98 protein-coding genes, 1 tRNA gene and 6 pseudogenes (1 of these 105 running past the window's edge) are annotated in these 115,343 nt (G+C 38.5%); 32 read left to right on the top strand and 73 right to left on the bottom strand.

Annotated elements, in window-relative coordinates:
• Nucleotides 1-332, bottom strand: the start of a protein-coding gene (locus tag EAL44_RS00520; RefSeq protein ID WP_121073561.1) for an alanine dehydrogenase. It extends 811 nt beyond the left edge of the window; 332 of the gene's 1,143 nt are visible here — the first part of the coding sequence; the start codon lies at nt 330-332; its stop codon lies off the left edge, out of view.
• Nucleotides 333-535: 203 nt separating this feature from the next.
• Here EAL44_RS00520 and rocF point away from each other — a divergent pair, with 203 nt between their 5' ends.
• Complete coding sequence (gene rocF, locus EAL44_RS00515) at nt 536-1,504, top strand: arginase (RefSeq protein WP_121073558.1); 969 nt, start codon at nt 536-538, stop codon at nt 1,502-1,504.
• Between the two features lie 518 nt (nt 1,505-2,022).
• Entirely contained in the window at nt 2,023-4,548 is a 2,526-nt protein-coding gene (locus EAL44_RS00510) for a TonB-dependent receptor family protein (RefSeq protein ID WP_162970305.1), read from the top strand.
• An 81-nt stretch (nt 4,549-4,629) separates the two neighbouring features.
• On the opposite strand, the gene EAL44_RS00505 is transcribed toward EAL44_RS00510, so the two are convergent.
• Nucleotides 4,630-5,337 carry a M48 family metallopeptidase gene (locus EAL44_RS00505; RefSeq protein ID WP_121073555.1) on the bottom strand — a complete coding sequence of 236 codons (708 nt, stop codon included), beginning with the start codon at nt 5,335-5,337 and terminating at the stop codon, nt 4,630-4,632.
• The gene (locus EAL44_RS00500; RefSeq protein WP_162970304.1) at nt 5,337-8,312 is read right to left on the bottom strand and encodes a type I restriction endonuclease subunit R; all 2,976 of its coding nucleotides are present in this window, start codon (nt 8,310-8,312) and stop codon (nt 5,337-5,339) included. The genes EAL44_RS00505 and EAL44_RS00500 overlap by 1 nt, the downstream gene beginning before the upstream one ends.
• A gap of 69 nt (nt 8,313-8,381) precedes the next feature.
• On the opposite strand from EAL44_RS00500, the pseudogene EAL44_RS00495 reads away from it, so the two are divergent.
• Nucleotides 8,382-10,839: pseudogene (locus EAL44_RS00495) on the top strand (type I restriction-modification system subunit M).
• Nucleotides 10,840-10,843: 4 nt separating this feature from the next.
• Complete coding sequence (locus EAL44_RS00490; protein WP_121073550.1) at nt 10,844-11,980, top strand: restriction endonuclease subunit S; 1,137 nt, start codon at nt 10,844-10,846, stop codon at nt 11,978-11,980.
• 356 nt (nt 11,981-12,336) lie between these two features.
• Here EAL44_RS00490 and EAL44_RS00485 read toward each other — a convergent pair whose 3' ends face one another.
• The 7 genes from EAL44_RS00485 to dnaE all read right to left on the bottom strand — a co-directional run bounded on the left by EAL44_RS00485 (nt 12,337) and on the right by dnaE (nt 19,974).
• Entirely contained in the window at nt 12,337-13,248 is a 912-nt protein-coding gene (locus tag EAL44_RS00485) for an LPP20 family lipoprotein (RefSeq protein WP_033756747.1), read from the bottom strand.
• A gap of 9 nt (nt 13,249-13,257) precedes the next feature.
• Entirely contained in the window at nt 13,258-13,599 is a 342-nt protein-coding gene (locus tag EAL44_RS00480) for a hypothetical protein (protein WP_121073548.1), read from the bottom strand.
• A 7-nt stretch (nt 13,600-13,606) separates the two neighbouring features.
• The gene (locus EAL44_RS00475; RefSeq protein ID WP_000795968.1) at nt 13,607-14,134 is read right to left on the bottom strand and encodes an LPP20 family lipoprotein; all 528 of its coding nucleotides are present in this window, start codon (nt 14,132-14,134) and stop codon (nt 13,607-13,609) included.
• 23 nt (nt 14,135-14,157) lie between these two features.
• Nucleotides 14,158-14,790, bottom strand: coding sequence for a penicillin-binding protein activator LpoB (lpoB, locus tag EAL44_RS00470; protein WP_121073545.1), 633 nt, complete (start codon nt 14,788-14,790; stop codon nt 14,158-14,160).
• A gap of 408 nt (nt 14,791-15,198) precedes the next feature.
• Nucleotides 15,199-15,513 (bottom strand): thioredoxin family protein, encoded by a 315-nt coding sequence (locus EAL44_RS00465; protein ID WP_000895143.1) that lies wholly within the window; start codon nt 15,511-15,513, stop codon nt 15,199-15,201.
• 55 nt (nt 15,514-15,568) lie between these two features.
• Nucleotides 15,569-16,357 carry a pseudouridine synthase gene (locus tag EAL44_RS00460; RefSeq protein WP_121073542.1) on the bottom strand — a complete coding sequence of 263 codons (789 nt, stop codon included), beginning with the start codon at nt 16,355-16,357 and terminating at the stop codon, nt 15,569-15,571.
• Nucleotides 16,339-19,974: a DNA polymerase III subunit alpha gene (gene dnaE, locus EAL44_RS00455; RefSeq protein WP_121073539.1), complete on the bottom strand. Its 3,636-nt coding sequence runs from the start codon at nt 19,972-19,974 to the stop codon at nt 16,339-16,341. The genes EAL44_RS00460 and dnaE overlap by 19 nt, the downstream gene beginning before the upstream one ends.
• A 147-nt stretch (nt 19,975-20,121) precedes the next feature.
• Between dnaE and EAL44_RS00450 the strand changes: the two genes are divergently transcribed.
• Nucleotides 20,122-21,174 (top strand): cytochrome-c peroxidase, encoded by a 1,053-nt coding sequence (locus EAL44_RS00450; protein ID WP_121073536.1) that lies wholly within the window; start codon nt 20,122-20,124, stop codon nt 21,172-21,174.
• 150 nt (nt 21,175-21,324) lie between these two features.
• Here the strand turns inward: EAL44_RS00450 and EAL44_RS00445 are convergent, their stop codons facing one another.
• Genes EAL44_RS00445 through EAL44_RS00425 form a run of 5 tightly spaced genes read right to left on the bottom strand, consistent with a single transcriptional unit; the run spans nt 21,325 to nt 25,329 of the window.
• Nucleotides 21,325-21,912, bottom strand: a complete 588-nt coding sequence (locus tag EAL44_RS00445; RefSeq protein ID WP_162970303.1) for an META domain-containing protein — start codon at nt 21,910-21,912, stop codon at nt 21,325-21,327.
• An 18-nt stretch (nt 21,913-21,930) separates the two neighbouring features.
• Entirely contained in the window at nt 21,931-22,608 is a 678-nt protein-coding gene (locus EAL44_RS00440) for a hypothetical protein (protein ID WP_121073533.1), read from the bottom strand.
• Nucleotides 22,609-22,610: 2 nt separating this feature from the next.
• The gene (locus EAL44_RS00435; RefSeq protein WP_121073530.1) at nt 22,611-23,426 is read right to left on the bottom strand and encodes an MlaD family protein; all 816 of its coding nucleotides are present in this window, start codon (nt 23,424-23,426) and stop codon (nt 22,611-22,613) included.
• A complete protein-coding gene (locus EAL44_RS00430) occupies nt 23,411-24,196 on the bottom strand; it encodes an ABC transporter ATP-binding protein (RefSeq protein ID WP_000994585.1) in 786 nt (261 codons plus the stop codon). The genes EAL44_RS00435 and EAL44_RS00430 overlap by 16 nt, the downstream gene beginning before the upstream one ends.
• Entirely contained in the window at nt 24,196-25,329 is a 1,134-nt protein-coding gene (locus EAL44_RS00425; protein WP_121073527.1) for an ABC transporter permease, read from the bottom strand. The genes EAL44_RS00430 and EAL44_RS00425 overlap by 1 nt, the downstream gene beginning before the upstream one ends.
• A gap of 133 nt (nt 25,330-25,462) precedes the next feature.
• Between EAL44_RS00425 and EAL44_RS00420 the strand changes: the two genes are divergently transcribed.
• Nucleotides 25,463-26,158 (top strand): outer membrane protein, encoded by a 696-nt coding sequence (locus EAL44_RS00420; RefSeq protein WP_121073525.1) that lies wholly within the window; start codon nt 25,463-25,465, stop codon nt 26,156-26,158.
• Nucleotides 26,159-26,249: 91 nt separating this feature from the next.
• Here EAL44_RS00420 and ilvE read toward each other — a convergent pair whose 3' ends face one another.
• The 24 genes and pseudogenes from ilvE to EAL44_RS00300 form a co-directional block, all read right to left on the bottom strand.
• The gene (gene ilvE / locus EAL44_RS00415) at nt 26,250-27,272 is read right to left on the bottom strand and encodes a branched-chain-amino-acid transaminase (RefSeq protein WP_121073522.1); all 1,023 of its coding nucleotides are present in this window, start codon (nt 27,270-27,272) and stop codon (nt 26,250-26,252) included.
• Between the two features lie 51 nt (nt 27,273-27,323).
• Nucleotides 27,324-28,070: an outer membrane protein gene (locus EAL44_RS00410; RefSeq protein ID WP_121073519.1), complete on the bottom strand. Its 747-nt coding sequence runs from the start codon at nt 28,068-28,070 to the stop codon at nt 27,324-27,326.
• A gap of 114 nt (nt 28,071-28,184) precedes the next feature.
• On the bottom strand, nt 28,185-30,860 hold the full coding sequence (gene polA, locus EAL44_RS00405; RefSeq protein ID WP_162970302.1) for a DNA polymerase I: 2,676 nt from the start codon (nt 30,858-30,860) through the stop codon (nt 28,185-28,187).
• Between the two features lie 65 nt (nt 30,861-30,925).
• Nucleotides 30,926-32,147: pseudogene (locus EAL44_RS00400) on the bottom strand (restriction endonuclease subunit S).
• Entirely contained in the window at nt 32,144-34,180 is a 2,037-nt protein-coding gene (locus EAL44_RS00395) for an N-6 DNA methylase (protein ID WP_121073513.1), read from the bottom strand. The pseudogene EAL44_RS00400 and the gene EAL44_RS00395 overlap by 4 nt, the downstream one beginning before the upstream one ends.
• Nucleotides 34,181-34,210: 30 nt before the next feature.
• Nucleotides 34,211-34,786, bottom strand: a complete 576-nt coding sequence (locus tag EAL44_RS00390) for a ComF family protein (RefSeq protein ID WP_121073510.1) — start codon at nt 34,784-34,786, stop codon at nt 34,211-34,213.
• Nucleotides 34,774-35,349, bottom strand: coding sequence for a dTMP kinase (tmk, locus tag EAL44_RS00385; protein ID WP_121073505.1), 576 nt, complete (start codon nt 35,347-35,349; stop codon nt 34,774-34,776). Before tmk ends, EAL44_RS00390 begins: the two co-directional genes overlap by 13 nt.
• 1 nt (nt 35,350) lies before the next feature.
• Nucleotides 35,351-35,824, bottom strand: coding sequence for a pantetheine-phosphate adenylyltransferase (coaD, locus tag EAL44_RS00380; RefSeq protein ID WP_001169242.1), 474 nt, complete (start codon nt 35,822-35,824; stop codon nt 35,351-35,353).
• Nucleotides 35,824-36,387: a UbiX family flavin prenyltransferase gene (locus EAL44_RS00375; RefSeq protein WP_121073502.1), complete on the bottom strand. Its 564-nt coding sequence runs from the start codon at nt 36,385-36,387 to the stop codon at nt 35,824-35,826. The genes coaD and EAL44_RS00375 overlap by 1 nt, the downstream gene beginning before the upstream one ends.
• A 9-nt stretch (nt 36,388-36,396) precedes the next feature.
• Nucleotides 36,397-37,053 carry a flagellar basal body P-ring formation chaperone FlgA gene (flgA, locus tag EAL44_RS00370; protein ID WP_121073498.1) on the bottom strand — a complete coding sequence of 219 codons (657 nt, stop codon included), beginning with the start codon at nt 37,051-37,053 and terminating at the stop codon, nt 36,397-36,399.
• Entirely contained in the window at nt 37,050-39,095 is a 2,046-nt protein-coding gene (uvrD, locus tag EAL44_RS00365; protein WP_162970301.1) for a DNA helicase UvrD, read from the bottom strand. The genes flgA and uvrD overlap by 4 nt, the downstream gene beginning before the upstream one ends.
• Nucleotides 39,095-41,629: a tetratricopeptide repeat protein gene (locus EAL44_RS00360; protein WP_121073491.1), complete on the bottom strand. Its 2,535-nt coding sequence runs from the start codon at nt 41,627-41,629 to the stop codon at nt 39,095-39,097. Before EAL44_RS00360 ends, uvrD begins: the two co-directional genes overlap by 1 nt.
• A 9-nt stretch (nt 41,630-41,638) precedes the next feature.
• Nucleotides 41,639-42,886 carry a serine--tRNA ligase gene (gene serS, locus EAL44_RS00355; protein WP_121073488.1) on the bottom strand — a complete coding sequence of 416 codons (1,248 nt, stop codon included), beginning with the start codon at nt 42,884-42,886 and terminating at the stop codon, nt 41,639-41,641.
• Nucleotides 42,887-43,684 carry a carbon-nitrogen hydrolase family protein gene (locus EAL44_RS00350; RefSeq protein WP_121073485.1) on the bottom strand — a complete coding sequence of 266 codons (798 nt, stop codon included), beginning with the start codon at nt 43,682-43,684 and terminating at the stop codon, nt 42,887-42,889. It abuts the gene before it with no gap.
• Nucleotides 43,685-43,687: 3 nt separating this feature from the next.
• The gene (locus EAL44_RS00345; protein WP_121073482.1) at nt 43,688-43,948 is read right to left on the bottom strand and encodes an exodeoxyribonuclease VII small subunit; all 261 of its coding nucleotides are present in this window, start codon (nt 43,946-43,948) and stop codon (nt 43,688-43,690) included.
• An 11-nt stretch (nt 43,949-43,959) separates the two neighbouring features.
• A complete protein-coding gene (gene ubiE, locus EAL44_RS00340; protein ID WP_121073479.1) occupies nt 43,960-44,700 on the bottom strand; it encodes a bifunctional demethylmenaquinone methyltransferase/2-methoxy-6-polyprenyl-1,4-benzoquinol methylase UbiE in 741 nt (246 codons plus the stop codon).
• Nucleotides 44,701-44,709: 9 nt separating this feature from the next.
• A complete protein-coding gene (hemJ, locus tag EAL44_RS00335) occupies nt 44,710-45,156 on the bottom strand; it encodes a protoporphyrinogen oxidase HemJ (protein ID WP_000395098.1) in 447 nt (148 codons plus the stop codon).
• 10 nt (nt 45,157-45,166) lie between these two features.
• Nucleotides 45,167-45,739 carry a YigZ family protein gene (locus EAL44_RS00330; RefSeq protein ID WP_121073476.1) on the bottom strand — a complete coding sequence of 191 codons (573 nt, stop codon included), beginning with the start codon at nt 45,737-45,739 and terminating at the stop codon, nt 45,167-45,169.
• Nucleotides 45,726-46,856 (bottom strand): ABC transporter permease, encoded by a 1,131-nt coding sequence (locus tag EAL44_RS00325; protein ID WP_121073473.1) that lies wholly within the window; start codon nt 46,854-46,856, stop codon nt 45,726-45,728. Before EAL44_RS00325 ends, EAL44_RS00330 begins: the two co-directional genes overlap by 14 nt.
• The gene (locus tag EAL44_RS00320) at nt 46,853-47,950 is read right to left on the bottom strand and encodes an ABC transporter permease (RefSeq protein WP_121073469.1); all 1,098 of its coding nucleotides are present in this window, start codon (nt 47,948-47,950) and stop codon (nt 46,853-46,855) included. The genes EAL44_RS00325 and EAL44_RS00320 overlap by 4 nt, the downstream gene beginning before the upstream one ends.
• 11 nt (nt 47,951-47,961) lie before the next feature.
• Nucleotides 47,962-48,951 (bottom strand): HlyD family secretion protein, encoded by a 990-nt coding sequence (locus EAL44_RS00315; RefSeq protein WP_121073465.1) that lies wholly within the window; start codon nt 48,949-48,951, stop codon nt 47,962-47,964.
• Nucleotides 48,952-48,962: 11 nt separating this feature from the next.
• Nucleotides 48,963-50,495 (bottom strand): TolC family protein, encoded by a 1,533-nt coding sequence (locus EAL44_RS00310; RefSeq protein ID WP_121073462.1) that lies wholly within the window; start codon nt 50,493-50,495, stop codon nt 48,963-48,965.
• Nucleotides 50,492-51,841, bottom strand: coding sequence for a hemolysin family protein (locus tag EAL44_RS00305; RefSeq protein ID WP_121073459.1), 1,350 nt, complete (start codon nt 51,839-51,841; stop codon nt 50,492-50,494). Before EAL44_RS00305 ends, EAL44_RS00310 begins: the two co-directional genes overlap by 4 nt.
• Before the next feature lie 102 nt (nt 51,842-51,943).
• On the bottom strand, nt 51,944-53,545 hold the full coding sequence (locus EAL44_RS00300) for an inorganic phosphate transporter (protein ID WP_121073456.1): 1,602 nt from the start codon (nt 53,543-53,545) through the stop codon (nt 51,944-51,946).
• 138 nt (nt 53,546-53,683) lie between these two features.
• On the opposite strand from EAL44_RS00300, the gene EAL44_RS00295 reads away from it, so the two are divergent.
• From EAL44_RS00295 to EAL44_RS00255, 9 genes and pseudogenes are all read left to right on the top strand, one after another.
• Nucleotides 53,684-53,953, top strand: coding sequence for a NifU family protein (locus EAL44_RS00295; RefSeq protein ID WP_000569296.1), 270 nt, complete (start codon nt 53,684-53,686; stop codon nt 53,951-53,953).
• 11 nt (nt 53,954-53,964) lie between these two features.
• Complete coding sequence (locus EAL44_RS00290) at nt 53,965-54,576, top strand: hypothetical protein (protein ID WP_001168590.1); 612 nt, start codon at nt 53,965-53,967, stop codon at nt 54,574-54,576.
• 3 nt (nt 54,577-54,579) lie between these two features.
• Nucleotides 54,580-55,923 carry a UDP-N-acetylmuramoyl-L-alanyl-D-glutamate--2,6-diaminopimelate ligase gene (locus EAL44_RS00285; protein WP_121073452.1) on the top strand — a complete coding sequence of 448 codons (1,344 nt, stop codon included), beginning with the start codon at nt 54,580-54,582 and terminating at the stop codon, nt 55,921-55,923.
• Between the two features lie 3 nt (nt 55,924-55,926).
• Complete coding sequence (gene tal, locus EAL44_RS00280; protein WP_121073448.1) at nt 55,927-56,877, top strand: transaldolase; 951 nt, start codon at nt 55,927-55,929, stop codon at nt 56,875-56,877.
• Between the two features lie 54 nt (nt 56,878-56,931).
• Nucleotides 56,932-57,468: a 50S ribosomal protein L25/general stress protein Ctc gene (locus tag EAL44_RS00275; RefSeq protein WP_000889318.1), complete on the top strand. Its 537-nt coding sequence runs from the start codon at nt 56,932-56,934 to the stop codon at nt 57,466-57,468.
• A 9-nt stretch (nt 57,469-57,477) separates the two neighbouring features.
• Nucleotides 57,478-58,038 (top strand): aminoacyl-tRNA hydrolase, encoded by a 561-nt coding sequence (gene pth, locus EAL44_RS00270; RefSeq protein ID WP_121073445.1) that lies wholly within the window; start codon nt 57,478-57,480, stop codon nt 58,036-58,038.
• Between the two features lie 9 nt (nt 58,039-58,047).
• The gene (locus EAL44_RS00265) at nt 58,048-59,115 is read left to right on the top strand and encodes an LptF/LptG family permease (protein WP_121073441.1); all 1,068 of its coding nucleotides are present in this window, start codon (nt 58,048-58,050) and stop codon (nt 59,113-59,115) included.
• A gap of 120 nt (nt 59,116-59,235) precedes the next feature.
• The gene (locus tag EAL44_RS00260; RefSeq protein WP_121073438.1) at nt 59,236-60,156 is read left to right on the top strand and encodes a phospholipase D-like domain-containing protein; all 921 of its coding nucleotides are present in this window, start codon (nt 59,236-59,238) and stop codon (nt 60,154-60,156) included.
• A 166-nt stretch (nt 60,157-60,322) separates the two neighbouring features.
• Nucleotides 60,323-61,647: pseudogene (locus EAL44_RS00255) on the top strand (AlwI family type II restriction endonuclease).
• Nucleotides 61,648-61,704: 57 nt separating this feature from the next.
• On the opposite strand, the gene EAL44_RS00250 reads toward EAL44_RS00255, so the two are convergent.
• On the bottom strand, nt 61,705-62,868 hold the full coding sequence (locus EAL44_RS00250) for an outer membrane protein (RefSeq protein ID WP_162970318.1): 1,164 nt from the start codon (nt 62,866-62,868) through the stop codon (nt 61,705-61,707).
• Between the two features lie 181 nt (nt 62,869-63,049).
• Between EAL44_RS00250 and EAL44_RS00245 the strand changes: the two genes are divergently transcribed.
• Nucleotides 63,050-63,487 (top strand): CopD family copper resistance protein, encoded by a 438-nt coding sequence (locus EAL44_RS00245; RefSeq protein ID WP_000338876.1) that lies wholly within the window; start codon nt 63,050-63,052, stop codon nt 63,485-63,487.
• Here the strand turns inward: EAL44_RS00245 and EAL44_RS00240 are convergent.
• The 4 genes from EAL44_RS00240 to gltS are packed head-to-tail and all read right to left on the bottom strand — an operon-like array spanning nt 63,484 to nt 68,830.
• Entirely contained in the window at nt 63,484-65,850 is a 2,367-nt protein-coding gene (locus tag EAL44_RS00240; protein ID WP_121073431.1) for a heavy metal translocating P-type ATPase, read from the bottom strand. The genes EAL44_RS00245 and EAL44_RS00240 overlap by 4 nt on opposite strands.
• Nucleotides 65,851-65,874: 24 nt before the next feature.
• The gene (locus EAL44_RS00235) at nt 65,875-66,591 is read right to left on the bottom strand and encodes a tRNA1(Val) (adenine(37)-N6)-methyltransferase (RefSeq protein WP_121073427.1); all 717 of its coding nucleotides are present in this window, start codon (nt 66,589-66,591) and stop codon (nt 65,875-65,877) included.
• On the bottom strand, nt 66,573-67,607 hold the full coding sequence (locus EAL44_RS00230) for a dihydrofolate reductase family protein (protein WP_121073423.1): 1,035 nt from the start codon (nt 67,605-67,607) through the stop codon (nt 66,573-66,575). The genes EAL44_RS00235 and EAL44_RS00230 overlap by 19 nt, the downstream gene beginning before the upstream one ends.
• Complete coding sequence (gltS, locus tag EAL44_RS00225; protein ID WP_121073419.1) at nt 67,604-68,830, bottom strand: sodium/glutamate symporter; 1,227 nt, start codon at nt 68,828-68,830, stop codon at nt 67,604-67,606. Before gltS ends, EAL44_RS00230 begins: the two co-directional genes overlap by 4 nt.
• Nucleotides 68,831-68,916: 86 nt before the next feature.
• Between gltS and EAL44_RS00220 the strand changes: the two genes are divergently transcribed.
• Nucleotides 68,917-70,116 (top strand): saccharopine dehydrogenase family protein, encoded by a 1,200-nt coding sequence (locus tag EAL44_RS00220; protein ID WP_121073415.1) that lies wholly within the window; start codon nt 68,917-68,919, stop codon nt 70,114-70,116.
• Nucleotides 70,117-70,125: 9 nt separating this feature from the next.
• Here EAL44_RS00220 and ccoG read toward each other — a convergent pair whose 3' ends face one another.
• Complete coding sequence (gene ccoG / locus EAL44_RS00215; protein ID WP_121073412.1) at nt 70,126-71,502, bottom strand: cytochrome c oxidase accessory protein CcoG; 1,377 nt, start codon at nt 71,500-71,502, stop codon at nt 70,126-70,128.
• Nucleotides 71,503-71,607: 105 nt separating this feature from the next.
• On the opposite strand from ccoG, the gene plsY reads away from it, so the two are divergent.
• The 6 genes from plsY (at nt 71,608) to nusA (ending at nt 78,404) form a co-directional block, all read left to right on the top strand.
• Nucleotides 71,608-72,270 carry a glycerol-3-phosphate 1-O-acyltransferase PlsY gene (gene plsY, locus EAL44_RS00210; RefSeq protein WP_000446716.1) on the top strand — a complete coding sequence of 221 codons (663 nt, stop codon included), beginning with the start codon at nt 71,608-71,610 and terminating at the stop codon, nt 72,268-72,270.
• Nucleotides 72,267-72,620: a dihydroneopterin aldolase gene (locus EAL44_RS00205; protein WP_121073409.1), complete on the top strand. Its 354-nt coding sequence runs from the start codon at nt 72,267-72,269 to the stop codon at nt 72,618-72,620. Before plsY ends, EAL44_RS00205 begins: the two co-directional genes overlap by 4 nt.
• Entirely contained in the window at nt 72,604-72,930 is a 327-nt protein-coding gene (locus tag EAL44_RS00200; RefSeq protein ID WP_000802483.1) for a hypothetical protein, read from the top strand. Before EAL44_RS00205 ends, EAL44_RS00200 begins: the two co-directional genes overlap by 17 nt.
• A gap of 153 nt (nt 72,931-73,083) precedes the next feature.
• Nucleotides 73,084-75,723: a TonB-dependent receptor gene (locus EAL44_RS00195; RefSeq protein ID WP_121073406.1), complete on the top strand. Its 2,640-nt coding sequence runs from the start codon at nt 73,084-73,086 to the stop codon at nt 75,721-75,723.
• 225 nt (nt 75,724-75,948) lie between these two features.
• Nucleotides 75,949-77,121 (top strand): aminotransferase class V-fold PLP-dependent enzyme, encoded by a 1,173-nt coding sequence (locus tag EAL44_RS00190; protein WP_121073403.1) that lies wholly within the window; start codon nt 75,949-75,951, stop codon nt 77,119-77,121.
• Between the two features lie 95 nt (nt 77,122-77,216).
• Entirely contained in the window at nt 77,217-78,404 is a 1,188-nt protein-coding gene (gene nusA, locus EAL44_RS00185) for a transcription termination factor NusA (RefSeq protein WP_121073400.1), read from the top strand.
• 225 nt (nt 78,405-78,629) lie between these two features.
• On the opposite strand, the gene EAL44_RS00180 is transcribed toward nusA, so the two are convergent.
• The 9 genes and pseudogenes from EAL44_RS00180 to recG all read right to left on the bottom strand — a co-directional run bounded on the left by EAL44_RS00180 (nt 78,630) and on the right by recG (nt 94,374).
• Entirely contained in the window at nt 78,630-79,394 is a 765-nt protein-coding gene (locus EAL44_RS00180; protein WP_121073396.1) for a hypothetical protein, read from the bottom strand.
• Entirely contained in the window at nt 79,384-79,821 is a 438-nt protein-coding gene (locus EAL44_RS00175) for a Panacea domain-containing protein (RefSeq protein ID WP_121073393.1), read from the bottom strand. The genes EAL44_RS00180 and EAL44_RS00175 overlap by 11 nt, the downstream gene beginning before the upstream one ends.
• An 824-nt stretch (nt 79,822-80,645) precedes the next feature.
• Nucleotides 80,646-81,165, bottom strand: a pseudogene (locus EAL44_RS00170) (hypothetical protein).
• Nucleotides 81,166-85,068: a type IIG restriction enzyme/methyltransferase gene (locus EAL44_RS00165; RefSeq protein ID WP_121073390.1), complete on the bottom strand. Its 3,903-nt coding sequence runs from the start codon at nt 85,066-85,068 to the stop codon at nt 81,166-81,168. It lies immediately after the preceding pseudogene.
• A gap of 205 nt (nt 85,069-85,273) precedes the next feature.
• A pseudogene (locus tag EAL44_RS00160) lies at nt 85,274-87,441 on the bottom strand (hypothetical protein).
• A gap of 133 nt (nt 87,442-87,574) precedes the next feature.
• Nucleotides 87,575-90,487 carry a type III restriction-modification system endonuclease gene (locus EAL44_RS00155; protein WP_121073387.1) on the bottom strand — a complete coding sequence of 971 codons (2,913 nt, stop codon included), beginning with the start codon at nt 90,485-90,487 and terminating at the stop codon, nt 87,575-87,577.
• A 2-nt stretch (nt 90,488-90,489) separates the two neighbouring features.
• Nucleotides 90,490-91,077 (bottom strand): site-specific DNA-methyltransferase, encoded by a 588-nt coding sequence (locus tag EAL44_RS00150; protein WP_162970300.1) that lies wholly within the window; start codon nt 91,075-91,077, stop codon nt 90,490-90,492.
• Nucleotides 91,078-91,081: 4 nt separating this feature from the next.
• Nucleotides 91,082-92,452 carry a site-specific DNA-methyltransferase gene (locus tag EAL44_RS00145; protein WP_121073381.1) on the bottom strand — a complete coding sequence of 457 codons (1,371 nt, stop codon included), beginning with the start codon at nt 92,450-92,452 and terminating at the stop codon, nt 91,082-91,084.
• A 50-nt stretch (nt 92,453-92,502) separates the two neighbouring features.
• Nucleotides 92,503-94,374, bottom strand: coding sequence for an ATP-dependent DNA helicase RecG (recG, locus tag EAL44_RS00140; protein ID WP_121073378.1), 1,872 nt, complete (start codon nt 94,372-94,374; stop codon nt 92,503-92,505).
• 81 nt (nt 94,375-94,455) lie between these two features.
• Here recG and EAL44_RS00135 point away from each other — a divergent pair, with 81 nt between their 5' ends.
• Together EAL44_RS00135 and EAL44_RS00130 are read left to right on the top strand one after the other, a co-directional pair.
• Nucleotides 94,456-94,812 (top strand): hypothetical protein, encoded by a 357-nt coding sequence (locus EAL44_RS00135; RefSeq protein ID WP_121073375.1) that lies wholly within the window; start codon nt 94,456-94,458, stop codon nt 94,810-94,812.
• Nucleotides 94,813-94,815: 3 nt separating this feature from the next.
• Nucleotides 94,816-95,451, top strand: a complete 636-nt coding sequence (locus tag EAL44_RS00130; protein WP_121073372.1) for an outer membrane protein — start codon at nt 94,816-94,818, stop codon at nt 95,449-95,451.
• On the opposite strand, the gene EAL44_RS00125 is transcribed toward EAL44_RS00130, so the two are convergent.
• Nucleotides 95,448-96,200 (bottom strand): exodeoxyribonuclease III, encoded by a 753-nt coding sequence (locus EAL44_RS00125; RefSeq protein WP_121073368.1) that lies wholly within the window; start codon nt 96,198-96,200, stop codon nt 95,448-95,450. The two genes, EAL44_RS00130 and EAL44_RS00125, sit on opposite strands and share 4 nt — an antisense overlap.
• A gap of 101 nt (nt 96,201-96,301) precedes the next feature.
• On the opposite strand from EAL44_RS00125, the gene EAL44_RS00120 reads away from it, so the two are divergent.
• Nucleotides 96,302-96,377 (top strand) — tRNA-Phe (locus EAL44_RS00120).
• A 1-nt stretch (nt 96,378) separates the two neighbouring features.
• On the opposite strand, the gene EAL44_RS00115 is transcribed toward EAL44_RS00120, so the two are convergent.
• Both EAL44_RS00115 and dnaA read right to left on the bottom strand, forming a co-directional pair.
• Nucleotides 96,379-97,821 carry a competence protein gene (locus EAL44_RS00115; RefSeq protein WP_121073365.1) on the bottom strand — a complete coding sequence of 481 codons (1,443 nt, stop codon included), beginning with the start codon at nt 97,819-97,821 and terminating at the stop codon, nt 96,379-96,381.
• A 230-nt stretch (nt 97,822-98,051) separates the two neighbouring features.
• On the bottom strand, nt 98,052-99,419 hold the full coding sequence (gene dnaA / locus EAL44_RS00110; RefSeq protein WP_121074142.1) for a chromosomal replication initiator protein DnaA: 1,368 nt from the start codon (nt 99,417-99,419) through the stop codon (nt 98,052-98,054).
• A 174-nt stretch (nt 99,420-99,593) separates the two neighbouring features.
• Here dnaA and EAL44_RS00105 point away from each other — a divergent pair, with 174 nt between their 5' ends.
• Genes EAL44_RS00105 through thyX form a run of 4 tightly spaced genes read left to right on the top strand, consistent with a single transcriptional unit; the run spans nt 99,594 to nt 102,862 of the window.
• Complete coding sequence (locus EAL44_RS00105; protein ID WP_121074139.1) at nt 99,594-100,136, top strand: phosphorylase family protein; 543 nt, start codon at nt 99,594-99,596, stop codon at nt 100,134-100,136.
• A 42-nt stretch (nt 100,137-100,178) separates the two neighbouring features.
• Complete coding sequence (locus tag EAL44_RS00100) at nt 100,179-100,418, top strand: DUF2443 domain-containing protein (protein ID WP_000461837.1); 240 nt, start codon at nt 100,179-100,181, stop codon at nt 100,416-100,418.
• On the top strand, nt 100,419-102,212 hold the full coding sequence (gene glmS, locus EAL44_RS00095; RefSeq protein ID WP_121073362.1) for a glutamine--fructose-6-phosphate transaminase (isomerizing): 1,794 nt from the start codon (nt 100,419-100,421) through the stop codon (nt 102,210-102,212).
• 23 nt (nt 102,213-102,235) lie between these two features.
• Complete coding sequence (gene thyX, locus EAL44_RS00090; protein ID WP_121073359.1) at nt 102,236-102,862, top strand: FAD-dependent thymidylate synthase; 627 nt, start codon at nt 102,236-102,238, stop codon at nt 102,860-102,862.
• 16 nt (nt 102,863-102,878) lie between these two features.
• On the opposite strand, the gene EAL44_RS07810 is transcribed toward thyX, so the two are convergent.
• The 3 genes and pseudogenes from EAL44_RS07810 to EAL44_RS00080 form a co-directional block, all read right to left on the bottom strand.
• Nucleotides 102,879-103,052, bottom strand: coding sequence for a hypothetical protein (locus EAL44_RS07810; RefSeq protein ID WP_162970299.1), 174 nt, complete (start codon nt 103,050-103,052; stop codon nt 102,879-102,881).
• Between the two features lie 147 nt (nt 103,053-103,199).
• Nucleotides 103,200-103,427, bottom strand: a complete 228-nt coding sequence (locus tag EAL44_RS00085; protein WP_240448856.1) for a CagY family CD-EC repeat-containing protein — start codon at nt 103,425-103,427, stop codon at nt 103,200-103,202.
• Between the two features lie 76 nt (nt 103,428-103,503).
• Nucleotides 103,504-103,770: pseudogene (locus EAL44_RS00080) on the bottom strand (plasmid mobilization protein); the annotation flags it as partial.
• A gap of 144 nt (nt 103,771-103,914) precedes the next feature.
• Between EAL44_RS00080 and EAL44_RS00075 the strand changes: the two are divergent.
• Nucleotides 103,915-104,196, top strand: coding sequence for a hypothetical protein (locus EAL44_RS00075; RefSeq protein WP_121073356.1), 282 nt, complete (start codon nt 103,915-103,917; stop codon nt 104,194-104,196).
• Between the two features lie 34 nt (nt 104,197-104,230).
• Here the strand turns inward: EAL44_RS00075 and EAL44_RS00070 are convergent, their stop codons facing one another.
• The 13 genes from EAL44_RS00070 to EAL44_RS00010 all read right to left on the bottom strand — a co-directional run bounded on the left by EAL44_RS00070 (nt 104,231) and on the right by EAL44_RS00010 (nt 114,312).
• Complete coding sequence (locus tag EAL44_RS00070; protein ID WP_121073353.1) at nt 104,231-106,465, bottom strand: outer membrane beta-barrel protein; 2,235 nt, start codon at nt 106,463-106,465, stop codon at nt 104,231-104,233.
• Nucleotides 106,466-106,667: 202 nt separating this feature from the next.
• Entirely contained in the window at nt 106,668-108,020 is a 1,353-nt protein-coding gene (mnmE, locus tag EAL44_RS00065; protein ID WP_162970298.1) for a tRNA uridine-5-carboxymethylaminomethyl(34) synthesis GTPase MnmE, read from the bottom strand.
• The gene (locus tag EAL44_RS00060) at nt 108,013-108,807 is read right to left on the bottom strand and encodes a Jag N-terminal domain-containing protein (protein WP_121073347.1); all 795 of its coding nucleotides are present in this window, start codon (nt 108,805-108,807) and stop codon (nt 108,013-108,015) included. The genes mnmE and EAL44_RS00060 overlap by 8 nt, the downstream gene beginning before the upstream one ends.
• The gene (yidC, locus tag EAL44_RS00055) at nt 108,807-110,453 is read right to left on the bottom strand and encodes a membrane protein insertase YidC (RefSeq protein WP_121073343.1); all 1,647 of its coding nucleotides are present in this window, start codon (nt 110,451-110,453) and stop codon (nt 108,807-108,809) included. The genes EAL44_RS00060 and yidC overlap by 1 nt, the downstream gene beginning before the upstream one ends.
• 5 nt (nt 110,454-110,458) lie before the next feature.
• Nucleotides 110,459-110,812 carry a membrane protein insertion efficiency factor YidD gene (yidD, locus tag EAL44_RS00050; RefSeq protein ID WP_121073340.1) on the bottom strand — a complete coding sequence of 118 codons (354 nt, stop codon included), beginning with the start codon at nt 110,810-110,812 and terminating at the stop codon, nt 110,459-110,461.
• Nucleotides 110,799-111,284 (bottom strand): ribonuclease P protein component, encoded by a 486-nt coding sequence (gene rnpA, locus EAL44_RS00045; protein WP_121073337.1) that lies wholly within the window; start codon nt 111,282-111,284, stop codon nt 110,799-110,801. Before rnpA ends, yidD begins: the two co-directional genes overlap by 14 nt.
• Nucleotides 111,244-111,378: a 50S ribosomal protein L34 gene (gene rpmH, locus EAL44_RS00040; RefSeq protein WP_001847286.1), complete on the bottom strand. Its 135-nt coding sequence runs from the start codon at nt 111,376-111,378 to the stop codon at nt 111,244-111,246. Before rpmH ends, rnpA begins: the two co-directional genes overlap by 41 nt.
• A 71-nt stretch (nt 111,379-111,449) precedes the next feature.
• Nucleotides 111,450-111,851, bottom strand: a complete 402-nt coding sequence (locus EAL44_RS00035) for an ExbD/TolR family protein (protein ID WP_024751165.1) — start codon at nt 111,849-111,851, stop codon at nt 111,450-111,452.
• A gap of 10 nt (nt 111,852-111,861) precedes the next feature.
• Nucleotides 111,862-112,314, bottom strand: a complete 453-nt coding sequence (exbB, locus tag EAL44_RS00030; protein ID WP_000661843.1) for a TonB-system energizer ExbB — start codon at nt 112,312-112,314, stop codon at nt 111,862-111,864.
• A 2-nt stretch (nt 112,315-112,316) separates the two neighbouring features.
• On the bottom strand, nt 112,317-112,775 hold the full coding sequence (smpB, locus tag EAL44_RS00025) for an SsrA-binding protein (protein ID WP_121073334.1): 459 nt from the start codon (nt 112,773-112,775) through the stop codon (nt 112,317-112,319).
• Nucleotides 112,772-113,578 (bottom strand): 4-(cytidine 5'-diphospho)-2-C-methyl-D-erythritol kinase, encoded by an 807-nt coding sequence (locus EAL44_RS00020; RefSeq protein WP_121073331.1) that lies wholly within the window; start codon nt 113,576-113,578, stop codon nt 112,772-112,774. The genes smpB and EAL44_RS00020 overlap by 4 nt, the downstream gene beginning before the upstream one ends.
• Nucleotides 113,575-113,805, bottom strand: coding sequence for a carbon storage regulator (locus EAL44_RS00015; RefSeq protein WP_000906444.1), 231 nt, complete (start codon nt 113,803-113,805; stop codon nt 113,575-113,577). The genes EAL44_RS00020 and EAL44_RS00015 overlap by 4 nt, the downstream gene beginning before the upstream one ends.
• A gap of 18 nt (nt 113,806-113,823) precedes the next feature.
• Entirely contained in the window at nt 113,824-114,312 is a 489-nt protein-coding gene (locus EAL44_RS00010) for a peptidylprolyl isomerase (protein ID WP_162970297.1), read from the bottom strand.
• Nucleotides 114,313-114,435: 123 nt separating this feature from the next.
• Here EAL44_RS00010 and EAL44_RS00005 point away from each other — a divergent pair, with 123 nt between their 5' ends.
• Nucleotides 114,436-115,215 carry a hypothetical protein gene (locus tag EAL44_RS00005; protein WP_121073325.1) on the top strand — a complete coding sequence of 260 codons (780 nt, stop codon included), beginning with the start codon at nt 114,436-114,438 and terminating at the stop codon, nt 115,213-115,215.
• Nucleotides 115,216-115,343: the final 128 nt, after the last annotated feature.

Below are 115,343 nucleotides of genomic sequence, written 5' to 3'. Positions count from 1 at the left end.
GTGATTTTTTTATCTATAAACATTTCGCACAAGCTTTTTTGATACGCTAAATCCAAATAACTAAACAGAGTCGCTTTTTCTTTTAACAAAGGGTATTCATGCTCTAAAGGCTCTTTGCATTTGACCACCAAATCCTGTCCCCACGCTGTTTTAGAATCCACGATTTTAGCCCCCACGCTTTCATACGCTTCGTTACTATAACCGCTATTAGCGCCCGCGTTATTTTCCACCAAAACCCCCACGCCTTTTTGAGCAATTAGCGCCACATCATCAGGCACCAAAGCCACTCGTGATTCCAAATCCATGCTTTCTTTGACTAGCCCAATAGTCATGTTAATCCTTTAAATAGTAGTGTCAGTTATGATTATATTCGCTCAATAAGACTATTTGAGTGTTTTTCTGTCAAAAACTTGAATGGTTTTACTCTTTTACACAATGAAATTGTTCTATTTATTATCCATTTGCTTATTAATAATTGATTGTTGATTTTAGTTTAGAATAAAAAATATGAGTGGGGATTTAAAGGACTTATAAAATGATTTTAGTAGGATTAGAAGCGGAGTTAGGAGCGTCAAAAAGAGGCACCGATAAAGGGGTTAGGCGTTTGAGAGAGGCTTTGAGCGCCACGCATGGCGATTTAATTAAAGGCATGCAAACGATCACTCAAGAGCGGTGCGTGCTTTATAAGGAGTTTAGATACGCTAAGAATTTTGAAGATTACTACCTTTTTTGTAAAGAAAATTTAATCCCTTGCATGAAAGAAGTGTTTGAGAAAAAGGAATTTCCTTTGATTTTAAGCTCAGAGCATGCGAACATGTTTGGGATTTTCCAAGCCTTTAGGAGCGTTCATAAAGACAAAAAAATAGGGATTTTGTATTTAGACGCGCATGCGGATATTCACACGGCTTATGACAGCGATTCAAAGCACATTCACGGCATGCCTTTAGGCATGGTTTTAAATCGTGTCCATAGCGGGTTTAATCGCATGAGTGAGAGCGAAGAAAAGGCATGGCAAAAGCTTTGCTCTTTGGGGTTGGAAAAGGGAGGGTTAGAAATTGATCCTAAATGTTTGGTGTATTTTGGGGTAAGAAGCACAGAACAGAGCGAAAGAGATGTGATTAAGGAATTAGAAATCCCTTTATTTAGCGTGGGCGCGATAAGAGAAAACATGCATGAAGTGGTTCAAAAAACCAAAGAATTATTAAAAGCGGTGGATATTATTTACCTCAGCCTGGATTTAGACATTATGGATGGCAAGCTTTTCACTTCTACCGGCGTGCGTGAAAATAACGGGCTGAGTTTTGATGAATTAAAGCAATTACTGGGCTTGCTTTTAGAAAATTTTAAAGACCGATTAGGAGCCATTGAAGTAACCGAATACAACCCCACGGTGAGCGTCAAACACACCGATAAAGAAGAAAAGCAGGTTTTAGAAATCTTGGATCTCATCATCAATCGCTGTAAATTTAAAGATAAGGAGCGATCTTTTGCAATGAGTAGCTGATCGCTTTTCAAACCAAACGATAAAAAATTTGAAAAATGAGATCTAAAGACAGGAGGCACCAAGAAAAAATCAGCACAAAAATCCTTTTGACAAAGGATTTTAAGACTAAAATGGTATATACACAAACACAAAAAAGTAATCATTTAGGGCGTTAGCACTTTTGAGATCATTTAAAGCTTAGGCCCAGATTATCGGTTTATGGATTTTATTCTACAAGGGGCAGTATTTTGAAAAGTTAAACCACTCAAATATTTGATACAAAAAATGTCTTCTGTGTTTTAGGGTGTGAGAGGCTCATCGTGTGTCAAAAATGGGTATTTTCTACTAAAACTGAGTGAAATCAAAAAAAAAAAAAGATCTTCATGGGATTAATAAAAATTTAAGAATTTTATCATAAAATCCTGCATGTTATTAAGTTTTTTTAGTTTTTATTACCTACGACTGCTATTGGCGTTGGTGTGATTTTACTTAAAAAATTTAAACAACTTTTAAATCTCTCAAAACGCAAGGAGTTTGTGTTGCATAAAAAAGTTCTGTTGGCTTTAACTGCCAGCTTGATTTGTCAAGAGTCTTTGTTCGCTAAGGATAAAGACTACACTTTGGGCAAGGTTTCTACTGCCGGTAAAAAGGATAGATCTGACTATTCTGGGCAGGTCAATTTGGGTTATAGCGGGATTACCGCGCCTAAGAGTTGGCAAGATGAAGAAGTGAAAAAATACACAGGAAGCCGCACGGTGATCTCTAACAAAGCGCTCACCCAACAAGCTAACCAAAGCATTGAAGAAGCTTTACAGAATGTCCCCGGTCTGCAAATTAGGAATGCCACAGGTGTGGGGGCTATGCCTACTATCCAAATCCGTGGCTTTGGAGCTGGGGGTTCAGGGCATAGCGATGCGACGCTCATGTTAGTTAATGGTATTCCTGTTTATATGGCCCCCTACGCCCACATTGAGCTAGACATTTTCCCTGTTACCTTCCAAGCCATTGATCGCATTGATGTGATTAAGGGTGGAGGCAGCGTGCAATATGGGCCTAACACTTATGGGGGTATTGTCAATATCATCACTAAGCCTATCCCTACTCAATGGGAAAACCAAGCGGCTGAAAGGATCACTTATTGGGCTAAGGCTAGAAACGCCGGGTTTGCCGCTCCCCCTGATAAAACCGGCGATCCTTCTTTCATCAAGTCTTTAGGCAATAATCTCCTCTATAACACCTATGTGAGGAGCGGAGGGATGATCAATAAGCATGTGGGTATCCAAGCGCAAGCTAACTGGGTTAGAGGCCAAGGCTTTAGGGACAATAGCCCCTCTAATATTTCAAACTATTGGCTGGATGGGGTCTATGACATCAATGAAAACAACGGGATTAAAGCCTATTACCAATACTACGATTTTGCTATCGCTCAACCGGGATCACTCAGCGAGCAAGATTACAAAATAAACCGCTTCGCTAATTTGCGCCCCTTAAACCAAAAAGGCGGGCGCTCACAACGCTTTGGGGCTGTGTATGAAAACCGCTTTGGGGATTTAGACAGAGTGGGCGGGACTTTCAGCTTCACCTACTACGGGCAGTTGATGACTAGGGACTTTCAAGTGAGCTCTAGTTATAATAGCGCTAACATGGTTACTTGTTTTAGCGAAGCGGCATGCAGGGCGGCAGGACTTCCGGCAGGGTATAACTTGGCTGTGCCTTATTATGCGACTAACTACAATGGCTGGGCAGAAGTAGAAAACCCTGTGCGCTCCATCAATAACGCTTTTGAGCCTAAAGTGAATCTGATCGTCAATACCGGGAAAGTCAAACAAACCTTTATCATGGGCTTGCGTTTCATGACCACCACCTTTTTACAACGCCAATACTTAAACACCAATGAATGCGCCACCAAAACGAGCGGTGAGGGGGCAGGATTCTTGTGTGAGGGCGCTAATGTGATGAGCGGTTGGCAACCCCACATCAAGCATGGCGTTTATAGAAACTGGAACAACTGGCACAACAATTACACAGCAGTTTATTTGAGCGATCGCATTGAAGCTTGGGATGGGCGCTTTTTCATCGTGCCTGGTTTGCGCTACGCTTTTGTGCAATACAACAACGAAAATGCGGCTAACTGGATGCAAATCCCTGAGAAGGATTTAAGAAAAATCAAGCACATGAACAATTGGATGCCCTCAACCAACATTGGCTTTATCCCTGTGCAAGGCGATCACAATGTGCTTACCTACTTCAACTACCAACGCTCTTTCGTCCCGCCTCAATTAGACGTTTTGAGCTATGGAGGAGCGGAGTATTTTACCCAACACTTTGACACGGTGGAAGCAGGAGCGCGCTACACCTATAAGGATAAATTCAGCTTCAATGCGGACTACTTCAGGATTTGGGCGCGCGATTTTGCCACCGGGCAGTATTCAATCTATACAAGCGGTCCCATGAAAGGTAATGTGCGCCCCATTAATGGCTATTCTCAAGGCGTGGAGCTAGAATTGTATTACAGACCCATTAGAGGGTTGCAATTCCATGCCGCTTTCAACTACATTGACACTCGTGTAACTAGCCATGGCCCTTTAACAGACTTGAATGGGGATGTGCTAAAAGGGACTAGCTATAACAAGCATTTCCCTTTTGTAAGCCCTTTCCAGTTCATTTTTGACGCTCGCTACAATTGGCATAAAACCACCATTGGTATTTCTAGCTATTTTTATAGCCGCGCTTATAGCGGGATTAGCAACAGTGCAGCAGGAGGCTATTACGGGATGCAATATTATAGTGGGGGGAACAACTATGAAAGCGTTCTTAATAGCGGTTATCAATGCGAAGCTTGGTGTATGACCCAGCATGAAGGGCTTTTGCCTTGGTATTGGGTGTGGAATATCCAAGTGAGCCAAATTTTTTGGGAAAACGGACGACACAGAGTTACAGGAAGCTTGCAAATCAACAACATCTTCAACATGAAGTATTATTTTACCGGGATTGGTTCTAGCCCTGCAGGCTTGCAACCTGGACCTGGAAGGTCAGTTACAGCGTATTTAAACTACACTTTCTAAGGCTTAAAAAAGGAGGGGGATTATTCGCTATAGTGAGCCACTGGCCGCTTAGCGGTTTCATTGAGATGATGGAGTCTTTATTTAAGAATATTCCAAATAAGTCTCTTTGAGGCTGGCCTTAGCCCTTTGCCAATCAGGCAAATACAAACTCAGCAAATCCCTAAAATATTCGTTATGGTGGCGCGCTTTTAAATGCAATAATTCATGCACAACCACGTATTCAATGCCCTCACTAGGCGCTTTAGCCAATTCCAAATTAAAAAGTAAGGCGCGTTTAGTTATATTGCAACTCCCCCATATCCGTTTCATTTTTTGGATTTTAAAGCCTTGTATACTTTCGTTTAAAACTTTTTCGTATTGGTTGATGTAAGTTTGTATTTTTTCTCTTAAAACTTGTCGGTAATAGTTTTCTAGCGCTTTTAAGCGGTTTTCTAAACTTGTCTTTTGATGGACATGCAAGATCAAATGCGTGGGGCTTTGGAGGACGAAATGATTTTTTTGAGTGTGTTCAATCTTTAACAAATAGCGTTTCCCGAAAAGATAATGGCTTTCTCTTTCTAGCATCTCTCTTTGGCTTTGTCTGTTTTGGTTTAAAAAATTTTGTTGCTGTTCTTTTATCCAAGGGAGTCTTTTAATCAAAGAAAGCCTAAGGCTCTCATCATTTAGAGCTAGAGGGCAAGACACATGCACAGAGCCATCGGGTGGGCAAACGCTAATGTGTAAATGCTTAATATCCTTTTTTTCTATAGCGATGTTGGTATTATTTAAAGTCAAACAATAAGCGTTCATTAATGATACTCCTCTATGTGTTTGGCTAAATTAAAAACATTTTCTAACAAAACCTCATCGTTTATGATTTTTCTTAAAGCGATTTTAAGGTTTTTTTCTTTTTGATTATGCCCCACCCAACCATCTTTTTTATTACCCCTTATGCATGCGTCTATTTCTAGGGCTAAGGCTTCATTTTCATCTAAATTATCATAGAGGGTTTTTAAAGCCTTAGTGTTGATCTTTTTAGGGTAATTTCTATCTTCTTTATCAATAACTTTTTTGGCTAAGTCATGGATTTGTTGCAAGTATTCTAAATAGGTTAATTTCTTTTCTCTAAACTGGAGAATCAAATCGTTTAAAAGCGAAGATAATTTTTCGTAATACTTAGGATCGCTCGCTTCTTTTTCTATAATGCGTTTTTTAGTGTTGTTAGCGATGCTTTCTGCCATAGAGCTTTCATTTTTGAATACTTGAGATAACGCCTTATTAAAATCATTAATATCCATTTGGGCTAAAACTTCGCACAGCCCTCGATCTTCTATTTGGAATAACACCTCGCTGTCCGTGGTTTTAATGTAAGCGTCTAAAATCCTGCGCATGTCTTCGCTATAGCTTTTTAAATCCACGCTATCCCCACTACTCAAGCCAACCACCTTTTGCAAATGCCTGTAAAATTCCGCTTCTTGTTTGATTTGTTGCGTTTCTTCTTTAGAATAAATGGGCTTTTCTAAGTTGTTCAATTCCACAAACATTCTTAAAAACGCGCCAACAAGCTGGTAAAACAACCGCCTTTTTTGAGCGTTTTTTTCTAAATCGCTCCCACAAAAATAAGCGATATAATCCTCTTCATCTTTTGGCTCTTTCACGCCTTCACAAAGCGATTTTAACTGATCTCTAGTTTCTTCTAATTTTTTCTTAATCTTTTGGGATTTGTCAGAGATAAGCCCTTGAATGTCTTCTTTTTCATAGTTTTGAAACGCTTCATTAGTGTAATCGCTGTGCGCTTCTTGCAGGCTATCAAACAAATCCTTATAGTCTATGATACAGCCAAAATCCTTATCTTCGCTATCCAGTCTATTCACCCTGCACACCGCTTGAAAAAGCTCATGATCTTTCATTGTCTTATCCATGTATAAATAAGTGAGGCTTGGCGCATCAAAACCGGTCAATAGCTTCTCCACCACGATCAACAACTTCATTCTAGAAGGATCATCAATAAAACGCTCTTTAACTTTTTCTTCAAACTCTTTAATTTTATTAAGGGCTTTTTTCTCGTCTTTTTCATTAAAAAAGTTTTGCAGCATTTTACAATGAGTGCGGTATTTGTAACTCTCTTTGCTCTCATCGCTCCCGCAATCTTTAAGATCAGCGATATTGGGTTCATAGCTTGTGATCACCGCCACCTTATCCTTTAATTCTGTTTCTAAAAAGAGTTCAAAATACCGGTATGCGTCAGGGATGATTTCAGCCACCAGCATGGCATTCCCTTTTCCACTCCTTAATCGTGGGAGTTTTGCCATATCCAATACAATATCTTGCACAATACGAGCCAATCTGTCTTTAGTGGAAAAAACTTTTTGCAAATTAACCCATTTCTTTTTAAGCTCTGTTTTAGCCGTCTCATTCAAGCCTTGGGTTTTCAATTCAAAATATTCGTCTAGCTTTTCAGGGCTACTGACATATTGATCCACGCTTCTGGCTTCATAGTTTAAATCTAGCACCACCCTATCGCTAACGGCTTCATTAAATTTATAGCAATGGATATAATTCCCAAACACTTCCTGGCTTGTCTTTTTATCTTGTTTCAATAAAGGCGTGCCGCTAAAGGCGATAAAAATCGCATTAGGGAGCAGGCTTTTCATGGCTTTATGCAATTTACCGCCTTGGGTTCTGTGGCATTCATCCACTAAAACAACCCATTCCTTTAAAACAGGTTGTTTTTTTAAAACTTCTAAGTCGTTGTCATCAAATTTATGCACAAGCGCTCCAACCAAAAATTCCTTATTTTCAAACAGCACGCTCAATAAATCCTTCTTGCTGTCTGCACGATAAAGATCCTCGCCTATCCCACTAAACACGCCTTGAATTTGAGCGTCTAATTCCCTCCTGTCCGTAACGATTAAAATCCTTGCTTGTTGGATATTTTTTCTTAGCCATCTAGTAAGCCACACCATAGTCAAGCTCTTACCGCTGCCTTGCGTGTGCCAGATAATCCCCCCTTCTTTTCTTTTGATAAATTCTTGCGTTTTTTTAACTGCAAAATACTGGTGGAACCTGGCGCATTTCTTTTGCCCCTTATCAAAAATCAAAAAATCATGGATAAATTCTAAAAACCTTTCTTTTTTTAGAAAGCATTCAATCGTCTCAAACAAATTTTTTTGAACGCCTTCTTCTTTCCAAGAAAGGTAGTATTTTTCCTTAGTCTCTATGACGCCATATCTTAGCCCTTGACTTTCATTGCCCGCCATAACCAATTGGATCGTTTTGAAAAAATCTCTAATAAATTCTTTCTTTTGGTTGTCTAAATTTTGCCTGATACCGCTTTCCACGCTCACGCTGGATTTTTTCAATTCCAGCACCCCTAAAGCGATCCCGTTAACATAAAGCACTATGTCCGGCCGTTTCGTGTTTGGCCCTTTAACGCTCACTTCTTCAGCCACGCTAAATTCATTCTTAGAAACGTCTTTCCAATCAATGAGCCAACTTGTTTGAGTGTTTTCATTCTGGCTTATTTTAGTTTTCACGCCATAAATCAAAAGATCGTAAAATTCTTGATTCGCCTCGTATAAATCGTTTTGTAAAGCGTTATGGATTTTCTGCTCAATTTGATGCCACCTTTCATCACTGATTTTTTGATTTTTAACTAGCCATGCTTTCAAGCTTTCTTTATTAATGTTTTCATTATCGCTCTTTGTTAAATCCCCTAAATACGCATAGCCCATGCTTTTAAAAGTTTCTATGACTTGTTTTTGAACTTCTTTTTCTGTTTTCATCATAAACCCCTTAAGAACGCTTTTTATCGCTTTATATTATAATCCTAAAAACAAAATAGGGCGGTTAAAATGGCGATCAAAAAAAGCGAATTGTATAGCTCTTTATGGGCTGGAGCGGATAGCTTAAGGGGCGGAATGGATGCGAGCGAGTATAAAAACTACGTTTTGAACCTGCTTTTTTTAAAATACATCAGCGATAAAGCCAGAAGTAATAACTTTAGCGAAATAGAAGTGCCACAAGGGTGCTTTTATGAAGACATTCTCGCTTTAGAGGGCGATAAAGAAATAGGCGACAAGCTCAATAAAATCATCGCCAAAATCGCAGAGCGAAACGATTTAAAAGGCGTGATTGACAGCGTGGATTTTAACGATAACACTAAGCTAGGCGAGGGTAAAGCGATGATCGACACCCTTTCTAATTTGGTTAAAATCTTTGCGGATTTAAGTTTGGACGCGCATGGGGCTTTAGACGATGATTTATTGGGCGATGCTTACGAATATTTAATGCGCCATTTCGCCAGCGAATCCGGTAAATCCAAAGGGCAGTTTTACACCCCTAGCGAAGTTTCGCTTTTATTATCCCTTTTGCTTGGCATTGATGAAAACACCAGACAGGATAAAAGCATCTATGATCCCACTTGCGGGAGCGGTTCGTTATTATTAAAAGCTTCTAGTTTGGCCGGCGAAAAAGGCTTAACTATCTATGGTCAAGAAAAAGACATTTCCACAACAGCCCTTTGTAAAATGAATATGATCTTACACAATAGCGCCACTGCTGATATTGCTAAAGGGGGTTCTAGCACCCTTTCTAACCCTCTTCATCTTGATGAAAAAACCGGCATGCTCAAAACCTTTGATTATTGTCTAGCTAACCCTCCCTTTAGCTTGAAAAACTGGACTGATGGGCTAAGCATAGACCCTAAAAGCAAGCAAGTCATTAACGATCGTTTCAATCGTTTTGAAGACGGCACGCCCCCTGAAAAAAATGGCGATTTTGCTTTTTTGCTCCATATCATCAAATCCTTAAAAAACACAGGCAAAGGGGCAGTGATTTTACCCCATGGGGTGCTATTTAGGGGGAACGCTGAGAGCGCAAATTAGAAAAAATCTTTTACTAAAAGGCTATATTAAAGGCGTGATAGGCCTAGCCCCTAACCTTTTTTATGGCACTTCCATTCCTGCATGCGTGATTATTTTAGACAAAGAAAACGCGCATGCTAGAAAAGGCGTTTTTATGATCGATGCGAGCAAGGATTTTAAAAAAGACGGCAATAAAAACCGCTTGAGGGATCAAGATGTCCAAAAAATGATAGACACTTTTAACGCCTTAAAAGAAATCCCTTATTATTCCAAAATGGTGAGCCTAGAAGAAATCAGCGCTAACGACTATAACTTGAATATCCCGCGCTACATTGCCGCCAAGCAAGAATCAGAAAAAGACTTGTTCGCTTTAATCAACAGCCACAAGGCCAGTTATTTGCCCAAAAACGAAATTGAAGCCTACGCCCCTTATTTTCAAGTGTTTAAAGAGCTTAAAAACACGCTGTTTAAAAAGAGCGATAAAGAGAGTTATTACGCTTTAAAAACAGAATGCGAAAACATTAAAGATTACATCACTCAAAGTTTAGAATACCAAACCTTCCACGCTTCTGTTTTAGACGCTTTTGACCGATTGGAACTATTGGCAACTTTTAATGATTTAAAGCCAGGTTTTAACCCAAAAACCCTCATAGAAAGCGTTTGTTTAAAGGTTTTAAAAGAATTTGAAAAAGTGGAAATTTTAGACAAATACGGCGCATACCAGCTCTTTAAAGATTACTATAACGAAGTCTTGCAAGACGATTGGTTCCTTCTTTCATTCAATAATTTCGAAAGCACTAAAGAATTAAGGAAATTAAACCCCCTAAAAGACAAAAACAAAAAAGCCAATTATTTGGAGGAGCCGGATTTTGTCATTCAAAAAACCTACTACAAAAGCGATCTAATCCCTAAACATTTGATCAAACAACGCTTTTTTGAAAAAGAAACAAAAGAATTAGAAGAATTAGAAAACGCCCTCAATGAAAAAGAGGCCCATTTTGAAGAATTTATAGAAGAGCATTCTAATGAAGAGGGGCTTTTTGATGGATTGAAAATCAATGAAAGCGTTTTGAAAAAAGAGCTAAAAAACGCCACCGACCCAGAAGATGAGAAAATCCTAAAAACCGCTTTAGAATTGCTAGAAGCCAAAAACAAGGCTCTAAAAAGCAAAAACAAAGCTTATGAGAAGCTGGAATTAAAAGCGTTCCACCAATACGAAAAGCTTGAAATCAATGAAATTAAAGATCTCATCATCAAAGACAAATGGCTTAACAGCTTGAAAAACGCCCTAGAAAACAAGATTCAAAAACGCATCAACGCTTTGACTAGCGCTCTTAATGAAATCATTGCAAACTACTCTAACAGCTTGTTAGAATTAGATAAAGAAGTCAAAGAAAGCGAATCAAAAGTTTTAGAGCATTTGAAAGATTTAGGATTATTGGGATAAACGCATGGACGCATTGACAACGCCCTCAAATTGGCAAAGAGTGAGGCTTGGGGATATTGGCAAACCATGCATGTGTAAAAGAGTTATGAAACACCAAACAACACGATATGGTGAAATTCCATTTTATAAAATAGGCACATTTGGCAACACCGCCGATGCCTTTATTTCAAAAAAGCTATTTTTAGAATACAAAACAAAATATTCTTTTCCAAAAAAAGGCGATATTTTAATCTCTGCTTCCGGAACTATTGGTAGGGCAGTCATTTATGACGGAAAACCCGCTTATTTTCAAGACTCAAATATTGTTTGGATTGACAACGATGAAACATTAGTAAAAAATGATTTTTTATTTTATGCTTATTCTCATGTGAAATGGAATACAGAGCATACAACTATCTTAAGACTTTATAACGATAATTTTAGAAACACTTTAATCCCCCTACCCCCCCTAAACGAACAAATCGCTATCGCTAACATTTTAAGCGGTTTGGATCGTTATCTTTGCTCTTTAGATTCTCTCATTCTTAAAAAAGAAAGCGTTAAAAAAGCTTTAAGCTTTGAACTATTGAGCCAAAGAAAACGCTTGAAAGGCTTCAATCAAAATTGGCAAAGAGTGAGGCTTGGGGATATTGCCGAGATTAAAAGGGGGGTTCGCATAACAAAAAATGAATTAGATGTATTTGGAAAATACCCTGTGGTTTCAGGTGGAGTTGGGTTTTTGGGTTACACAAATAACTTCAATAGATATGAAAATGCAATTACTATCGCTCAATATGGAACGGCTGGTTATGTTAATTTTCAAAAAAATAAATTTTGGGCTAATGATGTTTGTTTTTGTGTATATCCTAATAAAGATGTTATAAAAAATATTTTCTTGTATTATTTTTTGAAAGTTAATCAAAATTATTTATATGAAATTTCAAATAGAAATGCTACACCTTATAGCATTTCAAAAGATAAAATTTTAGATTTTGAAATCCTTTTACCCCCTCTAGACGAACAGAGCGCTATCGCTAACATTTTAAGCGGTGTGGATAATGAAATCGTAAGCCTTAAAAACAAAAAACGCCAATTTGAAAACATCAAAAAAGCTCTAAACCACGATTTAATGAGCGCTAAAATCAGGGTTTTAAACAAATAAAGATTGTATTAAGAGAGGTTCTTTGTGCAATCCATGCAAAGCGTAATAGATTGTGAGAGCACCCAAGTTGTTAAAATTGTTGTAAAATTCGTTTTTATTGATTGTCATTCTTTTTGCTCGCTCGTGTAGGCTCTTAAAAAAGATTTTAGTTTTTGTTAATTTTAGTTTTTAGTGGGTGTGTTAAAGGTGAGTGTGTGAAACAAAGAGCATTGAATAACGTTTTAGTTTATTTGGCGAAAACAAAAAGCCATGAACTTTTAGAGGGTTATTTTAAGGGGTGCGAAAACGCCACGCTAAACAAAATAATGACACTACAAAACTGAATGAATAAGCATAAAGCAAGATTAAGACCTTGCTTATAGCCCCGTATTGCCCTGCCCTTCTTTATTGGCATAATCTTTCAATTCTTTATAAAGCAAAGATTGCAAGCGCGTGATAGCAAAATTCTTATTCTTTTCATCCACTTCAAGGCTTCTATTCAATACGGGCGTGCCTTGACAATCGCTCGCGCTAACAACCACTCTAATGCGTGTGGTACCATTAGCGCTGTCTGTGAAAACTTCATTTTTGATTTGATAGAGTTTTTCTTCATCGCTAGGGGTTAGCACTCTAGCATAAGCGCTTATGAGAGCGTTTTTAATCTCTGTATCGCTGTTGTTATCAAAAGTGATTTGCACTTTAGGTTTGAAAGCGTTTTGGTAATAGATTTTTTCATAATTTTCTAACGAACTCACCGGGACAGAATACGCTTTTAAAATCCTTTCTATAGGCATCGCTTTAGCCAATAAATCCCCCATGCTCTTGGATTGCTGTAAAAAAACCCCTTTACAAACCTTAGGCATTAAGGTGGAAAACTGCCCATAAAGAGCGTTATACTTATCCCTTAAACCCTGCAAAAACAAGTTTTGATTAATCCTTACTCTGGTGTAGTAGATCCCTTTTTGCGCTTCTTGATTGACAATTTCTACATTATTCAATTCCAAGTCATCGGTTTTTAAGTTAATCGTTTGCGAATCGCTGGATTTTAACTTATTATCCACACGACTTTTTTGAATGTGGATTTGGGAATTAACCACCACGCTAATAGACGCCACTAAATCCGCTAACGCCTTTTGTTTAGAAGCCTCTTTAGAAGTGGCTGAACCACTCCCATAAAGATAGCCTTTTTGGGTGTTTGTTTTGTTATAGGCCTTGCTATACCACTTAGGCTCTGCGCTTAAATTGGCACCCACAAAAGCCATAAGGCATGCAAGAATAATCTTTTTCATTATTAATCCTTACTCATTCATTAAAGCGATGTGTTTCTTAGTGATTTTTAGAAGCACATAAACTTTATCCGTATCAATAAAAGTGGCCTTTAGCTCACTAGCCTTAATCTCTATTTTATCCCCCTTGAAAGCTTCCATCACTTTCTCTAAGGCGTTTTGTCTGGCTGAGGACAAGCTATAATCCATATCTGAAAGCAATATATCGCTCATCCCACACACTAAAATTTTTTCGTCTTTGGTTTGGGTCTTTTCAATCTGCACTTCTTTTGAGCAATCCCTAGCCCATTTAGGCAAGGACTTCCCCCACGCCACTCCCAACACCAAAACAAGCACGATAGCAAGGCGTTTCATTCAAACCCTACTTTTTAACCATGCCTAACTCTTCGCGCACTTTATCCACAATCTGCTTATCCAAGCCCACTAAAACAAAAACCCTATCTTTACCGACATAGCGGGCAAGCATTTTAGAAGCGATCAATTCCTTATCCACCAATTGAGAAATTTTTTCGGTATCAGTGCCGCTTATGGACCTTTTACCAGAAGCGTCTACCGTTCTGGTTTTTTCATTTTCCAAATCTTTTTGTAAAGTGGATTTTAGATTCGCCGCTAAATTAGCCCTAGCTTTCGCTGTAGCCTGATTCGTAGAATAATCCACATCATTATTAGTGATCAAATCCTCAGCCCTTCCTAAAAAGACCCCTGAATATTTTTCATACTTCGCCACTTTTTCCAAATCCCCTACAACCCAATCAGGAGCGCCTTTAGTCGCTTCTTTGTAAGCCTTATTGCTTTTACTGATACCTGATTTTGGGGCATGGCTACAACCTACGATCACCATCGCTGCTATCACACTCATTCCTAAAATTTTTTTAACTTGATTTTTCATCGCTCATCCTTTCAAATATAAATTTAAAACATACGCTTATTGCTAGCATTTTTCACAATAGGCTTAACATCGCTCCATACCTCTTCACCCGTTTTCCTATTGGTAAGGCTTAGGGTGAAGTCGTAGTCTAAGCGCTGCCTAGAACTACTAATAGAGGCTGCGATACTGGATACTTTACCACTTAAAGATAAATCAGCGGCTTTTAAAGTGCCTTTTTCTACAGTGGTGTCTTGATTATACTCTTCGCTTTCTCTTTCTTTTTCGCGCTGTTTCACCATTCGGCTGTCCGCTGCAATGCCACTGCCTCCACTCGCCCTTGTGATATTGAACCTCCCATTAGATCGCAACCGCAACTGCCGTGCGATTTCAGTCGTGAGAAGATTCATGTCCAAATTGGGTTGCGTGGTGTCGTTAATCACATCTGAAACTTCAATCAAATGCTTGCCTTTGAGTTGCTCAAAATTAGGGTCGCTAAACATGGAATCTAACATCGCATTAGCGGTTAGCAACAAATCCGTGCTATTAATGCTTGCAGTCGTATTTTTAGTGGCATCATTCACATTTTGATAAGTTGCCATTTCGCTTGAGCAACCCACCCACAACAAAGCACTCAAAATCATCGAGCTTATAATTTTTAATTTTGTTTTCAATACCATAATGATAGAAACTCCCTATTCAAAATTTAAAACAGATACATCTGTTTCTAATTTTAAACTTCTAATCTAAACACACAGTGTTTTTGCGGATTTTAGCATTTTATGTGTCTTTTTTTTCACATTTTACAAGTTCTAGCCCTACAAATTTCACACTGCGAGCAGTAATACCACACATTCGCTCATTTTTAGCTTAATTAAAGAAACTTTTTTAACAAACATGCTTATTAAAAAACGATAAAAAACGATTTTTAAGATAAAAGATAATGTAAAAGTTCTTTGAAGTTAGCCCCCCTAAAAAAAGGGACTATGAAAAGGGACTATAAAAAAAGACTAAATAAAAAAAGGGTTAAAAGATTTTTAAGCTCTTATTTTTGCAACAAGGCTCTTTAACGCCCTTTATAATACCCCTTACAATAACGCTTTTATAGCGTCTTCAATCGGCTTTTGAGATCCGGGCTCTACAAGCCTTTCACCCACTTCTTTAGCGTTTTTGTAAAAAATCAAAGTAGGGATTCTGCGGATGCCTAAGCTCTCTTTGAGATCTTGGCTTTCATCAAAAGAAACCTTAAAAAATTCCACCTTGCCTTTGTAAGTTTTGGCTAAATTGTCCATAATCGGCTCAATTTTTCTGCAATCCGGACACCAGCTCGCCCCCACATTCACCACCACCGCTTGATGAGCGATTTTCTCTGCGTAATTCTTCCCGTTAATCACTTCTAACATGATAATCCTTAATTTTTATTTCCCCCAACCGCCGAAGTATAGCACAACTCGTAAGCTAATCCCCTTTAATATTAGCCGCATTAGCCATAAACGCATGCAATTCGTTGTATTCGTGGCGGTTTAGAAAACGCATTTTCCCTACCGGCAAGGCATTCAAATTCACAAAACCATAACGAACGCGCCTTAAATCCAACACTCCAGCGTTAAAAAACGCAAAAAAACGCCTTAGTTCTCTGTTTTTCCCCTCATTGATAATAACTCTCAGTTTAGAGTATTTGGCATGGTTTTTGATGATTTCATAACCAATAAAGGGGGCAAATTCCATGCTTTTAATCGGAGTTTTTTGGTGCGCTCCCTTAGTAGCGTTTTTTAATTTCAAGCCCTCTTGCATGGCGTTTTCTATCTCTCTTGTAACAAAGCCTTGAATTTTAACAAGATATTCTTTTTCTAAATTCGCATGCATCAAAGCGCTCACCACCGCCTTACTATCGCTCAATAATAGCACCCCCTCGCTCGCAAAATCCAAACGCCCCACCGGCGCGAAATGGGCGTATTTTTTTTCCAAGCTTTCATAAATCACGCGCCGCTTTAAGGGATCGTTTTTACTCACTAATTCGCCCTTTGGCTTGTGATAAACCAGCACGCTGAATTTTTTGTTTTTTAAGGGCTTGATGAGTCGTTTATCCAAAAACACCCTATCGTTTTCTTTAACCACGCTAGCGAGTTTGGCATGCTCATGATTGATTTTCACCCGCCCTTCTAGAACCAATTTTTCAGCCTCTCTTCTAGAGTGCTTGGTGTAATGGGCTAAAAACTGGTTGATCCTCAAGCTAAATCCCTCCACTCTAACCCTTTAAAATCGTCCTTAATCTTTTCATTTACCATTAGATCGCTTTGGATTTTGAATTGCTTGCCCTTATCTTTGATGATCAAATACAAGGGGCGTTTGCCCTGGTGTTTTAAAGCGCTCTCTTTGATTTGTCTTAAAAACTCTTTTTTCACATCGTTTTCTAACACGATCGCTAAAGAGCAAGAACTAGAAGCGAGCATTTCCATGGGGGGGATTTCGCGCACGTCTTCTTTTTGCTTATCAGGGTCTTTATAACGGGCTTTAGGGATTTTAACCTCTCTAGCGCTTTCTAGATCCAAGATTTCAAAAAGCCTTAATCGCGCCACTTCTTCTTGCTCTTCAATCTTGCATTTAAACACTAAAGGCTTGTTAATGTCCATCTCTTCTAAAGCGTTCAATTGCTTTTCAAAAAGCATGAGTTCAAACTTGCCGTATCGATCCAAAATGTCCGCTGTGCCATAAGGTTTACCGCTTCGTTTGCCAATTTTCTTTTTAACCTCCATGATTTTACCTAGCAAATAAGCCTGCGAGCCAATCTCCAACTCTTCAATATCAATGCTTTTGACCAAGTTTTTAAAGCCCTTAATCTCTTCTTTAAACTCGTCTAAAGGGTTGCCTGAAACATGGATTCCTAAAGTCTCATACTCGCATTCTAAAAGCGTTTTAGCGTCATGTTCGCCCAAATCAACCATGTCCAAAACAACCTGCTCTTTAATCCCGCCTTCCATGGCTCCAAAAAGGGAGTTGCCCCCTTGCATCATTTCATTAGCCTTGTCTTTAGTGCGCCCGGCATCGCAGATCAAATCCAAGTTAGCGAGCATGGTTTTTCGGGTGTAGCCTAAATTGTCCAAGCTCCCTGATTTCACTAATGGCTCTAAAGATTTTTTAGTGAGTTTGGAAAAATCCACCCGTGAAATAAAATCTTCCAAACTCTTATAATCCCCTTTAGCCCTTTCTTCAATGATGTTTTTAATCGGCTCACCCCCAACCCCTTTAACCGCCCCTAAACCAAACACGATTTTCTTTTCTAACTCGCCTTTTTGATTTTTAAACTCCGCCACGCTGAAATCTTGCATAGAGGAATTGATGTGCGGAGGCATCACTTCAATTTCTAAAGCCCTAACCTCATCAATATAGCGCGCCACGGATTCAATCTTATTGGATTCGCTAGTGAGCATCGCTGCCATGAACTCATGCTTGTAATAAGTCTTTAAATACGCCGTTTGGAAAGTGATCATCGCATAAGCCGCTGAATGCGATTTGTTGAAGCCATAACCGGCAAATTTAACGATCAAATCCCACAAATTAGCCGCTTTTTGGCCATCATGCCCTAAATTTTTAGCGCCTTCTACAAACTTAGCCTTATTGTCCGCCATGATTTGAGCGTCTTTTTTCCCCATAGCGCGGCGGATGAGATCCGCTTCACCCAAACTAAAACCGCCGATAGTTTGCACGATTTGCATCACCTGCTCTTGATAGACGATCGTGCCGTAAGTGGGCTTTAAAATCGGCTCTAATTCTTTAAACGCATAAGCGATAGGCTCAACGCCATGCTTTCTGTTTACAAAATCATCTACCATGCCTGATTCCATAGGCCCCGGTCTGCCTAGCGCGATAATGGCGATAATGTCTTCAAAGCTTGAAGGCCTTAAGCGCTTGTTAAGCCCTTGAAACATCCCGGATTCAATCTGGAAGATCCCCACCGTATCCCCGCTTTGGATCGTTTTATACACTTTTGGATCGTCCATATCCAACGATAAAAAATCCACATCAATGTTATGCTGCGTTTTAATGATTTTAAGCGCATCATCAATCACGGTCAAGGTTTTAAGCCCCAAGAAGTCAAACTTGATCAAATCCACCGGCTCTAAATACTTCATGGAATATTGCGTAACGATACCGCCGGTTTTTTCAGAGGCAAACAAAGGGGTTTTGTGCCACAACTCTTTTTGGCTATCCACCACTAAGGCTGCGGCATGCACGCCTGCGTTGCGATTCAAATTCTCTAAATTGAGCGAATATTCCCACACCTGTTTGGCTACTTCATTGCTCTCCACTAATTCTTTGATTTTAGGCTCTAATTCCCACGCCCCCTCTATGAACTCGCCATTTTTTTCATAGCCCTTAAGCGTGATGCCTAAGCGGTTGGGTATGAGTTTGGCAAAATCGTCCGCTTCTTTATAAGGCATGTCCAAAACCCTTGCGACATCTCTAATCACGCCTTTAGCCAACATCTTATTAAAGGTGATGACTTGAGCTACATTGTATTTGCCGTATTTTTCAATCATGTATTCTATGATTTCCTTACGCCGGCGCTGGCAAAAATCCGTATCAATATCAGGCATGCTGACTCGTTCAGGGTTCAAAAACCTCTCAAAGAGCAAATCGTATTTCAAAGGGTCAATATCCGTGATTTTTAAGGCAAAAGCCACCAAACTCCCGGCCGCACTCCCCCTACCAGGCCCTACAGGAATGCCCATTTCTTTAGCGTAACGGATAAAATCCCACACGATCAGCATATACCCTGGGAATTTCATGTTCGTGATGACTTCAATTTCTTTTTCTAGGCGCTCTTTGTATTGATCATGCTTTTCTTTTGGCACTAATATTAAACGCTCTTTCAAGCCCTCTCTAGCCTTATAAGCGAAATAAGAAGCGTCATCTTCAAAATCCAGCCCCTCATTTTGAGCGTAAGCTTTGGTGAATTTAAAGCTTGGGGGGGTTGGGGGGTTCTTTTTATCATCTTTTAAATCAATCTCTAAAACGCATTTATCCGCAATTTCTTGGGTGTTTTCTAAAGCTTCTGGAATATCCGCAAACAGCTTCGCCATTTCTTCAGGGGATTTAATGTAAAACTCATGCACGGAGTGTTTCAAGCGCCCCTTATCGTTTAGGGTTTTACCCATCGCTACGCACATCGCTACTTCTTGAGCCTTAGCGTCATTGGGCATGGTGTAGTGGGTGTCGTTTGTGGCAATGATTTTTAACCCTGTTTCTAAAGACATTTTAATGACTTGCTCATCAATGAATCGCTGATCTAAAATGCCATGACGCATGATTTCTAAATAAAAATCGTCTTCAAAAATCTCTTGGTATTCGCAAGCGATTTTTTTAGCTTCATCATAGCCCTTAGCCCCATACCTACGGTTTCTCTCATTATTAGTATTCAAATGGTAATTGACTTCCCCTTGCAAGCATGCGCTAGAAGCGATAATCCCTTTAGAATGCTCCCTTAAAAGTTTTTTATTGATGCGCGGGAAATAATAAAACCCCTCTAAATACGCCATAGAGCTTAAGAACATCAAATTTTCATAGCCCTCTTGGTTTTTAGCGAACAGGCACAAATGGAAACGTTGTTTGGTTTCTTTACTAGCGAGATTGTCATCATTATGGATATACGCTTCCATGCCGATGATAGGCTTAATGCCTTCTTTTTTCATGCTCGTATAAAAATCAATCGCTCCAAACATGTTCCCATGATCGGTTACGCTCACGCTTTTCATGCCCAATTCTTTAATGCGTTTGGCTAAAATCTTAATCTTATTGGCCCCATCTAAAAGCGAATATTCTGTGTGCAAGTGCAAATGCGTGAAAGCTTTATTCTCTTTCATTGTCTAACCCCTATTTGGATTTAACGCCATTATACTAATAGCTCTTTAAAAAACTCTTTATTAGATCATTTAGTGGTGAATTATTTTAAAATGGTGGTTATAATAAGAAAGTTTCTCTTATTTTTAATGCTATTTTAGGAGTTCATCATGAAAAAATCCATTTTATTGAGCACCTGCTTGGCTTTTTCTTGCGCTCATGCCTTGAACGATTTAGAATTGATCAAAAAAGCGAGGGAAAGCCAATTAGAACCCATGCCTATGGGCAAAGCGCTCAAAGAATACCAAATCAAAAAAACCAGAGATGTGGGTATTGGCGCTAAAAACAGCGAAATCATGACCCCTGCTCAAGTGGAATTAGGCAAAATGCTCTATTTTGACCCTAGGATTTCCACTTCCTATCTTGTCTCTTGCAACACATGCCATAATCTGGGCTTAGGCGGGGTGGATCTAGTCCCAAGCGCGGTAGGTTCTCAATGGAAGAAAAACCCCCACCTTTTAAGCTCCCCAACGGTGTATAACTCTGTGTTTAACGATGTGCAATTTTGGGATGGTAGGGTTACGCATTTAAACGAACAGGCGCAAGGGCCGATCCAGTCTTCTTTTGAAATGGGGGCTGACCCCAAAGTGGTGGTAGAAAAAATCAATTCCATGCCAGGCTATGTCAAACTCTTTAGAAAAGCTTATGGCTCTAAAGTCAAAATTGATTTTAAATTGATCGCTGATAGTATCGCTATGTTTGAAGCCACGCTAGTTACCCCAAGCCGTTATGATGATTTTTTAAGGGGTAATCCTAAAGCGCTCAGCAAAGCCGAAAAAGAAGGGCTGGATTTATTCATTTCTAAAGGCTGTGTGGCTTGCCATAATGGGATCAATCTTGGCGGATCGATGCAGCCTTTTGGGGTGGTCAAACCTTATAAATTCGCTAATGTGGGCGATTTCAAAGGCGATAAAAACGGGCTTGTGAAAGTGCCTACTTTAAGGAATATCACCGAAACGATGCCTTATTTCCATAACGGGCAATTTTGGGATGTCAAGGATGCAATTAAAGAAATGGGTTCTATCCAGTTAGGCATTGAAATCAGCGATGCAGAAGCGAAAAAAATTGAAACCTTCTTTGAAGCCTTAAAGGGTAAAAAACCTAAAATACTCTATCCAGAACTCCCCATAATGACAGACAAAACCCCTAAACCCTCTTTTTGATTTTAAAAAGTCCTTTTTAAGGGGGCTTTGACGCTAAATCTAAAAAGCTTGCGAAAAGCGGACGGTAATCTCTTAAAAAACGCTTAAAAATTTCTTTTTAATCTCTCTCTATTTTAGTGATTTTAGATTGTTTTGAAATCAACAACCCACTCAAGGCGTTTTCAAATAAATTTTCATTTTTTGGTTGTCTAAAATAAGCGTGTCCTTACCTTTAGTTACCATAAAATTACCCTTAAAGTTCTCCATGAACGCCAATTCAAACGCCATCAAATGCTCATCTTTACACACTTTCCTTGAAATCCCGCTGTCTTCAATTTCAATGTGCCTATCGCCCTGCCATACATAGCTGGCAAAATACCGGTTGCAATAGCCTTTCCCATAAATACGATTTTCTTTTTGATCAAACACAAACTCTCCCATAGAGCTTTTAGGCTTGGGCTTCTTTTTAAAAAGCTCATACCAGTGTTTTCTTTTTTCTTTTTGCTCTTGCTCTTTGGCTTCAATTACTGCTTTATCTTCAGGCAAAGCGGTATTTAGAGAGAAATCTTGCTCTTCTTCATGCTCTCTAAAAGCGCTATCAGCGAGCATGGTTTCAATGTCATAGACTTGATGGTTCATTTCCACTTTTTGGATATGCCAATCGTTACTAGAAAGTTTTTTATCAAACATTTTTAAAAAAAAACACCCCGAAAAGACACAAGCCGCTAAAACGCTTGCTCCAGCCAATCGTAAATTCAAACAATTCCTCCTGATGTTTTATTTTTTTAACGGGCTTACGCTTTGCGCTTCAATGGCTTTTTTAATCAAAGAAATCGCTTCTTGCATCGCTTGCGTGCTGACATGTTGGAGGGATTGTATCGCGCTTTCTTGAAAATCTTGATTGCCATCTTTACTCGTTTTGGTCGTTTTATTTTCCAAGCTAGAAATATTTTCATGCTTAATGATCACTCCAGAATGCGAATCGCCTTTCACGCTAATGTCATAGCCTAGCGCGAATTCCGCCCTATAGGTAGAATTTTCTTTTTCTAAAAGAGAAAACGATAAAATCGTAAAACGCACCGCATAGGTTGGTACGCCCGCACCATAAGGGGGTAAAGCCACGCCTAAGCATGCTTTTTGCGCTTCTTGCATGAACATGGTTTTTAACATGTTGCGAGGCAAGTCTATCCATTTTTGGTGCTTCCCATGCGTGATCTGCCCGTCTTTGGCTTTAAACACGATCTCTTTAGTGTTGAATAAATCCGCGCTCAAAATACTAATGAGTCTCACTTCAGTCAAAGGTTTAGGGCATTGCGTGATTTCAAAAGAACCCGCATTCAAATCATAAGTTCTGATCTCTGGCAGCATTTGTTTTAAATTGATGCTCAAGCAACCCTGAAGCAACAACGCTAATGCTGATGAGAGTGAAAAGATTTTTATCGCCGTAGCTCTCATGATTATTTCCTTTCTCCAAAAATCGTTTTATAGGGGTTAGCGTCAAATTTATCTATCAAAGCAGAGCCTTTTTCCACAAAATTATCAATGTTTCTCAAGCTCAACTGCGCTTGCATGATTAAGGGAGTGAACATCGCTTTAAAGTCGTATTGCCCTTGTTTTAGGCGCTTATCCACATCTAAAGCCACATTATTGACATTAGAAACGAGGTTGTTAGCGTTGCTGATTAGTGAATCAAATTGAGTCTTTCTTGAATCCAAGTTAGCAATGAGATCATCCACTGAAGCGAGAATGTGCTTGAATTTTTCCACATTTTCATCATCTAAAATCTTATTCACATTTTTAATCGCTTTCATCACTTCTTGCATCACTTGATTAGCATCCACGCTCAAGCGATCCATAAGCCCTTCTTTAAAGATTAAAATGCGCTCCCCTTTATCGTTGCTGCCATAAAATTCTTCATTGTGGCTTTGCTCTAAGGCTAAAAATTTTAACCCCATAAGCCCCCTAGAAGAAACCGCCACTTTGGAGTCTTTACGGATCTTAACGCTGGATTTAATCATCAAATCCAAACGGACCACCCCCACTTTATCCTTTGCAAAGCCCACCTTGATGACATTACCCACTTGAATCCCTTTGTAATTAACGGGCGAGTTGGTCGCAATGCCTCCCAAGTCTTTATCCGTATAGACCACGTATTCATAATACTTCCCGTCATCTAATCCCAAATGGCCTAGCCATAAAATAAAGCCTACCATGCACACTAAGCATAAAAAGAAGAGCCCGCCGATTAAAGTGTAATTCACATGCCTTTCCAAAATTTCTCTCCTCGTGTTGAATTGAATAAATTGCCTTCATCTAGCCCTTGAGTTTGAGCTTTTTTAATAAAATCTTTTAAATCCCCATTAAATTCTAATAGCCCGTCTTTGAGCATGATGAATCGATCCACGCAATCATGCACGGAGTCTAAATCATGCGTAATCATCACCACCGTAAGCTGTAAGCTCTCTTTGAGCGTCATGATCAGTTCATCAAATTTGCCCGCGCTATAAGGATCTAGCCCGCTTGTTGGCTCATCTAAAAACAAAATCTCCGGATTAGTCGCCATAGCCCTTGCGATACCCACGCGCTTTTTCATCCCCCCACTCAATTCATAGGGGTAAAGGTGGTAAGCCCTAGGGGGCAAACCCACTTTTTCAATCCACATTTTAGAAATTTCTTCAACAATTTTTTTAGAATAAGCGCCGTATTGCTCTAGCATCACACCCACATTTTCTAAAACCGTTAAAGAGCTATAGAGCGCGCCAAACTGGAAGCAAATCCCGCAGCGGTTAAAAATCTTTTGCTGCTCTCTTTCTTTGAGTTTCCATATATCTTCCCCAAAAAGCAACACTTCCCCTTTTGTGGGGCGATTGAGCAAGATCATGCACCTTAAAAGCGTGCTTTTACCGCTCCCTGAACCCCCTAAAATCGCCATCACTTCGCCCTTATGCACGCTAAAACTCACGCCCCTATGGATAATGGTGCTCCCAAAAGCACTATGGAGATCCTTCACTTCAATTAAGACTTGATTGTTAGTAGCGTTCATTATATGTTCAACTTAGAAAAGATGATAGAAAAAATAGCGTCTAAGAAAATGATCCAAAACAAAGCGTTCACGACGCTAATAGTGGTCAAGCGCCCAATGCTCTCAGTATCCCCCTTGACTTCAAACCCGCGCATGCACCCTACCATCGCAATCGCAAACCCCCAAAAAGGGGCTTTGACAATCCCTACCAAAAAATGATTCCAACCCACTGTGTCATGGAATCTGTCAATATAGCTTGGAAAGCCTAAATCCAATTGGTATTTAATCGCAAACATGCCCCCAAGAATGGCGAACGCATCAGCAATAAACACCAATAAAGGCAACACAATCACTAAGGCTAACACCCTAGGCAACACTAAAAATTCAAAAGGGTTAAAGCCCATGGTTTTCATCGCGTCTAATTCTTCAGTGATCTTCATCACCCCAATTTGCGCGGTAAAACTGCTCGCGCTCCTCCCAGCCACCACGAGGGTTAAAATAAAAGGGCCGATCTCTCTTAAAGCGAGTTTAGCCGTCATTTCAACCGACATTAAAGGCGCGCCCATGTCTTGTAATTGTAAAGCCCCTTGTAAAGCAACGGCAAACCCCACGATAAACACCGTTAAAATACTCACCGGCAAAACCTTAAACCCGGATTCATTGATATGATAGAGCAAAGGAGTGATACAAAAGCGTTTGGGGTTGAAAACGCTTTTAATGAAGTAGAATAAAATCATGCCGCAAAAATTGAATGCGTTTAAAAAAGTGTTGTAAGTCTCTACGATACTCTTACCCAATTTAGTGATCATGAGTTCGTATTTTTTGCCCGCTTTTTTAGACTCTAAATCCTCTTCGTTTTCAAGCCAGTCTTTAACCACTTTCAAAGCGCATGCGTTACTCTCGCTCATGTTGCACAATTCAATGTTTAAAGAACGCTCCTTAACTAAATCAAATAAAAACATGCCAAAAACAAAATCCACTTTTTGGCACTCTGAAAAATCCATTTTCAAAGGCCCTTGATGATCTAATAAATTTTTTTTCAACTCATCTAAACGAAACACGCTCGTTTTAAAATCCCAATCCCCTCTTAAAATCAGCACAGAGTTCGCCCCATCTTTACGCATCTCTAAAAATTTCTGTTTCTCTGTCTTCATTAAAATATATTCTCTCTTAGATTAGGTAAAATCTATTAACAAAATCTTGTTTGTTAAAACGACCATTTTAACACAATGATAAAACAAAAGATTAAACAATACTCTGTTTAATAAAGGATTGATTATTTTTAAAATGTTTAAAAAAATCATTTTTTTTGGCGTTTTCTTAATGGGGGGATTTGTTGTTTCACCCCTTGAGGCCATGCCTATTTTGCATAATAAAACCCCTAAAAAAAATTACCAAGAAGCCCATGAAAAGCTCTATAGAAGCATCATTAACCGCCAAAAGCTCACACGCAAAAAAAGCGGGTGGTATTTTTTAGGAGGGTTTGGCGCTGTAGAGGCCATTAAGGACTATCAAGGCAAGGAAATGAAAGATTGGATCGCCACGCTCAATTTAAAAACCGGCGTGCAAAGTTTTTTTAAAAAATACATCGGGATCAGGGGGGTTTTTGCATGGGATCTTGGGTCAGGAAAAGTGAATTACCAAAGCCATAAAGATCCTACCAACTCTTTTTTTACCATGCTTGCGGTGGGTTTGGATGTGATTATGGAATTTCCTTTAGGGAGTTATAAGCATTATTTGGGGGCATTTGGGGGAGCTAGGGGGGCTTTAGTCGTTTATACAGACAAACAAAATTTCAAGTTTTTTAAACATTCGGTGGTTTCAGGGGGTTTAGCGATTAATGGGGGGGTTATGCTCACGCTTTTTTTAAGACACCGCATTGAATTAGGGTTTAAAATCTTACCCACCGCCAGATTGCTTTCTAGCTCCAGACGCTTTGAAACTTCGCCCTTATTTTATGCGGCATACAGCTATAAATTTTAACACTGATTTGAAAATGCTTTTTATTGCCAACGCTCTATGAAAAAGAGCTAAAAAGTTTTAAAAACTCTTAAAAAACCTTTTTGATTAATCTTTAAGAAACTTCAAAAATCCAATCTTTGGGGGCTTCTTGTTCGCCTTGCTGAATAGATAAAAGCAAATCATAGAGCTGTTTAGTAACATGGCCCGGTGCTTCAAAAAAATAAGACTTGTTGTTGTGCGTGATTTCTTTAATGGGCGTAATGATTGCGGCTGTCCCGCACGCTCCGGCTTCTTTAAACGCATCTAATTTATCAATCAAAATTTCTTTTTCTTCCACTTTCAACCCCAAATATTCTTGAGCCAAAACCATCAAGCTTTTTCTGGTGATGCTTGGCAGAATGCTTGGCGAATGCGGGGTGATAAAGGCGTTATCATGCGTGATGCCAAAAAAATTCGCCGCCCCCACTTCTTCAATTTTAGTGTGCGTAATAGGATCTAAATAAATGCAATCATCATAGCCTTGCTCTGTGGCCATTTTGTGGGCTAACAGGCTTGCAGCGTAATTCCCCCCCACTTTCACCCCACCGGTGCCTTTAGGCGCAGCCCTATCAAAAATCGTAGTGATAAACCTAGCCCCCCCTTTTTCTATGCCCCCTTTAAAATACGCCCCCACCGGTGCACAAAACACGATAAAAAGGTATTCACTGGCCGGCTTTACCCCCAAATTATCCCCCACGCCTATGACAAAAGGGCGCAAATACAAACTCGCCCCGCTTTTGTAAGGAGCGAGCCATTTTTGATTCGCTTTGACTACTTCAGCGCATGCCCTTAAAAACAGCTCTTCGCTCACTTTGGGCATGAGCAGTCTTTCGCATGAAGTTTGCAAGCGTTTGGCGTTTTCTAAAGGGCGAAAGAGTAAAGCTTTCCCCTTTTGAGAGCGGTAAGCCTTCAAGCCTTCAAAACAAGCCTGCCCATAGTGTAGAACCGGCGAGCCTTCGCTGAGTTGTAACACATTTTCGCTAACCAATTCGCCTTGCGACCAAGAGCCGTTTTTATAAGTAGCGATGAAGCGAAAATCCGTTTTAATGTAGCTAAAGCCTAAATTTTTCCAATCTAAATTTTCTAAATTTGCCATTTTCACACCTTTAAATGGATAGTTTCAGGCGTGATTGTATCTAAAAAGGGGTTAAAAATCCCTCAAGTAACTGATCTGAAACGCATAAACTCTACGCACATCAGCCTGTAAGGTGTATCCCTTTTCATTGGTAAGAGAGAAAAGCTGGTGCGTGATCGTAGGCACTTTAATCCCTAATTCCAGGCTATTGTGTTTAGCGATATGGGTGCGGACCCCAAACTTCCATAAAAACTGGAAATTAGCCGGGCTGTAACTGGAATTGCTGTGGTGTTTTGCATAATGAGCGATCTCTTTACTGATGCTCGTTGCCCAACTATCCCCGGCTAATTGGATCCCCACGACAAAACCAAAAACCATGTTTTCTTTATTCACAAAATTCCACAGCGTATCTAACCCCACGCCATAAGTGAACAAATTGACATAATATTGCCCTTGATAGGAATCCCTTTCGGTTAAAGTCGTCCCTCCAAAACTAAAGCTGTTGTAAATAAACCCGCTCTCGCCCACCGCAATACCCTTTTTCATCACGCCAAAGCGATCATGCGTGTAATCAAAAAACCCGTAATAACGCATGCCAAACCATTTTTTCTTACCAAAAAATTGCTTATAGCCCACTTCAAAACCCGCTCCTGCGTAAGGAGGGAACTTCATCAAAGGCTTTTGCAAGCCGTTTTCATTCACCATTTTAGTCTGATTTTGTATCATGCTCACCTGGTAATTGACTCCCACAAAAGCCGCGCTCTCTTCAGCGCTCGCTAAAACACTCAAAGCCCCTAATAATATAATTCTTTTCAACATTCAGTCTTTTCCCTTTATTTTTTGATAACCACTTTATATCATGTTAGCTTAACATGGCTAAGTATTACTTATAAAGAAATAATAATATATTTTTTCTTAAACTCAATTAAAAAACTAACCTTTTAGTTCATTCCAACGATTCGCCACAAACGCGCTCGTTTCTAACGGCACCCTCAAAGGATAAACCTCATCATTAAGAATGCGTTGGATTTCTTGCTGCAACTCTAGGGCGTTTTTTTCTTCAATCTCAAAAATCAATTCGTCATGCACTTGCAAAAGCAGCCTCACTGAAGAATCATTTTTGAAACGCTCGCTCACTTTGAGCATGCCTAATTTCAATAAATCGCTGGCACTCCCTTGAAAAATCGCATTCACGCCCTCTCGCAAATAATTGCCCTTAACATAGTCATTCACGCCATTAAAATCAAACACCCGATAACGCCCAAGCAAAGTGAAAGCTTTAGAAGTTTTTAAAATCTCTTCTTTCATGCGGTTTAAATAATCTTTGATGCTAGGGAATCGTTTGAAATACGCTTCTATGTAGCTTTTAGCCTCACTTAAAGGGATGTTTAAAGTTTCGCTCAATTTCTTACTCCCCATGCCATACACCAGCCCAAAATTAATGCTTTTAGCGATGGATCGTTTTTCTTTAGCTAAATCTCCACCAAACAACGCTTTAGAAGTTTCTAAATGGATGTCTCGCCCCTTTAAAAACGCCTCCATTAAATCCTTATCCTGGCTAAAATGGGCTAATAGGCGCAATTCAATCTGCGAATAATCCACCCCCAATAAACAATATTCTTTAGAGCTAGCGATAAAGCCCTTACGAATGAGTAAGCCCTTAGGCGATCGCACCGGGATATTTTGCAAATTAGGCGAATGCGAGCTTAAACGCCCGGTAGCTGTGCCGGTTTGGATGAAAGTGGTATGGATTTTATCGTCTTTGTCTTTTAGGCGCAATAGGGGGGTGGTGTAAGTGTTAAAAAGCTTATTCAATTCTCTGTATTCTAAAATCAAAGGGATACTTGGGTGCTTGTCTAGGATTTTTAACAAATTTTTTTCATCGGTAGAATGGCTTTTATTTTTAGGAAGCCCTAATTTTTCATACAAGACTTCGCCGAGTTGTTTAGGCGAATTGAGATTAAAATCCACGCCGATTAGATCCAAAATCTGGCGCTCTAAAACTTTTAATTCATCTTTAAACTCCTGTTCTAGGCGCTTGAAATAAGGCGCATCAATCTTAAAGCCTTGAAATTCCATGCCCATTAAAACTTTCACAAACGGCGTTTCAACTTCTCTGGCCAAAGAAAGCAAGTTTTCTTCCAATCCCCCTTTTTCAAAATACTCGCACAAACGCTTTAAAGCGTTTAATTCCAAATTCAATTGTTCTAATTTTTCCGCCTTGCTTGTTGTTTTAAAATCTTTGATTTTTTCATGCGGAACTAATTCTTCTTTTAAATATTCCTTTAAAACTTCATCAAACCCCACTTTTTCCGGATTCTTTAAAAACGCTAAAATTTGAGTGTCTTGGATGCGGATATTTTCCAAAGACACCTGGTATTTGGCTTTTAAAAAGCTTAATAAAGGTTTTAAATCATGCCCAATGATACACGCATGCTGTAAGATTTGAGAAAAAGCGTTTTGTAAAAACTCTAAAGAAAAGGGCGAAAATAACGCCTCTTCTAAAGGTAAAAAATAGCCTTGATCTTGTAATAAAAACGCTAGGGCTAGAATTTCTTTTTCTTTATCCAACACCAAGCACATAAAAATTCTTGCATTAGGGTTTTTTAATTTTTCTAAAAATGCGCTCAAAGGCGCGGTATTTTCTAAAACGATCATGCTTGATTTTGTAGGGGCGCTGTCCAATACGGAGGCGTTTTCTAATATAGGAGCGTTTTCTAAAATCAAAGGCGAATTTTCTAAATCCCTTAAAGTGGAAATGAAACCATATTCTTTCAATTCGTCTTTAATTTTCAATAAGGGGTTTTCGCTAGGAAAAGCGCAACTTAAAAAATCAAATTCTTTAATGCATTCCCTCTCTAAAGTGGCTAATTCTTTGCTTAAAAACGCGCTCTCTTTGTCTTGTATAAGGGCTTGATACATTTTAGGGCTGAGTAAATTTTTCGCCAAGTCTAAATTTTCATAGATGTTTTCCAAGCTCCCTAATCGCTGTAACAATTCCTTAGCGTTCTTGCTCCCAATGCCTTTAATCCCCTTGTAATTATCGCTGCTATCCCCTACAATGCCTTGATAATCCGTGAATTGACTCGGTAAAATCCCGTATTTTTCCACGCAATCCTTCGCCAAAAACTCCGTTTTGCCATCAAAAAGCGCGATCTTATCGCTCAAAAGCTGGTTAAAATCCTTGTCTTTAGAATAAATGCGCGTTTTATAAGGGCTTAGCGTGGCTAGGCTTGCGATCACGTCATCGGCTTCAAACCCGCTCACTTCCATGCAAACAAAACCCATTTTTTGCAACCATTCTAAAGCGATAGGGATTTGTAAAAGCATCTCTTTAGGGGCGTCTTTACGATTTTGTTTGTATTCGCCTAATTTTTCAGATCTTTTGGTTTTAGTCTGGCTTTCTAGAGCGAACACGATAAAAGGCATGTTTTTTTTATCCTTATAAAATTTTTTAACCATGCCCACAAGTCCCGTTAAAAGCCCCGTAGGAAAGCCTTTATCGTTCGTTAAAGGCTTAGTTTTAGCGCTCATGTAATAGCTTCTAAACAAATACGCAAAAGTATCAATTAACGCTAAAGTCCCTTCTTTAATGACTGGCTGCTCCATGATTTAACCCTCTTCCATCAAGCGAATTTTAAATTTATTGTAACACAAGCTTGACCTCATCTATTTCAAAATAACGAGTCTTTTTGAACGGGCGTTTCTTGGCTGATAACTTCTTTTGTGGCTTGGATTTTAGCGCCGCAGTATTGAGCCACGCCTTGAATGGTTTGTTTCATTAGGGCGTTGATTAGGGTGCGCATGAAATCAAAATCTACATCCTCAAGGGTTTGAGTTTTAGCGGTGGGTTTTAGGGGTAATTGGATTTTTTGCTCCCTAAAAGTTTTATCAATATCCCTAACTAATACACTCAATAAAGGGCGTTTTAAGGCGTTTAAAAGCGTTGTGAAATAGTGGGCTGTGCGCGAATTAATTTTATTTTTGATTTCAGCTTTTGGCGTGATTTTTCGCATGAATTGTCCCGCATACCATGATTTTTTACGATAGAAAAAATCCATTTGTAAAAGCCCTAAACTCCAAGTAAATGGTGGGTTTAAATTTTCTGCATTGACAAATCCTGTGGCTTGCAAAACGCCTTGATTTTGCGAAGTCCTTGTAATATAATCGTAATCTTCTCCTTGCGTTAAAGCGTCTTTATTAAAGCTTAAGGTTTTTCAATCTCAAACAAATCCCCTAGTTTGAAGTGTTGCCATGTTAAGCCGCATGGGGTATTACCCCCCCCGAATTGTTGCCATTGAAAACATTGAGGGCGTTTTCTTCTTCGCTAGAAAGGGTGGTGTTTTCTAGCCCTGTAGCTTTTAAATAAGCATGAAGTTCGGCGAGCCGACACTGCTCAAGTTCGGCTATGAATTTTTCCATGAAAATAAAATCAATATCTTTAAGGGTTTGAGCGTTAGCGGTGGGTTTTAGGGGTAGTTGGATTTTTGCAATTTTTGCCAAGCTCCAATGTCTAGCGTAACCCTTATCAATGATTTTTTTACCCCACATAGTGTTAATGAATAGTAAAATCCTTATACTAAAATTTTTTATAGGCTTTAAAACTTTTACATTATCTGCGATACAAAAATCATTTTTAGCAATATTAAATGTTCTTGTGTGGTCTCCAAATACTACCATGCATTGATTATTCTTTAATTTATAACTAGGCTCACAATTCACATAACCAACAATGCCATTATTCTTACTATCTGATGTAAATAATGGTATTTTTCCATTTTCAACGCAATCTTTTTTGCTTAATAATTTTGTTGTTTTTTGTAGCTCGTATATGGTTTCGTATGAAAACTCGCCCCACTTAATAGCGTTGAGTTGGCTACTAAGGGGGCCTATCACTTTGGGGGCGTTTGGTTTTTTAAAATCAAACCCACTTCATAAGAAAGGTAATCGGCTATCGTTCTTTTAAAATCCTCTAATTCAGGTTTGGTCTCAGTGGGTTTATTTTGGTTCCAATCGCTCCCGTTTTTGGGGTCTATGGTGTTTTCATAGTAGTCATCTTCGCTTAAAAATTTCAAACATGATTGGCCAATATGGACTAAGTCCACGAATTCGTTGTAGCGCTCTTTGGCGTTATGCGTGTCTTTTAAATTGTGGCTGGCTTTGGCTTTTTTGCGATTCGCTCTAGCGTAGCCGTCGTTACTGAAATCAATAAATTTCACCCTTTGCTTAGCGTCATGCTTTTCATTGACTCTAAAAACATAGATATGGGTTTGAACGCTGCTTTTACCGATGAATAAATCTGAAGGCATTTTAATGCTCGCTAAAAGCGTGTGTTTTTCCAAAATCCTTACATTGTATTCTTTGGCTTGGCCACTGCCGGCGCTTGATTGGATGATCACGCTCGCATAACCGCTTTGCATTTTTGCTAAAGCCTGCTCCACAAACACCATGCCATTACCGCTAGCGGAATAAGGCGGGTTTAAAACAAAAGCGTTAGCTTTAAACTCTTCGTTATTGACTTTGCCATCAAAATCGCTCAAGCTGTTTTGGTTTAAGATTTGACTGCTCCCATCGCCCATTAAAATCATGTTTAACACCGCTAGGATGTGGATATCCGGTAAGATTTCTATGCCTAAAAGTTGCTTGGCTTTAATATGGGCGATTTTTTGCTCTAATTCCTCTGGACTAGTGATACACTTTTTAGCGTCTTCTATCATTAAATTCATGCTTGCGACTAATAGCCCAGCGCTTCCGGTAGCAAAATCCCACACGAAACTATCCTTATTGACTTTGGAGAGTCTGGCTAAAAGCGTGGCGGCATAAGGGGGTGTGAGCACCACATCGTTTAATTTGTCTTGCGTGAAACCCAGCCAGCGATACATTTCATTGAACAATTTACCGGTAAAATCCGTGCTAAGACCGATCTTATAATAAATGCCCAAACTATCCACGATTTCACTAAAACAGCGCTTCAAACGGCTTTCGCCATCAATGGCTTTGTTGTTGTTTTCGTTTCTCAATAAAGGCTCTAATAAAGAAATAATGCTTTGCCTTTTTTCTTGGGGCAAATGCTTATTCTCTAAAAAGGATTGGATTTTTCTGAGCATGATGTCGCCATCTCTTTGATGGACCTCATCGCTGGATTTTAAATCTTCTTTTTTTAGGGGGGTTACCAAATTAGGGATGCCTAAATTAGCGATAATGCTCGCAATCACTAAATATACCCGATTGTGTTCGCTTAAAAAATTCTTTTCTTTGTCATAAATATTGTTATTGAGACGAGTCAAGCAGTCTTCTATTTCTTGGTTTTTCTTTTCTCTAATGCACTCTAAATCTTTATCGCTTAAAGAAAGGGTGTCTACTCGTTTAATAAAGTCGTTAAAATGCTTACGGCTTAAAAAAGATAGATCGCTATAACCTTGCTCACCTTTTGAAACATCTATCCCCATGCCCAAATTGCTTTTATTCACATAATAAACAGCGATTTGAGAGCATATACCGCCCTTATCGTCTTTATAGCCTGTGATGCCTATGGCGATGCATTCAGTGTAGCTCGTGTGGTGTAAAATCGCATTAGCGTAATGTAAAGCCCCATTTAGGGCGTATTCTCTAATGTTTTTATAATAAGGCTCATGGTTTTTAAAGTTTTCTACCAGTTTGTTTTTGTCTAATTTAATGAGCTTGTCTTTTAGCCCTTTGTATTCTATTAAAATAGGGACTCTTCTGTTGGGGTCTTGTGTGTTTAATAAAAGTTTCACATCAGGGCGGTTACCCCCTAAACCCCCATTTTTAGAAGCGTAATTTTTTAAAGCTTCATCAATTTCTGTATTCAGGCTTTCTTGCTCTAGTTTGTAGTTTAGGTTATAACTTCTTAACTCGTTGTTGAACTTATCAGCGATTTGAGGCTCAATGGATTGAACTTTATTCATGGGTATCCTTTTTAAAAACAAAATTATAACTCATTCGTCCGCGCTGCAAAGCGCGATCGCAAAGTGCGCTTTAATGTTTAAAGCCTTAAGGTATTTCAGGGCTTCTTTTAGAGTGGTGCCGGTGGTGATAATGTCATCTAATAAAAAATAATCTAAATTCTCATCGCCTTTGAAAGTGAAATTTCGTGGGTTGTTAGTGCGAAATTCCAGGCTTTTCCCGGCATACGAAATAGTATTTGTGGCTCTTAAAGTCCCATAAGTGGGCTTTAAATTGTCTTGACAAAAGCCTTTTAAAAGCACGGCTGAATGCGAGTAAAAGGATTTGATTTTATCATCAATGGCGATGCCATAAAGGGGGGTATTCAAGCCTTGTTCTTGTAGGATTTTCACAAATTCCGCGCCGGCTTTTTGAGAAAGCAAGGGCAAAATGCGAGAGCCAATCAGCGCGTATTTGCTTTTAATGAGCTCTTCTATTTCGCTATAAGCGTAAAAACTATACACGCTCACGCCCTCTAAAACCCTTACCTTTAAGCTTAAGGGCAGATCGTTTAGGCAATTTGGGCAAAGAGGCTTAAAAGAAAGCTTCAAACAAGTTAAACAACGCATTGTATAAAGGCGGTGATTTGTTCGTGTAAGTTTTTAACGCTTTCTTTAGCGTTTAGTTCCAAAACTTCGCACCCGAATTTTTCTTTTAGCGCATAAGCATGAGCTTTGAGCTTTTGCTGGATTGTGAGTAATTTTTCTGTGCCTTGGTTTTCTATTTGGTCTAAACTTTTAAGGCTTAAGCGCTCTTTTAAGCCCTCTTCATCTATCACTAAAAGAACGATTTTTGCAGGCAAGATGCTTTGAGTGGCAAGCAAGTTTAATTCCAAGTTTGAAAACTCGCTATAAGCCATGCCAGAAATCAAACTCCTGTCGCTAATGATGAGCTTTTTTTCTTTCAATGCCGGTTTGATCACGCTTTCTGTATGCTCAGCCCTATCGCTTAAAAATAAAAACGCTCTAGCTAATTCGCTGACATTTTCATTTAAAGCGATACGCCTTAAAGTTTCGCCTATTTTTGTCCCCCCTGGCTCTTTAGTAAAAAGGGCGTTTCTAAACCTGTCTTTTAATAATCCTACTTGAGTGCTTTTGCCCGCGCCATCAACGCCTTCTAACACCACATACATTTTAAGCCTTTGAAATCAAAGGATAAATTTCTTTAGGCACTAAATGGCTCGCATCGCCCTTATGCGCGATAATGGATCGCACGATAGAAGAGCTGATAAACGCATTTTGTAAAGTGGGCATGAAATACAAGGTCTCTAATTCGTGGTTTAAGGATTTGTTCGCATAGCCCATTTGCAATTCGTATTCAAAATCGCTCACCACCCTTAAGCCCCTAACTAGCACTTTACAATGGTATTCTTTAGCCAAATTAGCTAACAGCCCTTCAAACGCAACGCATTCTACATTTTTAAAACTTTTAGTGGCCAGTTGCATCATTTTTAAGCGCTCATCTAAACTAAACATGGGGTTTTTAGCGCTTGAGTGTGCCACAGCGACAATGAGCTTTTCAAACAATTCGCTAGAGCGGTGGATAATGTCTATATGCCCGTTAGTGACCGGATCAAAAGTGCCCGGGTAAATGCCGATTTTTTGCATCAGTTCATTCCCCATCGTGGGTATAAGTCATTGTCTATCCCTAAGCTGTCAAACCACTTCCCCACTAAAAAATCTTGCATCGCTTCTAAAGTCTTGCTCTGGGTGTAATAAGTCATCATCGGCGGCGCGATGATCGCATTAGAATGGGCGAGTTTGAGCAAATTTTCCAACATGATAGCGCTTAAAGGCATTTCTCTAGGGGCAATGAGTAAGGGGCGCTTTTCTTTAAGCATCACAGACGCGCTCCTAGAAATCAAATCCCCCCCAAAGCCATGCGCGATTTTAGCCACCATGTCCATACTCGCCGGAATGATCGCCATTTTATGGATACCATAACTCCCTGAAGCGATGCTCGCATGAATATCTTGCTCGTTAAAAAAAGTCGCGCTAGGCCGTAAGTCTTTCATGGCGTTTTTAAGGTTGATATTCGATTCTTCTAACGCCACGACATGCGCGTTTTTAGACGCCACGACAAACACTTCAATTTCTTTGGGTAATTTTTCTAAAAACCGCAAGGCTAGGGGTATCCCGCTCGCCCCGCTGATGCCTAAAACTAATTTCATGAATATCCTTTATAAGATTTGCGCTTTAGAGCTGCTCAACACTTTTGCTTTTAAGATTTTATTGCTTTCTAAATTTTTCGCTTGAATGATTTGATTAAGTGCGCCATTTTCTAGGGCTTTTAGGCTTATTTCTATGCTGATTTGCCCCTCTTCATACACCCCGGTGATAATGTCGTTTTTACGCACGATGATTAAGGCTTGGGTTTTATCTGCGCTTAAAAGCGTGTCAGGGGGGATAAAATGTTTCGCGCTCACTCTATCAATCGCGCCCTCTAATAAGGGGTTAGAAAACGCGCCAAACAAAACGCGCTCTTTTTTGGTGTTGTTAGCGGTAATGTTCTCGTCTTTTTTAATCGCGCTTATGCTTTTAAAAGCCTGCATGCTGCCTATCACGCTATAACGCACCGGTAGGCGTAAATTAGGCTCATTTTCCAATTTTAAAAACACGACCCCATCTTTTTTAAGCTTGTTAGAAGCGCTCAATTCATAGCTTAAAATGGAAGCATGAGAAAAGCGCTCTGGGATTTCTAAATTGATTGTTTCAATTTCTAATTTTAAGTCTTTGTATTCTTTGAGATAAGTTTCTTTAATCCCTGTTTTAAGCGTATTTAAATCTAGGGCGAAGAGCATGTTTAAACTTATCAAAAAAAGGGTTAAAATTTTCAAAACTCGTTATCCACTTTTTCTACAAATTTTTCTGAGATTTTATCATAGACATTCCCTCCGCAATTGATTTTCAAGCACAAACCGCTCAAGCCCTTTTCCACGCCTAAAACCCTACCGGTGCCAAAAATCTTATGTTTGATCAAATCCCCCACTTTAATGGGCGTATTTTTTTGGTGATTTTGTTTAGGGGGTTTTTCTTGTTTGAGCAACTTGGCTTCTTCTAAAAACATAGAGGGCGAGCAAGAAATTTTTCTCCCAAAATACGAACGCTCTTTGACATAAGAAAGTTGTAATTCTTCTTTAGCCCTAGTGATCGCTACATAAGCCAAACGCCTTTCTTCTTCCAAATCGCTTTCTTGATTGAACCCCCTATGCGGGAAAAACCCTTCTTCTAATCCGATCACAAACACATGCTTAAACTCTAACCCCTTACTCATATGCACGCTCATGCAGCTCACTTTTTGCGCGTTTTCTGTGTTATGGACATCTAACACGCTTTCATTCAAAAAATCCAATAAAGAATGCGTGGGGTTAGTTTTAAAATGCTCTTTCACTAAACTCAAAAGCTCTTTAACAAAGCCCTCTCTTTCTTCGTAATTGTCTTCTTTTTCATAGCTTTTTAAAAGGTTAGTCTCTTCTAAAAACTGAGCGCAAAACTTCTCTACTGAAATTTCAAAAGCCTCCCTCAAACGCCCTATCATAGCGGTGAATTTCTTTAAAGCGTATTCGTTTTTAGGGTTTAGTTTGTCTTTAAACGCCCCAATTTTTAGCGCTTCTTCTAAATTCAAATCCTCTTCATCTAAAAGAGAAAAAATCCATTCTTGAGTGATCTTGCCAAGGCCTCTTGGGGGCTTGTTTAAAACGCGCTTAATAAAAAAGCGATCGTCTTTTTTCGCCACTGCATGCATGAACGCCAAAGCGTCTTTAACCTCAGCTCTTTCATAGAAACTCACCGCCCCAATGAGCCTATAAGGGATATTCAAAGCGTTCAAGCTCTCTTCAATGCTGCGGCTAAGCCCGTTTAAACGATACAAAATAGCGATATTTTCTAAATTTTCGCCTTTCTTTAAAAGGGCTTTGATTTGATAAGCCACATCCAAGCTCTCTTCTTTTTGCGTCAAATATTCTTTACAAACCACGCTTTTATGCGAGCCTTTGAAACTTTGAAGCGTTTTAATGTGGCGGTGTTGGTTATGGCTAATAAGGGAGTTAGCGCACGCTAAGATTTCAGCGCTAGAGCGATAATTGGTCTCTAATTTCACTATTTTAGCCCCCTTAAAATGCTTGGAAAAATTTAAAATATTAGAAATATCCGCCCCCCTAAACCCATAAATGCTCTGATCGTCATCGCCCACCACGCACAAATTATGGTGCGCGCAACTCAATTGTTTTAAAAATTCTAGTTGCAGGGCGTTCGTGTCTTGGTATTCATCTACCATAATGTAATGGTAGCGCTCGCTAACCTCTTTAGCGAGTTTTTCATTATCTTGTAAAATCTTAAGGCTTAAACAAAGCAAATCGTCAAAATCCACTAAATTGTCTTTTTTGAGTGCGTTTTGATAAAGCTCATACGCTTTATAACATTCGCTATCTTGCATGCTCAAATCCATCATGCCGTTTTTGATTTGAGAAATATTGGCTCTAAAGTTTGAAATTTTGAGCTGTTTACACAGCGTTTTGACTTCATCGCTATCTAGCACCGAAAAATCGCACGCTCTTTTTAAAAGATTCATGTGTTGCCTTAAAAACAGCAAACCAAAACGATGGAAAGTGCAAAGCAAGGGGGGGATAAGGGCTTGGTTTTTTAATAATTTCAAAGCCCTTTCTTGCATTTCTTTACTCGCTTTATTGGTGAAAGTGAGCGTTAAAGTGTTTTCGCTAGGCACGCCACAAGCGCCAATCAAATACGCCAAACGGCTCGTTAAAGTCTTGGTCTTGCCGCTCCCAGCTCCCGCTAAAATCAACAAAGGCCCTTGAATGTGGCTTGCAGCGATTTTTTGCGCTCCGTTCAAATTGTCTAAAATGCTTTTTTCAAAACCCATTATTCTAAAAACTCGCCCTTTTCTTCTTGGTTTAAACGCTCTTTTAAAAGGTTGGTATCAATTTCAAAATCAAAATAAGGCGAAGAAAAATCAGAGGTTTTAATGGCTAAAAAATGGTTTAATGCGGATTTTAAATCCCCTTTTCTTTGATACAACAACCCTAAAGCGTAACGGATATTTTCATTATTCGGATCGTCTAATTTCCCAAGCTCTAGCCATAAAGCGGCGTTATTGTAATTATTCTGCGCGATATAAGTCAAACCCGCTAGGATTTTTAAGCGCACCTCATTATCCTTAAGCCCATCAATTAAGTTTTGATACAACGCGCTTGCTTTTTCATACTGGCCTTGAAACAAACTCACTAACGCTAAATTTTCTAACCAATCGTTAGGGGCTTCTTTCTCTTCTAAACTGGCGATTTTTTGCTCCAATAATCTTTCTTGATGATCCAAATCATTGACCATAAACCCCATGTAAGCGTAGAAATGACGCCCTAAAATAGGCCCTTGCATGGTTTGATCCCAACTGATTTTATGCGAATCTAAAAGGGTGTAAATGCTTAAAGTGTGCCGGATACTCGCATCATAATACGAGACGATTTCATAAAAGATATTAGAGATGAGATCTTTAGGGAGCATTTTTTTTAAATGCCCAAAAGATTGCACCATCAATTTTTTATCCTTGCTCTCTTTAGCGAACACCGCTTCTAGTGCGTAATAAAAAGGGAGCTTTTTAGGGGCGTTTTTAAGCCAGTCCATATCCCAATTCGTGCGGTAATTCAAATAAGCGATGAGCGAAGAGAGTAAGGCTTTTTGCGTGGGGCTAGAAAAATCCTGACTATAAAAATTCTCGGTGATTTCTCTTAAAAACTCCGTGGTGTCTTCGTGGGTGAAATGCGAGGCTAAAATCGCAAAAACCGCGCTCAAATAATCCGCAGAGTTTAAATGAAAAGCCCTTAAAAAATGGAAATAAGCTTTGTGGTAATTTTCCAATTGCGCATAAATCAAGCCCGTATTATAATGGAGGAGCGCGTTATTGGGGCTATTTTTTAAAGACAAATCAAAAAAAGAAAGGGCTTTTTTTAACTGCTTGTTTTCTAACGCTTTCAACCCTTTGAGCGCGTTTTTATCCGCTATCGCCATCAAACGCCCCCTTTTAAAAGCAAGGCTTGCCCCCTCTAAATCCTTTTGCGCTTCAGAGTCTAAAAGAAACAGCCCCTCTTCAATCACGCCTAAAGTTTCTTTAGAGTCTAAAACCTTAAAAGGAGCGTAATAAAACAGCAAGCGGTAAATAAAATCCCTCTTGCCTTCAAAATATTGCGTGTTCCAAAAACGCTCTTTGGCTCTTTCTTTGTCTAAAAAAATAGGGTTTATAGTGGGCTTGATGGGGTAAAAAGAGTTGGCTAATAGCGTGTCTTCTTTGGTGTGGCTGGCTAATTTTAAGGCTTCGCTCGCTTTAAGGGTGTCGCCTTTTTTCAAACTCACCAATTCCAAAGCCATCAAAGCGTTTAAATCTTTAGGGTAGTTGTGCAAATAATGCTGCAAATGCTCCAAAGCCTGCTTGTAATGGCCCAAACGGGCCTGCAAAAGCCCTAAAGCGAGCTCATCTTGGGCGTTTGCGCTTTTTTGTAATTGCTTGTAAGCGTTGGTTTCATCTTTAAACATCAAAAACAATTTAGACGCTAAGCGCGCGTTAGGCTTTAAAAAGGCGTTGGAATTAGGGTGCATTAAAGGCGAAAGGGCTTCAAAATACTCTCCAGCGTAATAGGATTTGAGCGCGTAAGCGTAGGAATAAAAAGACTTTTTGTAATCTTTATACAGAGTGTCTCTTACAATTTTTAGATAGTGATCATACAAATCCTCATCTTGCAAATGATAAGCGCTCACTAACGCATCAATCGCGCTCACGCTCGCATTTTCTTTAGAAGCGATACTGGAATCAAACAAATCCAACGCCCCGTTAAAATCCTTTTCTTTAAATTTAATCACCCCTAAATTATGGCTCGCAATCCCTTGCGAAAAAGAAGCGGCTTTGTCAAACAGGTGTAAGGCTTCATCTTTTTGCCCTTGCTCATACAAAAGGCTCGCTTTTTTCATGATCGCATCCACTTGATTTTCATCGTTTCGTTTGAGGGAATCTTTGCCGATTAGATCGGGTAAGTCTAAATTCTCTATTTGCCCCTCGGCTTGCGCGTTGTTAGCGTTGTTGGTGTTATTAGGCGTTTCGTTATTGGTGGTGGCGGTATTAGTTTGTAAAGAAGTTTGTTTATTTTCTTTTTTATGCCCTAGTAACAAGCTCAAAATTACAATGAGCGCGATGAGTGAAAGCAATATTCCAAGCGCGATATAAAGCTTTTTTTTATTGTGTAAAATCTGTTTAAAAAACTCTTTAGAGCTTTTGATTTTATTAATCGTCTGCTCCAAAGCCTGCTTCAAAGAGGGGATTTTAGAATGAATGCCCTTTAAGGGGGTTTCTTTTTCGTTTTTGTTTTCGCCCCCTTTTTCTTCTAATGAATTTTGTTCTTCATTCAGCACAAACTAGCCTTAAAGGTATTTTTCTAACGCCTTAGGAATATGAATGCTCCCATCCGCTTGCTGGTGGTTTTCCATTAAAGCGACCATCGTCCTGCCTACCGCTAAAGAAGAGCCGTTTAAGGTGTGCGCTAATTGGTTTTTTTGATTTTCTTTGAAGCGGATTTTGGCGCGCCTGGCTTGAAAATCCCTCGTGTTAGACACCGAGCTGATTTCTCTGTAGCAATTTTGCCCAGGCAGCCACACTTCAATATCTATCGTGTTGCTCGCGCTAAAGCCTAAATCCCCACTGCACAATTGCACGAACCGGTGCGGTAATTCCAAAGCCTTTAAAATCTCGCTCGCGCTCTCTAGCATATATTCTTGCATCGCATCGCTTTCTTTAGGGTGCGTGATAGCCACTAGCTCTACTTTATCAAATTGGTGCTGTCTTATCATTCCTCTTGTGTCCTTGCCCGCGCTCCCTGCTTCGCTCCTGAAACAAGGCGTGTGCGCGGTCATTTTAATGGGGAGGTTTTCAACACTAATAATGGTGTCGTTGTATAGATTGGTGAGCGTTACCTCAGCGGTGGGGATCAAATACAAATTTTCATTTTCTATTTTAAAAACATCTTCTTTGAATTTGGGTAATTGCCCGGTCCCAAAAAGCATTTTTTCATTCACTAACGCCGGCGTGTAGATGATTTCAAAACCATTTTTTTCATTAAAATCCAACATTAAATAAATGAGCGCGCGATAAATTTTCGCTCCAAAACCTCTGATGACCGAAAAACGGCTTTTAGCGAGTTTCACGCCGCTTTCAAAATCAATCCAACCATTTTTTTGAGCGAGTTCAAAATGTTCTTTGGGTTTGAAAGTAAAAACCCTGGGGGTTAAGATTTTTTTAATTTCTATATTGTCTTCTTCATTCGCACCTAAAGGGGTTTTTTCATCCACTAGATTGGGGATTATGGAAAGCTTTAAATCCATTTCTTGTTCTGCTTCGCTCACGCTTTTGGAAAGCTCATTCAGTTTGATTTTATTGTTTTCTAGCTCTTTTTTGAGATCGCTTGTATCCACTTTTTGAGCCATTTTAATACCAAATTCTTTAGAAACCTTGTTTTGAAAGGCTTGCAAGCCTTCTAATTCAATGAGCTGCTTTTTATAATGCGTGATGACTTCGTGCAAACGCTCTAATTCATCATCCATCGCATGGTTACGCTTTTTTAAAGAAAGAGCCACCTTGTCAAAATCTTGCAATAAAAGTTTTCTATCAATCATTCAACCCTCTTTAATCGTTCTAAAATGCCACAATTTAGCCCATTTGTCTATATCGTTTTTATCTATTTGAGCGCTCAAAGCCCCCATTTTACCCTCTAAAGAATCTTCAATAGCGCCATTAGGCAAGGCCACAAAACTATCCCCATAAAATTTCCACAAAAATTCGTTTTTTTGATCTTCTTCTACAATGATCTGGCGATACGCTCCGATCCTATTAGCCCTAACCACCACGCAAGAAGCGCAAAAAGCGCGCATCTGGCACAAAAGCCGCCACCTTTCATTGGATTCAAAAGTGGCCACGCTGCTTAAAAGCACCACATCCACGCCCTGATTTTTAGCCTGAACCCATATTTCATCAAAATGCGCTTCAAAGCCAAACAAAGGGGCGATTTTTAAGCCGTCTCTTTCAAAGACGAGCAATTCTTTAAAAACGCTTTTTTCATTGTCAAAAAAGCTTTCTTCATCCCAGTGAGGATAGGGGATTAAGCGTTGTTGCGTGTAATACTGAATATTTTCTTTAGAAATGAGGGCGATTTTTTTATAGATTTTAGAATGTTCTTCTAAAAGCACCGGGGCTGAAATGATCAAATCCAATTCTTCGCATTTTTGAGAGAGGAAGTCAATCGCTCGTTTGGATTGATCGCTGATTGCATTCGCATCCAATCCCATGTTATGGTGGAAAAAGGGGTTGATCACGTATTCAGGCAACACCACTACGCTTTGCTCGGGTATGGAGTTGCATAAAGATTGCATGAGATTTTCTTTAAAAGACTCTAGCTGTAAGGCAAACACTTGCATGCTTTAAGCCTTTTTGTCTGGCGTTTGGAGTTTTTCATACTCTAAATAAGCGTTTTCTAAGAGCTTTTGCGCCAAAAACAATTCTTGCATGGCTGTTTTATACAAATCCATCCCGTCTTTTAAGGATAAATTAGGATCATTCAAGCGATCTATGGCTTGCTCTAGGGAATGAACATGCTCTTCAAAACTTTTTTTAGGGGCGTTTTTAGCGCTTTTAGTGTTTTTTTGGGGGGCTTTTTCGGTTTCAAACAAGTCGTCTTGCATGGGGCATTCCTTTAGCTTTTTTTCACAAGCATGGTCGTTGAAATTTGAGCGATAGAATCTTCAGTCCTTAAAATCTCAAACCCTGCGTTTTTTAATTCATGTTTCAAGCCCTCTAAACTCAAAAACCCTTCAATGGATTGCGGCAAATAAGAATAAGCGCCATAATTTTTACTGATAGCTCCTCCCACTAAAGGCAAAACCTTATTCGTGTAAAACCCTGAAATTTTATCCAACCATGTGGGGTTGTCTTTTTTTAAAAATTCTAAAATCACTAAAACGCCCCTAGGTTTTAACACCCTAAAAAACTCTTTTAAAGCTTCTTGTCTTTCCACGATATTACGCAAGCCATACGCAATAGAGAGGATATCCACGCTGTTATTTTCAACGCCTTTTAAATCTTTGGCTTGAGCTTGGATGAAAGAAGCTTTGTTTTCAAGCTCTTCACATTTTTTAATGGCTAATTCAAGCATGTTATTAGAGGGGTCAATCCCCAAACATTCCTTAAACTCTATGCCGCAATGGAGAGCGCTTTTTTGCCAAGCTATGAGCATATCCCCCGTCCCGCATGCCACATCCACAAGCCTTAACGCTTTCTTGTTTTCCAAAAACAAAAACGCATGCTCGCAAGCCCTTTGGCGCCATTTAATATCTAAGCCAAAACTCATCAAGCGGTTGGCTTGATCGTAAGAGCTGGCTATATCATCAAACATGTTGATGATTTTTTCTTGCTTGAGGTGCTTTTCTTTCTTCATGGCTTGTCTTTAAAAAGGCTTGACAACCACTAAGATCACAATGAGAATCATTAAAATCGTGGGTATTTCATTAAACACACGATAAAACCTTGCGTTTCTTCTTGTAGGGTCTTTTTCCAGCTCGCGCATGCATTTTTTGCAATAAAAATGATAGGCTAAAAGTAAGATCACTAAAGCCAACTTAGCATGCAACCAACCCCCACTTTTAAAGAGTGTAGGCTCTATCAACAACATTAAAATCCCTGTAATCAGCGTGAAACCCATAGCCGGCGAAGCGATAAAGGAATAAAGCTTTTTTTCTTGGATTTTAACCACGCCTACAAACTCTTTTTTATGCGCGTTTTCTGCATGATAGACAAAAAGGCGCGGCAAATAAAATAACGCTGCCATCCACGAAATGACCGCTATCACATGGAAAGCCTTAACCCATAAAAAATACCCGCTCAAAAATTCCATACTACTCTCCCTAATTTATCTTATTTTGTTGTAAAAACGCTTGCAAATTTTCTCTTTCGCCGCTGATTTCCACTTCCACGCTTTGGTTTGAAAAATTCTTTTTGTTTAATTGTAAGCTAAATTTCTTAATTTCACGCTGAAGAGCGTCTAATTCTTTGTAAGAATAATGAGCGCTTAAAGTTTCCAACTCCACAAAATCCTTCAAAGCGTTTTCTCTTTGAGCGTTTTCTACGCATAATAACGCACTAGTGGCATAAGCTTTCATCAAGCCCCCCACCCCTAAAAGCGTGCCTCCAAAATAACGCACGCTCACTAATCCTATATTGATCAAACTCTCTCGCCTTAAAACGCTAAGCACAGGCATTCCTGAACTCCCTTTAGGCTCGCCATCATCGCTAAAACCCTCCGTGATTTTACCCTCTAAAGAATAGCGGAACGCCGTTACAAAATGCGCGGCTTTAAAATGCTCTTTTTTCAATTGCAAAAGGGTTTTTTCAAAATCGCTAAAAGGCATAAGATACCCTAAAAAGCGAGACGCTTTAGTTTGGTGCTTGGAAGTGATGAGGTGTTTAAGCGTTTTCACAAGCTTTCTTTAAAGAGCTGAGTTTGAACACGCACCCTATAAAACTCACGATAAAAATCGCAATAAGTGCGTAAAAATGGATGGAAACATCTATAAATTCCGCATGCATTTGATTCAATCGCCCGAGCAAACTGATCCCATGATAAGCTGGCACTATTTGAACGAAAGCCTGTAAATAAGAGGGCAAGGATTCAAAAGGCCACACAAAACCCATCATAAAAATCAAGGGCAAAGAAGAGATTAAAACGATTTGAGTGGTGTGGGCTTCATTTTTGATCCATGCCCCTAAAAACGACCCCAAACTCAAGGCCGCAAGCATGAAAATCAAGCTGTTCAAAAACACCATTAAAGCGCTCCCATGCCGTTCGATCCCATAAAAAGAAAACAGCGCCCCAAAATACCATAAAATAAAAACGCTAAACGCCCCCATGAACACCAAGAGTCTTGCGCACAGCCTTAAAGCGATTTGTTTTTTGTCTAAAAGGGCCAATTCCAAACGCCTGGAGCTAGTAAACATGCTGCTTGCAATGAGCATCACCTGGTGCAAAATGAAAATAAACACGCTAGAGAGCGCGTAATTCAAATACCCCTCACTAGGGTTATACAAAGCGATAGGCCTGATTTTAATCCCGTCTGTCCCTAATTCAGCTTCTTCTATTTGAGCGTTGCGTTTGAACCTTATTTCATCGTTTAAGGCGTTGATGCTCCCCACCACCGCATTCGCTAAGGCGCCATAAATCAAAAAGTAATTGGCGTTCGCATAAAAATCTATCGTTACAGGCACTTGTTTATAAATATTGGCTTCAAAATGCGAAGGGATATGTAAGATCCCATAAATTTTTTCTTCTTTTAAAAGCTTTTTAGCTTCTAACATAGAGGGGCTAAAAAAAGCGATTTCTAACTCGTTGGAGCTTTGTGCCATGAAGGCTAATTGCCTGGAAAGAAAGGAATTGTCTTCATCTACAAGGGCGATTTTTTGCTGCGTTACGATGTCTTTCAAATAAGGCAAAGGATAAAGCAAGCCATAGATTAAAGGAGCGCCTATAAGGATTAACAAAACGCCCTTATGAGAAACAATAGCCCTTAATTCCATTAAAAGGATTTTAAAAAAATTCATGCGCTAGCCTTGTCTTTTTTAAAAGAAAAATAAAAAATCAAAAGCCCTAAAGCTAAAAAGATTAAGAAAAACACAAGCGGCATTAAAGAATTTAAAGACTCGGTAAAATCCGTCTTATAGTAAGCCTCTTGTAAAAAGAACTTCATAAAATGGCTAATGGGCAAGCAATGACTCCAAAAATCCCCAAAAATTTCCATGTTGTTTTGCGGGTAAGTCACCCCAGCAAACGCAAAGCTTGGAGCGGTATAGACCCCAATCGCGCCCGCAGTTTCAATAACGCTTTTTGAAATGCCATAAACTAGCACCACAAACCCGCTCATAACGAGCGCCATTAAAACTACCGCCAAAAAGACCAACAACAAATGCGCATAATGCCCCTGCATGCCAATGAAATTAAAATAAAACGCCATGCCCATCCCCCAAAAGCTAAACACGCACACATTCGCTACAATACTGATCAAAAGCTCGCGCATGTTAGAGGTTTTTTGAATGAAATTGAGCATGCCAATCGCAATGAAAATAAGCCACATGCAAGGCAGCATCACGCTTAAAAGGTATTGCGTGTAATTGTTTTCTTCATTGTATAGGGCATGCAATTGCAAAACAATAGGTATTGCTTGGGCTTTAGCCAAAATCAAATTGGAATCTCGCACTAAAGCTTTGGTGGCTAAGGTTTTAGCGTCTAAAGTCAAAGCGGTTTGTAAAAAGGCGTTTTTGAGCGTTTTCCCCACTAAAACATACTCCGCATTATAATAAAAGGGCAAATCCACCTTTCGCCCCATTTTAATTTTTTTCTCTAAATCTCTAGGCAAAACTAACGCCCCATACGCTTCAGAGGAATTTAAAAAGCGTTTGGCTTCTAAAAGGCTAGCCACTTGGTGTTTGATTTGAAGCGCGCTCGTTGCGCCTAATTCAAACGCTACCTGATGGCTTGTCGTGGTCTTATCCAAATCCACCACCACGATAGGGAGCTGTCTTGGGATTTCTTGTTTAAAGATTTGCGTGCCTAAAACCCCTAAACAAAAAGGCAATATAAAACACACGACAAACAAGAACTTGTCTTGTAAAACCCATGCGCTTATCAATTTGAACAAAACAATCCTTTTTAAGGTTTAATGGTAACTAACACGCTCATCCCTACCCTAAAATTTTCCAACTTTTCTAAGGGTATGGCCTCCACTTCATAGCTTTTCATGTCGTAAGTGTTGGAATTGTTCGTCGCTTTCCATGTTGCAAAATCGCCCATAACGCTCAAATATTTAACCCTAAATTTCGCGCTTTTTTTCAACGCTGGGATATAACCCTCAAATTCCTTACCCACCTTAAACTCGTTCAAATACTTTTCAGGCACGCTGATTTTTAACCAACTATCCTTTAAATCTATCATGAGCACCACAGGAAAGCCCTTAGGGCTAAGCTCACCGCTGCTTAAAAGCACATTACTCACTTCCCCATCAATAGGGGCTGTCGCTTTGACATCTTTTAAATAAGACTCCACTTCATTCACTTGCCCTAAAGCCGCGCTCTCTTTAGCCTTAGCGGCAATCTTGCTTTCAGAGCTCGCCCCCCCTAAAGCCATTTTATACTTTTGGTAAGCCGCGCTCTCGTTGTATTTGGTGCTTTCGTAAGCCGCATAGGCTTCATCGCGCTTTTGCAAGCTCGCCACGCCGTTATCATACAAATCTTGAACGCGCTTATAAGTCTCTTTGGCTAAAGTGGCTTGAGATTTTGCCGCTTGCCAAATGTCTCTTGCAGAATTGATCGTTTCGTCTCTTGAGCCTCTTTTGACTTCATCGCTAAGCGCTTTAGCGGCTTTATGCCCGGCTTCAGCTTGAGCGAGCTTGGCTTCTAATTCAGGGCTAGAAATGCTAAAAACCAAATCGCCCTTTTTAATGCGATCGCCTTTTTTAACAAACACCTTTTCAATGCGGCCAGGGACTTTGGAACTCACGCTGTATTCTCTGGCTTCCAAAAACCCTTGCAGCACTTCAGCCTTAGGGCGATAAGCTAAATAAAAAAGCACGATTAGCCCTAATAATAAAGCCCCACCCCCTGTAAGAATCGCTTTATTTTTATCCAACATGCTGTTTGACATGATTTTTTCCTTTAATAAACAAATTCATAAAATAAATCAATATGATCGCTTAACGCCATTAAATTCGCTAATGAAACAATGTATTTATAAGCCACGCTTTTTTGCTCCACGATGATAGAAGAAAGCGTGTTCCTTGCATCAATGACTTGAGCGTTCGTGCTTAAGCCTTGTAAAAAAGCCTGCTCTTGGAGTTTTAAGTTTTCCTTAGCTAATTCCACGCTAGAAAGCAAGCTTTTGTATTCTTTCAAATAAGAAAGCGTCTCTTTATAAGTCTTATTCACTAACAATTCCATGTTTTTTTTAGCCTGGATTTGCTCGCTACTGGCTTGCAACTCGGCTAATTTGCTCGCTTGGTATTTTTGGATACGCCCTGTGGGAGAAAGAATAGGCATGCGCCCGGCTACGCCCACAAACCAATTAGGGATCATGTCTTCAAACACCGAATTGTTTTGTTTCATGAGATAAGAGCCAAAAAAATGCACTTGGGGCAAGAATTTAGCGATCTGTAGTTTCGTGTTTTCTTTAGAAATTTGAACCTGATTTTCTAAAGTCTTTAAAGCCGGGTAGGAATTGAGCGTGGAAGCAACAAAAAAGCTCAGATCGGGCAGATTTTTCTCGGTGTGGATCTCTAATTTGCTTGAAGGCGCTAGATCGTCCTTGCTAGATAAAATGGAATTGAACGAGAGCTGCGAAACTTCTAACACGTCTTTAGCCTTAACGCTAGCGATATGGGCCTTATCATAAGCCACTTGAGCGCCTAAGGTTTCTACCCTAGCGATTTGCCCTACTTTTTGCATTTTCAAAGCGTTTTGGAAATGCTTATAATGGCCTTTTTCTACCTCTTCTAAAGTTTCAGCCACTTCTGCGTTTAACACCATGCCATAATACACGCTCACAAGCTCTTGAAAAGTGGAAAGCTTTTTCAAGCGATACACTTCATTAGCGTCTTTTTGCATCAAATCCGCAATGCGCACCATCGTGAATCTTGCCCCACCCATATACAGGGGATAAATAATGCTCAAAGCCCCAATCACCACATTTTGCTTAGAAAACAATAAGGGGGCTTCTAAAGTGCTGCTCAAAGCCCCAAAACCTTGCATCACCCCTTGCATGCCCGCTTGGATTTGAGGGGTTAGGACTTGAGGGGGGATATTTTGCTGGATGTTTTGCAAGCCTTGATGGATCTGGTTGGTGGCTTTTTGCACGCCCGCTTGTTTTTGGCTGGCAAAATCCATTTTAATAGGGTTAGAAAGATACACATAAAAAGCGCTCAAATCAATTTGAGGCAAAAAAGAAAGCTTAGCCGCTAATTTCATTTTACTCGCTCTTTTAATGGCGTATTCTTGCGCATGCAAGCCTTCATGATTAGACAATACCCTAGCCCATGCGTTTTTTAAAGAGAGTTTTTGAGCGTTAGAATGGTTCAAGGGTGCGCTGTCTTCAGCCAAATTCAAAGAAGAAGGCTCGGTTTGAGAAACTCCATCAACAGCATTTAAAAAGTTATTGAATAATAAGCCCAATACAAAGAGGGTTGTTTTTTTCATGCTTCATTTTCTCCATGATCTTGTTTAACCGCTTTCAAGCGTTTTATCCTGGCCCCATCCACGCTTAAGACTTCAAAAGAATACCCATGCGAAACGATTGTATCTCCCTCCATAGGCATGCGCTCTAACAAGCTGAAAACATAGCCCCCAAGCGTTACCTGCTCGCATTCTTTGTCAAATTCAATGTGAAGCACTTCTTCTACGCTCTCTAAATCCAGCATGCCCTCTAATTCAAACACGCCCTCTTCAAGCTTGTTCACGCCCTCTTGTTTCAAATCGTATTCGTCGCTAATCTCACCCATGATCTCTTCAATAATATCTTCCATAGTGAGCAACCCAGCCGTGCCGCCGTATTCATCAATCACCAAAGCGGTATGGATTTGCTCTTTTTTCATTTTGATAAGGATTTGAGAAATAGACGCGCTTTCAGGGACGATGATCATTTTCCTAACGATTTGCTTGAAATCATGCATTTTAGGGGTGAAAATAGAGCGAGAGAGCAAGTCTCTGATATGCACCATGCCGATAATGTTGTCTTTAGAGCCTTTACAATAAGGGTAGCGCGTGAAATGGCTTTTTAAAACAATGTCTATATTTTCTTCATAGCTGTTTTCTTCGTCCAAACACACCATGTCTTTTCGTGGGGTCATGATTTCTTTAGCGCTCGTGTCAGAAAAATCCACCGCGTTTTTAATGATTTCGCCCTCCACTGAATCAATAATGCCCTCTCTCAAACTCTCGCCCACAATGATTTTTAACTCTTCTTCAGAATGCGTGCCGTCATGCTCTTTAGGATTGATGCCCACTTTTTTTAAAAAGAAATGAGCGATCACATCAAACAGGCGCACCACCGGGTAAAACACGACCCAAAACACATGCAAAGGGCGCGCGGCAAAAAGAGCGGCTTTTTCAGATTTAGCGATCGCTAAAGATTTAGGCACGATCTCGCCCAACACGACATGCAAAAAAGTGATGCTTAAAAACGCTATAACCACGCTCATTGAATGGATAAAAATAGGATTTTCTCTCATATCCATAGACTCAAACAGTGCGGCTAACAATTTTGCGATAGCGGGTTCACCCACCCAGCCTAAAGCTAATGAAGAAAGGGTGATGCCTAACTGCGTGGCGCTCAAATAAGTGTCTAGTCTTTGACTCATCTTTAAAGCGAGTTTAGCGTTGGAATTACCGATTTTAACCAGCTCTTCTAAGCGGGTTTTACGCACTTTCACAAGGGCAAACTCTGAAAGCACAAAAAAAGCGTTTAACAGCACCAATAAAAAAGCAACCATCAACATCAAAATTGATTCAGACGGATCCAAATAAGCTCCTTGATTCCTCCCCATGATTTAAACCTAAAACCTAACGATAAATATAAAATATATAAAATCTTAGAATTTTAACATAAAAGATTAAGCCTAACTTTAAAAATCAAGCCTTCAAAAACCCTAGAAATACTTTTCTATAAAACCAAGAGCCACAAAAAGAAGCGTGCCTAAAAGCGCAGAAACCGGCACGGTTACCAACCAAGCGGTAACAATCTTTTTTAAAATGGAGCGTTTGATCACTTCTTCTTTATACACTTTTTTAAGCGACTTTTTTTCTTTCTTTTTCAATTCCAAAGCGATGGCGGTGTTCTTGCTTTTTTTCAAGCTCTCTAACATGAGCGATTTTTCTTTCAAATTGGCTTTATCAAAGCGTTCTAAAAAGCCCTCAATTTCTTCTAAATCTTCCCCAAAGTGCGCCGCTACAATGTTGTCTCTGATTCTGGCAAAACGCCTTCTGGATTGCTCCCTTAAACGCTCCCTTAAAAAGCCCACCCCAAACACCGCACCCACCACAATATGCGTAGAGCTTACCGGTAAGCCTAATTGAGAGGCTAAAAGCACGGTAATGACCGCAGAAAGCGCGATGCAAAAAGCTTGCATCTTGTCTAATTCTGTGATTTCAGACCCCACCGTTTTAATGAGCTTTGGCCCATACAAACTCAAGCCTAAAGCGATCCCAGCTGCCCCCACTACCATAATCCACAACGGCACAGAGCTTAAAGTATTCCCCATAGGGCTATTTGCATCTTCTAAAGTTTGACTGATCGCCGCTAAGGGGCCTATAGCGTTAGCCACATCATTAGCCCCATGCGCAAAGCTTAAAAGCGCGGCGGCAAAAATCAAAGGGACATTGAAAAGCTCATTAACGCTTTCATGGCTATTTTCTAATTGCGGGGCTTTTTTTAACACAAATCTTTTAAAAAGGATAAAAATTAAAAGCGCAAGGATACAACCGCAAGCCAATTGGATTTCAAAACCCACCGCATAAAGGCGTTTTAAAACCTTAACGATCAAATACCAACTGAATGTTAAGCTCATCAACGCTACCAAATAAGGCACGACCTTTAAAGCCGCGCTCTTTTTATCTTCTTTATAAGCGATAGTCTTTTTAATGAGCATTAAAAAAAACATAGCTATCAAAGCCCCCATTAAAGGCGAGATTACCCAACTAGCCACGATGCCTGATAAAAAATGCCAATTGATAGCAGACATTCCAGCTGCTGCCATTCCAGCCCCCATAATCCCCCCTACTACAGAGTGTGAAGTGGAAACGGGAGCGCCAATTAAAGTCGCTACATGCAACCACAACGCCCCACTGAGTAAGCTAGCCAACATGACATTAATGAAAATGTGCGCATCATTAATAAATTCAGGCGAAACGATACGGCCCTTAATCGTAGAAACCACTTCCCCCCCGGCAATGATCGCTCCAAGCATTTCGCAAATCGCAGCAATCAAAATCGCCCCGCCCATGCTAATGGCTTTAGAGCCTACGGCAGGGCCGACATTATTAGACACATCGTTCGCGCCAATATTCATCGCCATATACCCCCCAATCACGGCCGCAAAAATAAGCAACAATCCCTTAGAATTAGCCTGCCCAAAAATGAGAGCGAGCAAAGCGGCACCGATGAGAAACAAAAGAGCGAGAGCGATCTTTAAAGTGTCTTTTTGGAGTTTTTTGGAAGCTTTTTCAAACTCTTTGATGTTTTTAATTTCCATATCGTCATCAAAACCTTATTCTAATAGTGGCTCTATTCTATCCAATTAGCCCTTGAGCCACTCTTAAAAAGCGTTGTTTGATAAAAATGGCTCATTATATGGTATCTTAAAGTAAAATTTCAAAGAGGGTTTTAAAAAATGATAGAATTTAGCGATGAAGATTTACAAAAACCGGTGCGTATTGTGATAGAAAAGATCCGCCCTTACTTGCTCAAAGATGGCGGTAATATTGAAGTGCTAGGGGTGAAAAGCATGAAAATTTATGTGGCTTTAGAGGGAGCGTGCAAGACTTGCTCTAGCAGTAAGATCACTTTAAAAAATGTCATTGAAAGACAGCTTAAAATGGACATTCACCCCAATTTAGAAGTGGTGTGCTTAGAAAACGCTAAGGAGTTTGATAAACTTTAAGGATTATAGGCATGCAAAAGTTTGATTATGAATTTAAAAAGCGAGCGTTGATTAAAGATGGCTTTTTAGCGTTCAAGCAAGCCCATTACGCTGAAGCGTTACGCCTTTTTTCTGAAGTTTTGTTTTTGGATAAAGACAACCAAAAAGCCAAAGTGGGGGCGTTATTAAGCGACATCGCTAAAGATTTCCCTAAAGAAGCTCATAGCTTTTATGAATTGTATCAAAGCTTGATCGCTATGCAAAAACGGAGTTTAAAAAACCAGGCTGAAGAGCAAATCATCAATTTGATCGCTTCTTTTGATGAGGGATTGAACCAAATGACTGAAAAGATTGATGCGCAAATTTCTCAAAAAGGCGAGGAGTTGAACGGCATTTTGTATGCGGATTTCAAACGCTTGAGCTTGGAGCGCGGTTTTAAGGAAGCGTTTGAAGATTTGATGTTCAGCTCTAGGGTGATTTTTGACAATAAAGAGGATTTTTATGAATTTTTGAAAGAATTGAACCATTATGGCTATTATGAATTAGCGATAAATTACATTGAAAACATGCATGAAGATTCTTTTATTTACGATAAATTTTTGCGTTCTCTTTTAGAAGACGCTCTCAAATCCAATAAGGCTTAAAGAATGAAGCTTAAAAAAACCCTGACTTATCGCAACCACACCTATTCTTTTTTAAGCGATAACACGAATGAAGTTTTAGAAAACCCTGAAGAAATTCTTTTTGTCAAAACGCCTTTAAATGAAAAATACTCTCCTTTAATTGCAGAAAAAAACCTGGCTATTTTAGATTCTAACGAGCTTAAAGACTACTTTGATTTTAAAATGAAAATTGTAGGGATTACTGGCACTAATGGTAAAACGACCACAGCGAGCTTGATGTATTCTTTGCTCTTAGATTTGAATAAAAAGACCGCTCTTTTAGGCACAAGAGGGTTTTTTATCAACGACACACAAATCAAAGAAAAGGGCTTGACCACGCCCACTCTTTTAGAGCTTTATAGCGATTTAGAAGAAGCGATTCGTTTGGGGTGTGAATACTTTATTATGGAAGTGAGCTCCCATGCGATTGTCCAAAAGCGCATCGCCGGGCTTGATTTTGCCCTTAAAATTCTCACTAATATCACAAGCGATCATTTAGATTTCCATCAAAATATAGAAAATTACAGAGATATTAAAAACAGCTTTTTTAAAGATGATGGCTTGAAAGTCATCAACAGAGATGAAACAAACGCCCTTTTTAACCCCATTAACGCGCACACTTACGCGCTGGATAAAAAAGCGCATTTAAACGTTCAAGCCTTTTCGCTCAACCCCTCCATTAGCGCGTCTTTATGCTACCAACAAAATTTAAGAGATCCCAATCTTAAAGAAATCGCCCTCATCCATTCCCCCCTTTTAGGGCGTTACAACCTTTATAATATCTTAGCGGGCGTTTTAGGGGTCAAATTACTCACTCAATTACCGCTAGAAGCGATCGCGCCGTTATTAGAAAACTTTTATGGGGTGAAAGGGCGTTTGGAAATTGTGCATTCTAAACCTTTAGTGGTTGTGGATTTTGCCCACACAACAGACGGCATGCAACAAGTTTTTGAAAGCTTTAAAAACCAAAAAATCACCGCTCTTTTTGGAGCAGGGGGCGATAGGGATAAAACCAAGCGCCCTAAAATGGGAGCGATAGCGAGTTGTTACGCGCATCAAATCATCTTAACTTCAGACAACCCTAGAAGCGAAAACGAAGAAGACATTATCAAGGACATTTTAAAAGGCATCAGCGATTCTTCTAAAGTCATTGTAGAAAAAGACCGAAAAAAAGCCATTTTAAACGCTTTAGAAAATTTAAAAGACGATGAGGTGTTATTGATTTTAGGCAAGGGCGATGAAAACTTTCAAATCTTTAAAGACAAAACGATTTTTTTTAGCGACCAGGAAGTCGTTAAAAATTATTATCTCAATTTAAAACAAGGATGAAACATGCAAGAATTCAGTTTGTGGTGCGATTTTATAGAAAGGGATTTTTTAGAAAACGATTTTTTAAAGCTCATCAATAAGGGGGCTATTTGCGGGGCGACGAGTAACCCTAGTTTGTTTTGCGAAGCGATCACAAAAAGCGCGTTTTATCAAGATGAAATCGCTAAACTCAAAGGCCAAAAAGCTAAAGAAATTTATGAAACTCTGGCGCTAAAGGATATTTTACAAGTCTCTAGCGCGTTAATGCCTTTATATGAAAAAGACCCTAACAACGGCTACATTAGCCTAGAAATTGACCCTTTTTTAGAAGATGATGCCATTAAAAGCATTGATGAAGCCAAGCGGTTATTCAAAACATTAAACCGCCCCAATGTGATGATTAAAGTCCCAGCGAGTGAGAGCGGTCTTGAAGTCATTAGCGCTTTGGCTAAAGACTCCATTCCTGTTAATGTAACTTTAGTTTTTTCGCCTAAAATTGCCGGTGAAATCGCTCAAATCTTAGCCAAAGAAGCGCAAAAAAGAGCGGTTATTAGCGTGTTTGTCTCACGATTTGACAAAGAAATAGACCCTTTAGTGGCTCAAAACTTGCAAGCTCAAAGCGGGATTATCAACGCTACCGAGTGTTATCACACAATCAGTCAGCATGCTAATACGCTAATAAGCACCCTTTTTGCATCCACCGGCGTTAAATCTCATTCTTTAGCTAAAGATTATTACATTAAAGCGCTGTGTTTTAAAAACTCTATCAACACAGCCCCATTAGAGGCTTTAAACGCTTATTTGCTTGACCCAAACACCGAGTATCAAACCCCTTTAAAAATTACAGAAATTGAAGCGTTCAAAAAAGAATTAAAAGCGCACAACATTGATTTAGAAAACACCGCTCAAAAACTCCTTAAAGAAGGCTTGATAGCGTTCAAACAATCCTTTGAAAAGCTTTTAAGCAGTTTTTGATTTTTAAGGGTTTTTTGGATAGAATAAGCCCTTATTTTATTTTAAAGGATTGACATGTTAGAAGGCGTTATTAGAGAGAGTATTACTAAAGCTAACGCTAAAGCTTTAAAAAAAGATGGCTATCTAATCGCAAACGTTTACGGGAAGGGTATTGAAAACGTGAATTGCGCGTTCAAATTAAACCCTTTCATTAAATACCTTAAGGAAAAAAAGCATTTGATTTTTCCGGTGAAATTAGGGGATAAGACTTTTGAAGTCGTGGTTCAAGAATACCAAAAAAACCCTGTTACTAACGAGCTTATCCATGTGGATTTACTCGCTGTTACTAAAGGCGTGAAGTCTAAGTTTAAAGTCCCTGTCAAACACCAAGGCACTCCGGTGGGCTTGAAAAATAAAGGGATTTTGATGCTCTCTAAAAAGCGTATCAGCGTGGAATGCGCTCCAGAGCATTTGCCCGATCACTATTTAGTGGATGTGGCCCCTTTAGACGTGAATGAGTCTATTTTGGTGCGCGATTTAGAAAAACACGAAAATGTGAAGATCTTAGATCATGATTCTATCGCTGTGATCGGTGTGATTAAAGCGAAGTGATTTCAGGCTATGACGCTTTTAGTAGGTTTAGGCAACCCTACTTTGCGTTACGCTCACACCAGACACAACGCTGGTTTTGATATTTTAGATTCGCTCGTTAGCGAGCTGGATCTTTCTTTCACTTTTTCTCCCAAACACAACGCTTGTTTATGCGTTTATAAGGATTTTATCTTACTCAAGCCCCAAACTTACATGAATTTAAGCGGCGAGAGCGTTTTGAGCGCTAAAAATTTTTACAAAATTAAAGAGCTTTTAATTGTCCATGACGACTTGGATTTACCTTTAGGCGTTGTGAGGTTTAAAAAGGGTGGGGGGAATGGAGGGCATAACGGCCTAAAATCCATTGATTTATTGTGTTCAAATTCTTATTACCGCTTGAGAGTGGGGATTTCTAAAGGGATTGGCGTGATTGAGCATGTGCTTTCAAAATTCCACAAAAACGAAGAGCCTTTAAAAAACACTGTGTTTGAACATGCCAAAAACGCCCTAAAATTTTTTATAGAAAGCCATGATTTTAACGCCATGCAAAATCGTTTCACGCTTAAAAAACCTTTAATCATAGAAAGTTAGGGGTTTAAAGTGCGTTTGTTTAGATTTGTGGGGTGGTATTATTTCAAATACTTTTTAATCGTGCTTTTAGCTTTGGAATTGTTTTTTGTAGGCATTGACAGCCTGAAATACGCCGATAAAATGCCCGATTCTGCGAACATGATCATTTTATTTTTCACCTATGATATTTTATTTGCGCTCAATTACACCTTGCCCATTTCCTTGCTTTTGGCGATGGTTTTATTTTACATCACCTTCATTAAATCCAACCAATACACCGCCCTGCTCTCCATTGGCTTTTCCAAATGCCAGATTTTAAGCCCTATTTTTTTGATTAGCTTGTTTTTCACGGCTGTTTATGTGGGGTTGAACGCCACTCCTTTTGTGTATATGGAAGAAAAAACGCAAAATTTAATCTATAAAGACAATTCTTTAAGCGTATCAGAGCATTTGTTAGTGAAATACAACGATGATTACGTGTATTTTGACAAGATTAATCCCTTATTGCAAAAAGCCCAAAACATCAAGGTTTTTCGCCTAAAAGATAAGACTTTAGAATCTTACGCTGAAGCTAAAGAAGCTTTTTTTGAAGACAAATATTGGATTTTGCATGACACTACTATCTATGAGATGCCCTTAAGTTTTGAACTGGGCGCGAACGCTTTAAACACCACGCGTTTAGAAACCTTTAAAACGCTCAAAAATTTCCGCCCTAAAGTTTTAGACACCATTTATCAAAACAAGCCTGCGGTTTCTATCACAGACGCTCTTTTTTCCTTGCATGCTCTAATGCGCCAAAACGCCGACACGAAAAAAGTGCGCTCGTTTTTGTATGTGTTTGCGATTTTGCCCTTTTTTGTGCCGTTTTTAAGCGTTTTAATCGCTTATTTTTCACCCAGTCTCGCCCGCTATGAAAACCTGGCTCTTTTAGGGCTAAAGTTTATCATTATCACGCTCGTTGTGTGGGGGCTATTCTTTGCTTTAGGGAAATTCAGCATTTCAGGGATACTCATTCCTGAAATAGGCGTGCTATCGCCCTTTTTCGTATTCTTAGCTCTCAGTCTTTGGTATTTTAGAAAGCTCAATAAGAGATTATAAGATTTATAAACTTATAGTCAAGATAACTCAAGCTCTCATTAGGGGGCTAAATTAAAAAACTTGCCATGCAACATTAACTTAAGACTTGTAAAATAGCCTAAAAAATTATTAAGGTTTTTGGTGAGTTCTGTTCAAATCCTATCTAATCTCAATTATCCTATTAGCAAAGTGATTAACGAAGGGCTAAGAAATTCTTTAGGCACTCATATTGCAGTTGCTTTTTTAAAATACAGTGGGGTTGAAGTTATTCAAGATGCCTTGATTAATTCTTTAGAAAAGGGGGCAGAATTTGAGATTATTGTAGGACTTGATTTTAAAACAACTGACTCAAAATCCATACGATTTTTGCTAGACTTAAATAAAACTTATAAAAAATTAAAATTTTACTGCTACGGCGACAAAGAAAATAACAAAACAGATATTGTATTCCACCCTAAAATTTATATGTTTGACAATGGAAAAGAAAAAACTTCCATTATAGGTAGCACTAATTTAACCAAAGGAGGGTTGGAGAATAATTTTGAAGTCAATACCATTTTTACAGAAAAGAAACCATTATATTACTCACAACTAAACGCTATCTACAATTCTATAAAATATGCAGATAGTCTGTTCACTCCTAATGAAGAGTATTTAGAAAGCTATGATGAAGTTTTTAGCGCCATTATTAAAAATGAACAAAAAGTCTCAAAAGATAAAAGCATTCAAGAAAAGATTAAAAAGATTGAAAAACAAGAAAAATTGCTTCCTGGAACTATCCCCTCTATCAAGGCAATGATAGTAGAATTTATTTTCGCTTGTGAGAAAAAAGGCGTTAAAGAAGTAGCATTACAAGATATTTATCAGGCATTAGAAGAGAGAATAAAAAAAGAAGAGTGGGGATACAAATACAAAAGCGATACTTTTAAAAATAGCATTAGGGGCGAACTCAACCACCATCAAAAAGATAGCCATTCAAAACAAGGTTTAGGACTCTTTGAGAGATTACAAAAAGGCTTTTATGCTCTAACACCAAAAGGGCGTTCGTATAAAGGACGCTAAAGGTATTTATTTCAGACAATCCAGCCTAGTCTAATTTAAACTCTTTGCAAAGCTATCTATCAATCAAAATAAAGAATTGAAAGAAAAATTTGACTCCAATGAATATGTCTTTAGCGATGAAGAATTAGAACGCATTATAGAAATATCCCCACAAAATCATAAAGAAATGGGCTTTGAACATGGATGGGAAAGTCGGTTTGACACTTGGTATAAGCTTATGTGTGAGTTTGGTTTTTGCTACTATGCAAAATATGAGAAATACTCATCAGCGATAGCGCTAAGATGCTTATTCTTGCTTATTACGATAAAGAAAACGATGCTTTTAAAGAAAGCGTTGATGAAAGCGTAGTTGGGGCTATATTTTTAAACGCTCTGTCTAAATATGAAGTAGGAAACCCTTACAAAAAGAATTTAAACCATAACAACCCTTTCAAACTATTGCTCTCGCTTTTAAAACGACTCAAAAATGCCCATCTAACCCCCCTATCTGTCAAAGAAATCCCTATTTTACTTTGTTGGAAAGACGATAACGCTAATGGGCTTTATGACTACATTATTCGTTTAAGACAAGAAATCGTTACTATCAATAAAACAGAATTCAGCTACTCAGATGAATTTATCTATGAAAAATGCCTAAAACTTTTAGAAAGTGTTAATAAAACACGATTTAAAATGAGCCAAATCACTAACGAAGCTATTGATGAATACATTAGAAAAATGCGTATTACAGGACTCATTTCATTGCGTGGTAATGGTAGGTTTATTGATATTAATACTAATGAAAATAATAAAATAGATTACATTTTACGAACTCATAAGGCTTTTAAAGGGGATTATTTAAACGACACTCAAGCTAACAAACTCGCCTTTTTTAACTACATGTCAATCGTGGATAACTTTCTTGTTAGTGTTACTCCAATCAGCGCTGGTGAGAGAGTTAAATCAAGCAAATTGAATGAACTAGCAACCACTTATACTAAAGATTTTATCAAGCAAGAATTACTCATTACTTATAACAAGCAAGAATCAAAAGATAGTTTTTTAAGACTCATTGACAAACCTTTACGCTTAGAATTTTTAAGCGCTATTTTCTTGAAACAACATTTTGAAAATTTAAGCGTGATACCCAATTATAAAAGCGATGATGAAGGCTTGCCCGTATACACAGCAAGCGGTAACAAACCTGATATTGTAGCTATGGACACAAAAGCCCAAAGTTATATAGAAGTGAGCTTGATTAGAGATAGAAGTCAAAGCGAAATGATACCTATTGCCAGACATTTAAAAGAATTGATTAAAAATAGCACTGATATTAGAGAAAAATTTAGTGTTTTTGTAGCTCCAAATATCCATGATGATGCCAAAGAATATGCAGAATTTGCCCATTTCAAAGACAATATTAACATACGCTGTTATGCTGTTAATGATTTTATCAAAAAAGTAGAAAACAGCACAGAGTTATTGCAACTCAATGACCATTTGAAAGCTTAAGCATCAAGCTTTCATCTCTAAGCCTTATCTAAGCCTTGCCTAAAAACCCTACCAAACTTAAAAAGTATAAACATAGCGCAAATACATAGAATACTGACGGCGTAAGGTCTGGGTCAAGCTGAAATTAGTTTCTGCTCCGGTGATAGTGGTCGGATTCCCATTCTCTAGCGGGCCTTGTTTTTTCGCTCTTATAGTAGTAGAGCCTTTAAAAAAGTGATTAGGGAGCGTGGGGATTTTGATACCAAACTCAATGCCATGGTGTTCAAAAATATTAGTTCTAACGCCCACATTCACTAAAAATTGGAAAATCGTGTGATTCACCTTAGCGTTTAATTTTCCTGTGGTATAGACGCTATTAGGGTTAATCCCCACACTACAACTCGCCGGCGTCGTGTCCCCACAAGTGATTGTGCCATCAGCGTTAGTCATGTAAGCGTCAGCGTCGGTATTGACGCCATAAACATACCCGTCCTTAAAATACCCCACACGATTGTTAGTCCAAGTGTTACCCGCAAAATTCACGCCCACAAAAAACCCGGCCGTGGCTTTAGGCTTATCTATAATGTTAAAAAGCATGTCTGTGCCAAAACCATAAGTATACATGTCCGCTTTTTGATCGCTCAAATAAAAGGGCGATATGGCGTTAGCGGCCCTAGAGTTAGAGAAATTGGTATGCCCATAATCAAAAAAGCCATAATAACGCAGCCCAAACCACCTTTTTTTACCCATAAAATGCTTATACCCTGTCATCACGCCTAGCCCATACATCGGCTGGTTACGGCCAGGAATGTCCTTATTGGTGCTAAGCATGGTGCGAGAAGTCCAATTGACCACGCAATTAGCTTTAGTATAGCCTGGCGTTCCTGGCGTCCCTGAAGCTGGCTGACAGCCACCGGTCTGCCCATCAGGGACTTTACCATCATCATTGGCTGAAACATCGCCAAAAGGCACTTGAAACAACTCGCCGTTTTTATAAGCGTTTGTCTTTTGATCAGCCCTACCCACTTCCAAGCTAATCCCCACAAACGCGCCATTCTTTTCATGGGCATTTAAGGGGTTTGTCAGCCATAACGAACTCAAAAGAGCGCCTAAAATTACCGAGCCTTTTTTAGAAATATCTAAAGATCGAGCTATCAAAACAGACTCCTTACGATTAAAATTTTTACAAACCATTTTGCAATCTTGCATTCTATTTTTCTTCTTTGTCATAAAATTGAGCATCACTCTCTAGGGTCTCCGCTTAAGTGTTACTTTTTTAATTATTTTATTATAGCTAATTGCAATCTTAAAAGTCAAACAAAAACCACCCCTAAAATTCCCATAATAGTAGGATACTTGACAATAAAACCCTTTTATAGTAGATTAAAAACTCTTTAATTTTCCCATGAATAAAGGATTTTAAATGGATGCGATTTATCCTTATGTGCTGGTTGTTCATTTATTGTGCGCCATTATTTTTATTGGCTACTTGTTTTTTGATGGGGTGATTTTCCCTAATGTGAAGAAAATGTTTGGCGAAGAGTTTGCCAATAAAGCGAATACAGGAATCACTCAAAGAGCGATCAAAATCATGCCCTTATGCGTTTTAGGGCTTGTTTTAACAGGGGGCATGATGCTTAGTCAATACATGGGGGGCGATAAAGGTTGGTGTGAAACCCCTTTTCAAAAAATACTCATGCTTAAAGTGATCTTAGCGTTAAGCATTTTTCTTTTGGTGCTTTTTTCTTTATCGTGTAAGTTTTTGGGTAAGAAAAACCCTATTGGTAAATATATCCACCCTATCGCTCTAACTTTTGGCTTTTTAATCGCCATTTTAGCCAAAACGATGTGGTTTGTTTAAGAGCGTTTCAACCTCAAAGAATTTAAGACCACTAAGAGAGAGCTACCACTCATGCTCAAACTCGCTATTAAAGGGTTGATGTATCCTAGCATAGCGACCGGGATTAAAATAGCGTTATAAATCAAGCTCAAAACAATGTTTTGCAACACCACTTGATAGACTTTTTGAGCGTTATGAAACGCTTTTTCTAACAAACTCAAATCCTCTTCTAAAAGCAAAATATCGCATGCGCTTTTACTCAAAGCGCTTTTTTCAAATCCTAAAGAAACGCTCGCTTGTTTTAAGGCTAGCGCGTCATTATTGCCATCGCCTACCATCGCGCACACGCCCTTATAAGAGCTGATGATTTGCGCCTTATCTTCAGGGGTCAAATGAGCATGATACTTAGAAATCCCTAATTTTTTCGCGCACTCTTTAACCGAGCTTTCATTATCCCCGCTTAAAATTTCTAATTCTAAGCCTTGATTTTGTAAGGCCTGAATGACTTCTTTAGCGTTAGCTTTCAAACGCTCTTCTAAAATGAATAACGCGCATAAGGTCTTGTTTTTCGCAAAGCCTACCATGATATTAGCGCTCTCTTTAGTCTTTATATTAACCCCCATAGCGTTTAAAAATTTCAAACTCCCCACTAACAGGGTTTCGTTTTGATAGCTCGCTTTTAAGCCATGAGCGAAAAACTCTATCTTTTCTAAATTAACTTCATCGCTATCTAGAGTTTTAAGAATCGCATTATGGGCTAAATGCTCCCTAGTTTTTAAAAGGCTCTTCAAAAGCCTTTCGTCAAATTCTTCGTAAATGATTTTTTCTTTTAAAAGGACTTCTTTTTGCGTGAGCGTGCCGGTTTTGTCTATAAAGATTTTTTTCACTTTAGCCAGAGTTTCTAAAAATAACGCTTCCTTAAACACGATCAAAGGGTCTTTAAACACCCCTATCACTAACGCAATGGGCGTAGCTAAAGCGAACGCGCAAGGGCAGCTGATGACTAACACGCTAATACACACCATTAAGGCTTTTTCAAAATTACCCCCCAAACCAAATTGCCATAATAAAAAGCTCACAAAGGCTAAAAACAACACCGCTTTAGAAAAAATATCCGCAATTTGATTCGCGCTGCTCTCAATTAAGGGCTTTTCTAAAAAACTCTTTTTTAAAGTTTCTAACAAACTAGAAAGGCGTGAGTTTTGAAAATTAGCGCTCACTTGATAGCTAAAAGGCACGCCCACGTTCACATAACCCCCTAAAATTGGATCATTAACCCCCAATTCCAAAGGCTTAAATTCCCCGCTAATCAAAGACGCATCCACGCTCGCGTTACTTAAAAGCACGCCATCTAGCGCGATTTTAGCCCCGCTTGGCACCCAAACAACAGAGCCTATCGCCACATCTTTAGGGTGTTTTTCTATCTGCTTGTCCTTTTCTACAATAATCACGCTATGGATTTCATGCGATTCTAGGGCCAAACATTTTTCATTCGCAAACAATCTGGCCTTTAATTCCAAAAACTTAGAGCCAAAAACAAGCGTTAAAATCGTGCTGCTCGCTTCAAAATAAGTCTCTTGGGACACCAACATGGCATAAAGAGAATAAACAAACGCCGATAACGCCCCAAAAGACACGCTCAAATCCATGCCCAAAACGCCATTTTTTAGCCCATAAAACGCCCCCTTAATAAAAAAACGCCCCACCACCACTAGCACCAACAAGCTTAAAAAGAGCGATACGAGATCCAAATTCCTTTGCATGAGTTTATCCATGCCACTACCATAACCCGCACCACCATAACTCGTGCTACCATAGCTTGCGTATTTGGCAATGGCGATAAACATCAAATTCATGGTGGCAAAAAACCCCACGCTTAAAGTGAGCAAGTAGGAGCGTTGCTCTTTTTGGACTTTTAGAGCGTAGTTTTTTGCGTTATAAATTTTAGCCCCATAGCCCAAACTCTCAATCTTTTGAATAATCTCTTTAGGGTTTAAGGACTTCTCAAACACGATTTGCAAGTGGTGGGTGGTGAAATTCACGCTCACTTTTTTAACCCCACTTAAACGCTCTAAAACCTTTTGATTGAGCCACAAGCAAGCGTTGCAATGCGTTTTTTCTAGCAAAAGATTGAGAATAAATTCGCCCTTATTGTTTTCTTCAAGGGCTTGTTCTAATTCTAAAATATTCATTGAATCTTGGGGCGTTACAGGGGCTAAAGTGGAATCGTTTAATTTGTCATAAAAGCTCTCTAAATTCAAATCCAATAATAACGCATACACCCTAGCGCACCCCGTGCAGCAAAAATACAATTCCTTATGATGGATCACCTCTTTAAAAAGCTCACTTTCTTTAAACTCCAACTGGCAATGCGAACATTTCATTTTTTAATCCTTAATTTAAGGGCGCTAATTGAGAAGCGCTTTGATAGAATAAGTGTTACAAATTTGATAGATGCTTAAAACTTCTTTGGTGTTGTCGCTTTGGTTTTTGGAATGGTGCGTGATTAAAGGGGGCAGAACTTTTAGAGCGCTTTTGGAATTGTTCCTGGCCGCTCCAAGCATCAAATGGGCGTTTTTGTCTTTAAAACTTTGGACAAACCTTAAAGCTTCTAGCGTGAGTTTAACGCTTTTTAAACCCTCTACCACCAAGCAAAGCGACAAGGCTTCATAGCAAAAAATAAAATACCCTTTAGGTTTCAGGCATTTTTTCACTTTAGCCGCTAAAGAAGCGAAGTCTAATTCGCTCTGATGCCTCGCATGCCCTTTAATTTGAGATTTAATAGATCCTAAAGCATAAAAAGGAGGGTTGCACACAATCGCATCATACAAAATCGGGGGGTTAAAATCTAAAAAATCGCCCTCAAACACTTGAGCGTTAGGGAATTTAAGGGCGTTTTTTTGGGAACAAAACGCCATTTTGCTATCCTTTTCCACTAAATGAACGCTCGCTAGCGGATTGTCTCTAGCGCAGAGCAAGCCTAGAACCCCACACCCTGAGCCTATGTCTAAAATCGCGCCGCCATTTTTGATAAAAGGGCGTGAAAAATCGTATAAAAAAAGCGAATCGCTATTGTAAGAATAAGCGTTTAAGGGCTGGTATAATCTTAAGAGTTTTCTATCCATAAAAGGGCTTCATTTTCTAAGGTTTGCGCATGCAACAACCGCCCCTTAAAAGGGGTTTTTAAAGCGAGCGTATTAAACGCTTCGCTAATCATAGACGCATGCGAATGCAAAAGCAATACATCAATTTTATCCCTCAAGCTCTCAAACAATCCCCACCCCCCTTCAATGAAATTAAACCCTTTCTCTAGGGGTAAATCTTTAGGGTTGTTGAAAGTATTAACCAAACGATTAGGCGCAGAAAAAACTTTTGAATGGGGATTAATTGAGCGCTTGGATAAAATAGCGATATTGGGGTTTTTATTGTGATAAAAGCTATCGCAAAAGCGAGCATCTAATAAGGGGTTATCCGTTCTTATGGTTTTCCCAGAAGTGATGAGAGTGTCGCATACCGCTCGCTGGTTGTGCGTGAAAATAACGCTTTTTTGCCCGGTGATCTTGCCATGGTAATAATCCCCATTCATCCTTAAAGCGAGTTTGAACAAATTGAAACGCCCCTTTTGTTCCATTGCCCTAAAAGGCAAGAGCAAGTCCTTAGCCTTGTTTTCTAAATTGCGGCAAATCATTGTTTCAATATGAGCCTTTTTTAGCCTTGCTAAACCCCCTTTTTTGGCTTCGTTTTCTTCTGCGGCAATGATCACTCTTTTAGGCTTTAAAACTTCTAACAATCCGCTGCATGCCGGGGTTTTGCCATAAGAATTGCATGGCTCTAGGGTGATTAAAAAAACGCAGTCTTTAAAAGCGTTATCGTGATGCGTTTTTAAAAAACCGCTTAAAATTTTAGGGTCTTCTAACTTTTCTAAATCGTTTTTTAAATGGGGGCGTAAAATCTTTAGCGCTGATTTGGCGGCTAAGACTTCTGCATGGGGGGTTTTGGCTTTTTTGTGGGTTTCTAAACTTAAGATCTCATGGTTTTTATCTAACACCATGCAAGCCACGCTCGGGTTTTCTAAGGCTAGGGTTTGATGCTCCCACGCTTTATCCAAGCAAATTTCTAATAAACTCTCATAAAGTCTCATGACGGGAAAAAAGGTAAGAGCAAAAAGCCTTTAATCGCTAAAGCGTTAATAATATCAACAAAAAACGCTCCCACTAAAGGCACGACGATAAACGCTACATGCGATGGCCCATAGTGGTTGGTGATGGTTTGCATATTCACCATAGCCGTTGGGGTCGCTCCAAGCCCAAAACCGCAATGCCCCGCGCACAACACCGCCGCATCATAATCCTTCCCGCATACCCTAAAGGTTACAAGCACCACATAAAGGATCATAACCGCCACTTGAACGCTCAAAATAACCGCTAACGGCACAGCGAGTTTTAACAATTCCAATAAATTCACGCTCATTAAAGCGTAGGCTAAAAACAGGCTCAAACTCACATTCCCTATGACTGAAACCTCTCTGTCAAACACGCTATGGATCTTAAAAAACGACAAAGCGTTTCTTAAAATAACCCCCACAAACAAGCACCACACAAAAGTCGGCAAGGTGAAGCTTTTAGGCATCAAGCGCGATAAAAAAGTCCCCACTAATAAAGCGATCGCAATCAAAGCTAAAGTTTCTACAAAACTGGATGCGGTGATTAGGCGCTGCTCTTTAGGGGTTTCAAAGCCTTTAGACACCACGCCCTCTAAAGTGTCTTTTTCTTTAGTGTCTTTAGGTTCTAGTTTGTATTTAGAAATCAAATATTTAGCGACAGGCCCTCCAATAATCCCCCCGCTCACCAAGCCAAAAGTCGCGCACGCCATGCCCACTTCCAAGCTAGAGCTAAAATTATAAGGTGGTTGGGTGAAAAAATTAGCCCATGCCGCGCTAGTGCCATGCCCACCCACTAAAGCGATAGATCCTCCTAAAAGCCCCATTAAAGGATTGACCCCTAAAAGGCTGGCGATAGAAATCCCCACTGCATTTTGGCACACCACAAACCCCGCCACAGCCAGCAAAAAAACCGCAAGCATTTTCCCGCCTTTTTGTAAAGATTTGAAATCCGCGCTCAAACCAATGGTGATGAAGAAAGTCAGCATTAAAGGGTCTTTTAAAGAAGAATCAAACTGCAAGCCAAAATTGTAAAACTGACGCGCTAACATGATAAAAAAAGCGACTAAAACCCCGCCCACAACAGGCTCTGGAATATCATAATCGCGCAAAAACTTGACTTTAGAAATCACATAACGCCCCAAAAGTAGCACTAAAACCATGCACACCAAAGTGGCATAAATATCCAACTTAATTTCTTGCAAGCCTGCATCCTTATTAATCAAATTTATCTTATTATAATATAATACCCCCCCTAAAAGAACGAGATTAGTTAGAAAGTAGGTGTTCCTTGCATACAGTATTACAAATTGGAGCTGGTGGCGTAGGCAGTGTAGTAGCGCACAAAATGGGCATGAACAGGGATGTGTTTAAAAATATCATTTTAGCGAGCAGGAGCTTAGACAAATGCTATGCGATTAAAGAAAGCATGCTCAAAAAGGGTTTGGGGGAAATTAGCGTTGAGCAAGTGGATGCCGATGATACGCAAGCCTTAGTCGCTTTAATCCAAAAACACAAGCCTAAAGTCGTTGTTAATGTGGCTTTACCCTATCAAGATTTAACGATCATGCAAGCATGTTTAGAAACTAAAACGCATTACATTGATACCGCCAATTACGAACACCCGGATTTAGCGAAGTTTGAATACAAAGAGCAATGGGCGTTTGATAGGGCCTATAGAGAAGCAAAGATTTTAGGGATTTTAGGGGCTGGGTTTGATCCGGGCGTTACTAACGCTTATGTCGCTCACGCTCAAAAACACCATTTTGACACTATCCACACTTTAGATATTTTAGACTGCAACGCTGGGGATCACAAACGCCCTTTTGCTACGAATTTTAACCCTGAAATCAATTTGAGAGAAGTCAGCTCTAAAGGGCGTTATTATGAAAACGGCAAATGGATTGAAACAAAGCCTTTAGAAATCAAGCAGGTGTGGGCTTACCCGCAGATTGGCGAAATGGATTCGTATCTTTTATACCATGAAGAATTGGAATCGTTAGTCAAAAACATTAAAGGCTTGAGGAGGGCGAGGTTTTTTATGACTTTCTCTCAAAATTATTTAACCCACATGAAATGCTTAGAAAATGTCGGTATGCTAGGCATTAAAGAAATAGAGCATCAAGGCGTAAAAATCGTGCCGATACAATTTTTAAAAACCTTGCTTCCTGATCCAGCGACTCTAGCTAAAGACACCACCGGCAAAACCAACATCGGGTGCTATATGACCGGCATTAAAAACAACCAAGACAAAACGCTCTACATTTACAACGTGTGCGATCATAAAAAATGCTATGAAGAAGTGGGTTCGCAAGCCATAAGCTACACCACCGGCGTGCCGGCGATGTGCGCGGCTAAAATGATTTGTAATGACACTTGGAGCGCGGATCATTTTAGGGCTGGGGTGTTTAACATAGAAGAATTAAACACCGATCCCTTTATGGAAGAATTGATCAAACAAGGCTTGCCTTATGAAGTGATTGAGCGCTAGTTTTAGGCTTCAATCTTCACTAGGCGCGATAAACACCGATTCTCTCTCTACCATAATATTCTTATCGTCTGCACTATAAGCTTGTATTGTAATAGGGATTAAAGCGTCTTTAGCGCTCTTGTATTCTGTGGCGTTACTTTTTAGGGGTTTTCTTAAAATCACTACCGCTTTGATCTTTTGCCCAGCTTTAATGGCGATAGGGTTTAAAGGCTTTTTGATGTGGATGTCTTTTTGCCCTAAGATTTTGAAATAAAACTCATGGTCTTTATTGTCCGTGTTGTGGAATAAAAACACGTAATCGTTATCCACATACCCACTAGAACGCAATTCATACAGATCGCTGTTGCGGTTAATGTCTAAGAGCATGCGTTCTTTTTTAAACGAAGTGATGGCTAAAAGAGCTATCACAACAGCGATAACCCCCATGTAAGCGATCGTTTTTAAACGCACTAGGCGCACTTTTTGGCGTGTGTTAATGGCGTTAGTTGAAGACCATTGGATGAGTGAAGGGCGGTTGAACTTAGCCATGGTAATCGTGCATGCATCCACGCATTCTAAGCAATTGATGCATTCTAATTGCAAACCCTTCCTGATGTCAATATGCGTGGGGCAAACCTGCACGCAATGCAAACAATTCACGCATTCGTTTTCCGCGCTGCGTTTTTTGGGGGGTAAGGGAAAAAGATGGCCTTGCTTGTCATAAAGCGCTCCGCCGCGCTTTTCATCATAAATGGGGTTTAAGGTGTCATTGTCATACAACACCGATTGCACCCTAGCGTAAGGGCATAAATAAATGCAAAAACGCTCCGCAACCACCACTATATCAAAAAGCACCACTAAGGTGCTAAAAAGCCAAAAACCCATAGCAATAGGGTGATCGCTAGGGTTTTTAAGATACGAAAAAAAATCTTCAGGGGCAATGAAATAAAAGAAAAACAACATCATTAGCCCCGCCACAACAGGAGCGAACAACAAAACGCTCAATGCTTTACGGATCTTATAGCTTGGGGTGTTTTTAGGGCTTTCTTGCTTGTTGCTGATCTTTTTATGGAGTTTGAAAATCTTGGTTTCAATCACATCTCTATAAAGCACTCTTAAAAAGGTTTGCGGGCAAGCCCAACCGCACCACACACGCCCAAGGCTAGTGGTGATGAAAAAAATCCCTATAAAAAGCAAAATAACCATAAAAGGCATGACTTGCAATTCTTCAGCGCTAAAGATCTTGCCTAAAAAATGCAGTTGCTTATGCTCAAAGGAGATCAAAAACAAATGCGCCCCATCAATGCGAATAAATGGCGTGATTAATAACGCTAAAGAAATCAATAAAAACCCTATATAACGCTTCAAGCGAAACGATTTTAAAAAATGGCTAGAAGTTTCAAGCATTCTCAATATCCTAAAATTTTTAAGCCACTATACCCTAACAACTTAACGCTTTCACTTAAAAAGCAACATGTTATAATGATCGCTATTTTATTTGAAAGGGTATTTATGGAAAGCGTTTTAAATTTCCTAACCAATATCAATGTGATTTTCACCCTTTTGGGCTATTTGATTGGGGGGATTCCTTTTGGCTATGCGTTAATGAAAATCTTTTACGGCATGGATATTACTAAAATCGGATCGGGGGGTATTGGCGCGACAAATGTCTTGCGCGCTTTACAAAGTAAGGGCGTGAGTAACGCTAAACAAATGGCTTTATTAGTCTTAATCTTGGATCTATTCAAAGGCATGTTCGCGGTTTTTTTAAGCAAATTGTTTGGGTTGGATTATAGTTTGCAATGGATGGTCGCTATCGCTAGCATTTTAGGGCATTGTTATTCGCCTTTTTTGAATTTCAATGGAGGCAAGGGCGTTTCTACGATCATGGGCTCTGTGGTGTTGCTCATTCCTATTGAAAGCCTCATCGGTTTAACGGTGTGGTTTTTTGTGGGTAAGGTGCTTAAAATCTCTTCACTCGCTAGCATTCTAGGGGTAGGCACAGCGACTGTTCTTATCTTTTTTGTGCCTTATATGCATATCCCAGATAGCGTCAATATCCTTAAAGAAGTCGGCACGCAAACACCGATGGTATTAATCTTTATTTTTACCCTTATCAAGCATGCGGGCAATATTTTTAATTTATTAGCCGGTAAGGAAAAGAAAGTCTTATGAAAACTAAACAAGGCGTTCATGTCCATAACTTCGTGTTTGAAACGATTTTAGGGATTTTAGAATTTGAACGCTTAAAACCCCAAAAAATAAGCGTGGATTTGGATCTTTTCTACACGGAATTACCCAATAAGGCTTATTTAGACTACATGGAAATCCAAGAGCTTATTCAAAAGATGATGCAAGAAAAACAATATCTTCTCATTGAAGACGCCCTAAAAGATCTAAGCCATGTTTTAAAAACGCACTATAGTGAAATCTCTGAGCTTTATTTGAAAATCAGCAAGTTAGAAATTTCTCCCAATTCTCAAGTGGGAGCGAGCGTGAAAATTTACTATGAAACCGATCTTTAGCCTCTTTTTCCTCCTTATGGTTTTAAAAGCGCACCCCATAAACCCTTTACTAGAGCCGCTATATTTCCCCAGTTACGCGCAATTTTTAAATTTAGAACCTCATTTTGTCATTAAAAAAAAGCGCGCTTATAGACCTTTTCAATGGGGGAATACCATTATCATCAAACGCCATGATTTAGAAGAACGCCAGAGCAACCAACCAAGCGATATTTTCCGCCAAAACGCTGAAATCAATGTGTCTTCTCAAACTTTTTTAAGAGGGATCAGTAGCGCTTCTTCACGAATAGTGATCGATTCAACCGCTCAATAAAATGCTAAAACTTTTTTTAATCACATTTTTCTTGGTATTTTCTTAATCCTAAAACAAATTTAAGGTATTATTAAATAGAATAATGTAATAATAACCTTAGGTTCAAAACTTGACTGAATTTTTAGAAAAAAGTAAATAAAAAGGCTAAAAGAAATGCTTAGAAATCAATTTCGTATCGTGTTTGTCTCTTGTATTGTCGCTAGCAGTTTGCAAGCTCAAGAAAATACCCACACTTTGGGTAAGGTAACCACTAAGGGTGAAAGGACTTTTGAATACAACAATAAAATGTATATTGACAGAAAAGAGCTCCAACAACGCCAAAGCAACCAAATCCGTGATATTTTTAGGACTAGAGCGGATGTGAATGTGGCCAGTGGGGGCTTGATGGCGCAAAAAATCTATGTTAGGGGGATTGAGAGCCGTCTTTTAAGGGTAACAATAGATGGTGTCGCCCAAAATGGTAATATTTTCCACCATGACGCTAACACCGTAATCGATCCTAATATGATTAAAGAAGTGGAAGTGATTAAGGGAGCGGCGAACGCTTCAGCAGGCCCTGGTGCGGTGGCGGGTAAATTGTCTTTCACCACGATTGACGCTAACGATTTTTTAAGGAAGAATCAAACTTATGGGGCTAAAGCGGAAGCGGCCTTTTACACCAACTTTGGGTATCGCATGAACGCTACTGCAGCCTATCGGGGGAAGAATTGGGATATTCTAGCCTATTACAACCATCAAAATATTTTTTACTACAGAGATGGGAACAACGCTTTTAGGAATCTCTTCCACCCTAATTATGATTTACAAGATCCAAGCAATAGCGAAATGAGCGTAGGAACTCCCAGTGAAACCAATAGCGTTTTGGCTAAAATTAATGGCTATATCAACGAAACCGATAGCATTAGCGTGAGCTACAATCTCACACGAGACAATTCTACAAGGCTTTTACGCCCTAACACCACTTCAGCTCTCTCTAAAGCTAACGACCCAGGAAGCCAGCCAGCCCCCTTTGTGATTGACTTTGGGAAAGAATTAGCCCATACCATCAACTTCAACCACAATTTGAGCCTGAAATACAAGCATGAAGGCGGCCCTAATTTTAACCAACCGCGCGTTGAATCCACCGCCTTTTTAGGGGTAAGGGGGGGGAATTATAACCCTGTGGTGAATCCTTTCGCTTACAATTCTAACGAGCCAGCCAACCCGGATTACATCCCTGAAGTGAAAGAGTGGTGTAACAACCCGGATAATATCAGCCAATGCACGCAAGGGGCTATCAGGCCTTCTAATGGAGGCTATCAAATAGGCTATGGTGCGCCTAATTCTATTAACTGGCAGGGATCTAACGATTCTAGTGGGGGGGGGCAAGCAGGGTATGGGCAGCTTAGCGCTACCATGCTTTCTGCAAGCGCGAACGTTTATCATGGGCTTGTCCCTAAAAATCCTGATTATGACATGACCCCCCCTAACGCTCAAAACCCTAGTGCAAACGATTGGACTTTAGGGAATGCGGACGCTGAGGGGACTTTAGCCAGAAGGATTTTCTTAATCAACTCAGGCGTTAATTTTAAAGTAACCCACCCCATTAGCGAAGATTACGGGAATGTGTTTGAATACGGCATGATTTATCAAAACCTGAGCGTTTTCTCTGGATTGGATAAAGGCAAAAACGGCTATTATAAAAACAACATTGACCCTAACGACCCTAACGGGCCGGGCTTGCCTTACCGCCATTACTACACCGATCAAAGCTCTCAATACCCTCAAAATCTCAACACCCCTAACCCGCTCTATCGTAACATGCCCCAAAATTCGCATGCGATCGGGAATATCATCGGAGGGTTTATGCAAGCGAACTACAATATTTTAAGCAATGTGATCGTGGGCGCGGGAACTCGTTATGATATTTACACCTTGCTGGATAAAAACGGCCGCACGCATGTAACTTCTGGCTTTTCGCCTTCTGCGACCGTGCTTTATAACCCCATTGAAAGCATTGGCTTGAAAGTGAGTTATGCGTATGTAACTAAGGGGGCTTTGCCTGGCGATGGCGTTTTAATGCGTGATCCCACGGTGATTTATCAAAGGAATTTGCGCCCTGCGATCGGTCAAAATGTGGAATTTAATGTGGATTACAACAGCAAGTATTTCAATGTGCGTGGGGCAGCTTTCTATCAAGTCATCAATAACTTCATCAACAGCTACGGGCAAGACACTTCTAAAAATGGTGGGGGTAACGCGACCGCAAAAAACATGTCAGGGAATTTACCCGAAACCATTAATATCTATGGTTATGAAGTTTCAGGGAATGTGCAATATAAAAATTTCGTAGGGACTTTCTCAGTGGCTCGCTCTTGGCCAACGGCTAGGGGGCATTTATTAGCGGACACTTACGCTTTAGCCGCCACGACTGGGAATGTGTTTATCTTAAAAGCCGATTATAATGTTCGCAGGTGGGGGCTTACTTTAACTTGGCTCTCGCGCTTTGTAACCAACATGTTCTATGAAGGCTATTCTATTTACTACCCTCAATACGGCTTGATCAAAATCCATAAACCCGGGTATGGCGTGCATAATATTTTTATCAACTGGACTCCGCCTTCTAAAAGATGGCAGGGTTTAAGGATTTCAGCCGTGTTTAACAATATCTTAAACAAGCAATATGTGGATCAAACTTCTGTGTTTCAAGCGAGCGCGGACGCTCCAGCGAGCGATATGATCCCTAAAGGTAAGCGCATGGCGCTCCCGGCTCCTGGATTTAACGCGCGTTTTGAGGTATCCTATCAATTCTAAAATGAAAGAAATCTTAGGATTTCTTTTTGAATTTTGAACATGGAAACAAGCATGAAAAAGCCTTATAGAAACCGCCAAACTCTATGGAAAAAGTTCCGCTCGCTCAATAAACTCATTAAAATGCTCTTAAAGATTTTAAAAAAGTAGTTTTATCAAAAATTTAGCGGGTTTAGTTTAAAATAACGCTTATTTTAACTCTCAAAAAAGGAATCAAACGCTTTCATCATGGCTAACATCGCAACTAAAGAAACGCCCGAAATAACCTCGGATCTTTTGAAAAGCCCTTATCAAAAAATCATCAATGCGAGTGCGAGCGTTTTTGATGAAAATCATGGGCGATCGTTTTTTAGCCCGCAATTTTATGAAAAAATTGAACCTTATTTAAAAGAAGTTTTAACCCAACCCATTGATTTAGAATGCGATCTCAACACCGCTAAAAAAAAGAACCGCTTAACCCCTTTAAAACAGCTTTTTAAGGCGTGTTTTGGCACTGAAGAAATTTTAATTGTCAATAACAACACCAGCGCGATTTTCCTCATCGCTAACGCTTTAGCGCAAGAAAAAGAAATCGTTGTTTCTTATGGTGAATTAGTGGGGGGGGATTTTAACCTTAAAGATATTTTATTGAATAGTGGGGCTAGGTTGCATTTAGTGGGGAATACCAGTCGCACTTATTTAAGGGATTACCGCTTAGCCTTGAATGAAAACAGCAAAATGCTCTTTAAAACCCACAACCCCACTTTCAAAAAAGACACACCTTTTAAAGATTTGCAAACTCTGGCTAAAGAGCATGGTTTGATTGATTATTACAATTTAGGGGATGTGGATTTATTAAATAAAACGGCTTTAGAAGAGATTTTAGCCCTAAAACCATCGCTTTTAAGCTTTAGCGCGGATAAATGCTTTAACAGCACACAAGCCGGTATTATTATAGGGCAAAAAGAATGGGTTGAAACCTTAAAAAACCACCCCCTTTATAGAGCCTTAAGGGTGGATAAAATCACGCTCACCTTGCTTTTTCACAGCCTAAACGCATGGGTCAATCACCAAGAAGAAACCACCATTCATGCGCTACTAAACCAAACCAAAGACGCCTTATTACAAAAAGCCCTCAAACTCTACGCCCTTTTAAAGCCTTTAGAATTGAATGTGAGCATCGCCTCTAGCTTTTCTAAAATAGGGAATTTGTTTGGTAGGGAATTAGAATCCTTTTGCGTGAAAATCCAGCCCAAAAACACCCGCGCTTTAAATTGTGAGAAACTTTATTTAAAGCTTTTTCAAAAAGGCGTTATTACAAGAATTTCATGCGAATTTGTGTGTTTTGAAGTCTTTAGCCTGAATGAAAAAGATTTTGAAAAAATCGCCCTGGTTTTAGCAGAAATCCTTAACAAGGCTTAAAAATTCGCTATAATAAAATTTCTTTTAAACGCGCCGCTCCCCCACAATAGAGAATGACAGAAAACGATAGAACATCAATTTAAAGGAACTTAAGAATGGAAAAAATCAGCGACCTTATAGAATGCATTGCGTATGAAAAAAATTTGCCTAAAGAGATGATTTCAAAAGTGATTCAAGGCTGTTTGTTAAAAATGGCGCAAAATGAATTAGACCCCCTAGCGCGCTACTTGGTGGTTGAAGAAAACAAGCAGCTCCAGCTTATCCAGTTGGTGGAAGTTTTAAAAGATGATGATGAAAGATTGATTAACGATCCGTCTAAATACATCAGCCTGTCTAAAGCCAAAGAAATGGATCCAAGCGTTAAGATTAAAGACGAATTGTCTTACAGCTTGAGTTTGGAGAGCATGAAACAAGGAGCGATCAACCGCCTTTTTAAAGATTTGCAATACCAGTTGGAAAAAGCGTTAGAAGACAGCCACTTTGAAGCGTTTCAAAAGCGTCTTAACAGCGTTTTAATGGGGCAAGTGATTTTAGTGGATCACAACCAAAACACTTTTATTGAGATTGAGCAGCAATTTCAGGGCGTTCTTTCCATGCGCCATCGCATCAAGGGCGAGAGTTTTAAAATAGGCGATAGCATTAAAGCGGTTTTAACGCAAGTCAAACGCACGAAAAAAGGCTTACTATTAGAGCTGAGCCGCACCACCCCTAAAATGCTTGAAGCGTTGTTGGAATTAGAAGTCCCTGAAATTAAAGATAAAGAAATTGAAATCATCCATTGCGCGCGAATCCCAGGCAACAGAGCGAAAGTGAGCTTTTTTTCCCATAACGCTAGGATTGATCCCATAGGCGCGGCTGTGGGGGTTAGGGGCGTGCGCATTAATGCGATCAGTAACGAATTGAATAAAGAAAACATTGATTGCATAGAGTATTCTAATGTGCCTGAAATTTATATCACTTTAGCGCTCGCTCCAGCCAAAATTTTAAGCGTTGAGGTTAAAAAAATCCCCATAGAAGAATTGAATGCTGAAGAAAAAGAATCCATTCAAGAGCGTTTTATCGTCAATAACCATTTGCAAAAGGCTAAAGTGCGTTTGTTAGACATTGAAAAATCTAAGGCTATCGGTAAAGGTGGGGTGAATGTGTGTTTAGCGTCCATGCTTACAGGCTATCACATAGAGTTTGAAACCATTCCTAGCGTCAAAGAAAACGCAGAAAATGAAAACGAAAAAGAAACGCAAAAAGTAGGGGTAGAAGCTTTAGAGTCTTTGTTTAAGAATTAAAATGATTTCTGTGAAACTTATTGAGTCCTTAATCAAAAGGACTTTAAGCTAAGAGCGGTATTAAATAAGCACGTGATTGAATTTCTTAAGGCTAAATTTGAAAGAAATAATTCAGGTTTTTCAATGAATGAGTATTGAGATTTTCAAAATTGCAAAAAACACTCAATTAAAAAAAATTTGCATCAAATTTTATTGGAATGACGCAAAAAATGGGTTGGATTGAATTTAAAGATATTTAGAAACTAATCTCTGTATTATATGCAATTCTCCACAAAAACCAATCACAAATAGAATTGTAACTATTAGATTAAACCAAAACATGGGTTTTTTGCAAAAATTTTCTTGTTTATCTTTTTTCTCTTTTGATAAGGATATTTTTGATAAAAAAGAAAAAAGCAGATACAAAATATTCCCAAAAAATAAAGCTATAAAAGCCATAACAAAAACCAAGCGATAGGCGTTCGCTTTATCAATATTTGATAAAACAGAAGTGGAAAACGCTAATCCCCCAACAAATGTTAAAACAATAGAGGCAAAAATACCTAAAATGGTTATGTATTGTGTTTGTTGCTTATTCAATTCTTCGCTTAATTTTTTATAGTTTTTATTTAGATCATCTTCTAGCTTATTAGAAACATCTTTAACTCTACTCATTTTCTCATCAAAATCTTGCAGTCTGATACACTCTAAATTCATGTGATCATAAAGCTTTTCTAATTTTGGTTTAATGCTTTCAACTTCTTTATCATCTTGAATCTCTTTGAGTGTCCTTATATTTTGTGCGAGCGTCATAAAGGCTTGCTCTCTATCCCTTGTGGAATTTAAAATAATAGCTGTAATTTTTGAGTATTTATGCCTGTATTCTCCTTGATAGATTTCTTTGAGATCTTTGATGATTTGATCTGTTTGGCTAGACAAATCCCCCTTTTCGCACAGCAATACAATCATTTCTTCTAGCTTTTTATCTTTATCTTCTTCTTTAGTTTCCATTTGTTTGCTTTGCTTCTTGTTTGATCAAATCTTTGCTAATGATTTCTTTTCTATCTTCTTTGAAGCTTTTATGCCAAGCGCCATCTTCTTTATGACTTTCTTTCACTAAATCCCAATAGGATTTTTCGTTGCATTTTTTCACGGAGTGGTTGATGGTTTCAAGTTCATCTTTTCTAAGATTTTGTGAGAGCGTTTCTTCTTTGGGTTTGTCAATAGAATTGGCACCATAATTACGGTATTCATAATACACTTCCCTTGCAACAGGCCCATATCTCCAAGCTTCAAAATCATCAGAAACTAGGTGTTTGTCAAACTTTTTGATATAATCAAGCTCTGTGAAATACAAAGTTTTTTGCAATTCTAAGTTACTCAATTCTTTGTTTGAATGCTTAAGAATATATTGTGCTAGTTCCAAAGCATTAACCATTAATATCTCCTAGTTAGTTTTTGCTAATTCTAACTAAATATTGCGTAGCTTTGGCAAACCATTTTCTTTTTCAATGATTTTAATCTCTTTATTTGTAAGATTATGGGGAGTTTGAATATATAAAATAAAGATATTTGTCAAGAAAAAAGTAAGAATAACTTAAACTCTAAAAACAAGCTTTAAATTAAAAATTTGCGGTATTGAACAAATATTTAATAGAATTTCAAAAATTTGGAAGAAAAGTTTTTTAATACAACTTTAGGTTAGTTTTATAGCTGTTATAGAAATCGTTTTTGTAAGATTAGGATAAAATCACGCTCACCCCCTAATTTTTATTCCACTAGAGATTAGGGGGTAAATCACCTTCAAAGGATTACTATGTCCAAAAAACATGGTAAAAAGCCTTTGGTTGTATTATACTTAAAAATACCTTTTTTTAAGTATAGGGTTAAAATCGTTGTTAAAAAAACCCATTAAAACCAAAGGTTTCCCCTATTTAAGGGGTTTCCTTTAAGGTGAATCGTTTTTTATTGCTTGTGAAGTTTTTCAATGCGATTTTAAATTAATGATTTATAGCTGTTATAGAAATCGTTTTTGTAAGATTAGGATAAAATAACGCTCGCCCCCTAATTTTTATTCCACTAGAGATTAGGGGGTAAAGTTTGTCTAGGAGACTTCTATGAGAAAAAATCATAGTAAAGGGAAACATTATACCTTAAAATCAGTTTTTTAGGGTTTTGTTTGGAATTAAAAATCAAACGATAGTTTTTCAAGAGTCCCCCTTTTTTAAAGGGGGTGTTTCTTAGACAAAAAACAAGTGCTTTTTATTTGTTCTGTTGCCAATGTATAGATTTAAAAATAATTTTATGGTATTTTTTTATAGCCCTTAAAACATCCGGTTTGACAATATAATCACTTTCTGTCGGTTCAAAAAAATCCCTCAAACTAAATGACCTATCAAATCATCAAGTTCTTTCGTTCTAGGAATTTTATTTTGTTTTTTAGAATAACATTCATAAAGTTCTTTTTTATCTTATTAGGGAATTTTTGAATGTTATAGACAATTTCACTATCTCTTTGATTTTGTTTGTATTTTTTAGCCCCATACCAAAGAACTGCTTTATCAAAAATAAGAAAAATGGCGTAAAAGAAAAAGAAAATAAAGAAAAAAGAAAGAGAAAAAGAAAGGATTTTGTTTTGGGTGTATTGGAAAATAGACTCAAAAATAAAGTGAAAAACCCCTTTTAGATTAAAAATAGAAACAAGAAACGAAACAACAAAAGCAAATGAGAAAGAAATTCTCGATCTCATTTCATGCAATATCTTTTCAAATAACTTTTCCATTCACTGCCCGTTTTCAATGGTTTTGATTTCTTCATGGGTGAGGTTGTAGAGCTGATAGACTAAAGCGTCAATTTCTTTTTCTAATCCTTGAGTGTTGGCTTTGGGGTCTTTTTCTTTTGCTTGTAAGATCCGCTCTGCATAATCGGTGATTTTATCGGCTAATTCTTGGTTTTTAGGAGTGATTTTAGGAATGGGGAGCCGTTCTATAAAAGCCTTTTTATAGCGATAGCCACTCTCACCTAGTCCACCGCCTGCGTAGAAAGTTTTGAAAGCAAAAGTAATCAATTTAGAATGTAACATTCCTAAAAGATAATGCAAATGCTCTCCTGTGAGAATGAAGCTCGTGGCTTCTGCATAAAAATCCCCTAATTCGCATTCTCCATTATCCAAATAAAATCGTGGCTCTTGCACGATCTCGCCATACACAATTTTCTCTTTTTCAAAATCCTCTAAATACGCGCAATTCCTTAAGTGGTAAGGGGTGTCTCCTTGATCGGATCGTGTTGCAATAGCATCATAATAAGAGTCTAAATGCGCTTTGATTGCGGGGTATTTTTCTATATCAATGGGTGGGATTTTAGATTTGAGGGCAGAAGTGTAGCCGTTATGGGTGTTAATCAGCCACTCCCCCGCCCACTCATAACGATACCTTTTAATGTCTTTCCCTCTTAAAATGGGCTTGATAAGCTCTTTTGTTCTTTCTCTTTCGCTCATTCCCTTTTCATCTTTTTGCGTATCATCGCAGTTTTTTAAGATTGCGTCTCTTTTTTCAGTGGGAATGATAAAGGCTTCGTTACAGCCGGTTTTTATCCCGTAATTGATTTGAATACCCCAGTCTTTAAGCGGGGTGCCGCTTTGTTCTATTTTGTCCCTTAAGTCTAAAAGCGTGGTGTCGGCAAAAATAAAGCTTTCTGTTGAAAGCGCGTTTTGTTTTATGGAGAGGGATGGGGTGTTTTTCAAATTTTCCTTATCGTTTTCGGTGGGTTCGTAATAATTAAAAACGCTCTCTTTAAGGGGCGTTTGCTTGATGAAACTGATAATACTTGTATCCACTGTAGCGCTCTCAAAGACTTTTTTTAAGGCGTTTAATTCCATGTAGCTAGCAATGGTGGTTTTTTTGAGCAGCCATTCTCTCAATTTGGCGCCGTATTTGGCGCGCGCGTATTTGTTGGAAGTGATGAAAGAATTAAACCCCTTTTCTTTTAAAAGGTTTAAAGCCAAGGCAAAAAAGTAGGTGTAAATGTCAGCGGTGCTGTTGTAGAAATCGTGGTATTGCTTTTGTAATAAAGGCTTTAAGTCTTTGATGTGTTCTTGGCGGATATAAGGCGGGTTGCCTATGATGCAATCAAAGCCTAAAAAATTCCCCTCATCGTCTAAAACTTCAGGGAATTCAAAGCGCCATTCAAGAGAATTAGCGTAGCGTTCGTTTTCATCTTGTAAATCTTTATAAGATGTTAGGACATAGCGGTTAAAATGTTCTAGTCCCACTACTTTATCCGTTTTGTCTAGTTTGGGGTAGGGTGTATAATCATGAAAAAGACCTTCATGCGCCATTTTCTTTTCTAATGCTAGGGCTTCCAATTCTAAGCCGTTATCGTTTGCCTCCTCTAAGATACTCTTGCCATAGAGTTCTAAATGCTCTTTTAAAAATTTTTTAAATTTTAATTCTTTTTGAGGGGGTTCTAAAGTGAGTTTAAAAGCTTCTTTAATTTTCTCTATCCTATCATTGAGAGCCTTTTTAAAATCTTTGTTAGGGTTTTGTGCTAATTCTTGATAAAGGCGTTCTTTAGCGTATTTTCTAACAGCGTTAGAGTCTTTTATGGGGCGCGTTAGGGTTTCTAAGATTTTAGGATCTTTGTAGATTTTAACGAGTTCTTTATATTCAGCGATGTAGTATTCTAGGTTTTTATTTTTTTCGGTTTTTAATAAGGCTTTATCTTTGAGGGCAAACCTGGAAATGAGCGAATTACCGCACTTGATGTTAATGTCAATGTTGGGGAGGGTTTCAAGATTGTTAGTGTTCTTACCCTCTTCAAAAATATAATAGCTGTATTTTAAAAGCTCTATCCATAGCCTGAGCTTGGTGATTTCGCAAGAATTGGGGTTAATATCCACGCCAAAAAGGCAGTTTTCAATGATGTCTTTTTTAAGCTCAAAAAGTTCTTTTTGGATGTGGTGGTGGGGGTCGTTTTCGCTATGCGGTGTGGTGTATTTAAAGACTTCACCTCTTGGCGTTTGTGGCGTTGGTGGCGTGTGAATGATGATCTCATCGTTTTCTAATTTAAGATCATAGCGATACAAGGAAGCAATAAGCCCCAGCTCGTAAGCAATTAACACTATTTCATTGAGCGCTGAAACTAGAAAATGCCCGCTCCCCACCGCCGGATCGCAAATGCGTAAGGTTAAAAGCGTGTTTAGGTATTCTTTGCGTTTACTCTCTTTATAGCTGTAGTTATTTTTAAAAAAATTTCTTAATTCTGTTAAATTTTCACACTCTATGTTATAGGTTTGATTGAATTTATCCAACACAATCGGCGTGATACTCTCTTTGCACATGCAGCTTGTGATGAAGCTTGGGGTATAAAAGCTCCCCTCTTTATAGCCGTTGAGCTTTTCAAAAACAAGCCCCAAAACGCTAGGGTTAATCAAACGGCTTTCGCTCTTATTTTGATTATCTTTAATGTCTTTAGGGGTGGTGGTGAAATCATAAACGCGCAAAAATTCAAAAAGGTATTCCAGCAAGGGCAAATCTTTTAGTTTTTGGTATTCTTCGTGTTTTTTGAGAACGGATTTAGGATAAATCTCTAAAGGCTCGTTATTGAGTAATTTGATTTCATGCCCCTTTAATTCCAAAGGCGTTTGATCAAACAAACTGGAATTCAAATAAGGGATTTTTCCTGAAATCTTGTTTTCTTTAATGGCTTGGGAACGCTCGCTGTTTTTCTTGGCTAGGACTTCAAAAAAGAGGGTGTTTAGGGCGTTGAAATCTTTAAAAATTTCTGTGGTTAAGAAAGGTTTTTCAAAATGCTTGAAAGAAATTAAAAGGCTTTCTAAAAGCCGTAAAAACAAGATGCGGTTATTCCAAGCGATGAGTAACGCCATGATTTCTTCATCGTCTAAATTTTTGTATTTCTCTTTTAGGGCATAACTTAGGGAGTTTTTGGTGCGGCTGGGCTTGATTAAAATTTTCCCCTTTTCATTTTGCTCTTCTAACCCTAAAATATAGAGCAACTCTTCATAAAAATCTTTATTAAGCGTGTTAGCGTCAGAATATTTTGGAATTTTGAGCAAAAAATTAGGGCTTAGGGCTTGATAGATTAGGGCTAAATTTTCTTTTTTGAGGGGGATATGGTGGTATTTCAAAGAATGATCAAGTTCATTAAGGCGCTTTTGGCAAACATCATAAAACGCTTTTGTGTGTGGATCGTTACCCTTTTTATCATGACAATTTTCAAAGGCTTTTTTAATTTCTTTATCTTTATTAAAAAACTCAAATTCGTTCGCATCAATAATATAAAGCTCTTTAATAGTGGCTAAGATAAGATGCTTAAGGTTGTTATTACCCTCTTTTCTTTCTGTGAGATAATACAAAAGGCTTTCATGAAAGGCTTTAACATTCAAATCGCCCTTTTTAATAAATTCGTTGGGGTTTTTAAGGGCTTTAAATTCAATGATCACTTCCACTTTGTTATTTTCATTAAGAATAGCGCTGTCTATTTTTTTGGTGGGCTTAACCTTGTATTTAAAAACACCTTTCAATAAATCATTAAAAGCGTCGTTGTGGTGATTTTCATTTTCTTGTGGGTTGGTTTCTAAAAAGGCGTTAAAAGCGGTTTCAAAAGCTTTCAGTTGCTCTTGATTTGGGTAGTTTGTGTTGGGTAAATCTAATTTTTTATAATCCATGTTAATTCCTTATACCGCTTAAAAACGCATGCTTTAAAAGTTTATCGTTGTTTATAAAAGCGTTTTTTAATGCCACGCTTTTATAAGTGTAATGCTTTTCAATGCTTTAAAATTGGATAAAAACGATTATAACAAAAGCACCATGAATTTTAAATAAAACGCTTTTCTTTGAAATTGTTCCATGTGAAACATTAGGGTAATTGATCTATTGATAAGCCTTATTTAATTTTTTGACTTCCTCAAAACATGTATATAAATGATCAAGGGATATGTCCAAAATGGGTTCGAACATGAAAGAGTTAATGTGAATATTTTCAGGAGTAATCATTAAAACCTTTTGTATAATCCTTTTTTCATCATCAGATAGTTCTTTTTTGGTGGCATCATATAACTCCCTTGTTTGATTTTTCTCCGATTTGAATTCTTGATTTAGTTTATTTAACATCCATTCTTCAGATTTTAATCTGATCACTATTGAAAAAATAATCTTATTTTGTAATTCAATATGATTATAATTTTTATCGTTATAAATTTTTTCTGCAATATTATAAATTGTTTCAAAATATAATTTTGAGTTATCTTCTTCAATTTTTTTCTTTTTTCGCCCTATGCCAAAGACGCTGTCAAAAATCTTTGAAATATCTTGAATTTGAATATCTTTTGTATCTTTTTTCATGTGCAAGCAACTTGTAAGTTTTATATAATTGTTGTTTTTGTCTGCTTGAAAGCTTGTATATTCAATTAAATTTCTCACAAAAGGTATCAGTGCAAAAAAGTCTTTATCTTTTTCTGAGTCTCTAATGCATTTAATAACACTCTTCAAATACCCACCTTTTTCAAAAATTATTTCTCTAACATCATTTTTGCGGATCATTTTAATCTGTTTTCTAGGAATATCCAAACGGCTTGCTAGGGTGCGGTAAAAATCAAAATTATGCGTCATCACGAGCAATTTAAATTGTCTGCATTCTTGCAAATCCTTAAGATACTCAATAATTGCATATTTATTTCTATAATCAAAAGAGTCTGAAATATCATCAAAAACTAAAAGTTGGACTTTGTCGCTTCCTTTTCTAGCCTCAATTTCAAACAAGATTTGTAAGATATATAACGCTCTCTTTTCTCCTCCGCTTAAATGTTTTTGCAAATCTTCTTTTTGAACATTCATAATATCCTGATTGTCATCAGAAAACATAAATCTAAATTGCGCGGTGTCTTTATTCAATAAAATATCTTTTTGATTTTGAAGCTCCACTTTAAAGGGAACAAAAATCTTTGATTAAAAATTTCAATGACAGATTCCCATTCTTTATGGTCTTTGTTAGCTTGTTTTATCATTTCTTCTATTTTAGGCTTTTTCTCTCTATAAAGATTAACCAAACTCTTAACATTTTGAATAACTTGTTTAAGATAGCTAAACAACACCTTTTTTCTAAAAAAATCATAATCTAAAAGTTCTATTAATAATGTATTATCCTTACTGATAGCATCTTTAAAGGCTTTAAGTTCCTTGTTGGCATTTATAACTCTTTCAATGTTAGTAAAGCTCTCTTTAAGCTTCTCATTATTTAAAATTCTATTTTTTTCATTTTCAAAAATATCTGACAATTTTTGATAATTCGTAATTTCCTCTCCAGCAATCATCAAACTATGGTTAGCTTTAAAAAATCTGTCATTTTCTAAAGCTTTTTTAAGATCATTAGCATGGTTTGTTCCAAAATCTCCAACCTCTGTATGTTTAAAAACCTTAGATAGAGACAATAATTCTTTATATTTGTTGAAATATTGCTCAATCAAATCACGATTCTTATTGACAAAATCTTTCACTTTTTTTGATCTATCAAATATATCACGATATTCAAAAAAATAGTGTTTTTCGCTGCTTTCTATTTCCGTCAAATGATTATCTAAAATTTCATAAAAACTTTTATTTTCATCAATGGTTTTTATTTCTTCTTCATAATCAAAACCGCTTGCAATATCTCTAAGACTTTTTAAAAGAGCCTTCTTTTCTTTTTCTAATTCTGAAAGAATATTATCATATCGTTGTTTGAGATCTGATTTTGCCATAAAAGTTGTAACGCTGTCTTCAGAGCTAAATTCTTCATCATAAGAATGAAAAACAGCAACATTTTCTTTTGATATTTTCTCACCATTAAACTCAATCTCTATTTTACTCCTACGATTAGGATAAAAATTATCTTTTGGCATTTCGTTATTTATCAAATCGGTCAGGCTTTTTGCAAATGAAGTTTTAAAAACCCCATTTTGAGCATATAAAAGATAGCTGTTTGATCGTGAAAAATCTAAAAATTTTTCTTGTATCTTGCCTATCCCATAACAATTCTCTATATTGATAATTTTTAACTCCATTGACTACTCCTTAGTAAATTTAATCAAACCTTATCGTATTCATTTCAATAAGACCTTTTTAAAGATTAAGTTTAAATTGATTCAAATTGAAATTGTTCCATGTGAAACATTAGAGTAATTGATCTTATTAGCTCTAATCTTTACGATTTAAAACTTCATTGATCAACGCGCTTAATTGATCATTACTCAACTTGGTTTTGTATTCAATATTCACGCCTTGCTTTTTTAAAGCTTCAAAAAATTTCTTAGCGGTTGAGATTTTCCGCTCTTCTTCAGGGCGTAATTCGCTTTTTTTATCAACCCCCTTAGTTTCTACCACTAACAACACTTTTTTATCGTTATTTTCAACCACATACCCAAAATCAGGGCTATAAGTTTGATTCAACCCTATTGGGATTTTAACCCTAGGGAGCTTGCCAAAAACAATGATTTTAGTGTCGTTAGATTCTTCAATCGTGTCTTTTTCAATCTCGCTATCCACTTGCATGAAATTTTCATACAGGCATTTTTCTTGGGCGCTTGAATTTTTAATTTCATATTTGTTCGCCCCCAAACTCCCGTCTAAAAACTCTCTAATCTCTCCCTTTTCATCATAAAACGCATCGTTTTTTCTGTTTTTAATCGTCGTTTCGCGCATTTGATAGGAAATTTTATCTTTAATATTTTGATAAATGATTTCCAAAAACAGATCTTCTAAGCGCTTTAAACTCTCTTGTTCGTTTTTCTTGATTTCATTAAACTTGTTTTCATCAATATTTTCCAACACTTTAGCCACGCTTTTAAAACTCAATTTCACCTTATTAGACAAGGCGCTGATAAATTCATGCAGACTCCACACGCATGCGCTTTCTCGATCAACAGTCTTTGTAGTAGCGTTATTTCCCATCGTTTCTACTTTTTTATGCGTCGTAACCAAAACGCTTTTTGAACTGACCTTAAAAGAAGAATTAATATTTTTGACAATCTCATCAATCAAGCTCTCGCTATCAATGGCATAAGCGATCCGGGCTTGATGATTCAAACCCGCCCATAAGTTTTCAAATTTTTTAAAATTTTCTTTATTGATTTTGATTTTTTCAGTTTTTCGCTCGTTTTTGTTCCTAACTCTAAAATGGCCCACTAAACGATCTTTTAAAAAATCTTTTAATTTTTCAAAATCCAAGTATTTTTCATTTTTTAATTTTTCTAGTTCCGGCTCTTTTTTTAAAAATTCGTTTTGATTGAGGGTGAGTTTAAAATTTTCATCATCTGTTTTTTCTCCAAAACCCAAACCCTCTAACTTTTCAAATAAATCCCCATAAAACCCTTTTTTTATCACCCCTTTTTCTTCCAACTCTTCCCCACTAAATACTTGTTTGATCAAGCTGTGTTCGCTTATCTCTTGCTGGATCGCTCCCACAAAATCCCCCTCCACTTGTGGCACGATCACCACTAATTCATTGACAAAATCAAAATCAGCATGCTCTTTAGTGATGCGCTCACCCTTATCATTCACAGCGAGCCTTAGCCCCCTACCGATTTGTTGCAATTTAGTGATATTAGAAGAGCTAGGGGCTAATTTGCAAATCGTCATCACATTAGGGTTATCCCACCCCTCTTGCAACGCCCATTGCGAAAAAATAAACCTGAGATCGGAATCAAAACTCAGCAATTTTTCTTTTTCTTTTAAAATGAGTTCGATCGCTTTCGCTTCATCGCCCTCTTTCTTGCTTTTAGCGAAATACCCTCCATGCACTTTTTTAATGTCTTCTCTAGCGCGCTCTAAATACGCTCTGTAATTTTCATCTAAAGGCTTTTTTAAGACTTCTTCAAGCTCTTGCTGGTAAAGTTTTTCAAATAAAAGGGCTAATTTGGCCGGCTGTTCATTTTCGCTTAAATAACTATTCACCCCGCTAATAAACACCATGCACAAGGCTTTAACCCCTTTTTGATAAAGCTCTTCTTCTCTTTCAAAATGGCTTTTTATCGCTTCTTTCAGCATCACTTCTTGTTCACCCTCTAAAAGATGAGAAAAAGGCTCTTTTTGATCCAGCAACAAATTAAAGCCGTTAAGAAAAACCACTTCCTTTTTAGCGATGTTTTCTACAATATAATCTTCTAAAGCGCTGATATGAGTTAGCGCGCCTAGATTATCATGCTTTTTGACTTTGACGCTTTGAGTTTTATTTTCTAAATTCGTGTAGTTAATCGCCGCTTCATATTCGTTTTGTATTTTTTTAATCTCTTTAAGCTCTAAAAAATACTCATCGCTCTCCCCCACAGACGCCACGCTAATGCTTTTCACTAGCCCATTATCAAACGCTTTTTTGCTGTCTAGCGCATAAATCAAATTATTATAATCATCTTTAAAAGTCGCCCCAAACCTGAGCGTGATTAAAGCGTTTAATTGGTCCAAATATTTTTTTGTTTTATCGCCTAAAAATCGGTGCGGTTCGTCTAAGATCACGATAGGACGGATACTGGCTAAAGCTTGCATGTAACTTTTTGCGCCATTGAACAGATTCGTGTTTTCTAAGCATGATTGATTGATAGTGTTTTTCTCTTTATTAAAGGCAGAAAAAGTCATCACCAACACACAGCATTTGTGGTTACTCGCTAGAATGAATCTTTCTACATCTTCATAGCTTTCTAAATGCGTAGAATACTCGCTTTTAAAAAATTCTCTTGTGATTTCAACACTCTTTAAAACCCCTAATTTAATGGCGTTGCTTGGCACTAAAACGATAAATTTTGACAAATGGTAGTTTTTGTGCAAGGCATAAACGCATTCCAAAAAGCAAAAGGTCTTCCCGGTGCCTGTTTCCATTAAAATATCGCAGTTTAACGACTTCTCAATCCCCACGCTTCCCTGGGTTATTTTTTGTTTCGATCGTAAATTCTCAATATTTTCTAATAAAACATTTTTGAGCGCTTCTGTTTCAAAAACAGGGTTAGAAATCCTTTGAATATCCTTTTCTGGCTCTCTTAAATCAATCCCCTTAAACACCCCTAAAATCTGATTCAAGCATTTTTCTTGATAATCCAATCGTTTGAATTTGATTTTCATCTTTACCCCCTAATCTTTAAATCGCCGCTCTCTAACCCTAAATCAAACAAATTACTGCCCAATTCCAAACACAAATTATCGTTACTGATAGCGGGCATATACATGCTAATTTTTTCCACCCCTTTATCTTTCAAGTTTTCTAAAACCTCACTCATTTCTATATCCCCCACAATGAAAGCCGTATTTTCAGCCAGATACAAGGCGTTTTCAATCAAGCAAATTATAGGGGTGGTGAGCTCCAAACCCTCGCAGCCTAAAAGCTTGATTAAAATCGTTTGGGTTTCCCTTTTTTCAGGGTTAGAATAAGCGAACAAATCCTTTTGATGGGCTTGACTGAGATTTTTATCATTAGCATGCGTTTCATCATCAATGATTTCAAACGCTTGAAACCCCACATCTAAATTGGGGCAAGCTTCTTGGATTTTAGCCCCCGCTCTTTTAATCCTTTCTTCGGTGATGTTAAAAATGCTCGGGGAGATGGATTTTAGGGTGTTCAAACAAAAATCATGCGCGCTTTTGTCTTTCTTGGGATCAATTTTTTCATCTAATTGGACGAGAATGAAGCGCCTTTCTTTAAATGCGGCGTTCAAGCCATTAAATAACCCCCCCCCCCTCACTTAATTTTTGATAATCGCTCTTATTACTCTCTAACACCGCATGCGCGGTTGTCCCACTCCCGGCAAAAAAATCTAAGATGATGTCGCCTTTTTCGGTAGTTTGATCTATGAGAAAACTTATCAATTCAACAGGTTTAGAATAATCAAAAATATTCTTAACATTAAAAATTGATTGCAATTTTTTATTTGACATATCATTAGAATATTTATTATCTAAAAATTCTATACTTGAAATATTTTTAGTGCGGTTAAAATACTCTATTTTATAAGGCTTACTATCAGATATTTTAGCCTTTGTGTAAGTTTTTGTATAAATTCTATTGTTTTTAACTTCTACAAAACCATTAGCCAATCCAAAATCAAATTTTGCTTTGCTCCAACGCCAAACCCAATCAATCGTTCCAAAATTACCTTTTTGTCTTTCAGTATAAGTTTCCAATCCGCCAGCATAAAACTTTTCATTACCAATTACAATTTCATAATCCATTTTTTTATTATATTGAAGTGAATTGTAATCTAAATTTTGATTTAACTTATACCCGCCTCTTTCATTGTAAAATTCATCTTTAAAAGGGTAATCGTTTTCATTAATATCAATCTGTTTAAAATTGATACTATTCTTTTGATAACACAAAACATAATCATGATTTTTAGCGATTTGATTAGTGGATTTTCCTGCTTTCTTTGTTAATCTTGGCATTTCAGCCACAAAATTCCCCTCCCCAAAAATTTCATCGCATAAAAGTTTGAGTTGGGCGGCTTCGTTATCGTCAATGCTGATGAAAATCACGCCGTCTTGTTTGAGCAAATCTCTAGCGAGCAGCAATCTAGGATACATGAAACTAAGCCACCCGCTATGGCTTTTTGACCCAAAAAGATTCTTGATATAATCCAGCTTTTCTTTAGAATAATCCAATTGTTTTAAAACCTCTTCATTGGATTGTGAGAAATCATCGCCATAAATAAAATTCTCGTTTTTGGTGTTGTAAGGGGGGTCAATGTAGATCATTTTGATTTTTTCACTATAACTTTGTTTTAAGATTTTGAGAGCGTCTAAATTATCGCCCTTGATGAGAATGTGCTTGCTCGTGGATTCATTTAAAGGCTTTAAAATCTTATGATTTTTCTTAAAAGCTTCATTTAAAGCGATTTTCTTACCCACAAAATCCAACCCATAGCCCTCTTCTTTTATCTCGCTAAAATCCCCTAGTAACGCTTTTAATTTTTTTGTATCCAGCGTGAGTTGGTTGTCATTTTCTATACTCAAGCAACCGGGAAAATAACGATTGAAAACCTCTAAATTTTTTTCATTAACGCTTTTTTCTTCACTAATTTCTTTATTTTGCATGGCTATCCTTTATTTTAAATGATTTAAATTACCCAATTCCACCTTAATTTTCAATTTTCAAATGTTCCTTGTGAAACGCTAGCGGTTTTTAAAAAATCTTGTTTCACTTCAGCGATAATGTTTTCATCTTTGGCTAAGTCAATGTATTCAAAACTATTCCCGCTCTGCTCCCCCCCTTGGAGTAAATCCCCGCTTTTTCTGTATTCTAAATCCAATTCAGCGATTTTAAAGCCGTCCAATTCATCAGCAAACTTTTCCAATCGTTCGTTTTCTTCTTGGATCGTGCATAAAAAACAATAGCCTTTCAAGCCATTACGAGACACGCGCCCTCTTAACTGGTGCAAAGTCGCTAAGCCTAACCTTTCGGGTGCTAAAATCACCATCACGCTCAATCGTGGTAAAGAAATGCCCACCTCAATGAGCGTAGTCGCTAAAAGAATGCTCCCTAACTCTCTGAATTCTTCAATCACTTCTTCTTTATTTTTATCTTGCCCTGAAGTGGTATAAACCTTTTTAAAGCGTTTTTGCCAAAAACTCGCCCCCTCACTCAGCGATAAATATGGGATTTTTTCGCTCTCATTCACCAGCGGGTAAACGACAATGACTTGATGGTTTTTAGCGATTTCTTCGCTAATTTTTTCCATCACTATTTTAAAATCTCTTTTATGCAAGACCAGAGTTTCAATTTCTTTAGGGTAAGGGATTTCTCTGATCATGGTCGTTTTCACAAACGCGCTTTTGGCTAAAGCCAGAGTGCGAGGAATGGGGGTAGCGGAAAATTGCAAAGAATGGGGTTTATTACCCTTACTGCTCGCCATTTTTTCTAATTGGTAGCGCTGCTTGGTGCCAAATCTATGCTGTTCATCAGTGATTACTAGTGCGAATTCATCTAAATCGCGCTTATCAAACAACAACGCTTGCGTGCCGATAACCACATGCGTGATTGTTTCAAACAAATGATTGGATCGCTTCTTGCGGCTCCCGCCAAGCAATAATTCCACTTCAAAATAAGGGGGTAAAAATTTTAAGGCTTCATTATAAAGCTGTTTAGCGAGAATGGAAGTGGGCGCCATTAAAAGGGTTTTATTAGGGTAAGCTAATACCATGCTCGCTAAAATCACCATTGTTTTCCCGCACCCCACATCGCCTATAATCAAACGCTTGCACGCTATGGTGCTGGTGAGATCGTTTTGGATTTCTTTAATGGCGTTTTGTTGATCGCGCGTGAGTTTGAAGGGTAAAGAAGCGATGAAATTATCCAAGCGTTCGCTGTTATTGGGGCATGCGATTTTGGCGCCAAATTGCAATTTTTTGCGCTCTAAATTTTTCATATAAAAAAACATTTCAATGTATTTTAATGCATTTAAATGTTGTGAAGGGAAATTTTTATTCGTTTCAAAATCCTTGACAAAATGCGGCGTGGGGAAAAAGATTTCTAACAATAAATGCGCGATATTCTCTTTAACGCCTTCCTTTTTTAAATTTTCTAACGAAAGGAGTTTTTGCAAATTTTCTTGTATTTTTTTATGGTTTTTAACTTTTTTAAAAATTAAAGAAATCTTGCCAAATTCGGTAAGGATTTTAGGCGTGTTAATGATATAAGCTTGATTAAAAGAGCTTTGCTCTAATTTACCATAAATGAACAAACTCTCGCCGGTTTTAAACTGGTTGTAATGAAACGCGCTGTAATTGAAAAAAACAAGCTCTAAATTTTTGCAAAATCGTTTGGAATAGGCAAAAATCTTTAAAACTTTGGCGTAGTTTCTTTTCTCTAAAACACCCACTTCTAAAACGCCGCTCAAGCCTATTTCAAAACGCTCTAATAAATTCAAATCTTTATAGCCTTTGGGCGTATAAACAAGCAAGGCTTCTAAAAGCGATTTCACGTTCAACGTTTTTAATAAGCTATCTGTTTCTTGCAATTTGTTCTTACCCTAGCCAATCCTTAATCATTTTTATGATAAGATAATCAAATTATACATTGACTTAAGGAAATTTAATTGATGAAATCTAAAATCACCCATTTTATCGCTATCTCTTTTGTTTTAAGCCTGTTTAGCGCGTGTAAAGATGAAGTTAAAAAATCGTCTCAATCGCACCAAAACAACACTAAAACCACTAAAACGACGCAAAACAATCAAATCAATCAAGCCAATAACGATATAAAAAAAATTGAGCATGAAGAAGAAGATGAAAAAGCCACTAAAGAAGTGAATGACTTAATCAATAACGAAAATAAAATTGATGAAATCAATAATGAAGAAAACGCTGATCCTTCGCAAAAAAGAACGAACAACGTTTTGCAACGAGCCACTAACCACCAAGACAATCTCAACTCCCCACTCAACAGGAAGTATTAAAGTGTGAAATTTTTTTCAAAGGATTTATTCAAAAAAGTAACCCCTTTATTTTTAAGCGTTTATTTTTTAAACCCTACTATTATGCAAGCCAAAAGCCGTTTTTATGTGGCTTCTCAATATCAGGTAGGGAAAATGATCATGAAAAAATACAACGATCTCAAACGCACGATTGAAGGAGCGAGCTTTTCTTTAGGTTGGGAAATTAACCCCACTAATTACTGGTTTTATTCCCGCTACTATTTTTTTATGGACTATGGGAATGTCATACTCAATAAAAGAACGGGCGCTCAAGCGAACATGTTCACTTACGGCTTTGGGGGGGATTTGATCGTGGAATACAATAAAAACCCCTTGTATGTATTTTCTCTTTTTTACGGCATGCAAGTTGCTGAAAACACATGGACTCTTTCCAAACACAGCGCGAATTTCATCATTGACGATTGGCGCAGCATTCAAGGGTTTTCGCTCAAAACTTCAAATTTTAGGATGTTGGGTTTAGTGGGGTTTAAATTCCAAACCGTGCTATTCCACCATGACGCGAGTATTGAAGTGGGGATCAAATGGCCTTTTGCTTTTGAATACGACTCAGCCTTTGTAAGGCTTTTTTCTGTCTTCATTTCACACACTTTCTACCTTTAAACCAATTCCAACCCCACCGGGCAATGATCGCTCCCTAGAATATCTTTATAAATTAAAGCGTCTTTTAAGCGCGTTTTTAAAGGATTAGAGCATAAAAAATAATCAATGCGCCAACCAATGTCTTTATCCCTTGCTTGTTGCATGTAACTCCACCAGGTGTAAGCCTTTTCTTTATTGGGGTAAAAATAACGGAAAGTGTCAATGAAACCAGCGTTCAAAAGCTCGTTGAATTTTTCCCTTTCTTCATCGCTAAAGCCCGCATTTTTTCGGTTTGTTTTGGGGTTTTCTAAATCAATTTCATTGTGGGCCACGTTCAAATCCCCGCACACAATGACCGGTTTTTTCAATTCTAAAGCTTTTAAAAATTTCCTAAACTCCACTTCCCAGCTCATGCGATAACTAAGCCTGGATAGGGCTTGTTGGGAATTAGGGGTATAAACATTCACCAAATAAAACGACTCAAATTCGCAAGTTACTATGCGTCCTTCTTTGTCATGCTCTTCCATATTAATACCATAGCTCACGCTTAAAGGCTCTTTTTTAGTGAAAGTTACCACCCCAGAATAGCCCTTTTTAATCGCGCAATTCCAAAAATCAAAATACCCCTTAAATTCAAAGGTGTTTTGTTCTTGTTGCATTTTGGATTCTTGAATGCAAAAAACATCCGCATTTACGCTATTGAAAAAATCCATAAAGCCCTTAGTCATGCAAGCCCTTAACCCATTCACGTTCCATGAAATCAATTTCATTTTAATCCTTGTTTAATTTTGAGTAAATTCTATCTTTTTAGTCATTTTTTTAAAAATTAAGCTTTATTTTACCTTTTTTATGTAATAATTGTCTTTCGCTTGGCTTGATAGCTCAGTCGGTAGAGCAGAAGACTGAAAATCTTCGTGTCGGTGGTTCGATTCCGCCTCAAGCCACCATTTAAACTTCATTGAATAAATAATTCCCCTTTTTGACACACACAACACGAGAGTTTTCAATACTCAAAGGCGTGCTTTTGGCTCGTGGCTGCTCTTCTATTTCTAAAGCAACACACACCCCTTCTTTAAAGCGCACATGGTTTTTAACCCATTCTTTGTATTCACTGCTTTCTTTGATTATATCGTTTAAATAATGCCCCTCATACACTTCCACAAATTCCATGAATTTTTCATTCAAATTCAATTCATTGCGCGTTATTTCGCTTTTTCGTGTGGAAGAATAAGCCAATTCGCTGGTTTCATAAAAAGTCGGCTCTACTTGATCGTCTTGTTTGGGGCGCTCATAAATGGCTTTCACTAATTGCGTGGTGATTTCATACTCACTCTCCCACGCTTGTTTTAAAGGCTCTTCTATCAGATAGCATTGCCTAGTTGTGCCGTCTTTTCGCGCTCTGGCCCTTTTGCATTTTTCTGTGGTGCTTCTAGCTTGAAGAATCGTAAAATTGTTTTTAGCTTCAAAAGTTTGCGGCTTTTCTAAAGGCTCTGTTTTTTGGATAGAGATTTTAGTATAGGGAGTAACGATTTTACCGCTTTTATTTTCAGCCATGCTGTAATCGCAAGGGGTAATGTCTGTCGCAGTCTGTTTGTCTGCATCAACTCGTTTTAAAATGCTTGGGCGATAGGCTTGCAAGTTTTCATCATCATAAACCCACTTCCCGCATGCAAATTCCTTGACATTGGGATCTCTAATGGCTTGTTTTTCCCCATTATCCTTATTTTCGTTGCTTTCATTATTTTCATAAGTATCAGCATGAGAAGTGTTGTTATTGGGGAGCGTTTTTTCAGTGGGTGGCGTTACAAAGAGGTTGTTTTCTTGATCTTGTGAAGAATGTTTTAAAGGGGGATTAGCGTCGTTTGTTGGCGTTTTAACTTCGTTAGTGGGGCTTATTTTACTAGGAGTTACTAAAGGTTGTAAAAGGCTGTTTTTAGAGTTTTTAGAGCCTAGTTTGGATTCTGGATAAGAAAAGTTTTGAAGAGATTGTTGCGATGAGCTGGGTTTGTTTTGTGGTTTTTGCATGGGTGCGTTTAAAGAGGGTATTTGGTTGGGGCGTGGTTCTTTCAATTCTTTTGAAGAAAAAACGATTTGCGTGTTTTTAGGAATGATGGGGCGATTAGGGTTTAAGGTCGTTTCTAAAGAAAGTTTTTCATCAAGGGGTTGATAGACGATTGCAGTGGATATGTGGGTGATAGTGAGCGTGAGTTTTTTGTGTGGGGAGATATTATAAATGCCCAAAACTTGTTTGGGTTCTTTAGAATCAAGGACTTTAGCCTTAAAAGTGCCTTTATGCGGCGAAGTTTTGATCTCTTCTAAAAGCTCGATCACAAGGGCTTGAAGAGGGTTAGAGAAAGTCAGAAAGAAAGACAAACAAAGGGATTTTTTCATGCTTATTCCTTTTTTATTTTAGATTTTTGGACTATATCTTAAAAAAAGGTTTAGTAAAAGTTATAAATAAGTTATAGATAGGTAACACTTTAATTAATAATAATTTAGTAACAGTAGTAGGGGCGTGAATGGATGGAATGAAAAATTAAAAAGTTTTAGAGGCGCACGTTTTTAGGGGGGTTGTGGGATTTGAAAAAGAGTGAATGAAACGCTTTTTCATAAGCCTTTTTTCATTCACTTGAATTGAAAGCGGTTTTTTTGTCATTCAATTCGTTCAAGCGGTTTTTGATTTCTTCTCTAAGGCTTAAAATAAAGGGGCTTTTTTCTTCTTCAAGCATTTTTTTAACGCTAGAATACATTTTAGAAATGCTTGAATGATCCTTTAAATCCAAAAACTGAGCGAGCGAGAGCGTGGGGTTAGGGGTATAAAGCCTGGCGAAATACACGACTAATTTTCTCGCTAAAGCGACATTTTTTTGGCGCGAAGAAACTTTGATCTCACTGGATTTGAGATTTAAGCTTTGTGCGACAGCGAGCAAGATATTTTCTAGGCTTGAGCCTTCAGCATGATCTTTTTGCAAATCTTCTAAAACGGTTTTAGCGAGGTTCAAATCAATGGTAGCGTTCATCAAGTTCGCGTTCACGCTGATTTTAATGATCGCGCCTTCCATTTGGCGGATATTGTCGCTGATGTGTTGGGCGATGTATTCCATCACTTCTTCGGGTAAAGCGATTTTATTGAGCTGGCATTTTTGTTTGACAATGGAAAGTTTGGTTTCTAAATCAGGGGGCATGACTTTAGCGGTTATCCCCCATTCAAAGCGCGATTTTAAGCGATCTTCTAAGCCGGCGATGTTTTTAGGCGATCGGTCTGAAATCAATACGATTTGTTTGCTGTTGGCATGCAATTCGTTAAAGGTGTGGAAAAATTCTTCTTCTAGCTTGGGTTTTCCTTGCAAAAATTGAGCGTCATCTAACAAGAAAAAGTCGCAATGGCGGTATTTTTTTTTAAAAGAATCCATGGTTTTGTTGTCTAAATGCTTTAAAAAGTCTGTCAAAAAATCTTCTGAAGTGACTAACACGACTTTTTTATGTTTTTCTAGGGCATGGTTACCGATAGCGTTTAAAATGTGCGTTTTGCCTAACCCTGTGCCGCCATAAAAAAGCACCGGATTATAAGGGGGGGTATCGCTTTGGGCGACTTTTTTAGCGATTTCATAAACGGTGTTATTGCATGAGCCTACGACAAAATTTTCAAAAGTGTAAGAGTCTTTGACGCTCGTTTTTACCGCTTTGTAATTGATATTAGATTGGGCATTAACTTGGGTTTTAGGCGCTACTTCAATACGCACGTCCACGCTATGGGCTAAATGCATGCCGACTTTATTTTGGCTTAAAATTTCTTTAAGCAACGTGCCGTATTTAGCTGTAATTGTGGTGCATAAGACTTTGTTGGGGGCATAAAAAAAGGCAATATCGCTCTTGCTTGCGTTAGTGTTGTATTTGAGTTGGCTCAAGTAAATTTCATACTCTATGGGGCTAACTTTTTGTTTGGCTAGCGCCAAGATTTCTTTTTCAATATTGTTGTTGGTATCCATGGCGTTATTATAGCGTGAATAAGTGGTGAATGAAAAAGGAATAGCATGTGAATGAAAAAGGAATAGCATGTGAATGAAATGTGAATGAAGTCTTAAAATTAAGGTGTTTCTTTTAAGGGTTTGTCTATAATGCTTGCTCATCATAATCTAATGAATGCAAAAAAAAGGATTTTCATGCTGCTTTGCGCTGGAAGGAATGAAACTTTAAAAGGGGCGGTGCCTATTGGTGTGGGCTTGATAGGAAGCGCGATTAATTTAACGAGAATGTGTTTAAAAAGCCCTGATACAGAAAGCCTTATTTTTATAGGGAGTGCTGGGAGTTATAGCCCAGAAATTGAGCTTTTAAGCGTGTTTGAAAGCACTCAAGGCTATCAAATTGAAGAGAGTTTTAGCCATTTAAACAGCTACACGCCTTTGGATAATTCCATTCACATAGAAACTGAAAAGGAAGCTCTTTTTGAAAGGGTGGGCGTGAATAGCAGTAACTATATCCACACCAGCGAAATGTTTGCTAAAAAAATGGCTCAAAAGGGCGTTTTATTAGAAAACATGGAGTTTTTTAGCGTTTTAAGCGTGGCTAAGGCGTTTTCTTTAAAGGCTAAAGGGATTTTTTGCGTGAGTAACCATGTAGGACTTAACGCGCATAAAGAATTTAAAGAAAACCACGCCAAAGTCAAACAGATTTTAGAAAACATCATTGATAGTTTAATAATTTAATAGTTTAGCTATCATGGAGCATTCTAAATTAAAGGCGGTTGAATGTTTGAAAAAATACGCAAGATTTTAGCGGATATTGAAGATTCGCAAAATGAAATTGAAATGCTTTTAAAATTAGCGAATTTGAGTTTGGGGGATTTTATTGAGATTAAAAGAGGGAGCATGGACATGCCAAAGGGCGTGAATGAAGCGTTCTTTACGCAACTAAGCGAAGAAGTGGAGCGCCTAAAGGAGCTTATCAACGCTTTAAATAAAATCAAAAAAGGGTTATTGGTGTTTTAAATGTGTGGGATTGTAGGTTATATAGGGGATAGCGAAAAAAAATCCATTCTTTTAGAGGGTTTAAAGGAATTGGAATACAGAGGTTATGACAGCGCGGGTTTAGCCGTATTGAGCAATGATTGTTTGGAAGTGTTTAAAACTCAAGGGAAATTAGAAAACCTTAAATCAGAGCTTACAAATAAAGAGTTTTTAAATTTTGGCGTGAGTATCGCTCATACGAGATGGGCAACGCATGGGAAGCCAAGCAGTGCGAACGCCCACCCGCATTTTACAGAAAATTTAGCCTTAGTGCATAATGGCATCATTGAAAATTACGCGAGCTTGAAAAAAGAATTGGAAAATAAAGGGCATGCGTTTTTAAGCCAAACGGACACGGAAGTCATTGCGCATTTATTAGAAGAAACGCTTAAAAGCGAGAGCGATTTATTGAAAGCCTTTGAAAAAAGCATCAGCCTTTTAAAAGGGAGTTATGCGATTTTAATGCTCCATAAAAGGGCTAAAGAGAGCTTGTTTTACGCTAAATCTTCTTCGCCTTTAATCGTGGGTAAGGGCAAAGAGGGGGTGTTTTTTGCGTCCAGTTTGAGCGTGTTAGCCCCTAAAGTGGATCAATTTGTCATTTTAGAAGAAAACAGCGTGGGGCGGATTTCTTTAGAAAATTTTAAAGATTTAAAACACATTGAAAACATGAAAGATTACGCTTTTGAGGATAAGGATTATTCTCAAGGCAATTTTAGGAATTATTTAGAAAAAGAGATTTATGAGCAGCATAGCAGTTTGCTAGAGTGTTTAGAGGGGCGCTTGGAAGCCTTGAGTGTGTATTGCGAGATCGATCCTGAATTTTTAGAAAATGTGAGCGAAATCACGCTGTGTTCTTGCGGGAGCAGTTACCATGCGAGTTTGGCGAGCGTGTATTTGTTTGAAAGATTAGCCAAAATAAGAGCGAGGGCCATTTTAGCGAGCGAATACCGCTACGCTAATTTTAAAAGCAACCCTAACGAGCTTTTTATAGCGATTTCTCAAAGCGGGGAAACCGCTGACACTTTGGAGGCTTTAAAATTAGCCAAAGCCCAAGGGCTTAAAACCATTAGCTTGTGTAACGCCCCTTTTAGCATGATGAGCCGCATTAGCGATCACACGCTTTTGATTAGAGCGGGGGTAGAAAGGAGCGTGGCATCCACTAAGGCGTTTTCTTCGCAGGTGATGCTTTTATGGCTTTTGAGCGTGTATCTAGGCAAACAGCTAGGGACCATCTCTAAAGAAGAAGAAAGAATCCAAGCTAAAAACATGCTCAATAGCGTGAAGGCGATGAAAGTAGAGCCTAAATTGCATGAAAAAATCAAACGCCTATCCAAACGCTACTTGCATGGGCATGGCTTTTTTTATATCGGGCGCGATGTGTTTTACCCGCTCGCTTTAGAAGGGGCGTTGAAACTTAAAGAAATCAGCTACTTGCACGCTGAGGGGTATGCGAGCGCGGAAATGAAGCATGGGCCTATTGCGTTAGTGGATTCTAACCTTTTTACTATTGCTTTATTGTCTAAGCACTTGTTATTTGATAAAACCAAAAGCAATATTGAAGAGTTGAGCGCTAGGGATTCTACGATTTGCGTGTTAAGCTCTGAAATTTTAGAGATCGCTGATGATTTTATCCAATTAGAAGAGAGCGAAAGCTACATGGAGGAATTTTTCCGCATGAATTTAGCGATGCAGCTTTTAGCCTTAGAAATCGCTATGCGCCTAAATCACGATGTGGATCACCCAAGAAACTTAGCTAAAAGCGTTACCGTGGAATAAAAAGCGATATTAGGAGTCAAATAATGGAAGTGATTTGTAAGCACTACACCCCTTTAGACATTGCGAGCCAAGCGATCCGCACTTGCTGGCAGAGCTTTGAATACAGCGATGGCGGAGGCTGTAAAGATAAGGAACTCATCCACAGGGTGGGGAATATTTTCAGGCATTCTTCCACTTTAGAGCATCTTTATTACAATTTTGAAATCAAGGGTTTGAGCAGGGGGGCGTTGCAAGAATTGAGCCGGCATCGAATAGCGAGCTTGAGCGTGAAATCAAGCCGTTACACTTTAAGGGAATTGAAAGAAGTGGAGAGCTTTTTACCCCTTAATGAAACGAATTTAGAAAGAGCCAAAGAGTTTTTAGTGTTTGTGGATAATGAAAAAGTGAATGCAATGAGCGTTTTAGCTTTAGAAAATCTAAGGGTTTTATTGAGCGAGCATAACATTAAAAACGATTTAGCCAAATACGCCATGCCTGAAAGCTATAAAACGCATTTAGCCTATAGCATTAACGCTAGGAGCTTGCAAAATTTATTGACTTTAAGAAGCAGTAATAAAGCCTTAAAAGAAATGCAAGATTTAACCAAAGCCTTATTTGACGCTTTACCTAGCGAGCATCAGTATTTGTTTGAAGATTGTTTGAAGCATTAGTTTTAAACAATACCGTTTAATAATGCTCATCCTTTAAATGTTTTAAAAACGACTTGTGTTTGATTAGATGAGGTTTTAAGGGGGTTTGTTGTAGAATCTCATCACGCCCCATAGTTGCGATATGGGGCAGACCAACATTGTAAGGAGCATGCCATGCGATCAAAAAATGGCAAACGCTCTTGGAGATCATTATACTTTGAGTTTGCTTTTTTGGGGCTTAAAGTAGTCGTTTCTGTGAAACGCTGAGTTTTCTAAGAGCGTTCCCCTGAGTTTAAAAGCTTAGGGGTTTCCTTTATAAGCGGGTTTGTCCTTGACTTTTGGGGCGTTTTATAGGCTTCTAGCTGTTTTTATCTAAAATCTCTTTTCTCAAGTTTTTGGGGAGGTTTTTGACACATTCTTTTCTGTCGGCTTCAGTTTTGGCGTTTTTCAAACAATCTAGAGCCTGTTGTTCCAAAAGTTTCCTAGCTTCAGGCGTGAGCAGTTTCTCATATGGCTCTAAGAGATAGCTTGGCAAAAAACACATTCCATTAGACACTTTTGTGATCATTTTGGAAGCAAACGACAATGCCTAATCTTTACATTGCAGAAAAAGCTAGCATGGATCGTCTGATCGCTAGCGCGCTTTCAAATGATCACAACGCTCCTTGATTAGTGTTGAGACATTTAACGATTGGGTTTAAATTGTTCCCCCACTTAGCCAATTCAATAACTAGTTCTTTATTAGCGATCGCTTTTTGTTTTTTAGATTTTGTTGGAGTTTGTGAGTTTTGGCGTAAAAGAGAGTTTAAAACTAATTGAGAGAAGTTTAAATTTTTTTCTTGCATTTGGGTTTGGATAGTTTGCCATTGTTCTTGAGATAGCCTGAGACTTTTAATGATTTGTTTGTTTGTATCCACTTGTTCTCTCATTTGATTTTTAGGGGGTCAAGGGGGATTACCCCATTGCAAGAATAAGCGGTATTTATAGCCGCCGTTATTTGTGGTTACCCATTTTATTGTGGTTAAGTTTGGATATAATGGGGTTATTATGATTGATTGAGTTAAGGAGATAAGATGTTAAAAAATGTAGAAATGGGAGTTAATTTTTATAAAGAATTTGGCAAATTAGAAAAACAATTAGCCAAATATCAAAATAAGGTTTTAGAAATTAGAAAACAAATGAGAGAGATTAAAAAGCAATATTCTCAAACTAAGAAAGATGAGAATTTAGCTAGTAAATATATTCCTAATGATGAGCTAAAAAAAGATTTATTAGATATTGATAATCCTAATACGACTGAAGACTTTAAGCCTAAGAATGCTAGTGAAATTTGGCAATTCGCTCTTAATGCTTAGGAGCCAATAGAGAGTTAAAGCCAATTCTTAACCCCTAAAATACCCACCCATAGTTAAAAAATACTTTAAAATGACTGCCCCCTTCATTGAGGGTGATAGAATTGGTAGTTGCGCCATCGCTAGAAACGACCCTAGATTTCAATTGGACTAAAGGAACGCTGATGCCTATAGAATATTTGGAATGCTTGTAGCGGTAATTCAACCCACCGGTCACATTTAAATTACCGCTCCCTTTGTATTGGTTCAGCAAATAATAGCTATTGTATAAGCCCCTCAACCCCCCAAACACACCAAGAGAGGAAGTGAAAACCCTCTTAGTTAGATTGTTTTTAGGGTTCTTTTCGTTAGTGTAATTGGTGATGAAATCAAACAGCACATCCATTCCCACGCCATAGCTTAATTGTTGGATTTTTTCGTTATTGGCTTGAGCGTAGTTGTATTTGATGATGCCATAAGAAGATAACCCTAGATAATCATTAAAATATTTTTGATAGCCCATTTTAAGATTAACGCCTAATAGGGGGGCTCCAAAGGGCCGTGAGGTTTTTGAAGTGCGATAGGTTGTGGTGCTAGATTTAGAAGATGAAAGGCTTTGACTGATCGCGCTAAGCATGGTGGTCGCAAAGTCTTGCGTGTTCAAGCTGGCGTTTAAATAGTTGGTTTGGCTGCTCAAATTAGTAAAATCCACCGGTAGGGCGTTTTGATCAATGAGTTGTTGCCAAACAGCGCTGGTAACGCCTATAAGCCCGGCGGGGACTTGAGAGCAATCGGTATAGATGGAATTAGGATAGCTGCCCGCTGTATAGGGCTTATCTTTAAAACGAGAACACACATCATAGGTAGAGCCATCGGTGTCTCGCACTTCATGCCCGTTGTCAAACACTTGCACTTCTTTCCCATCCACTTGCTCTATCCTCCCGCCCTGACAGCGCTCTTCTGGCCCATTGTTTTCTTCGCACATGCGTACTCTTTGATAAGTCATGTTCCCGTTATGCGTATAGCCTAAAGTATGCCCGTATTCATGGATGATGTCTCTTAATTGCATGATGGCGACTTTATTTAAATCTTTGCCAAACAGTATTTCAGGGTCTAAGAAAGGAGACAATATCCCTAAAGCGCCAAAATTGGTGCCATCATCGCCTGGGCCATTCGGGCCGCCATATTGAGACCCTAACCCTAAATCCCCTCCTCTTGTGGGCAAGAGATTCACATAAAGATTATTCGTAACTCTATAGCTATAGATAACATCTTGCGGCGTCAATATCACTGAGCCTGTTTGCCCGTTTTCTATATTGTATTCATCTCCTTTATTTTTAGCGATCAACTTAGGATCAACAAGCCCATCGTTGTAAGGATTCACGCATGTAAGGTAATCAGAATAACATGGCGCTGAAAGGTTGTTGTCGCTAAATTGGAAAGGAGCGTTTAAGACGGCGTCTTCCCAAGATTTAGAATCAAACACCGCCATCATGTTCAGCATTAAATTGGTCAAATTTTTAGCGTCTTGAGAGGTGAAAGGCGGCACTTTAGCCACGCAATTTTCTTGGTTTTCGTATGGGGGGCATGGGGGTTTAGAGCCACTGCCGTTACCGCTAGAAAATTGGTTGTAATTGATATAAGTCATTTGAAGATTGGTTGTAACCCTACTGAGCTTATCAAACAGATTCTGCGTGCTGGCATCAGAAAATCGTGTGGTGGCAGTTTGGAGCTGTTGGAAGCCATCAGCGTTAAGTTGCGGATCGTTAAACAAGCTTGCGGGCAGAATGATTTGAGATTGTTTAGGGATAGTCTCTATCACGCCCAAACTGACTACATTGCCTTGATCGTCTGTATAACTCAGCTCAATATTGTTTAAATTATAAGGCAAGAAGTTTTGTATCATAATCAAACTGCTATCACCATAGCCCGCTTCTTCAGCGCTTTCTTGGTTATAAGCGGTTACATACACAGGGGTTAAAGAATAAAAGGTTAAGTTGGTGATATTATCCTCTGCAAACAACTCAGTCGCATTCTTTAAAATGGTGCTTTGGGAGATGTAGTATTTCCCATAGGTGCTTTGAGGGGTAATGGGCTTGGGTTTGGGTTTAGGTTTGGGTTTTTGTTGAGTGGTGGCTATGGTTTGTTCTTGGGTTTGTGTGCCTTGTAACAGCCCGGTTTCAAAGCCGGCTTCTATAAAAAAGCCGTCTTTTTGGTGTTTTTGAAAGGCCTCTACAGCGGTGAATGATCCGATTAGGGACAAACAAATCGTTTTGCTGGCGAGTTTTAACATGAAATCTCCTTATTGTCTTTTTTAACATTTTTACTCAAAAGTAGTTGATGGTGTGTATATATTTTAAACTAGCTCATTTTACCCCTTTTTGAAAAATGGCAGCATGGTTTTTTGCAAATGCGGGTATTAAACGGCGCTAATGGGTAAAAAAGTCTTAAAAAGTAGCGCTAAAAGGGGGTTTTAATCCATTCTTTAAGCGATTTCATTTGCCTAAGCAAAATTCGCTGAACATGCTGTCAAGCATTTGGCTGGTTTCATAAGGGCGGGTGAGCAAGTTCAAGTTTTCTATCGCGCTTAAAATATGATAAGAAAAAAGCTCTAAAGTTTCTAAATGGTTTTTAGCGTTTTGCAATTCAATAATGGCGTTTTCTAGGGCGGTTTTTTGGGCTAGGGAAGTGAGTAAGAGCTTGTTTTGGGTGTCTAATTTGGGGAAAAACTCGCTGATTTTTTGGCTCAAATCTTTCAAACAAGCCTTGGAATTTAGGGTGTTAGTTTCTAGGATAGAATAAGGGATTTTAAGATAAGATTTTAAAATTTCAAGCTCTAGTTTGGGGGCTAAATCGTTTTTATTCAAAACAACAATGCAAGGCTTTTTAGCGCGATTAAGGGTATCCATAAGGTTAAAGTCTTCTTTTTCTAGGGGTTTAGAAAGATCAAACACGCCTAAAATAAGGTCGCAATTTTCTAAACTTTTAAGGCTTTTTTCAATCCCTAAACGCTCTATTTTATCCGCGCTCTCTCTAATGCCAGCGGTGTCAATCAAGCGCACCTTATGCCCTTGTAGTTCAATGACTTCTTCTATGGTGTCTCTCGTTGTGCCTTTAATATCGCTCACCAAAGCCCTTTCTTCTAAAAGCATGGCGTTTAATAAAGAGCTTTTGCCGGCATTGGGTTTGCCAACAATGCTTAAGGCATGCCCTTTGTTTTTTTGTTTTTGCGTATTAGAAAAATCCAATAAGTCTTTAAAAGAGGCGATTTGTTTTTCTAAATTAAGAGACACTTCATCTAAAAAATCGCTAGGAATGTCTTCTTCGCTATAATCAATCAAAACTTCTGAGCTCGCCAAAAGCTTTAAAAGATCGTTCCTGGCCTCTTCAATAAAAATTTTTAACTCGCCCTTAATCTGCCTGGCTAGAGCGTTTAAAACGCTTTCATCTTCACAAAGGATGAGCTGAACGCTCGCTTCAATCTCGCTCAAATCCATTTTATGGTTTAAAAAGGCTTTTTTGCTAAATTCCCCCGCTTTAGCGAGCCTAGATCCTAAATTCAAGCAAGCTTGTAAGATATTTTGCGCTAAAAGGGGGCTTCCATGGCATTGGATTTCACACACGTCTTCACCGGTGAAACTATAAGGGGCTTTGAAATAAATGACTAACGCTTTGTCTAATAAAACGCCATTAGAAAAAATATCGCACACGTAAGCGTATCTGGGGGTGAAGTCTTGTTTTTGGGTGAGTTGTTTGAGGATGTTTAGGGCGTTATAGCCGCTGATTTTAATAATGCTAATCGCTCCCTTGCCTAAAGGGGTAGCGATAGCGGCGATGGTGTCATTCATTGTTAAAGTCGTTGATAACGATGTATTTTTCATCGTTTAAATTGGTTTTAATGGAAACGTATTTGTTGGGGAACGCTTTTCGTAATTTCTTTAAAGCGATATAGGTTAAAACGCCATCAGGGGCTTTCATCTGCCCCTTACCCACTTCATGCACGGTCATGATCACGCTTTGGAGTTGCGCTTCCATAACCTTTTCTTGGTTTTGCAAAAAGGTGGAGATTTCTAAGCGGATACTATAGCCATAAGCAGGGTGGATCCAATTAAAGAGCAAGTAAGAAAGGGCTTTGTAACGATAGCCTTTCTCGCCAATCAAAAGAGCGGAATCTTCGCCATCAATATTAATCAATAACACCCCCGGTTCATAAAGACTCACTTCCACTTTATTGATTTTATAGGGCAAATGGGAGAATAAGTCTTTCAATTCTTGCTTAATTTCATGGAGTTTGTCTCCATTATGAGATTCTTCTTTGAGGTTTTTTTTAGGGGGTTTAGGGGTGATTCTTTCTTCTTGCGGCGTTTCTGTTTCTAAGTTTTGTTTTTTTTCTTCTGTGCTTTGATGGATTTCTTTCGTGTCAATTTCTTTAACGCTCTCTTCTTTAACCTCCTTAACGCTTTCTTTAACGCCCACTAAAATAATGGCTTCTTTTTTACCGATGTTTAAAAAACCTTTAGAGGGCGTTTGAATGACTTCATATTGCAAATTAATAATGGGGCAATTCAAGGCGATAGAAGCCTGGATAAGGGCTTCTTCTAAGGTTTTGGCTTTGATTTCAATAGGATTTTGCATCAATGTTCCTTTTTGTTTTGTGCATGCATGCGTTTTTTATTCTCTAAGACTTTATTGATGATGAGTTGTTGCAACACCGAAAGGATGTTGTTCGTGGTCCAATACAAGACTAACCCTGCGGGGAAAGTGATTAAAAAGATTGTGAACAATAGGGGCAAGAATTTAAAAATCTTTGCTTGCATGGGATCGGTCATGGTGTTTGGCGTAACGCTTTGGTGCCAATACATAGACGCTCCCATAAGAAGCGGTAAAATAAAATACGGATCCATGATGGATAAATCATGAATCCATAAGATCCATTCTGAGCTTTTCAATTCCACAGCGTTATAAAGCACTCTATAAATGGCAAAAAACACCGGGATTTGTAAGATTAAGGGCAGACAACCCCCTAGCGGGTTAGCCCCATGTTTTTTGTAAAGCTGCATCATGTGGGCTTGCAATTTTTGGGGTTCGCCCTTGTATTTTTCTTGGAGTTCTTTCATTTTAGGGGCTAATTCCTTGAGCTTTTGCATGCTCACCATGCCCTTATAGCTTAAGGGGTAGAGGATAATGCGCACGATAATCGTTAAAAAAATGATAGCCCAACCCCAATTGCCCACGAATTGATACAAATAATCCAGTAAAACAAACACGCCTTTAGCAAAGAAAGTGATTAAGCCATACTCTATCACATCAGTGAGCATCGGCGAAATCGCTTTCAAAGAGCGGTAATCTTTGGGGCCAATATAACCATGCAGAGTTGCTTCGTTTTTAAGAGAAATGAACCCTAAGGGGTTTTTAGTGCCTATTTCTGAATCAATTAAGGTTTCAAAACCTTGAGGATCTTTAGTGAAAAGCAAGGTGGTGAAATACCTATCCACGCTGGATAAAAAGAGGGTATTGGAAAAGCGTTTGATTTCTTTAGCGTCTTTATCTTCAATTTTTTCAATTTTTTTGTCGTTATTTTCTAAAAGCACGCCTGAAAAGGTGTAGCTGTCCAAATCAGCCACCGGTCTGTAACCATTGGTGATCACATAATTAGGGATAATATTATTAGGCGATTTGAATGCGATTTTTAAATCATAATGCAAATCATCATAAAAAGTCAGGGTTTTAATGATACTAAGATCGCCCAAATCTTGGGTTAAAACAAGCTGTTCGTTAGGCCCAAGAGTGGTTTTTGAAGCGCTATAAGGGGTGTTGAACGCTTTGTTATTGAGCGTGGGGTCTAAAAAGCGCACCTCTAAAGGTTTTAAATTATCGCCTAAAAGGGGGAGCTCTTTTAGGGGGGGTTGCGCGTTTTCTTTGGAGCTAAAAAGATGGCTCACATGTTCTAAAAAGCCCTTTTGTTTGGGGGTTAGGTATTTTTTATCCTTGAGATAAACCTGTTTGATGCGCCCTAAAAAATCAATTTCAATTCTGGCATGCTCAAAAGAAATCGTGCTTAACAAATTTTCTTGGGGGATGGTTTGAGTAACGCTAAAATTTTGGGTGGTGGTGGGTGCGTTGGGGTTTAAAGTCGTGTTGTTATACATTGCTTCTTGCTTTGTGGTTTCGGTTGTTGTTTTGTTGGGTTTTTGGAAAAAATAGCTATAAAGAGTGATAAACAAGAAAGACAGAGCGATCGCTAAAATCAAGCGGAGATTATTATTGTTGTTTTTATCCATTGTGATTAAACCTTAATGATGTAATAAGTTGTGTGGCTTTTGGTGGGGATAAGCCAAAAAGTGATGGTTTTAAAATTATGATTAAAATCTTTATTAAATTGGAGCAAACTAGGGCGTTTCAAGCGAGTAATAGGGTAAGCAATGCCTCCAGAGCAAAAAGGGTTGCATGAGAGTATCCTTAAAATGATCTTACCTGTAGCGCTCAAAGGGTTTTCAAAAGAGAGTAACCACAGAGCGTAGTTGGAGCAAGTGGGGTAAAACCGACAACTTGAAAAGGTGAAAGCTGAAAAAAAGCGTTGGTAACCCTTGATTGATGCTATAAAAATCGCGCTTAAAAAAGGCGTTTTATGGTTTCGCATAGGTATGAGTTATTCCTTTTTTCAAGTCTTTTAAGGCTTTGTTCATATAGCCTTTAAGGGGAGTTAGCGTTTCTAAAAAATGTTTTTCTAAATCCCAAAAATCCAAATGATAGCAATCGCTTCTAGGCACAAACACCAAAGCAAGCCCTTGACAAAGAGCGGCATGCTTTGATGTAAGCGAACGCAAACGGCGTTTGATAAGGTTTCGTTTCACGGCGTTGCCGACTTTTTTGGACACGATCAAACCTAACAAATAAAGTGCTTCTTTGTCTTTAAGCCTACAAGAGAGCGGATCTTTAAAGCCCTCTCTTTCTTTTGGCAACTCTTTTGATAAATCCAAAACAAAGAGCGAAAAAAAAGGGTTGTGCTTTTTAAAACCTTTTTGATAAACCCTGTCAAACTCGCTCTTATTTTTTAAAGAGTCGTAGGGTTTAGACGGAAAGCTTTTTTCTGCCCTTAGCTCGTCTGGCATTAATCACCTTGCGCCCGTTTTTGGTTTTCATTCTCACAAGAAAGCCATGGGTTCGCTTTCTTGGTGTGTTGTGTGGTTGGTAAGTGCGTTTCATTTAAAACTCCCTTGATAAAAATTAAACATAAACACAGATTTTAGCTAAAGAATGCTAAAAATTGACTAAAACTAATTTTTTTGATTCTTTTTATCTTCAACAAGAATGTAAAGTTGCTTCAAATCATTCGTTTGCAACAAATCCACCACTTTGATAAAGTTATCCAAATTGCTTTTCTTATCGCCTTGCAAGACAATGGGGGTGTCTTTTGCCAAAGTGGAAACCTTATGTTTTAAATTTTCAAAGCTGATTTCTTTATCGTCAAAATAAAAAGAACCCTTATTAGAAATAGCGATCGTAACTTGTTTTTTGTCTAAAACATCTTTAGAATCAGTGCTGTCTTTATCCACTTGGGGAATGCTAATAGGGAGCTTTGAAGTTTGCACAAAAGACGCGGTTGTCAGCACGATCACCAGTAACACAAGCATGATGTCAATGAAAGGCACCACATTCATGGATTCTACTTTTTTCACCGCTCAATCCTTAGGCTTTGTTATAAATCTCATGAGATTGCGTGTCAACCGGGTGGTGGAAAATATCCCATTTAGTGACTAAAATCTCGCTTTTTCTCACGAGCATGTTATAAATCACAATCGCAGGGATCGCTACCAATAACCCCATACCAGTGGCTTTTAAAGCAAGGGCTAAATTAGTCATGATCGCTTTAGTGTCAATGCCAGAAGCAGAGCCTAAATCCATAAAAGTGAGCATGATCCCCATAACCGTTCCTAAAAGACCGATATAAGGAGCGTTTGAGCCAATCGTGGCCACTAGAGTCAAGCGTTTGTGTAGGGCTAGTTCTAATTTGCGCCTGTCTGTGTAGTCATCTACACGAAGAGTGGCAAAAAACCACAACCTTTCTATTGCGATCGCTATAACGATGACGGATAAAAAGATCAAAAACCCTATAATCCCATAATCTACCATTTCTTTCATTATTATCCTTTAAAGTGGTGTTTTAAATCGGTAAGAATTTCTTTATTGAGCGCTTTTTCTTTGAGACTTTGTCTTTTGTCGTGCAATCTTTTTCCTTTCACTAAAGCAATTTGGATTTTAGCCCTGTTTCTTTGGTTAAAATACAATTTCAATCCTACAATACTCAAGCGTTCTTTAGACGCTTCAAGTTGCCATTTCAATAATTGCTTTTTGTGTAAAAGCAACTTACGCTCTCGCCTTTCATTGGGCTTGTAATACGCATGGATTGTATCTAAATAGGATATATGAACACCAAATAAAAAAGCTTCTCCTTTGATTATTTTAACAAAATTATCTTTTAAATTCACCCTAGTTTGCCTCAAAGCCTTCACTTCAGAGCCTAAAAGCGCTAATCCTGCTTCTAAGGTTTCCAAAATTTCATAATCAAAATAGGCTTTTTTATTGCTGGCAATGAGTTTCATTCGCCCCCTTTTTGCGCAGGCTTTAGTCTAAAAAACGCACTCCCGCTCCCACTAAAAAACCACTCCTTGCCTAGTTCGCTTTCTATATCTCTTAAGGCTTGGTTAGTGAGTAAAGCCGGCTTTAAAAGATCGTTTAATTCGTTTCTGTCGCAAGTTTTTAAGCATTCCAAACTCGGTTTTTTAAGCCATTCTTTAGCTTGAGAAAAACAATTTTTGGGCTTATAAGCTTGATAAACGGCTTTGGTGCTGCAAAAAACATGAGTTGGAGCATAGATTTCTAGGCGATTTTCTAAAGGCTCTTCTTCAAAATTTTCAATGACTTCGCCATAAGAAGTAGCGTTAGCGCTTTTGTATTGCGAGATGAAAAAGTTGGTGTCTGCACCCACTAAAGATCCCATAGTATAAAGCTCTTCTAAACCCAAACGCCAGTCAAAAATCTGATTTAAATGATACAATAGCCCCCCAGCATCAGCGCTCCCGCCACCCAAACCGGCTTGAGTGGGGATGTTTTTTTCTACTTCAATCGCCAGGGTGTCTAGGGATTTGATGGCAGAATGAGAGGAATTTTTTGATTTTAAAAAATTTTTTAAAATTTGGAGGGCTTTAAAAAGCGAGTTTTCTTCTAAAGGGCAGTCAAAATCCCCTTTTAATGAGAAAGATAAGGCATTTTTGACGCTGATAATGTCTTTTAGCTGGCCTTTAACCAAACACATGCGAGAAATGAGCTTGTGGTAAGCCCCTTCTTTGTGAAGGATTTTTAAAAAAATATTGACTTTAGGATAAACTTCAAAAACATGCGTCAAGGCTTAATGACCTTTTTGATGTTCTCTAACAAGCTTTCATCTACGGACGCAGAAGCTTTTTGGTTTTCGCTCACAATGGCCTCTTTGAGTTCAGCACGCAAAATAAGGGTGCTTTCAGGCGCTTCAAACCCTAAACGCACGCTCCCTCTATCTATGGAAATGACTTTAATGTGGATGTTATCATCAATAACAATCCCTTCATTAACTTTGCGGCTGAGTATGAGCATCTTTAATTTCTTGTTCCTTTATAGAGAAGAGCTAAACGCAACGCTCTCTATTGTATCGCCTTGCTTGATTTTATCCAAAACGCTAAGGCTTTCTGCGTTGGTGATTTTACCAAACACGGTGTGTTCGCCATCTAAATGGGGCAAATCCACAAAACACAAGAAAAATTGACTCCCTCCTGTGTCTCTTCCAGCATGCGCCATAGAGATAGAGCCTCTTTTGTGCTTGTTGGGGTTATGAGCCACTTCGCATTTAATGCGATGCCCTGGCCCTCCTGTGCCTGTGCCATAAGGGCAACCTCCTTGAGCCACAAAGCCGGCAATCACACGATGGAAATTAAGCCCATCATAAAAACCCTCTTTAGCCAAAGTTACAAAGTTACTGACCGCTTGGGGCGCGTCTTTGTAAAAAAGCTCTAGAGTGATATGGCCTTTATTGGTTTTGATCGTGGCGTAAGCGGTTTTTGCAAGCTCTTCTTCTTTAATATCATAAGTTTTAATTGGTTTCATCATAAACCTTTGCGATAAGCTTTTGTCATTCAAATGCTCTATTATAGCAACAAATTAAAACAATTGGTATTTTAGCCGATAGTGTTGTAGGATGCTTTTGAAATTTAAGCGGTAAGTTGGATAATGGTGCGTTGGCATAAAAGATTGGCGGTTGGTTGTTGTATCTTTTTGTTGTCATGCGTGATGGGCGCTCATAATATTAAGCTTGTTAGAAGCGATCCACCCCTAGATCCAGAACTCCCTACATGGGTTTATTCTATTGCGTTATTGAAAGTGTATTTTAGCGATGGGACTTATAAAGAAGGCTATGCGACTTTGCTAGAAAACGGGCGTTATATCGCTTCTTCTGAAACGCTCTATTCTAATGGCTTGTATCCTAAAATGATTTTAGCCAAAATGCAAGATAGCAGCGCTAAAGAGCTGATTTGTATAGCCAGCTTGCGCCTTGAAGCGATAGATAGGGATCAAGGGCTTTCGCTCTTAAAAACCGCCGATTTTAGAGACGATTATTGCCATAAAAGAGAAGAGAGCTATTACCATGCGAGGATTTATGCCAAATACGCTCAAACTTTTCGTTCAAATCTTTATGCCAATCAAAAAACACCCAATTCCGATCTCTACTACCCGGCGTTAAATGAGGGGAATTCTTTTTCTATACAGACAACGGACATTTCTGTGGCTGAACTTTTAAAGTCTAAAAAGTTTCTTTCGCTTGATGCTTCTTTTAAAAAGGGGAGCGTGTTGTGGGGAGGGAGGCCTTATTTTAGCGAGGTAGGGGAGTTTATGGGAATGGCTAGCAGCACTTTAGAAAGCCAAGAAAGTTTGGTGATTATCCCTAAAGAAACGATCGTGCGATTTTTAAGCGCTCTAAAAAATCAAAATATTTTCCCAAACATTCCCTAAATTTAAGCAAACCTTAAGCTTTCTATGACTATACTTTCATTTCCTTGTTTCAGCAAGGGCTTTTAAAAAGCCGCTTTGCAATCTGCAAGGATAGCTGATTAAGCAAACGATCTTTGAAAACTAAGCAA

It is taken from the genome of Helicobacter pylori (genome assembly GCF_003637685.1).
Classification (GTDB): domain Bacteria; phylum Campylobacterota; class Campylobacteria; order Campylobacterales; family Helicobacteraceae; genus Helicobacter; species Helicobacter pylori_CJ.
This window is presented reverse-complemented; position numbering and strand designations above follow the sequence as displayed.

Bases quoted from the DNA above. Each gene is read 5' to 3' on its own strand.
- rocF (WP_121073558.1), top strand. From the start codon at position 536: ATGATTTTAGTAGGATTAGAAGCGGAGTTAGGAGCGTCAAAAAGAGGC.
- EAL44_RS00505 (WP_121073555.1), bottom strand. From the start codon at position 5,337: ATGAACGCTTATTGTTTGACTTTAAATAATACCAACATCGCTATAGAA.
- EAL44_RS00500 (WP_162970304.1), bottom strand. From the start codon at position 8,312: ATGAAAACAGAAAAAGAAGTTCAAAAACAAGTCATAGAAACTTTTAAA.
- EAL44_RS00490 (WP_121073550.1), top strand. From the start codon at position 10,844: ATGGACGCATTGACAACGCCCTCAAATTGGCAAAGAGTGAGGCTTGGG.
- EAL44_RS00485 (WP_033756747.1), bottom strand. From the start codon at position 13,248: ATGAAAAAGATTATTCTTGCATGCCTTATGGCTTTTGTGGGTGCCAAT.
- EAL44_RS00480 (WP_121073548.1), bottom strand. From the start codon at position 13,599: ATGAAACGCCTTGCTATCGTGCTTGTTTTGGTGTTGGGAGTGGCGTGG.
- EAL44_RS00475 (WP_000795968.1), bottom strand. From the start codon at position 14,134: ATGAAAAATCAAGTTAAAAAAATTTTAGGAATGAGTGTGATAGCAGCG.
- lpoB (WP_121073545.1), bottom strand. From the start codon at position 14,790: ATGGTATTGAAAACAAAATTAAAAATTATAAGCTCGATGATTTTGAGT.
- EAL44_RS00465 (WP_000895143.1), bottom strand. From the start codon at position 15,513: ATGTTAGAAGTGATTAACGGGAAGAATTACGCAGAGAAAATCGCTCAT.
- dnaE (WP_121073539.1), bottom strand. From the start codon at position 19,974: ATGAAAGAGAATAAAGCTTTCACGCATTTGCACTTGCACACAGAATAT.
- EAL44_RS00450 (WP_121073536.1), top strand. From the start codon at position 20,122: ATGAAAAAATCCATTTTATTGAGCACCTGCTTGGCTTTTTCTTGCGCT.
- EAL44_RS00440 (WP_121073533.1), bottom strand. From the start codon at position 22,608: ATGAGAGCTACGGCGATAAAAATCTTTTCACTCTCATCAGCATTAGCG.
- EAL44_RS00430 (WP_000994585.1), bottom strand. From the start codon at position 24,196: ATGAACGCTACTAACAATCAAGTCTTAATTGAAGTGAAGGATCTCCAT.
- EAL44_RS00425 (WP_121073527.1), bottom strand. From the start codon at position 25,329: ATGAAGACAGAGAAACAGAAATTTTTAGAGATGCGTAAAGATGGGGCG.
- EAL44_RS00420 (WP_121073525.1), top strand. From the start codon at position 25,463: ATGTTTAAAAAAATCATTTTTTTTGGCGTTTTCTTAATGGGGGGATTT.
- ilvE (WP_121073522.1), bottom strand. From the start codon at position 27,272: ATGGCAAATTTAGAAAATTTAGATTGGAAAAATTTAGGCTTTAGCTAC.
- EAL44_RS00410 (WP_121073519.1), bottom strand. From the start codon at position 28,070: ATGTTGAAAAGAATTATATTATTAGGGGCTTTGAGTGTTTTAGCGAGC.
- polA (WP_162970302.1), bottom strand. From the start codon at position 30,860: ATGGAGCAGCCAGTCATTAAAGAAGGGACTTTAGCGTTAATTGATACT.
- EAL44_RS00395 (WP_121073513.1), bottom strand. From the start codon at position 34,180: ATGAATAAAGTTCAATCCATTGAGCCTCAAATCGCTGATAAGTTCAAC.
- EAL44_RS00390 (WP_121073510.1), bottom strand. From the start codon at position 34,786: ATGCGTTGTTTAACTTGTTTGAAGCTTTCTTTTAAGCCTCTTTGCCCA.
- tmk (WP_121073505.1), bottom strand. From the start codon at position 35,349: ATGTATGTGGTGTTAGAAGGCGTTGATGGCGCGGGCAAAAGCACTCAA.
- coaD (WP_001169242.1), bottom strand. From the start codon at position 35,824: ATGCAAAAAATCGGCATTTACCCGGGCACTTTTGATCCGGTCACTAAC.
- EAL44_RS00375 (WP_121073502.1), bottom strand. From the start codon at position 36,387: ATGAAATTAGTTTTAGGCATCAGCGGGGCGAGCGGGATACCCCTAGCC.
- uvrD (WP_162970301.1), bottom strand. From the start codon at position 39,095: ATGGGTTTTGAAAAAAGCATTTTAGACAATTTGAACGGAGCGCAAAAA.
- serS (WP_121073488.1), bottom strand. From the start codon at position 42,886: ATGATTGATAGAAAACTTTTATTGCAAGATTTTGACAAGGTGGCTCTT.
- EAL44_RS00350 (WP_121073485.1), bottom strand. From the start codon at position 43,684: ATGCAAGTGTTTGCCTTACAGCTAGAGTCTTTTAAAGAAAATCTCATG.
- EAL44_RS00345 (WP_121073482.1), bottom strand. From the start codon at position 43,948: ATGCAAGACGACTTGTTTGAAACCGAAAAAGCCCCCCAAAAAAACACT.
- ubiE (WP_121073479.1), bottom strand. From the start codon at position 44,700: ATGAAGAAAGAAAAGCACCTCAAGCAAGAAAAAATCATCAACATGTTT.
- hemJ (WP_000395098.1), bottom strand. From the start codon at position 45,156: ATGGAATTTTTGAGCGGGTATTTTTTATGGGTTAAGGCTTTCCATGTG.
- EAL44_RS00325 (WP_121073473.1), bottom strand. From the start codon at position 46,856: ATGAATTTTTTTAAAATCCTTTTAATGGAATTAAGGGCTATTGTTTCT.
- EAL44_RS00315 (WP_121073465.1), bottom strand. From the start codon at position 48,951: ATGTCAAACAGCATGTTGGATAAAAATAAAGCGATTCTTACAGGGGGT.
- EAL44_RS00310 (WP_121073462.1), bottom strand. From the start codon at position 50,495: ATGAAAAAAACAACCCTCTTTGTATTGGGCTTATTATTCAATAACTTT.
- EAL44_RS00305 (WP_121073459.1), bottom strand. From the start codon at position 51,841: ATGGGGAGGAATCAAGGAGCTTATTTGGATCCGTCTGAATCAATTTTG.
- EAL44_RS00300 (WP_121073456.1), bottom strand. From the start codon at position 53,545: ATGGAAATTAAAAACATCAAAGAGTTTGAAAAAGCTTCCAAAAAACTC.
- EAL44_RS00295 (WP_000569296.1), top strand. From the start codon at position 53,684: ATGATAGAATTTAGCGATGAAGATTTACAAAAACCGGTGCGTATTGTG.
- EAL44_RS00290 (WP_001168590.1), top strand. From the start codon at position 53,965: ATGCAAAAGTTTGATTATGAATTTAAAAAGCGAGCGTTGATTAAAGAT.
- EAL44_RS00285 (WP_121073452.1), top strand. From the start codon at position 54,580: ATGAAGCTTAAAAAAACCCTGACTTATCGCAACCACACCTATTCTTTT.
- tal (WP_121073448.1), top strand. From the start codon at position 55,927: ATGCAAGAATTCAGTTTGTGGTGCGATTTTATAGAAAGGGATTTTTTA.
- EAL44_RS00275 (WP_000889318.1), top strand. From the start codon at position 56,932: ATGTTAGAAGGCGTTATTAGAGAGAGTATTACTAAAGCTAACGCTAAA.
- pth (WP_121073445.1), top strand. From the start codon at position 57,478: ATGACGCTTTTAGTAGGTTTAGGCAACCCTACTTTGCGTTACGCTCAC.
- EAL44_RS00250 (WP_162970318.1), bottom strand. From the start codon at position 62,868: ATGCTCAATTTTATGACAAAGAAGAAAAATAGAATGCAAGATTGCAAA.
- EAL44_RS00245 (WP_000338876.1), top strand. From the start codon at position 63,050: ATGGATGCGATTTATCCTTATGTGCTGGTTGTTCATTTATTGTGCGCC.
- EAL44_RS00240 (WP_121073431.1), bottom strand. From the start codon at position 65,850: ATGAAATGTTCGCATTGCCAGTTGGAGTTTAAAGAAAGTGAGCTTTTT.
- EAL44_RS00235 (WP_121073427.1), bottom strand. From the start codon at position 66,591: ATGGATAGAAAACTCTTAAGATTATACCAGCCCTTAAACGCTTATTCT.
- EAL44_RS00230 (WP_121073423.1), bottom strand. From the start codon at position 67,607: ATGAGACTTTATGAGAGTTTATTAGAAATTTGCTTGGATAAAGCGTGG.
- ccoG (WP_121073412.1), bottom strand. From the start codon at position 71,502: ATGCTTGAAACTTCTAGCCATTTTTTAAAATCGTTTCGCTTGAAGCGT.
- plsY (WP_000446716.1), top strand. From the start codon at position 71,608: ATGGAAAGCGTTTTAAATTTCCTAACCAATATCAATGTGATTTTCACC.
- EAL44_RS00205 (WP_121073409.1), top strand. From the start codon at position 72,267: ATGAAAACTAAACAAGGCGTTCATGTCCATAACTTCGTGTTTGAAACG.
- EAL44_RS00200 (WP_000802483.1), top strand. From the start codon at position 72,604: ATGAAACCGATCTTTAGCCTCTTTTTCCTCCTTATGGTTTTAAAAGCG.
- EAL44_RS00195 (WP_121073406.1), top strand. From the start codon at position 73,084: ATGCTTAGAAATCAATTTCGTATCGTGTTTGTCTCTTGTATTGTCGCT.
- EAL44_RS00190 (WP_121073403.1), top strand. From the start codon at position 75,949: ATGGCTAACATCGCAACTAAAGAAACGCCCGAAATAACCTCGGATCTT.
- nusA (WP_121073400.1), top strand. From the start codon at position 77,217: ATGGAAAAAATCAGCGACCTTATAGAATGCATTGCGTATGAAAAAAAT.
- EAL44_RS00180 (WP_121073396.1), bottom strand. From the start codon at position 79,394: ATGGAAACTAAAGAAGAAGATAAAGATAAAAAGCTAGAAGAAATGATT.
- EAL44_RS00175 (WP_121073393.1), bottom strand. From the start codon at position 79,821: ATGGTTAATGCTTTGGAACTAGCACAATATATTCTTAAGCATTCAAAC.
- EAL44_RS00165 (WP_121073390.1), bottom strand. From the start codon at position 85,068: ATGGATTATAAAAAATTAGATTTACCCAACACAAACTACCCAAATCAA.
- EAL44_RS00155 (WP_121073387.1), bottom strand. From the start codon at position 90,487: ATGAAAATCAAATTCAAACGATTGGATTATCAAGAAAAATGCTTGAAT.
- EAL44_RS00145 (WP_121073381.1), bottom strand. From the start codon at position 92,452: ATGCAAAATAAAGAAATTAGTGAAGAAAAAAGCGTTAATGAAAAAAAT.
- EAL44_RS00135 (WP_121073375.1), top strand. From the start codon at position 94,456: ATGAAATCTAAAATCACCCATTTTATCGCTATCTCTTTTGTTTTAAGC.
- EAL44_RS00125 (WP_121073368.1), bottom strand. From the start codon at position 96,200: ATGAAATTGATTTCATGGAACGTGAATGGGTTAAGGGCTTGCATGACT.
- EAL44_RS00115 (WP_121073365.1), bottom strand. From the start codon at position 97,821: ATGAAAAAATCCCTTTGTTTGTCTTTCTTTCTGACTTTCTCTAACCCT.
- dnaA (WP_121074142.1), bottom strand. From the start codon at position 99,419: ATGGATACCAACAACAATATTGAAAAAGAAATCTTGGCGCTAGCCAAA.
- EAL44_RS00105 (WP_121074139.1), top strand. From the start codon at position 99,594: ATGCTGCTTTGCGCTGGAAGGAATGAAACTTTAAAAGGGGCGGTGCCT.
- EAL44_RS00100 (WP_000461837.1), top strand. From the start codon at position 100,179: ATGTTTGAAAAAATACGCAAGATTTTAGCGGATATTGAAGATTCGCAA.
- glmS (WP_121073362.1), top strand. From the start codon at position 100,419: ATGTGTGGGATTGTAGGTTATATAGGGGATAGCGAAAAAAAATCCATT.
- thyX (WP_121073359.1), top strand. From the start codon at position 102,236: ATGGAAGTGATTTGTAAGCACTACACCCCTTTAGACATTGCGAGCCAA.
- EAL44_RS07810 (WP_162970299.1), bottom strand. From the start codon at position 103,052: ATGATCTCCAAGAGCGTTTGCCATTTTTTGATCGCATGGCATGCTCCT.
- EAL44_RS00075 (WP_121073356.1), top strand. From the start codon at position 103,915: ATGTTAAAAAATGTAGAAATGGGAGTTAATTTTTATAAAGAATTTGGC.
- EAL44_RS00070 (WP_121073353.1), bottom strand. From the start codon at position 106,465: ATGTTAAAACTCGCCAGCAAAACGATTTGTTTGTCCCTAATCGGATCA.
- mnmE (WP_162970298.1), bottom strand. From the start codon at position 108,020: ATGAATGACACCATCGCCGCTATCGCTACCCCTTTAGGCAAGGGAGCG.
- EAL44_RS00060 (WP_121073347.1), bottom strand. From the start codon at position 108,807: ATGCAAAATCCTATTGAAATCAAAGCCAAAACCTTAGAAGAAGCCCTT.
- yidC (WP_121073343.1), bottom strand. From the start codon at position 110,453: ATGGATAAAAACAACAATAATAATCTCCGCTTGATTTTAGCGATCGCT.
- yidD (WP_121073340.1), bottom strand. From the start codon at position 110,812: ATGCGAAACCATAAAACGCCTTTTTTAAGCGCGATTTTTATAGCATCA.
- rnpA (WP_121073337.1), bottom strand. From the start codon at position 111,284: ATGCCAGACGAGCTAAGGGCAGAAAAAAGCTTTCCGTCTAAACCCTAC.
- rpmH (WP_001847286.1), bottom strand. From the start codon at position 111,378: ATGAAACGCACTTACCAACCACACAACACACCAAGAAAGCGAACCCAT.
- exbB (WP_000661843.1), bottom strand. From the start codon at position 112,314: ATGAAAGAAATGGTAGATTATGGGATTATAGGGTTTTTGATCTTTTTA.
- smpB (WP_121073334.1), bottom strand. From the start codon at position 112,775: ATGAAACTCATTGCCAGCAATAAAAAAGCCTATTTTGATTATGAAATT.
- EAL44_RS00015 (WP_000906444.1), bottom strand. From the start codon at position 113,805: ATGCTCATACTCAGCCGCAAAGTTAATGAAGGGATTGTTATTGATGAT.
- EAL44_RS00010 (WP_162970297.1), bottom strand. From the start codon at position 114,312: ATGAAACCAATTAAAACTTATGATATTAAAGAAGAAGAGCTTGCAAAA.
- EAL44_RS00005 (WP_121073325.1), top strand. From the start codon at position 114,436: ATGGTGCGTTGGCATAAAAGATTGGCGGTTGGTTGTTGTATCTTTTTG.